88 protein-coding genes and 1 pseudogene (1 of these 89 running past the window's edge) are annotated in these 85131 nt (G+C 72.2%); 50 read left to right on the forward strand and 39 right to left on the reverse strand.

Going from position 1 to position 85131, the window contains the following annotated elements:
• The 5 genes in view from HCK04_RS02050 to HCK04_RS02070 are tightly spaced (at most 14 nt apart) and all read left to right on the forward strand, a layout consistent with a single transcriptional unit that may run on beyond the window.
• On the forward strand, nt 1–102 hold the end of the coding sequence (locus HCK04_RS02050; protein WP_260617028.1) for a biotin transporter BioY. It extends 510 nt beyond the left edge of the window; the window shows 102 of its 612 coding nt (coding positions 511–612); its start codon lies beyond the left edge, outside the window; the stop codon is at nt 100–102.
• A gap of 7 nt (nt 103–109) precedes the next feature.
• Nucleotides 110–1483, forward strand: coding sequence for an AMP-binding protein (locus tag HCK04_RS02055; protein ID WP_142645116.1), 1374 nt, complete (start codon nt 110–112; stop codon nt 1481–1483).
• Nucleotides 1484–1497: 14 nt separating this feature from the next.
• Complete coding sequence (locus HCK04_RS02060) at nt 1498–2643, forward strand: thiolase family protein (RefSeq protein ID WP_142645117.1); 1146 nt, start codon at nt 1498–1500, stop codon at nt 2641–2643.
• Nucleotides 2644–3318, forward strand: a complete 675-nt coding sequence (locus tag HCK04_RS02065) for an ABC transporter ATP-binding protein (protein ID WP_142645118.1) — start codon at nt 2644–2646, stop codon at nt 3316–3318.
• Complete coding sequence (locus tag HCK04_RS02070; RefSeq protein ID WP_142645119.1) at nt 3315–3920, forward strand: energy-coupling factor transporter transmembrane protein EcfT; 606 nt, start codon at nt 3315–3317, stop codon at nt 3918–3920. The genes HCK04_RS02065 and HCK04_RS02070 overlap by 4 nt, the downstream gene beginning before the upstream one ends.
• 174 nt (nt 3921–4094) lie before the next feature.
• Here HCK04_RS02070 and HCK04_RS02075 read toward each other — a convergent pair whose 3' ends face one another.
• From HCK04_RS02075 to HCK04_RS02085, 3 genes are read right to left on the reverse strand one after another with little or no spacing between them, the layout of a single operon-like run.
• A complete protein-coding gene (locus HCK04_RS02075; protein ID WP_142645120.1) occupies nt 4095–4937 on the reverse strand; it encodes an inositol monophosphatase in 843 nt (280 codons plus the stop codon).
• Nucleotides 4910–5563: a hypothetical protein gene (locus HCK04_RS02080; RefSeq protein ID WP_142645121.1), complete on the reverse strand. Its 654-nt coding sequence runs from the start codon at nt 5561–5563 to the stop codon at nt 4910–4912. The genes HCK04_RS02075 and HCK04_RS02080 overlap by 28 nt, the downstream gene beginning before the upstream one ends.
• Nucleotides 5560–6597, reverse strand: a complete 1038-nt coding sequence (locus tag HCK04_RS02085; RefSeq protein ID WP_142645122.1) for a hypothetical protein — start codon at nt 6595–6597, stop codon at nt 5560–5562. The genes HCK04_RS02080 and HCK04_RS02085 overlap by 4 nt, the downstream gene beginning before the upstream one ends.
• Nucleotides 6598–6838: 241 nt before the next feature.
• Here HCK04_RS02085 and uvrB point away from each other — a divergent pair, with 241 nt between their 5' ends.
• From uvrB to HCK04_RS02110, 6 genes are all read left to right on the forward strand, one after another.
• Nucleotides 6839–8950: an excinuclease ABC subunit UvrB gene (gene uvrB, locus HCK04_RS02090; protein ID WP_142645123.1), complete on the forward strand. Its 2112-nt coding sequence runs from the start codon at nt 6839–6841 to the stop codon at nt 8948–8950.
• A gap of 572 nt (nt 8951–9522) precedes the next feature.
• Nucleotides 9523–10062: a hypothetical protein gene (locus tag HCK04_RS02095; RefSeq protein WP_142645124.1), complete on the forward strand. Its 540-nt coding sequence runs from the start codon at nt 9523–9525 to the stop codon at nt 10060–10062.
• A gap of 533 nt (nt 10063–10595) precedes the next feature.
• Nucleotides 10596–11078 (forward strand): Rrf2 family transcriptional regulator, encoded by a 483-nt coding sequence (locus tag HCK04_RS02100; protein ID WP_142645125.1) that lies wholly within the window; start codon nt 10596–10598, stop codon nt 11076–11078.
• A gap of 49 nt (nt 11079–11127) precedes the next feature.
• A complete protein-coding gene (locus HCK04_RS44035; protein WP_142645126.1) occupies nt 11128–12423 on the forward strand; it encodes a HAMP domain-containing sensor histidine kinase in 1296 nt (431 codons plus the stop codon).
• The gene (locus tag HCK04_RS43325; protein ID WP_260617029.1) at nt 12420–12551 is read left to right on the forward strand and encodes a hypothetical protein; all 132 of its coding nucleotides are present in this window, start codon (nt 12420–12422) and stop codon (nt 12549–12551) included. The genes HCK04_RS44035 and HCK04_RS43325 overlap by 4 nt, the downstream gene beginning before the upstream one ends.
• Before the next feature lie 160 nt (nt 12552–12711).
• Entirely contained in the window at nt 12712–13317 is a 606-nt protein-coding gene (locus HCK04_RS02110; protein ID WP_142645127.1) for a DUF4126 domain-containing protein, read from the forward strand.
• A gap of 59 nt (nt 13318–13376) precedes the next feature.
• Here HCK04_RS02110 and HCK04_RS02115 read toward each other — a convergent pair whose 3' ends face one another.
• Both HCK04_RS02115 and HCK04_RS02120 read right to left on the reverse strand, forming a co-directional pair.
• A complete protein-coding gene (locus HCK04_RS02115) occupies nt 13377–13844 on the reverse strand; it encodes a Uma2 family endonuclease (RefSeq protein WP_260617043.1) in 468 nt (155 codons plus the stop codon).
• A gap of 82 nt (nt 13845–13926) precedes the next feature.
• Nucleotides 13927–14622, reverse strand: coding sequence for an acyltransferase (locus HCK04_RS02120; protein ID WP_142645129.1), 696 nt, complete (start codon nt 14620–14622; stop codon nt 13927–13929).
• Nucleotides 14623–14777: 155 nt separating this feature from the next.
• On the opposite strand from HCK04_RS02120, the gene HCK04_RS02125 reads away from it, so the two are divergent.
• The 9 genes from HCK04_RS02125 (at nt 14778) to HCK04_RS02165 (ending at nt 24339) form a co-directional block, all read left to right on the forward strand.
• Nucleotides 14778–16448, forward strand: a complete 1671-nt coding sequence (locus HCK04_RS02125; RefSeq protein WP_142645130.1) for a CTP synthase — start codon at nt 14778–14780, stop codon at nt 16446–16448.
• Nucleotides 16445–17074, forward strand: a complete 630-nt coding sequence (locus HCK04_RS02130; protein WP_142645131.1) for an NUDIX hydrolase — start codon at nt 16445–16447, stop codon at nt 17072–17074. The genes HCK04_RS02125 and HCK04_RS02130 overlap by 4 nt, the downstream gene beginning before the upstream one ends.
• A 35-nt stretch (nt 17075–17109) precedes the next feature.
• A complete protein-coding gene (locus tag HCK04_RS02135; RefSeq protein WP_260617030.1) occupies nt 17110–18036 on the forward strand; it encodes a site-specific tyrosine recombinase XerD in 927 nt (308 codons plus the stop codon).
• 125 nt (nt 18037–18161) lie between these two features.
• Complete coding sequence (locus HCK04_RS02140) at nt 18162–19022, forward strand: AAA family ATPase (RefSeq protein WP_260617044.1); 861 nt, start codon at nt 18162–18164, stop codon at nt 19020–19022.
• A 55-nt stretch (nt 19023–19077) separates the two neighbouring features.
• Nucleotides 19078–19944, forward strand: a complete 867-nt coding sequence (locus HCK04_RS02145; RefSeq protein ID WP_260617031.1) for a segregation/condensation protein A — start codon at nt 19078–19080, stop codon at nt 19942–19944.
• A 127-nt stretch (nt 19945–20071) separates the two neighbouring features.
• Nucleotides 20072–20782 (forward strand): SMC-Scp complex subunit ScpB, encoded by a 711-nt coding sequence (gene scpB, locus HCK04_RS02150; protein WP_142645135.1) that lies wholly within the window; start codon nt 20072–20074, stop codon nt 20780–20782.
• On the forward strand, nt 20782–22614 hold the full coding sequence (locus HCK04_RS44040; RefSeq protein WP_142645136.1) for a pseudouridine synthase: 1833 nt from the start codon (nt 20782–20784) through the stop codon (nt 22612–22614). The genes scpB and HCK04_RS44040 overlap by 1 nt, the downstream gene beginning before the upstream one ends.
• A 113-nt stretch (nt 22615–22727) precedes the next feature.
• A complete protein-coding gene (gene aroH / locus HCK04_RS02160) occupies nt 22728–23087 on the forward strand; it encodes a chorismate mutase (RefSeq protein WP_142645137.1) in 360 nt (119 codons plus the stop codon).
• Nucleotides 23088–23244: 157 nt separating this feature from the next.
• Entirely contained in the window at nt 23245–24339 is a 1095-nt protein-coding gene (locus HCK04_RS02165) for a prephenate dehydrogenase (protein WP_142645138.1), read from the forward strand.
• 11 nt (nt 24340–24350) lie between these two features.
• On the opposite strand, the gene HCK04_RS02170 is transcribed toward HCK04_RS02165, so the two are convergent.
• The 5 genes from HCK04_RS02170 to HCK04_RS02190 form a co-directional block, all read right to left on the reverse strand.
• A complete protein-coding gene (locus HCK04_RS02170; RefSeq protein ID WP_142645139.1) occupies nt 24351–24869 on the reverse strand; it encodes an ABA4-like family protein in 519 nt (172 codons plus the stop codon).
• 23 nt (nt 24870–24892) lie between these two features.
• Nucleotides 24893–25621, reverse strand: a complete 729-nt coding sequence (locus HCK04_RS02175; RefSeq protein ID WP_142645140.1) for a response regulator transcription factor — start codon at nt 25619–25621, stop codon at nt 24893–24895.
• On the reverse strand, nt 25621–26616 hold the full coding sequence (locus HCK04_RS02180; protein WP_142645141.1) for an ATP-binding protein: 996 nt from the start codon (nt 26614–26616) through the stop codon (nt 25621–25623). The genes HCK04_RS02175 and HCK04_RS02180 overlap by 1 nt, the downstream gene beginning before the upstream one ends.
• 250 nt (nt 26617–26866) lie before the next feature.
• On the reverse strand, nt 26867–27895 hold the full coding sequence (locus HCK04_RS02185) for an aldo/keto reductase (RefSeq protein WP_142645142.1): 1029 nt from the start codon (nt 27893–27895) through the stop codon (nt 26867–26869).
• A gap of 304 nt (nt 27896–28199) precedes the next feature.
• Nucleotides 28200–29282 carry a lactonase family protein gene (locus HCK04_RS02190; RefSeq protein ID WP_142645143.1) on the reverse strand — a complete coding sequence of 361 codons (1083 nt, stop codon included), beginning with the start codon at nt 29280–29282 and terminating at the stop codon, nt 28200–28202.
• A 690-nt stretch (nt 29283–29972) separates the two neighbouring features.
• On the opposite strand from HCK04_RS02190, the gene HCK04_RS02195 reads away from it, so the two are divergent.
• The 3 genes from HCK04_RS02195 to HCK04_RS02205 all read left to right on the forward strand — a co-directional run bounded on the left by HCK04_RS02195 (nt 29973) and on the right by HCK04_RS02205 (nt 33511).
• Nucleotides 29973–31487, forward strand: a complete 1515-nt coding sequence (locus HCK04_RS02195) for an acyl-CoA carboxylase subunit beta (protein ID WP_240970874.1) — start codon at nt 29973–29975, stop codon at nt 31485–31487.
• Nucleotides 31484–31666, forward strand: a complete 183-nt coding sequence (locus tag HCK04_RS02200; RefSeq protein ID WP_142645145.1) for an acyl-CoA carboxylase epsilon subunit — start codon at nt 31484–31486, stop codon at nt 31664–31666. Before HCK04_RS02195 ends, HCK04_RS02200 begins: the two co-directional genes overlap by 4 nt.
• Nucleotides 31667–31759: 93 nt before the next feature.
• Entirely contained in the window at nt 31760–33511 is a 1752-nt protein-coding gene (locus HCK04_RS02205) for a biotin carboxylase N-terminal domain-containing protein (RefSeq protein WP_142645146.1), read from the forward strand.
• Nucleotides 33512–33636: 125 nt separating this feature from the next.
• Here the strand turns inward: HCK04_RS02205 and HCK04_RS02210 are convergent, their stop codons facing one another.
• Both HCK04_RS02210 and HCK04_RS02215 read right to left on the reverse strand, forming a co-directional pair.
• Nucleotides 33637–34590 (reverse strand): hypothetical protein, encoded by a 954-nt coding sequence (locus tag HCK04_RS02210; RefSeq protein ID WP_142645147.1) that lies wholly within the window; start codon nt 34588–34590, stop codon nt 33637–33639.
• A gap of 107 nt (nt 34591–34697) precedes the next feature.
• Complete coding sequence (locus HCK04_RS02215; RefSeq protein WP_205829682.1) at nt 34698–36794, reverse strand: MMPL family transporter; 2097 nt, start codon at nt 36792–36794, stop codon at nt 34698–34700.
• A gap of 156 nt (nt 36795–36950) precedes the next feature.
• On the opposite strand from HCK04_RS02215, the gene HCK04_RS02220 reads away from it, so the two are divergent.
• Both HCK04_RS02220 and HCK04_RS02225 read left to right on the forward strand, forming a co-directional pair.
• Complete coding sequence (locus HCK04_RS02220) at nt 36951–38369, forward strand: MFS transporter (protein ID WP_142645149.1); 1419 nt, start codon at nt 36951–36953, stop codon at nt 38367–38369.
• Between the two features lie 59 nt (nt 38370–38428).
• Nucleotides 38429–39085 (forward strand): MerR family transcriptional regulator, encoded by a 657-nt coding sequence (locus HCK04_RS02225; RefSeq protein WP_142645150.1) that lies wholly within the window; start codon nt 38429–38431, stop codon nt 39083–39085.
• A gap of 37 nt (nt 39086–39122) precedes the next feature.
• Here the strand turns inward: HCK04_RS02225 and HCK04_RS02230 are convergent, their stop codons facing one another.
• Together HCK04_RS02230 and HCK04_RS02235 are read right to left on the reverse strand one after the other, a co-directional pair.
• Nucleotides 39123–39545 carry a MaoC/PaaZ C-terminal domain-containing protein gene (locus HCK04_RS02230; protein WP_142645151.1) on the reverse strand — a complete coding sequence of 141 codons (423 nt, stop codon included), beginning with the start codon at nt 39543–39545 and terminating at the stop codon, nt 39123–39125.
• Nucleotides 39538–39942, reverse strand: a complete 405-nt coding sequence (locus HCK04_RS02235; protein WP_142645152.1) for a MaoC family dehydratase N-terminal domain-containing protein — start codon at nt 39940–39942, stop codon at nt 39538–39540. The genes HCK04_RS02230 and HCK04_RS02235 overlap by 8 nt, the downstream gene beginning before the upstream one ends.
• Nucleotides 39943–40136: 194 nt before the next feature.
• Between HCK04_RS02235 and HCK04_RS02240 the strand changes: the two genes are divergently transcribed.
• The gene (locus tag HCK04_RS02240) at nt 40137–40895 is read left to right on the forward strand and encodes an AfsR/SARP family transcriptional regulator (RefSeq protein WP_168065557.1); all 759 of its coding nucleotides are present in this window, start codon (nt 40137–40139) and stop codon (nt 40893–40895) included.
• Nucleotides 40896–40905: 10 nt separating this feature from the next.
• On the opposite strand, the gene HCK04_RS02245 is transcribed toward HCK04_RS02240, so the two are convergent.
• From HCK04_RS02245 to HCK04_RS02265, 5 genes are read right to left on the reverse strand one after another with little or no spacing between them, the layout of a single operon-like run.
• On the reverse strand, nt 40906–41346 hold the full coding sequence (locus HCK04_RS02245) for a MaoC/PaaZ C-terminal domain-containing protein (RefSeq protein ID WP_260617032.1): 441 nt from the start codon (nt 41344–41346) through the stop codon (nt 40906–40908).
• Nucleotides 41343–41801 (reverse strand): MaoC family dehydratase N-terminal domain-containing protein, encoded by a 459-nt coding sequence (locus HCK04_RS02250; protein ID WP_168065559.1) that lies wholly within the window; start codon nt 41799–41801, stop codon nt 41343–41345. Before HCK04_RS02250 ends, HCK04_RS02245 begins: the two co-directional genes overlap by 4 nt.
• Nucleotides 41792–42898 carry a beta-ketoacyl synthase N-terminal-like domain-containing protein gene (locus tag HCK04_RS02255; protein WP_168065561.1) on the reverse strand — a complete coding sequence of 369 codons (1107 nt, stop codon included), beginning with the start codon at nt 42896–42898 and terminating at the stop codon, nt 41792–41794. Before HCK04_RS02255 ends, HCK04_RS02250 begins: the two co-directional genes overlap by 10 nt.
• Entirely contained in the window at nt 42895–44112 is a 1218-nt protein-coding gene (locus HCK04_RS44045) for a beta-ketoacyl-[acyl-carrier-protein] synthase family protein (protein ID WP_142645156.1), read from the reverse strand. The genes HCK04_RS02255 and HCK04_RS44045 overlap by 4 nt, the downstream gene beginning before the upstream one ends.
• A complete protein-coding gene (locus HCK04_RS02265; RefSeq protein WP_142645157.1) occupies nt 44105–44353 on the reverse strand; it encodes an acyl carrier protein in 249 nt (82 codons plus the stop codon). The genes HCK04_RS44045 and HCK04_RS02265 overlap by 8 nt, the downstream gene beginning before the upstream one ends.
• A gap of 178 nt (nt 44354–44531) precedes the next feature.
• On the opposite strand from HCK04_RS02265, the gene HCK04_RS02270 reads away from it, so the two are divergent.
• Genes HCK04_RS02270 through HCK04_RS02290 form a run of 5 tightly spaced genes read left to right on the forward strand, consistent with a single transcriptional unit; the run spans nt 44532 to nt 49038 of the window.
• Complete coding sequence (locus tag HCK04_RS02270; RefSeq protein ID WP_168065563.1) at nt 44532–45545, forward strand: AfsA-related hotdog domain-containing protein; 1014 nt, start codon at nt 44532–44534, stop codon at nt 45543–45545.
• Entirely contained in the window at nt 45538–46188 is a 651-nt protein-coding gene (locus HCK04_RS02275; protein WP_142645159.1) for an HAD family phosphatase, read from the forward strand. The genes HCK04_RS02270 and HCK04_RS02275 overlap by 8 nt, the downstream gene beginning before the upstream one ends.
• The gene (fabG, locus tag HCK04_RS02280; protein WP_142645160.1) at nt 46185–46889 is read left to right on the forward strand and encodes a 3-oxoacyl-ACP reductase FabG; all 705 of its coding nucleotides are present in this window, start codon (nt 46185–46187) and stop codon (nt 46887–46889) included. Before HCK04_RS02275 ends, fabG begins: the two co-directional genes overlap by 4 nt.
• 29 nt (nt 46890–46918) lie before the next feature.
• On the forward strand, nt 46919–47428 hold the full coding sequence (locus tag HCK04_RS02285) for an ester cyclase (protein ID WP_205829684.1): 510 nt from the start codon (nt 46919–46921) through the stop codon (nt 47426–47428).
• Complete coding sequence (locus HCK04_RS02290; RefSeq protein ID WP_142645161.1) at nt 47428–49038, forward strand: PQQ-binding-like beta-propeller repeat protein; 1611 nt, start codon at nt 47428–47430, stop codon at nt 49036–49038. The genes HCK04_RS02285 and HCK04_RS02290 overlap by 1 nt, the downstream gene beginning before the upstream one ends.
• Before the next feature lie 248 nt (nt 49039–49286).
• Here the strand turns inward: HCK04_RS02290 and HCK04_RS02295 are convergent, their stop codons facing one another.
• The 4 genes and pseudogenes from HCK04_RS02295 to HCK04_RS44050 all read right to left on the reverse strand — a co-directional run.
• Nucleotides 49287–50306: a TIGR03617 family F420-dependent LLM class oxidoreductase gene (locus HCK04_RS02295; RefSeq protein ID WP_142645162.1), complete on the reverse strand. Its 1020-nt coding sequence runs from the start codon at nt 50304–50306 to the stop codon at nt 49287–49289.
• 110 nt (nt 50307–50416) lie between these two features.
• Nucleotides 50417–52099, reverse strand: a complete 1683-nt coding sequence (locus HCK04_RS02300) for an MFS transporter (RefSeq protein ID WP_142645163.1) — start codon at nt 52097–52099, stop codon at nt 50417–50419.
• Complete coding sequence (locus HCK04_RS02305; RefSeq protein ID WP_205829685.1) at nt 52096–53037, reverse strand: protein phosphatase 2C domain-containing protein; 942 nt, start codon at nt 53035–53037, stop codon at nt 52096–52098. The genes HCK04_RS02300 and HCK04_RS02305 overlap by 4 nt, the downstream gene beginning before the upstream one ends.
• A 29-nt stretch (nt 53038–53066) precedes the next feature.
• Nucleotides 53067–53291: pseudogene (locus HCK04_RS44050) on the reverse strand (MerR family DNA-binding transcriptional regulator); the annotation flags it as partial.
• Nucleotides 53292–53500: 209 nt separating this feature from the next.
• Here HCK04_RS44050 and cmk point away from each other — a divergent pair.
• Nucleotides 53501–54148 carry a (d)CMP kinase gene (gene cmk / locus HCK04_RS02310; RefSeq protein WP_142645244.1) on the forward strand — a complete coding sequence of 216 codons (648 nt, stop codon included), beginning with the start codon at nt 53501–53503 and terminating at the stop codon, nt 54146–54148.
• Between the two features lie 151 nt (nt 54149–54299).
• Nucleotides 54300–55730: a ribosome biogenesis GTPase Der gene (der, locus tag HCK04_RS02315; protein WP_142645164.1), complete on the forward strand. Its 1431-nt coding sequence runs from the start codon at nt 54300–54302 to the stop codon at nt 55728–55730.
• Between the two features lie 140 nt (nt 55731–55870).
• Here the strand turns inward: der and HCK04_RS02320 are convergent, their stop codons facing one another.
• Nucleotides 55871–56620 (reverse strand): TetR/AcrR family transcriptional regulator, encoded by a 750-nt coding sequence (locus HCK04_RS02320; protein WP_142645165.1) that lies wholly within the window; start codon nt 56618–56620, stop codon nt 55871–55873.
• A 79-nt stretch (nt 56621–56699) separates the two neighbouring features.
• On the opposite strand from HCK04_RS02320, the gene HCK04_RS02325 reads away from it, so the two are divergent.
• The 4 genes from HCK04_RS02325 to HCK04_RS02340 all read left to right on the forward strand — a co-directional run bounded on the left by HCK04_RS02325 (nt 56700) and on the right by HCK04_RS02340 (nt 60606).
• Nucleotides 56700–57956 carry a YbfB/YjiJ family MFS transporter gene (locus tag HCK04_RS02325; RefSeq protein ID WP_240970793.1) on the forward strand — a complete coding sequence of 419 codons (1257 nt, stop codon included), beginning with the start codon at nt 56700–56702 and terminating at the stop codon, nt 57954–57956.
• A 45-nt stretch (nt 57957–58001) separates the two neighbouring features.
• Nucleotides 58002–58649 carry an alpha/beta fold hydrolase gene (locus tag HCK04_RS02330; RefSeq protein WP_221889847.1) on the forward strand — a complete coding sequence of 216 codons (648 nt, stop codon included), beginning with the start codon at nt 58002–58004 and terminating at the stop codon, nt 58647–58649.
• 71 nt (nt 58650–58720) lie between these two features.
• Entirely contained in the window at nt 58721–59968 is a 1248-nt protein-coding gene (locus HCK04_RS02335; protein WP_142645166.1) for a sensor histidine kinase, read from the forward strand.
• Nucleotides 59959–60606, forward strand: a complete 648-nt coding sequence (locus tag HCK04_RS02340) for a response regulator transcription factor (RefSeq protein ID WP_142645167.1) — start codon at nt 59959–59961, stop codon at nt 60604–60606. Before HCK04_RS02335 ends, HCK04_RS02340 begins: the two co-directional genes overlap by 10 nt.
• A gap of 182 nt (nt 60607–60788) precedes the next feature.
• On the opposite strand, the gene HCK04_RS02345 is transcribed toward HCK04_RS02340, so the two are convergent.
• The gene (locus HCK04_RS02345) at nt 60789–61205 is read right to left on the reverse strand and encodes a cupin domain-containing protein (protein WP_142645168.1); all 417 of its coding nucleotides are present in this window, start codon (nt 61203–61205) and stop codon (nt 60789–60791) included.
• Between the two features lie 155 nt (nt 61206–61360).
• The gene (locus HCK04_RS02350; protein WP_142645169.1) at nt 61361–61738 is read right to left on the reverse strand and encodes a cupin domain-containing protein; all 378 of its coding nucleotides are present in this window, start codon (nt 61736–61738) and stop codon (nt 61361–61363) included.
• Between the two features lie 61 nt (nt 61739–61799).
• Between HCK04_RS02350 and HCK04_RS02355 the strand changes: the two genes are divergently transcribed.
• Complete coding sequence (locus tag HCK04_RS02355; protein ID WP_221889848.1) at nt 61800–62267, forward strand: MarR family winged helix-turn-helix transcriptional regulator; 468 nt, start codon at nt 61800–61802, stop codon at nt 62265–62267.
• 108 nt (nt 62268–62375) lie between these two features.
• On the opposite strand, the gene HCK04_RS02360 is transcribed toward HCK04_RS02355, so the two are convergent.
• From HCK04_RS02360 to HCK04_RS02370, 3 genes are all read right to left on the reverse strand, one after another.
• Nucleotides 62376–64013, reverse strand: a complete 1638-nt coding sequence (locus HCK04_RS02360; RefSeq protein WP_142645171.1) for an MFS transporter — start codon at nt 64011–64013, stop codon at nt 62376–62378.
• Nucleotides 64010–64657 carry an LppX_LprAFG lipoprotein gene (locus HCK04_RS02365; RefSeq protein WP_142645172.1) on the reverse strand — a complete coding sequence of 216 codons (648 nt, stop codon included), beginning with the start codon at nt 64655–64657 and terminating at the stop codon, nt 64010–64012. Before HCK04_RS02365 ends, HCK04_RS02360 begins: the two co-directional genes overlap by 4 nt.
• Nucleotides 64658–64772: 115 nt before the next feature.
• A complete protein-coding gene (locus HCK04_RS02370) occupies nt 64773–65240 on the reverse strand; it encodes a MarR family transcriptional regulator (protein ID WP_142645173.1) in 468 nt (155 codons plus the stop codon).
• A 38-nt stretch (nt 65241–65278) separates the two neighbouring features.
• Here HCK04_RS02370 and HCK04_RS02375 point away from each other — a divergent pair, with 38 nt between their 5' ends.
• On the forward strand, nt 65279–66220 hold the full coding sequence (locus HCK04_RS02375; RefSeq protein WP_142645174.1) for a cation diffusion facilitator family transporter: 942 nt from the start codon (nt 65279–65281) through the stop codon (nt 66218–66220).
• Here HCK04_RS02375 and HCK04_RS02380 read toward each other — a convergent pair.
• Nucleotides 66200–66847 (reverse strand): phosphopantetheinyl transferase-like protein, encoded by a 648-nt coding sequence (locus HCK04_RS02380; protein WP_142645175.1) that lies wholly within the window; start codon nt 66845–66847, stop codon nt 66200–66202. The genes HCK04_RS02375 and HCK04_RS02380 overlap by 21 nt on opposite strands.
• Before the next feature lie 582 nt (nt 66848–67429).
• Nucleotides 67430–68824, reverse strand: a complete 1395-nt coding sequence (locus tag HCK04_RS02385) for an aminopeptidase P family protein (protein ID WP_142645176.1) — start codon at nt 68822–68824, stop codon at nt 67430–67432.
• A 166-nt stretch (nt 68825–68990) separates the two neighbouring features.
• Here HCK04_RS02385 and HCK04_RS02390 point away from each other — a divergent pair, with 166 nt between their 5' ends.
• The 5 genes from HCK04_RS02390 (at nt 68991) to HCK04_RS02410 (ending at nt 72163) form a co-directional block, all read left to right on the forward strand.
• The gene (locus HCK04_RS02390) at nt 68991–69419 is read left to right on the forward strand and encodes a CBS domain-containing protein (RefSeq protein ID WP_142645177.1); all 429 of its coding nucleotides are present in this window, start codon (nt 68991–68993) and stop codon (nt 69417–69419) included.
• A gap of 126 nt (nt 69420–69545) precedes the next feature.
• Nucleotides 69546–69800: a Smr/MutS family protein gene (locus HCK04_RS02395; RefSeq protein WP_030509549.1), complete on the forward strand. Its 255-nt coding sequence runs from the start codon at nt 69546–69548 to the stop codon at nt 69798–69800.
• Nucleotides 69801–69996: 196 nt separating this feature from the next.
• Complete coding sequence (locus HCK04_RS02400) at nt 69997–70395, forward strand: YciI family protein (protein ID WP_142645178.1); 399 nt, start codon at nt 69997–69999, stop codon at nt 70393–70395.
• The gene (locus HCK04_RS02405) at nt 70395–71618 is read left to right on the forward strand and encodes a sigma-70 family RNA polymerase sigma factor (RefSeq protein WP_142645179.1); all 1224 of its coding nucleotides are present in this window, start codon (nt 70395–70397) and stop codon (nt 71616–71618) included. The genes HCK04_RS02400 and HCK04_RS02405 overlap by 1 nt, the downstream gene beginning before the upstream one ends.
• A 152-nt stretch (nt 71619–71770) precedes the next feature.
• Nucleotides 71771–72163 carry a hypothetical protein gene (locus HCK04_RS02410; RefSeq protein WP_142645180.1) on the forward strand — a complete coding sequence of 131 codons (393 nt, stop codon included), beginning with the start codon at nt 71771–71773 and terminating at the stop codon, nt 72161–72163.
• A gap of 716 nt (nt 72164–72879) precedes the next feature.
• Here HCK04_RS02410 and HCK04_RS02415 read toward each other — a convergent pair.
• Nucleotides 72880–73359, reverse strand: coding sequence for a cupin domain-containing protein (locus HCK04_RS02415; protein ID WP_142645181.1), 480 nt, complete (start codon nt 73357–73359; stop codon nt 72880–72882).
• 384 nt (nt 73360–73743) lie between these two features.
• On the opposite strand from HCK04_RS02415, the gene HCK04_RS44055 reads away from it, so the two are divergent.
• A complete protein-coding gene (locus HCK04_RS44055) occupies nt 73744–74043 on the forward strand; it encodes a MarR family transcriptional regulator (protein WP_221889849.1) in 300 nt (99 codons plus the stop codon).
• Nucleotides 74044–74137: 94 nt separating this feature from the next.
• Here HCK04_RS44055 and HCK04_RS02425 read toward each other — a convergent pair whose 3' ends face one another.
• Entirely contained in the window at nt 74138–74428 is a 291-nt protein-coding gene (locus tag HCK04_RS02425) for a hypothetical protein (protein ID WP_142645183.1), read from the reverse strand.
• Nucleotides 74429–74458: 30 nt separating this feature from the next.
• Complete coding sequence (locus tag HCK04_RS02430; RefSeq protein ID WP_142645184.1) at nt 74459–74911, reverse strand: carboxymuconolactone decarboxylase family protein; 453 nt, start codon at nt 74909–74911, stop codon at nt 74459–74461.
• Between the two features lie 116 nt (nt 74912–75027).
• Here HCK04_RS02430 and HCK04_RS02435 point away from each other — a divergent pair, with 116 nt between their 5' ends.
• A complete protein-coding gene (locus HCK04_RS02435; RefSeq protein WP_205829687.1) occupies nt 75028–77841 on the forward strand; it encodes a BTAD domain-containing putative transcriptional regulator in 2814 nt (937 codons plus the stop codon).
• Between the two features lie 55 nt (nt 77842–77896).
• On the opposite strand, the gene HCK04_RS02440 is transcribed toward HCK04_RS02435, so the two are convergent.
• Both HCK04_RS02440 and dhaM read right to left on the reverse strand, forming a co-directional pair.
• Nucleotides 77897–78160 (reverse strand): HPr family phosphocarrier protein, encoded by a 264-nt coding sequence (locus tag HCK04_RS02440; protein ID WP_205829688.1) that lies wholly within the window; start codon nt 78158–78160, stop codon nt 77897–77899.
• A 169-nt stretch (nt 78161–78329) separates the two neighbouring features.
• Complete coding sequence (gene dhaM / locus HCK04_RS02445) at nt 78330–78704, reverse strand: dihydroxyacetone kinase phosphoryl donor subunit DhaM (protein WP_142645185.1); 375 nt, start codon at nt 78702–78704, stop codon at nt 78330–78332.
• A 36-nt stretch (nt 78705–78740) separates the two neighbouring features.
• Between dhaM and HCK04_RS02450 the strand changes: the two genes are divergently transcribed.
• Nucleotides 78741–79505, forward strand: coding sequence for an IclR family transcriptional regulator (locus tag HCK04_RS02450; protein WP_142645186.1), 765 nt, complete (start codon nt 78741–78743; stop codon nt 79503–79505).
• Nucleotides 79506–79654: 149 nt separating this feature from the next.
• Here HCK04_RS02450 and dhaL read toward each other — a convergent pair whose 3' ends face one another.
• Genes dhaL through HCK04_RS02465 form a run of 3 tightly spaced genes read right to left on the reverse strand, consistent with a single transcriptional unit; the run spans nt 79655 to nt 82069 of the window.
• Complete coding sequence (gene dhaL, locus HCK04_RS02455) at nt 79655–80281, reverse strand: dihydroxyacetone kinase subunit DhaL (protein WP_142645187.1); 627 nt, start codon at nt 80279–80281, stop codon at nt 79655–79657.
• Nucleotides 80282–80309: 28 nt separating this feature from the next.
• The gene (gene dhaK, locus HCK04_RS02460; RefSeq protein ID WP_142645188.1) at nt 80310–81302 is read right to left on the reverse strand and encodes a dihydroxyacetone kinase subunit DhaK; all 993 of its coding nucleotides are present in this window, start codon (nt 81300–81302) and stop codon (nt 80310–80312) included.
• A complete protein-coding gene (locus HCK04_RS02465) occupies nt 81299–82069 on the reverse strand; it encodes an MIP/aquaporin family protein (protein WP_142645189.1) in 771 nt (256 codons plus the stop codon). Before HCK04_RS02465 ends, dhaK begins: the two co-directional genes overlap by 4 nt.
• A 217-nt stretch (nt 82070–82286) precedes the next feature.
• On the opposite strand from HCK04_RS02465, the gene HCK04_RS02470 reads away from it, so the two are divergent.
• The 3 genes from HCK04_RS02470 (at nt 82287) to HCK04_RS02480 (ending at nt 84672) form a co-directional block, all read left to right on the forward strand.
• Nucleotides 82287–82979: an NAD-dependent epimerase/dehydratase family protein gene (locus tag HCK04_RS02470; RefSeq protein ID WP_142645190.1), complete on the forward strand. Its 693-nt coding sequence runs from the start codon at nt 82287–82289 to the stop codon at nt 82977–82979.
• Between the two features lie 6 nt (nt 82980–82985).
• Nucleotides 82986–83912 carry an RNA polymerase sigma-70 factor gene (locus HCK04_RS02475; protein WP_142645191.1) on the forward strand — a complete coding sequence of 309 codons (927 nt, stop codon included), beginning with the start codon at nt 82986–82988 and terminating at the stop codon, nt 83910–83912.
• A 376-nt stretch (nt 83913–84288) separates the two neighbouring features.
• Nucleotides 84289–84672, forward strand: a complete 384-nt coding sequence (locus tag HCK04_RS02480) for a DoxX family protein (RefSeq protein WP_142645192.1) — start codon at nt 84289–84291, stop codon at nt 84670–84672.
• Nucleotides 84673–85131: the final 459 nt, after the last annotated feature.

An 85131-nucleotide genomic window follows, 5' to 3' on the forward strand; every position in this document is an offset into this window, starting at 1 on the left:
AAGGCGGTGCTCGCGTCGATCGTGGCGCGGGGCACCCAGCGGGCCTACCCCGACGCGGTTCCCGCGGTGCACCGCGAGCGGCTGCGGGCGGGCGGGCGGTGACGCGCCCGTGCCGGTAGCCGCCCAGGTCCTGCGGCACGCCTCCACCACCCCCGGCCGGATCGCGGTGTCCGGCCCGGGCGGCGACCTCGGCTACGCCGAGCTCGCCGCCCGGGCCGGTCGTGCCGCCCGCGCCCTGGCCGGCCAGGGTGTCGGGCGCGGCGCGCTCGTCGCGGTCGCCCAGGCCGACCCGGTGGCCCTGCTCGTCGCCGTGCTCGCCGCCGACCTGGTGGGAGCCACGCCGCTGCTGTGCGACCCCGCCTGGAGCGAGGAACGGCGGGCGCAGGTCATGGCCGCGGTGCCGGTCGCCGCCCGCTTCGACGACCCCCTGCCGGAGGTGGACGGCCCGCCCGTGGAGCACCGCCCCGCGCCGGACGACCTCACCTGGGCCTGCTTCAGCTCCGGCAGCACCGGCAGGCCCCGCGCCGTGGTGCGCGGCCGGGCCTCGTGGACCGTGTCGTTCGCCCACCTGGACGCGCTGACCGGGATCGGCCCGGACGACGTCGTGCTGATCCCCGGCCCGCTGGTCTCCTCCCTGTACGGCTTCGCCGCCGTGCACACGCTGGCCGCGGGAGCGACGGCCGTGGTGCCCGGCCGATGGGCGCCCGGCGGGCTGGCTGAGCAGATGCGGAGGGCCACCGCGGTCCACGTGGTGCCCCATCGCCTGCCTGCCGTACTGGACGCCCTGGAGGCGGCCGGAGGCCCGCTGCGTACCGCCGTGGTCGGAGGGGCCGCCCTCGACGCCGCCGCCAGGACCCGGGCGGTGGAGGCCGGAGTGCGTGTGGTGTCCTATTACGGCGCGACCGAGCTGTCGTTCGTCGCCGTGGACGCCGACGGCTCCGGGCTGCGGCCGTTCCCCGGCGTGGAGATCGACGTCAGGGTGCCGCCCGGACAGGCTCTGGGCGAGGTGTGGGTGCGCTCCCCGTGGCTCTGCGAGGGTTACCTGGCCGGTGCGACCGGCCCTCTGCGGAGTGACGACGGCGGCTGGATGACCGTCGGCGACCTCGCGGAGCCGCACCGGCCCGGTGAGATCCTGCGGCTGCGCGGGCGGGGCGACGGCGCGATCCAGACCGGCGGCGCCACGGTGGTGCCGGAGGACGTCGAGGAGGTGCTGAGGAAGGTGCCGGGAGTGGACGACGTGGTCGTGGTCGGCACGCCGCACCTTTACTTGGGCGCCGTGGTCACCGCGGTCGTCGAGGGCGACGACGTGGCGAGGGACGCACTGGAGGCGGCGGCGCGGGCCGAGCTCGACCCGGCGCAGCGGCCCCGGCGCTGGTATGCCGCCGCGTCCTTGCCCCGGACCCCCGCGGGCAAGCCGGCCCGCGGCCTCCTCGCCACCCGTCTGGCGGCCGGCGGCGACCCCGGCCTGAGGCGGCTCACCTGACGTGGACGAGTGACATGGACGAGCACGCGGCCGTCGTGGCGGCCCGCCGCACCCCCATCGGCACCGCCGGGCACGCGTTCCGGGGCCTGACGGCAGAGCGGCTCGCCGCGCCCGTCATCGAGACGGTCGTCCGCGACGTGGCGCACCTCGGCGTCCCCGTGGACGACGTGGTGCTGGGCAACTGCACCGGACCCGGAGGCAACCTCGCCCGCGTCTGCGCGCTGGCCGCCGGGATGGGGCACGAGGTGCCCGGCGTCACCGTCGACCGGCAGTGCGGCAGCGGCCTCGCCGCGATCCTGCTGGCCGCCCAGGCGGTGCGCTGCGGCGACGCGGACCTGGTCGTCGCCGGGGGCGTCGAGAGCGCCTCCACCGCGCCGCTGCGGGTTCACCGGCGGGAGGGCGAGCCGGGCGTGCCGTACGAGCGGGCGCCGTTCGCCCCGGAGGGGCACCCCGACCCGGACATGGGCCCGGCCGCCGAGGCGCTCGCCGCCGCGCGCGGCGTCACCAGGGAACGCCAGGACGCGTACGCCTGCCGGAGCCACGCGCGGGCGCTGGCCGCGCGGGAGGCCGGGCGCTTCGCCCGCGAGATCGTCCCGATCGGCGGGCGCGTGGACGACCAGCGCCCGCGCGTGCTGCGGCCGGAGTCGCTGGCCCGGCTGCCCGCCGCGTTCGTGCCGGGGGGCACGGTGACGGCCGGCAACTCCTCCCCGGTGAGCGACGGCGCCGCGGCCGTCGCGGTCGTGCCCGAGCGGCTGCGCGCCGCGGCCGGACTGCCCGGCCTGCGGCTGCTGGCGGGCGCCGTCGCCGGCTGCGACCCCGAGCTGCCCGGGTGGGGACCCGTGCCCGCCGTACGGCGAGTGCTGCGGCGGACCGGAACGGACCTGGAGAGGGTGGCGGCGGTGGAGGTCGTGGAGGCGTTCGCGGCGCAGGTGCTCGCGGTCACCGACGCGCTCGGCCTCGATCCCCTGGGGTCCGACTCCGAGCGGGTGTGCGCCGACGGCGGCGCGCTCGCCCTCGGTCACCCCTGGGGCGCGAGCGGAGCGGTGGTGGTGACCCGGTTGTTCAGCAGGCTTGTGGGAGCGCCGCCGGGGACCCTGGGTCTCGCGGCGGTCGCGGTCGGCGGCGGTCTCGGCATCGCCGCCCTGTTCGAGGTGGTGTGAGTGATCCGGCTGGAGGACGTCCATGTGCGCCTGGGGCAGCGCGAGGTGCTGCGCGGTGTCACGGCCTCGCTGACCGAGCGCCGTGTGGGCGTGGTCGGGGCGAACGGCTCGGGCAAGAGCACGCTCGCCCGCCTCGTCAACGGTCTGGTCCTGCCGACCTCGGGCACGGTCACGGTGTCCGGGCTCGACACCCGCCGTCACGCGGCCCGCATCAGGCGCGGCGTGGGGTTCCTGTTCACCGACCCGGACGCCCAGATCGTGATGCCCACGGTGGCCGAGGACGTGGCCTTCTCGCTGCGCCGCAAGGGCCTGACGCGCGAGGAGGTCGAGCGCCGGGTGCGGGAGATCCTGGAGAGGTACGGCCTGGGGGAGCACGCCGACCACCCCGCGCATCACCTGTCCGGCGGCCAGAAGCAGCTGCTGGCCCTCTGCTCGGTGCTGGTGCTCGAACCGGAGATCCTGGTCATGGACGAGCCGACCACGCTGCTCGACCTGCGCCACTCCAGGCAGGTCGCCGCGCTGCTGCGGACGCTTCCGCAGCAGGTGGTCGTGGTGACCCACGATCTTCCGCTGCTGGAGGACTTCGACCGCGTGCTCGTGATCGACGAGGGGCGGATCGTCGCCGACGCCGAGCCCGCCGCCGCGATCGGTCACTACCGGAAGATGATGGCGTGAGGGGACTCACCGGCGCCTACGTCCACGGCGATTCGCTCCTGCACCGGCTGCCCGCCGGGGCCAAGCTCGCCGGGCTCGCCGTGTCCTGCACGGCGCTCCTGCTGCTGCGCGGGCCCGCGGCGCTCGCGGGGGCCGCGGCCGTCGTCGTGCTCCTGTACGTCGTCTCCGGGGTCGGGCCCGCCGCGGCCTGGGCGCAGGTGCGGCCCGTCCGCTGGTTCGCCGTGGCCCTGTTCGGCGTGCAGCTCGTGTTCGCCGACCTGCCCACCGCGGCGTCCTCGACGCTCCGCGTCGTGCTCGCCATCGCCCTGGCCGGGCTGGTCACGCTCACGACGCGCACCGGCGCAGTCATGGCCGCCCTGGAGCGCTGCCTCGCCCCCGCCAGGCTCGTCGGCCTCGATCCGTTCCGCCTGTCGCTGCTGCTGTCGCTCACGCTGCGGAGCGTGCCCGTGATCGCGGATCTGGTCACCCGGGTGCGGGAGGCCCAGCGCGCCAGAGGGGTCGAGCGCAGCCCACGCGCCTTCGCCGTACCGCTGGTGGTGGGCGCCCTGCGGCACGCCGACGCGCTGGGGGAGGCGCTCGCCGCGCGCGGTCTCGACGACTGAAGAGCCTCGACGGCTTTCCCGGGCCTGCTGCGGGTCCACGCGGGGCGATGGCGGGTCAGAGCACGGCGGTGGCAGGTCGGACCACGGCGGTCAGAGCACGGCGGTCAGAGCACGGCGGTCAGAGCACGGCGGTCAGAGCACGGCGGTCAGAGCACGGCGGTCAGAGCAGGGTGGTCAGAGCGGCGGCAGGGCGGGGGCCAGGCGGCGGGCCTCGGCGACCAGGTCGAGCAGGTCTCCGACGAGGCCGGGCGGCGCGGCCACGAAGCTGCGGTCCTCGGCCGGGCCCTCCGCGGACGCCTCGAAAGGTCCGCCGTCGAGCCCCACGATCTCCAGACCGGCCTCCCGCGCGATCAGGGCCCCGGCGGGCAGGTCGAGTCCTTCCGCGCGGTAGCCGATCATGCCGTCGATGTCGCCCCGCGCGAGCATGGCCCAGCACAGCAGCGGCGCCCAGAGCTGGAGCACCCGCCGGGCGCGGGCGTCCATCGTCATCTTCAGCGACCGCGCCGCCGGATCCAGCCGGGAGACCCCGTGGCCCTGCGTCCAGGCGAGCACCGGCCCGTGCCGGAGGTCGCGCCGCGGCGGCCCGGTCAGCGGCCCCGCCGGCCCACGGGCCCCCGCGCCGCTGACCGCCGACCAGGTGCGGCCGGAGAGCGGCTCGTGGACCACCCCGAGCACCGGGCGGCCGTCCGCGCACAACGCCAGGCCCACGACGTACGCGGGAAGGCCGATCGCCACGTTGTTCGTGCCGTCGAGCGGATCGATCAGCCAGGTCCATCCGCCCTGCGGGCGATCAGCGCCGTGGACGCCCGACTCCTCGGCCACGATCCGATGGGAGGGGAACTCCGCCCGGATGCGGTCGAGGATCAGCTTCTCGGCGGCGACGTCGAGTTCGGTCACGACGTCGCCCGACCCGCCCTTGTCGTGGACGGCGACCGCCCCCGGCGCGCTCTCGCGCAGCACGGATCCGGCGGCCAGGGCGGCCTCGACGGCTACCCGCCTGGCGTGTTCGAGGTCCACAGGCTCCTCCTGGCCAGCTCGGCGGCACGTGCGGTCTCCGCGTCGTCGAGGCGTTCCCGACTGACGTGGTGGAGCGGCGTGGCGAGCGGCCCGAGCGACAGGTCGTTCAGCCCCGGACGGCCACGGCCGAGCGCCACGGTGGCGGCCTCGCCGTCCTCGGGGATGACACTGCTGTGGAAGGCGCCCGCGACGAGCGTGTAGGTGTCCCCGGCGCCGAACAGCTCGGCGCGTCCCGGGGCGTACGCAACGGTCCTCGGGGTGGGGCGGATGACGTCGCCCGACGAGGTGCTGACGACCTCGAAGACGCGGTGGGTGGGGGAACGGGTGGTGTCGGTCACCACGGCGTGGACGTTGCGCACCTGGCCGTACAGGACATAGCTGGTCAGGTCCCAGCTGTGGCAGTGGACCTGTGAGGTGGTGCTGCGGGCGCGCCGGGCGGCCGCGGTCCACACGTGCACGCACGCCCCGAGCTCTCCCTCGCGGACCAGCGGCAGGCAGAGGAATCCCAGCGGATGCCGCACCCCCCGCACCCCCGAGCCGCCCTCCGCGATCTCGCCGAGCACGCCGAGGGCCCACTCGCGGGCGCTCCCGCCGGCGAGCACGTCGAACACGTCCCCATATCTCATGGCGCGTACGGATCCTTGGCGCGCAGGGCCTTGCGGGTGACCTCGACCACGTCGCGGTCGATGAACGACTTGGGCAGGGGGAGATCGACGCGTTCGAACAGCCTGCGGACCTCCTCGACGGTCGGCTCGTCGCTCAGCGGCACCGACCGGTAGCGGTCGATCGCCACGCGGCGGGCCTGTTCGAAGCTCGTGCGCAGCTCGGTGCCGCAGCTCTCGTAGAAGAACGAGCCGCTGAAGGCGATGATGGCCCGGTTGGGGTCCTCGGACGTCATGATCAGGGCGCGGCCCGACATGTCCCAGCGGAAGGTCGTCATGACCGGCGAGAGCCCCACCGCGATGTCGAGCAGGCCGTACCGCTGGCGATACCAGAACGCGGCCAGGACGCTCGCGTACGACTCCTTCCTGGCCCGGTCGGTCGTCCACACCTCACCGGTGCCGTCCGGACGGTCCGACAGAGACCTGCGGTAGTGCGCGTAGCTCTCGCACACCGCCTCGTCCGTCGGGTCGATGATCTCCAGACGCACCGTGAGGTGCCGCTTCTCGCGCCGCGCGGCGGCCACGCACTCGGGCAGCGTGACCGCCCGCATGTAGGTGCCGGTGCCGCCCTTGAACGTCCAGCGGTCGGTGCCCCGGCGGGCGTCCGCGTGCGCCTGCGCGATCTCGTGCTGACTGACCAGGACGCGGATGACCGACATGTCCTGCAGGGCCCTGCGGGTGCCCGCGACCAGGTCCTCCAGCTCGTCGAGGCGGTCGAGGCGCTCGGGCAGCCGCGCGAGGACGCCGGAGGTCGCGTGCATGGCCTCCTCGACGGGCTCCTGCCGGACCCGGTCGCGCAGCAGTGCGGTCGCGACGAGGGCCAGGACGACCAGGGTGGTGCCGCTGACGAGTTGAGTCCTCACGTTGAGGGGGATCATCTCGTCGGGCAGCACGCCGAGCACGCCCACCACGACGGCCAGCACGAGTGCGATGGCCCCGTCGACGTTCTTGGCCGCCCACGCGAGTGACCGGCCGACGGCACTCCGTAACCCCGCCATAGGTCAGCCCCGCCATCCCGTCAGTGTCGGCCCCCGACTCGAATCGTAACGACAGGGTCATGGTCCGGCAAAGGGTCGGCTTGCCCGGGCGCGGCGGCGCGGAGGCGAGGGGCGGAGCCGGCATCAGGACCGGAATTGTCGGTCGGCGCGCGTAGGTTATGGAGGTGAACCGGAGCGAGCGTGAATGCCCCTGTGCGGCCGCCCGCGCCGGTGGACGGGGCGAGTGAGGAGCTGAACGGCGATGACATCCATGATGGACCTGAATCGGAAGGTCGCGCCCTTCCAGGTCGTCACCGACATGACGCCGTCCGGCGACCAGCCCACGGCGATCGCGGAGCTGGAGCGCCGGGTCAGGGCTGGGGAGAAGGACACGGTCCTGCTCGGTGCGACCGGCACCGGCAAGACCGCCACGGTGGCGTGGCTGATCGAGCGGGTGCAACGCCCGACGCTGGTCATGCAGCCCAACAAGACGCTCGCCGCCCAGTTCGCCAACGAGCTGCGCGAGATGCTGCCGAACAACGCGGTCGAATACTTCGTGTCCTACTACGACTACTACCAGCCCGAGGCGTACGTCCCGCAGAGCGACACCTACATCGAGAAGGACTCCTCGATCAACGAGGAGGTCGAGCGGCTGCGCCACTCGGCGACCTGGTCGCTGGTGTCGCGCCGCGACGTGGTGGTGGTCGCCTCCGTCTCCTGCATCTACGGCCTGGGCACGCCGCAGGAGTACGTCGACCGGATGGTCGGGCTCAAGGTCGGCCAGCAGATCGAGCGCGACCAGCTGCTGCGGCGGCTGGTCGACATGCAGTACACGCGCAACGACCTGGCCTTCACCCGGGGCACCTTCCGGGTGCGCGGCGACACGGTCGAGGTCATCCCGGTCTACCAGGAGCTGGCCGTCCGCATCGAGATGTTCGGCGACGAGATCGAGAAGCTGGCGACGCTGCACCCGCTCACCGGCGAGGTCGTCGGTGAGGACGACGAGCTGCACATCTTCCCCGCCTCCCACTACGTGGCCGGTCCCGAGCGGATGGAGCGGGCCATCGCCGGCATCGAGGCGGAGCTGGCCGAGCGGCTCGCCGACCTGGAGCGGCAGGGCAAGCTGCTGGAGGCCCAGCGGCTGCGCATGCGCACCACCTACGACATCGAGATGATGCGCCAGGTCGGCACCTGCGCCGGGATCGAGAACTACTCGCGGCACATCGACGGCCGTGAGGCCGGAAGCCCGCCGCACACGCTGCTCGACTTCTTCCCCGACGACTTCCTGCTCGTCCTGGACGAGTCGCACCAGACCGTCCCCCAGATCGGCGCGATGTACGAGGGCGACGCCTCGCGCAAGCGGACGCTGGTCGACCACGGGTTCCGCCTGCCGTCCGCCATGGACAACCGCCCGCTCAAGTGGGAGGAGTTCCTGGAGCGTATCGGCCAGACCGTCTACCTGTCCGCCACGCCGGGGCCGTACGAGCTGGGCCGGAGCAAGGGCGAGGTGGTGGAGCAGGTGATCCGCCCCACCGGCCTGGTCGACCCCGAGGTGATCATCAAGCCCACCAAGGGCCAGATCGACGACCTCATGGAGGAGATCCGGGCCCGGGCGGAGCGGGACGAGCGGGTCCTGGTCACCACGCTGACCAAGAAGATGGCCGAAGACCTCACCGACTACCTGCTCGACAACGGCATCCGCGTCCGCTACCTGCACAGCGAGGTCGACACGCTGCGCCGCATCGAGCTGCTGCGCGAGCTGCGCATGGGCGAGTTCGACGTGCTGGTCGGCATCAACCTGCTGCGTGAGGGCCTCGACCTGCCCGAGGTGTCGCTGGTGTCGATCCTCGACGCCGACAAGGAGGGCTTCCTCCGCTCGGAGACCTCGCTCATCCAGACGATCGGCCGCGCGGCGCGCAACGTGTCCGGCCAGGTCCACATGTACGCCGACAAGATCACGCCCAGCATGGAGCGGGCGATCGAGGAGACCAACCGGCGCCGGGCCAAGCAGATCGCCTACAACGAGGCGCACGGCATCGACCCGCAGCCGCTGCGCAAGAAGATCGCCGACATCCTGGACAGCCTCGTCCGCGAGGACGCCGACACCGAGCAGCTTCTCGGCGGCGCGGGGCGGCAGCAGTCGCGCGGCAAGGCGCCGGTGCCGGGTCTCGCCTCCCGCGGCGCGGGCCAGCACGCGAAGGCGATCGCGGGGGAGATGCCACGCGCCCAGCTGGAGTCGCTGATCGAGTCGCTGACCGAGCAGATGCACAACGCCGCCGCCGACCTGCAGTTCGAGGTGGCGGCCCGGCTGCGCGACGAGATCAAGGAGCTCAAGCGGGAGGTCCGCGACATGCGCGAGGCCGGCGTCAAGTAACGGCCCAGCGGCCACGCGATCCCCTGCCCGGTGCCCCGCCCCGGGCCCGCCGGGCCGCGCTGGTGATTGGGCAACCGAGCGCCGGCAGGGCGGCACGACCGCGCCGTGCTCGCCTGGGCCAGGCGGGCCTGGGCGAGGCGGGGGTCCAGCTTGTGATCGCCGGCCCGGCGCTGGCGATCGGGTAACCGAGCGCCGCCGTGCCGTGACCGCCCGGGCCGGCAGGCCCGGGCGAGCCGCGAGGTTCAGCGTGTCACCGCCGAGCCCGGCGGCGAGGTGGCGTCACCCGGTGCCCGGCCATGCGGCCGAGATTCCAGGTCGGCGAATCTGGTGAATCGCGCGATGTGGCCATTGATGGGCGAAGCGTGAAAAACTGACCGCGTTTCTGGCGTTCTTATTCCGGCGAAATCATGGCCGGCAGGTGAAATCGGCGGATGCGGCGCCGGATGCGATTGACCTGGTCTGATGCAGGGAAGGCATTCGTCGGCGTGTGGATGAACGTCCATATGTCATGGGGGTGGCTCGTTCGAGCGGCCCCCGCCGGGCGAATCCGTCTGTGGCAAATCGGGGAAACAATGCGTTCGACGACTTTCGTTTTCACTTCCTACGCCGGCCTCGTGCTCACCGCCGGGTCGGTGACCGCTCTCCTCGCCGGTGGCGGCGAATCTCCGGCGCGGTCGTACGCCGCGGTGGCGATGCATCGGCCCGTCGCGTTCGCTCCGCTCTCTCCAAGCACGTCCGCTACGCCCGCGCCGTCGTCGGAGCCCAGCCCGTCGGCGACGCCGGGCGACCTCGCCGGGTGCCGGGACGGCGACTGCGAGGTGCGGGTGCATGCGGAGGACCGCATTACGATCGACCCGAGCCTGGGCGTGGACCAGATCACCGTCGTGGGCCTGCGGGGAAACGCCGTCAGGCTCTCGTTCACCGGCACCTCGACGGTCGTCGACGGTCTGGACACCACGATCAGCCGGACCTGCAACAACGACGACTGCAGGGTCAGGGGAGCGGTGACGATCACCACGAGCAGGCCGGGCCGCATCGGCGACGTCGCGCTGCGCCTCGCCCAGGTGGCCGGTGACACCGCCGCGCTGGTGCTGAAGCCCGTCACCCGGTAGGACGACAGGCACTCGCACCCCTGCTCCTAGGGGCCGGCCGGAGCCGGTGTGATGTCTCGTGGCCCGGCTACTGGTGATTTTCGTGCGGCGCCGAGGTGGGCCGGAGCCGGTGTGATGTCTCGTGGCCCGGCTACTGGTGATTTTCGTGCGGCGCCGAGGTGGGCCGGAGCCGGTGCGATGTCTCCTCGCTCGGCTACTGGTGATCTCCGTACAGCTTTGGGGCTGTCCGGAGCCGCCGGCGATCTGGCTCACCGGTGATTTTCGTGGTGGTGGGGGCGGCCCGGTCGCTCGTGACCACGCTTCCGAGCCGCTCTCATCGCCGGGTTCCTCGCGCCGCCTCCCAAGCGCTGCGCCTTCTGCGGAGCCGGGACTTCCGGCCACGCCCGGTGGCCGCGACACCCCCGCACGGGCCCGCTCGCGCGGTCTGATGGGTCCCGCGCAGCGCGCGCCCAATACCCACAGATGATGGCTGCACCACTTCTGACCAGGCAAAATGTATGCCGATCAAAAACCCGGATGTGTAGTATCCAGGTATGCGGATGAGCGAAGGCGTCGAGTGGGCGATGCACTGTTGCCTGACGCTGGCATGGCTCGGCAACGAGGTGCCGGTCTCGACGGCGAAGCTCGCCGCAGGGTTCGAGCTGCCGCCCGCGTATCTCAACAAGCAGCTTCAGGCACTGGCCCAGGCCGGGATCATGACGTCCACTCCGGGGGCGAGGGGCGGGTTCCGGCTGGCGCGGCCCCTGGAGGAGATCTCGGTCATGGACGTCGTGACGGCGATCGAAGGGCCTGCCGAGGCGTTCCAGTGCACGGAGATCCGACGGCGCGGGGCCGGCGCGGGGCGGCCGGAGGAGCAGTTCCGCGTTCCGTGCGCGGTCTCGACCGCGATGCGCAAGGCCGAGATGGCGTGGCGGCGGGTGCTGGCCGCGCAGACCCTGGCCGACGTGCAGGCCGCGGCGAACCGGCGTGCGCCCCAGGTGGGCGAGGTGATCCGGCGCTGGTACGAGCAGAACTGATCGTCCCGCGACGATGACCATCGCCGGAACCAGGGAGGGGTAACCGGATGTGAACCCGCATTCCATAAAAGCCCGCTCCACGATCGCCGCGGCAGGGCTCCTGCTGCTCGCTCTGGTCGTGGGAGGCGTCGGCCTCGACCTGGCGATCCGCTACAGAGTCCAGAGCGAAGTCTTCTTCTCGGCCGAGCAGGTCGCCGCGCGATGGAGCGCGGCGGCGCGCAACGGCGCCGTGCCGCGCCCGATCCCCACCACCACCGACATCACCCTCGTCCAGTTCGTGAACGCCCGCGGCGAAGTCGTCAACTCGAGCATGCAAGCTGCGGGCATGCGGCCGCTCAGCACGCTGCGCCCTCCGGCGGACGATCGCCTCCAGAAGCGCACGGAGTGTTCCGCGCAGGGCCGGTGCATCATGCTCATGGCCAATCGGGTCACCCCTGCCGCGGACTCGCCGGTCGTGTACGCCGGCACGGCCCAGCCGTCCCTCCTGGCCACGCACAATCTGGAGTACGCCATAGCTGTGGGCGGCATCCTGATCCTGATCTCGGTCGCCCGGATGACGTGGTGGGCGATGGGGCGGACCCTGCGCTCGGTCGAGCGGGAACGCCAGTTCGCTTCCACCACATCCCATGAGCTCAGGACGCCGATCGCCGGTCTGCGGGCGCATTTGGAGGAGGCTCTCCTCTATCCCGACGACGTCGACCCGCGCGACACCATCCAGGGAGCCTTGCGGGCCACCGGCCGGCTTGAGGCGATCGTCGACGACCTGCTGCTGATGACCCGGCTGCACGGCACCGCCGCGGCGGCGCCGGAGTTGGTAGAGCTCGGCGCGCTGGCGGCGGAGGAGGCGTCGGCGCTGGCCCCCGGGGTGCCGGTGCACGTTCTGGCGGCCGGCGACGTGCGCGTCTACGGCTCCCGGATCCGGCTGGCCCGCGTGATCGGCAACCTCCTGAGCAACGCGCAACGGCATGCGGTCAGCGTTGTCACGGTGACGGTCGACTCCGTCGGCGACCAGGCTGTCGTGGCGGTCACCGACGACGGGGCGGGCGTCCCCCCGGCGGATCGCGAGCGCGTCTTCGAACTTTTCGTTCGCCTGGACGAGGGGCATCGCCTGGATTCCGGCGGCAGCGGTCTCGGCCTCGCCATCTCCCGCGACATCGCTCACGCCCACAACGGCACGTTGCGAATCGAGGACTCTCCGGTAGGCGCCCGTTTCGTGCTGACGCTGCCGCTGGCGGGGACGGCGGGAGCCGCGGCGGAGTCGACCGCCGTGCCCGGGCAGGCCGCCGCCAAGTCTCGGAAGAACACCCGGGCCGAGCGTCGGCCGTCTGCCGGGACCGGCCCATGAGCGCAGCGGTCGCTCCGGGCCTTCCCACGACGAAGCAGGCCCAGCGCCTGGGCGCGCTGGTGAAGCGCGGCGCCGACGCGGAGGACGTCGCCACGGCGATCGACGAACTCGCCGCCACGCCAGGCTGACGACGTCTCGGGGCGGCGCCCGAGAAGGCGAGCGCGGCCACACGGCCCGCGGCCGTGCCCGCTCACCCGTGTCGATTCGCGGGGGCAACCGGGGACACGGCGCAACCGCCGTCCGTTGACGGGAAGGCGGGATCGCCCCGCCGGCCGGAGGAGGTGGCTGATGTTCGCGGCGCTCACCGGGCTCGGACTGTCGACCGCGGCCGGGCTCAACGCGTACATCCCGTTGCTGCTCGTCGGCGTGCTCGCGCGGGTCACCGACGCCGTGCGGCTGCCGGCCGAGTACGCCTGGCTGTCCGACACCTGGGTTCTCGCGATCATCGCCGTGCTGCTGGTCGCCGAGTTCGTCCTCGACAAGGTGCCCGTGGTCGACCACGTCAACGACATGATCCAGACGGCGGTACGGCCCGCGGCGGGCGGCGTGGTCTTCAGCGCCACGGCGGCCGCGGCGGAGATCGACAATTCGGCGTGGATGGCCGAGCACCCGGCGGTCGGCTGGCTGCTGGGCATCGCCGCCGCACTGGCCGTGCACCTGATCAAGGCTTCGGCGCGGCCGGTGGTGAACGCCACCACGGCGGGTGTGGGCGCGCCGGTCGTCAGCGTGGCCGAGGACGTGGGCTCGCTCGGCATGAGCCTGATCGCGATCTTCCTGCCCATCCTGGTGGTGGCGGCGCTGGCCGTGCTGGCGTTCGTGGCCTGGCGGCTCATCCGCAGAGTGCGGCGCCACCGGGCCGCCCGCCGCGCCCGCGCCACCGCGCCGCCCGGCTGACCGGCGGCTCACCACCCTCGCTCGCGGCCGGCGCTGTTCGGCTCAGCCGATGAAGGGGCTCAGCCGATGAAGGGGCTCAGGTCGAGGTCGATGTCCACGTCGAAGCCGACGTAGGTCGTGAGGCGCTTGCGATGGATCCCGGTCGGCACGTACGCCCTGACGCTCGGCTCCAGCTCGAACGTGTACGCGACCGGTTCCTGGTCTTCCAATTCGATGCGCCAGAGATATCTGATCCCGGCGTCCGAGTAATTGATCGGCTTCGTCGTGCGGTCCCGCTCCTCCGAGTCGGGTGACACGACCTCGACGACGAGCTGGACTTCCTCCGGTCGGTAAGAGGTCCGCCGCAAATCGGAGAGCGCTTCCTTCTTGACGACAAGGACATCCGGTTCCGGCCGCTGCCGTAGGCCCAGAGTTATCGACATCTCCCTGGCGACGGCGAGATGGCTCGGAGGCCGGATGCCGCGGTCACGGTCGACCAGCAGGTTGACCATCAACATGTGGAAGTTGGTCTGGGGAGACCTCATGATGAGGAACCCATGGCGATCATGTCACGTTCGGTAGTCGTGCATGGCTCGTTCGCGGAGGCGTGCGAAGCCCGGGCCGGTTCGGCTAGGCCGTACGGGACTCGTGCTCGGAAAGGGTGCGGGGATCGGCGGGGAGGGGAGAGGTGAGGCGGGCGGCCGAGGGGCTGTGCCAGCCGAGGTCGGGGGAGTGTCGTCGCACGATCTTGGCGGGGACGCCGGCGATGACCGAGTGGTCGGGGAACTCCCCGCGCACCACGGCGCCGCCCGCGACCACCGACTGACGGCCGATGCGCGTCCCCGGCAGGATGATCGCCCCGGTCCCGATCCACGATCCCGAGCCGATGGAGACGGGCTTGTTGCGCGGCCACTGCCGTCCGATGGGGATGTCGGGATCGTCGTACACGTGGTTCTGGTCGGTGATGTAGACGTAGGGGCCGGTGAAGACGTCGTCGCCGATGTCGATGGACTGGTGGCCGACGATGTGGCTGCCCCTGCCGATCGAGCAGCCCCGGCCGATCCGCACGATCGAGTCGGGCCCGAGGTCCACGCCGGGGCCCATGCCCGCCGAGATCGACACCCGCTCTCCGACGAGCGTGTGCGGGCCGATCTCGATCCACTGCTCACCGAAGATCGCGCCCTGGGGGAAGGACAGGCACACTCCCTCGCCCATGCTGCGGAACCGGTAGCCGCCCGGGGCGGCCGGGCTGATCGCCGCGGCCTCCCGCACGTAGGTCCACCCCCGATGGACCAGACGGCCTACGGCGCGCTTCACGAACGACATAACGCGACAAGTTACCGCTAGGTCGGCGTGTCCGCTATGGCGGGTTAGTGCACGTGGTAAGCCCAATGTTGCCCGACGTTTGATATTCTGAGAGCCCGTGGGCATCGCGGCGTCCAACCGGACGGCCGGATCGACATCGACCACGGGAGTTCTTCTTGCGCAGCGCCGCACAAACCAAGCATCTGTTCGTCACCGGCGGCGTCGCCTCCAGTCTCGGCAAGGGACTCACGGCCTCCAGCCTCGGTCGTCTCCTCAAGCTTCGCGGCCTCCGCGTCACCATGCAGAAGCTCGACCCCTACCTGAACGTCGACCCCGGCACGATGAACCCCTTCCAGCACGGTGAGGTGTTCGTCACCGACGACGGGGCCGAGACGGACCTCGACATCGGCCACTACGAGCGCTTCCTCGACACCGAGCTGCACGGCTCGGCCAACGTCACCACCGGCCAGGTCTACTCGAACGTGATCGCCAAGGAGCGGCGCGGCGAGTATCTGGGCGACACCGTCCAGGTCATCCCGCACATCACCAACGAGATCAAGGACCGCATCCGCGGCATGGCGGGCCCGGACGTCGACGTGGTCATCACCGAGGTCGGCGGCACGGTCGGCGACATCGAGTCGCTGCCGTTCCTGGAGGCAGTCCGGCAGGTCCGTCACGAGGTCGGCCGTGACAACGTCTTCTTCCTGCACGTCTCCCTGCTGCCGTACATCGGCCCGAGCGGGGAGCTGAAGACCAAGCCCACGCAGCACTCGGTCGCCGCGCTGCGCAGCATCGGCATCCAGCCCGACGCGATCGTCTGCCGCTCGGACCGGCCGATCACCACCTCGCTCAAGCGCAAGATCAGCCTGATGTGCGATGTGGACGAGGACGCCGTGGTCTCCGCCGTCGACGCGGCCTCGATCTACGACATCCCGAAGGTGCTGCACGCCGAGGGGCTCGACGCGTACGTGGTGCGCCGGCTCGGCCTGCCGTTCCGCGACGTGGAGTGGACCGAGTGGGACCAGCTCCTGCGGCGGGTCCACCGGCCCGCCAAGGAGGTCACGATCGCGCTGGTCGGCAAGTACATCGACCTGCCCGACGCGTATCTGTCGGTCACCGAGGCGCTGCGCGCGGGCGGCTTCGCCAACGACGCGCGCGTCAACATCCGCTGGGTCAAGAGCGACGACTGCGAGACCCCCGAGGGCGCGGCCCGCGAGCTGGACGGCGTCGACGGCGTGCTGATCCCCGGCGGCTTCGGCGTGCGCGGCATCGAGGGCAAGGTCGGCGCCGTACGGCACGCCCGCGAGCAGCGCGTCCCCCTGCTCGGCATCTGCCTCGGCATGCAGTGCATGGTCATCGACGCGGCCCGCAACCTGGCCGGGATCGAGGACGCCGACAGCACCGAGTTCGACCCCGAGACGATCAACCCGGTCATCTCGACCATGGCCGACCAGAAGGACGTCGTCGCCGGTGAGCGCGACATGGGCGGCACCATGCGGCTCGGCCTCTATCCGGCCAAGCTCGTGGACGGCTCGCTGGCCCGCCGCCTGTACGGCAAGGCCAAGGTGGAGGAGCGCCACCGGCACCGCTATGAGGTGAACAACTCCTACCGGGAGAGGCTGGAGAAGGTCGGCATGGTGTTCTCCGGCCTGTCGCCCGACGGCCGCCTCGTCGAGTACGCCGAGCTCGCCACCGACCAGCACCCGTTCTTCATCGGCACGCAGGCCCACCCGGAGTTCCGCTCCCGCCCGACCCGGTCGCACCCCCTGTTCAAGGGGCTCGTCGGGGCCGCCCTGGAGTACGCGGGCCGGCGTGAGAACGTCGCGAAGGCGGGCCGGGCCAAGTGACCGCGGACAACACGGTGAACGTCGAAGACGTCGAGGAGTCCTGGAACGTCGTCGCCTCCGTCGAGCACTTCAGCGGGCGGATCATCAGGGTGCGCACCGACACGGTGGAGATGCCGGGCGGGGTGACCGCCGACCGCGACTACGTCGTCCACCCCGGCTCGGTCGCGGTGCTCGCCCTCGACACCGAGGACCGCGTGCTGCTGATCCGCCAGTATCGGCATCCGGCGCGGCGGCTGCTGTGGGAGCTGCCGGCCGGCATCCGCGACGTGCCGGGCGAGCCGCTGGTCGAGTGCGCGGCGCGCGAGCTCGCCGAGGAGGCCGCCTACCGGGCGCGTACGTGGCACACGCTGGTCGATCTGCGCACCTCCCCGGGCATGACGGATGAGCGGATCCGCGTCTTCCTGGCCCGCGACCTGGAGCCGATCCCCGACGAGGAGAACACGTACGTACGCCACCACGAGGAGGCCGACATGCCGTCGGTCTGGATTCCGCTGGGCGTGGCGGTCGACAAGGCCCTGAGCGGAATGATCCACAATTCTCCTGCGGTCGCCGGTATCCTCGCCGCGTACGCTGCTTCCGCCGACGGATTCAAGGGCCTTCGTCCCGCCGACGCGCCGGAGGCATGATTCCGTAGGGAGACGTTCTGAGCGAGCCCGAGGCGGTGCTGTCCAGCTACCTCGCCCACCTGGCGGTGGAGCGGGGGCTGTCTGCCAACACGCTCGCCTCCTACCGGCGTGACCTGCGCCGATATGTCGAGCATCTCCGGGCGCGCGGGCTCGAGACGTTCGCGCAGGTCGCCGAGTCGGACGTGGTCGCCTTCCTCGCCGCGCTGCGGGAGGGCGACGAGGATCACCCGGCGCTGGTCGCCAGCTCGGCGGCCCGCGCCGTGTCGGCCGTACGCGGGCTGCATCGCTTCGCCCTGCGCGAGGGCGTGGCAGGCCACGATCCCGCCCACGAGGTGCGCCCGCCGCGCCAGCTCCGGCGGCTCCCGAAGGCGATCACCGTCGCGGAGGTCGAGCGGCTCATCGCCGCCTGCGGCCCGGAGGACTCGCCGCTGGCCCTGCGCAACCGCGCGCTGCTGGAGGTCCTGTACGGCACGGGCGCCCGGATCTCCGAGGCCGTGGGGCTGGCGGTGGACGACGTGCCGACGGGGCCGGTCCACGACGAGGAGTCCGACCAGGACCAGGTGCGGCTGCGCGGCAAGGGCGGGCGCACCAGGATCGTGCCGCTCGGCCGTTTCGCCCGCCAGGCGCTCGACGCGTACCTCGTGAGGGCCAGGCCCCGGCTGGCGGCGCACGGCCGGGGGACGCCCGCGCTGTTCCTCAACGCGCGGGGCGGGCGGCTCACCCGCCAGGGCGCGTGGGAGGTGCTTCAGGCGGCGGCGGAACGAGCCGGACTTTCCGGTGTATCACCGCACATGTTGCGCCATTCGTTCGCAACTCATCTCCTGGACGGCGGCGCCGACGTTAGGGTTGTCCAGGAGCTGCTCGGCCACGCCTCGGTGACCACCACGCAGGTGTACACCCTGGTGACGGTCGACAAGCTCCGGGAGGTCTACGCGGCGGCGCATCCCCGTGCGTTGCATTAGAAAACCCATCTCGGCAGCCTCTGGCGCGCCGCCTTGCCGACCACGTGCCTACCCTTTAGATTCGATCAGGTTCGAGGGCCGTCAGGGAGGACCAACAGGTGACTGCGACCACAGAGGGGACGTGGGTGGGGGCTCCCGGTGCGATCGGGCCTACCGGCCGTCCCCGTCCGGTGTTCCCCGAGCCGACCCCGCCGGAGTCGCACGGGCCCGCGCGCATCGTCGCGATGGTGAACCAGAAGGGCGGCGTCGGCAAGACGACGACCACGATCAACCTGGGCGCCGCGCTCGCCGAGGTCGGTCAGCGGGTGCTGCTCGTCGACTTCGACCCGCAGGGCGCGCTGTCGGTCGGCCTGGGAATAGACCCCCGGCCGCTTGAGGCCACGGTCTACGACCTCATCATGGAGGAGCCCGACGTCACGGTCGAGGACGTGCTGCTCGACACCACCGTCGACGGCATGCAGCTCCTGCCGAGCAACATCTTCCTGTCCGGCGCGGAGATCCGGCTGGTCAACGAGGTGGCCAGGGAGTACGCCCTCCAGCGGGCGCTCGAGCCCCTGCTGCCGCACTACGACATCTGCCTGATCGACTGCCAGCCGTCCCTCGGTCTGCTGACGGTCAACGCGCTGACCTGCGCGCACAGCGTGATCATCCCGCTGGAGTGCGAGTTCTTCGCGCTGCGCGGCGTGGCGCTGCTGATGGAGTCGATCGGCAAGGTCCAGGAGCGGCTCAACAAGAGCCTGGAGATCGACGGCCTGCTCGCCACGATGTACGACCCCCGGACGCTGCACGCCCGCGAGGTGCTGCAGACGATCATGCAGGGCTTCGGCGACAAGGTGTTCCACACGGTCATAAACCGCACGGTGCGCTTCCCCGACGCCACGCTGGCGGGGGAGCCGATCACCCAGTTCGATCCCGGCTCGATGGGTGCCACCGCCTACCGTGAGCTGGCCCGCGAACTGCTGGCCAGGTGGCCCGCCCGCGTGTGAGCCCCCCGGGCCGCGCCGGAAGGGGACAACGGGCCGGTAGGGGACAATGGCAGGTGTGACGACCGGCCCGGAGACCGACCAGGGCGGCGAGGAGAGCGCCCCGAGCGGCTTCCAGGTGCACCTGGACGTCTTCGAGGGGCCGTTCGACCTGCTGCTCGGGCTGATCTCCAAGCACAAGCTGGACATCACCGAGGTCTCCCTGCACAAGGTCACCGACGAGTTCATCGCGTACATCCGGTCGCGGGGCCCGGAGTGGGACCTCGACCAGACGAGCCACTTCCTGCTCGTCGCGGCGACCCTCCTCGACCTCAAGGCGGCCCGGCTGCTGCCCACCGGCGAGGTGGAGGACGAGGAGGACCTCGCCCTGCTGGAGGCACGCGACCTGTTGTTCGCCCGGCTGCTGCAGTATCGGGCGTACAAGGAGGTCGCGAAGATCTTCGCCGGGCGCATGGCCGAGGAGGCGCTGCGCTTCCCGCGCGCGGTGCCGATGGAGAAGCGGTTCGCCGACCTGCTGCCGGAGCTCGTGCTCGGCATCGGGCCCGATCAGCTCGCGAAGATCGCGGCGAGGGCCTTCACACCGAAGGCGCCGCCGTCGGTGTCGGTCGCGCACATCTACCAACCGCTCGCCAGCGTACGGGAACAAGCCGCTATCCTTGTCGAGCGGCTGAGGCGGCTCAACCGGGCGACCTTCCGGGCACTGACCGCCGACTGCTCGGGGACGTTCGAGGTCGTCGCCCGTTTCCTGGCCGTCCTTGAGCTGTTCAGGGAGGCCGCGGTCTCCTTCGAGCAGGTCGAACCGCTCGGCGACCTGTACGTCACCTGGACGGGAAGCGCCGAGGGCGATGTCACGGTCGGCGACGACTACGACGAGGGCAGGCGTGAGGAACGGCCCGCCGAGGCGGCGGACACGCGGGACGAGTGAGGCCGGGACCAAGGGCCGCACCGGACCGGAAACGCCGGACCGGCGGACACCGGCCGAGCATGCCCGGCCTGCGGGCGCCGGCGTACGGCACGGCGGAGATGGTGACCCGCACGACGAGCGAGGAGCGATGGAAGCGAGCGACACCCCCGGCTCCGGCGACGATCTCTCCGGCCCCGCCGGCGACGTGACCGGACGGGACGAGGACGACCTCGCGTCTTCCGGCCTCGCGTCCTCCGGCCCCGGAACGCCGGATCCGGTCTCCGGCGCCCGCGATCCCGAGGCGGAGGTGCCGGCGGACGGGCCCGCGCTCACCGCGGCGCTGGAAGCGATCCTGATGGTCGTGGACGAACCGGTCGCCGAGGTCACCCTCGCGCAGGTGCTGGAACGGCCCACCGCCGAGATCACGGCCGCCCTGCGCGCCCTGTCGGAGGAATACACGGCCGCAGGACGGGGTTTCGACCTTCGAGAGGTGGCCGGAGGCTGGCGCTTCTACACGCGGGCGGAGTGTGCCGCCCTGGTGGAGAAGTTCGTCAGGGACGGCCAGCAGGCGCGGCTGACGCAGGCCGCACTGGAGACCCTCGCCGTGGTCGCCTACCGGCAGCCCGTGAGCCGGGCCAAGGTGGCGGCGGTGCGCGGCGTGAGCAGCGACGGCGTCATGCGGACGCTGGTCGCACGAGGCCTCGTGGAAGAGGCCGGAACCGACCCGGAGAGCCAGGCAGTGCTCTACCGGACGACGAGTTACTTCCTGGAGAGACTGGGGCTGCGAAGCCTCGACGAGCTTCCCGAGCTCGCCCCGTTCCTCCCGGACGACGTGGAAATTCTTGAGGAGCAGAAGTAGTGGACAACAGGCGTGGCACCCCGTCCGGTGAGGGACGCGGTCGGAGCCGGAACACCGGTCGGCAGGGCGCGAGCCCGCGTGGATCCCGCAGCGGGTCCGGCGGCGGCTTCCGCCCCCAGGGCGACCGGCGCGGAGGCTCCCGCGTTCCTGGTTCCCGGTCCGGGTACGGGTTCGACTCCAGGCGTTCCCGCGACGACGACGTGCGCGGCGACCGGTACGGCGAGCGCCGGCCGGACGCCCGCGGCGACCGATACGACGACCGGCCCCGCGGCACGGGCCGCCGCGACGACGACCGGGCCGCGTTCCGGGCGGAGCGGGGCGGCTCGCGTGGCCGGTACGGCAAGCCCGAGGGCGGCCGTTTCGGCGACCGCGACCGTGACGGCGGGCGTGACCGCGGCTTCGCCCGCGACGACGCCTCCGGCCGCGGCCGTGGGTTCGAGCGTGAGCGTGGCTTCGACCGTGAGCGCGGTTTCGGCCGCGGTGACCGCGACGGCCGCAGCTTCGGCCGTGACGACCGTGAGCGCGGCTCCCGGGGCGGTTCGCCCGCCGAGCGGCCCGCGTTCCGCGGCGAGGGCACGGGTTCGCGTGGCCGGTACGGCAGGTCCGAGGGCGGCCGGGACCGCGAGGCCGTCAGGGGCGCAGGCCGCCCGTCCTTCGCCGAGCGCGGTGACAGGGGCGAGGCCCGTGGCGACCGCTATGAAGGCCGCGGTGACCGGTTCGAGGCCCGCGGTGATCGCGGATGGAGCCGGAACGACAGGGACGACCGCCGCGACGACCGTGATCGGCGCGACGACCGCCGTGACGATCGCGGCGGGCGCAGCGGCGGCGGGCTGCGCGCGGCGCGCGGCGGCGGCAGGGCCCGAAGCGACGAGGTACAGACGATCGGCCGCCTTGGCGGCCCGCGCGGCCGGTCCGGCTCGCGCGGCGCGGAGCGCGGGGCACCCTCCCGCACCGGCGCGCCTTCCCGTGCCGGCCGTCCCTCGGGCGCCGGCCGGCCCGGCGTGACAGGCCCGGTGGCCAACCCGTTCAAGACGTCCCGGCAGCCGCTGCGCGACCCGGACTTCTACGACGAGGACTACACCGACGAGCGCGACACCACGGAGGTGCCGGGCGGCGAGCGGCTGCAGAAGGTCCTCGCCCAGGCCGGGGTGGCCAGCAGGCGGGCCTGCGAGGAGATGATCGGCGACGGCCGGGTGACGGTGGACGGCCAGACCGTGCGCCGCTTCGGCGCCCGGGTCGATCCCGCCAAGCAGGTCATCCGGGTCGACGGCAAGCGCATCCCGACGTCCTCGGAGACCGTCTACTACGCGATCAACAAGCCGATCGGCGTGGTGAGCACGATGGACGACCCCGAGGGCCGGCCCTGCCTGAACGACTACGTGCAGGACCTCGCGCCCCGGCTGTTCCACGTGGGGCGTCTCGACACCGAGACCGAGGGACTGCTGCTGCTGACCAACGACGGCGAGCTCGCCCACCGGCTGACCCACCCGAGCTACGGCGTGCAGAAGAAATACTGGGCCAAGGTCCCCGGCCCCATCCCGCGCGACCTGCACAAGGTGCTGCGCAAGGGCGTGGACCTGGAGGACGGCCTGGCCAAGGCCGACGAGTTCCGGGTGGTGCAGGAGCACGGCCAGCAGGCGCTGGTCGAGATCGTGCTGCACGAGGGCCGCAAGCACATCGTCCGGCGCATGATGGAGGTCGTCGGTCATCGGGTGATCGACCTGGCTCGCATCGAGTTCGGCCCGGTGAAGCTCGGCAGGCTCAAGCCGGGGACCGTACGCCAGCTCACCGTGCAGGAGATCGGTGAGCTGTACGCGGCGGTCGGCCTGTAGCCTTTCCGCGCGGCGGGCGAAAGCCGCAAGCCGGGCGGAATTGGATGAAGCGCGTATATGGGTCGGGTTCGTCTCCGCGGGAGACCGGCCCGGCCCAGCGAGAGGGGAACGACATGGTGCGAGCGATTCGGGGAGCCATTCAGGTCGACGGCAACGATCGTGACGCGATCCTCGCCGGGACGACCGAGCTGGTGACCGAGGTGATGGGGCGCAACAACCTCACGACCGACGACGTCATCAGCGTGATCTTCACGTGCACCCCCGACCTCACCGCGGAGTTCCCCGCGCTGGCCGCGCGCAAGCTCGGCTTCCACGACGTGCCCCTGCTGTGCGCGACCGAGATCGACGTGCCCGGCGCGCTCCCTCGCGTCGTGCGGCTGATGGCCCACGTGCAGACCGACCGGCCCCGGCAGGAGATCCAGCACGTGTACCTGCGCGGCGCCGCGGCGCTGCGCGTGGACATCGCGCAGTGAACCTTTCCCTCGGGCGTCGTCCATCGGGCGACGCACGGTAGACGTCGTCCCGGCGGGTTCGCGCCGGGACGGCGGGGCCGGTGAATCACCACAATCCACCCACAAGAGATGCGTCGCGGGACAGCGCGCCCGGGACGGCGATGGCAGGAAGAACGCGATGACTCCCATCGAGGATGCCGAGATCGGCAGTGTGGTCGTTGTCGGGACGGGCCTCATCGGCACGTCGATCGCGCTGGCGCTGCGGCAGCGGGACGTGCGGGTCTTCCTGGCCGATCGGGACGCGGGAGCCGTACGGCTGGCGCGTGAGCTGGGGGCGGGGGAGGACTGGACCGGCGAGCAGCGGGTGGATCTGGCGGTCGTCGCCGTGCCGCCCCAGTTCGTCGCGCAGCAACTGCTGGATCTGCAAAAGCGTGACAGCGCCCGGTTCTACACCGACGTGGCGAGCGTGAAGGCGCTCCCGCTGGCTCAGGCCGCCCAGCTCGGCTGCGACCTGACGACGTACGTCGCGGGGCATCCGCTGGCGGGCCGCGAGCGGTCGGGCCCGGCGGCGGCCCGCGCCGACCTGTTCCTCGGCCGTCCGTGGGCGTACTGCCCGACGGACGAGGCGTCGCCGCGGGCGGTGGCCGCGGTGGAGCGGCTGATCTCACTGTGCGGCGGCAACGCCGTGCGGGTGGAGGCGGAGGAGCACGACCGTGCCGTCGCGGTCGTCTCGCACGCTCCGCACGTGACGGCGGCCGCGGTGGCGGCCCGGCTGGCGGAGGCGTCGGAGACGGCCCTCGGGCTGTCGGGGCAGGGTGTGCGCGACGTGACCCGCATCGCCGCCAGTGACCCCGCGCTGTGGACCGGCATCCTCGCGGGCAACGCGCTGCCCGTCGCCGAGGTGCTGGAGGCGCTCGTGGCCGATCTGAGCGCCGCCGCTCGTTCGCTTCGCGCGCTGGCGGGCGACGGCGCGGCCATGGGGCAGGTGACCGATCTCCTGTCGCGGGGTGTGCGGGGGACCGGGAGGATCCCCGGCAAGCACGGTGGTCCGGCGCGCACGTACGCGGTGGTCCAGGTGCTCATCGGCGACCGTCCCGGCGAGCTGGCCCGCCTGGTCCAGGCCGCGGGGGAGACGGGCGTCAACATCGAGGACATCCGCCTGGAGCACGCCACCGGGCTGGAGCTCGGCGCGGCCGAGCTGTACGTCCAGCCGGAGGCGGTGCAGACGCTCACCGACGGCCTGCGCGAGCGCGGCTGGCAGCTGCCGAGCTAGGCGCCCGGTCGTCAGTCGGCGGGGAGCGGCCCCGGAGACGGGTCACGCGCGGCGGGTACCGGCCCCGGCGACGGATCATGCGCGCCGGGGACCGTCCCGCGCGCCCTCGCGGCGCGGGACGGCAGGATCAGGCGGGCGGCGAGATAGAGCATCGTCCCGATGGGCGACAGCAGGACCGTCAGCAGCAGGATGGGGCTGGTCACCAGCGGGGAGATGCCCCGTTCCCGGGAGTCGAGGTAGATCCACCGCCCGACGAACAGGTCGAACCCGATGACATGGGCCCACAGGACGGCGGCGCCGTCCGGGCTGCCGAAGAAGTCGGTGAGAACGCGCAGATCCGGGCGGCTCACGGCGGCCCACAGGGCGCCGAAGCGCGGTATCACCAGCACCAGGTAGACCAGCAGCGGTGGTACGACGATCAGTGGTGAGGACACGATCCGGTGTGTCCACGACCACGCCGGAACGAGGATCATCAATATCCAGAACGGCGTGGCGAGCGGGAACGCCAGCTCGAAGAGGGTCTCGGTCATCGGCTCCTTCTGCCTGAGGAGGGCTACCGGTAGGTCAGGGACCCGTTCTGCCGGACGGGTTCGGAGGGGAAGGGCGGGACCCGCTTCAGCGGTACGGGCACGGGGGCCGGCACGGCCGGCTCGAAGGCCGGTGCGGCGACCTTGGCCCGGTTGACGGCGTCGAGCCGCGACACGGCGCCGAGCTTGCCGAAGATGTTGCGCAGGTGCCGCTTGACCGTGCCTTCGGTGATCGACAGCTGGACCGCGATCTGCCGGTTGCTGAGCGCGCGGGCGACCAGGGCGAGCACCTCCTCCTCCCGTTCGGTGAGCAGAGCGGTGCGCGGCGGCTCCCCGACGGCCCTCGGCGGGCGCGACGACACGATCACCCGGTAGGAGTTGCGGTGCACGCCGCGCAGGGCCGACGTCAGGTCCTGCCAGCTCACGCCCTTGTGCAGGTAGCCCCGGGCGCCCGCGGAGAGCATCTCGTGCACGAGATGCGGGTCGTCGTGCACCGTCAGCACCACCACGGTGCTGTGCGGCGACACGTGGGCGATCTGCTTGAGCGTGTACGTGGGCGGGTGGCCCGGCATCTCGATGTCCAGCAGGACGATGTCGGGACGGGTCGCGGCGGCCGCGGACACGACGGTCCGGGCGTCTCCGGCCTGCCCGACGACGCGGAAGTCGTGTTGCGCGCGCAGCAGTTCGCACAGCGCCTCGCGCAGGAGCGTGTGATCGTCGGCGACGACGATCCGGATGGGATGCTCGATACTCATCAGCGCCCTCCGAGCGGCACGGAGATGTGGATTCGCGTTCCCGCGGACGGATGGCTGCTCATGCGGAACTCGCCTTCGAGCAACTCGGTGCGCTCGCGCATGGAGGCGAGGCCGCCGCTCCGCCAGGACCGGCCGGGGTCCAGTCCTGTCCCGTCGTCCTGGACGACGGCCACCACCTTCTCCGGCAGGATCTCGGCGTGTGCGCTCACTCCCTCCGCCCCGGCATGGGTGAGCGCGTTACGCAGGGCTTCCCTGATGATCGCCAGCAGTTCCGCGCGCACCTCGTCGGGAAGGCGGGACTCCTCCCCGCGTACGGACACCTGGAGGTTCACCCCCGGTGGTTTGACGGCCTCCCCGAACGCCCGCAGCGAGCTTTCGAGGCCGACGTCGTGCGGGCACGACCGAAGGCCCCGCATCACGCGCCGGACCGTCTCCCAGGCGTCGTTCAGAGCCTGGCGCAACCCGCGCAGGTCGTCGCGTCCCTCCGGAGTGTCACGGCGCAGTTCGTAGAGGTCCAGGCGGCGCAGCGCGAGACTGACGCTGCTGCCCACCCAGTCGTGCACGTCCCGGGCGATGGCCTTGCGGATCCGCTCCGGGGTCTCCACCTCGTCGGCGAAGCTGCCCACCCGGGCGAGGATCGCCCGGTTGAGGGTGGGCAGGACGCGGCGGGCCAGCCGTTCCCGGTCCGGGGCCGCCCCCGCGGCCTCGGCGAGATGGTCGGCCACCGTCTGGAACAGCTCCGCCCACGCGAGGGTCGCCGCCGCGAGACCGACCTCCCGGACGGCCGGCCCCGGCGGTTCCGGCGTGGCCGGTGTCGCGTCACCGCCGACGGATGCCGCGCAGATCTTCAGGAGGGCCCGCGTCTGCCTGCGCCACTCCTGCCAGACCAGGGGATCCTGGACGACGGGACTGGCCAGCGCCCGCAGGCGGCTTTCGTACGAGTGAAGTAACGCCGGACTCCGTATGAGCAGCTCCGGCGACACGTATTCCGTCATACTCGATCCCCCGCACCTTGTTCACCCCCGCCTTGTCCACGGACCAGAAGGGGGTCCGCGTTACGACCACATGGTGCCAGCCGGCGAAAACCACCAGCCTTGATCTCCCCAATTATCCGGATATTTCGCCTTTCAAGGCAACGCCCAGGGGATTACTTTCTGCGGGTATGACAGATAGTAGAGAAAGCTGTTATGTTTTCGAACGCGATTCGAGTGGTGTTAGTGGAACGGGCTATTCTGTAATTCTCAACTATCTCCGCCGCAGCGCGGCGTCGGCCGGCTCAGGGTGCTGCCAGCCCTCGTCGTGCGGGTTGAGCGTGACGCCCGGCGGGACGATCCTGTCGATCTCGTCGAGCACCTCGTCGTCCAGGTCGATCGACACCGCGCCGAGCTGGGTGTCAAGGTGCTCCACAGTACGCGGGCCGATGATGACCGACGTGACCGCTGGATGCCGGAGCGCGAAGGCGAGGGCGAGGCCGACGAGGCTGAGCCCGGCGCGCTCGGCCAGCAGGGCCAGCTCCTCGACCGCGTCGAGCTTGCGCTGGTTGGCCGGCAGCTCCATGTCGTACCTGCCGGGCACCACGAAGCTGCGCATGCTGAACGGAAGCTCCTGGTTCTTGCGATACCGGCCGGTGAGCCAGCCGCCGGCGAGCGGGCTCCAGGTCAGCACGCCCAGCCGGTGCTGCCGGCAGACCGGCAGAACGTCACGTTCGATCCCCCGGGCGAGGATCGAGTAGGGCGCCTGCTCGGCGGAGAAGCGTTCCCGGCACCCGCGGGCGGCCACGTACTGCGCCTCGACGATCATGTACGCCGGGAACGTGGATGTGCCGAAATATCGGATCTTGCCAGCTCTGACCAAATCTGTCAGGGCGCCCAATGTGTCGTCGATATCCGTGGACGGATCGGGACGGTGTATCTGGTAGAGGTCGATCCAGTCGGTGCCGAGCCGGCGCAGGCTGTTGTCGACCTCCTGCATGATCCACCGGCGGGAGTTGCCCCGCATGTTGGGGTCGGCGCCCATCGGGAAGTGGCACTTGGTCGCGAGGACCACCCGGTCGCGCACCCCGCCCTGCGCGAGGGCCTTGCCGACGATCTCCTCCGACTCTCCGGCCGAGTAGTTGTCGGAGGTGTCGATGAAGTTGACGCCGCTCTCGATCGCGCGGTGAATGATCTTTATCGAGTCGTCGTGGTCGGGGTTGCCCCACGACCCGAACATCATCGCGCCCAGGCACAACCGGCTCACCGAGACACCGGTCCGGCCGAGCACCTCGTACTGCATGCGTTCTCCCTCGTGTCGGGGGTCGGAAGGCCGCGGGCGCCGGGGAGGCGGCCGGGGGCGCGCGTACTCCTGTCGCGGCGGACACGGCGGACGGCGGGACCCGGGCGCACGTCGCGGGCGGCCCCGAACGCCGGCCCCGAACGGCGGCCCCGAATAGCGGCCCCGAACGGCGGCTCCGCATGGCGGGTGCGGCCGGCCGGGCGAACGCGTCGCCTCCGCCGAAAGTGGCGATGTGCCGTGAATAGCCGATAGCTATGCTATCCACTATCCATTTGACAGACAAGAGTGAGCCGTGTCACATCCCCTATGAGACCGGCGGCCGGGGTCGGGTGGCCGGCGCCGGTACGGCGACCACGCAGGCCGCGTCGGGGACGGCCAGCGGTGCGCCCAGGGCGCCGAGCAGGCCGGTGCCGGCGTCGGCGGACAGGGCGGTCAGCGTCCCCGCCATCTGGCTGGCGACGTACACGACCGAGCCCGAGGGGTCGATCAGCAGGTCCCACGGCAGCGTGGTGAACGGGTCGCCGAAACGGTGCTCTCCGACCCGCTTCAGCAGGGCGCCCGCGGCGCCGGTCTCGAAGACCGCCACGCTCTCATGGCCCCGGTTGGCCACGTAGACATACCGGCCGTCGGCCGTCGTCACGACGGCGGAGGGGGCGATCCATCCGTCCGCCTCGTCGGGCACCGTACGCACCGAGCCGAGAGGGCGCAGGGTCCCCGAGGCGTCGAACTCGCACACCACGACGACCGGCCGGAGCTCGCCGACCACGTACACGTACCGGCCCGAGGGGTGGAAGACGAGGTGGCGGGGCCCGACACCCTCGCCGACGTGGGTCCGTCCCGCGGCGGTGAGATGTCCGTCCGGCGCGGAGTATCGGTAGACGTGGACGTGGTCGTCGCCCTTGTCGGGCACCAGTACGAACATTCCCGTCTGATCGGTCGCCGTCATGTGCGGGTGCGGACCCGCCTGGTTGACCGGATCCGGGCCCTTCCCGGTGTGGCGTACGACGTCGGCGGGCGGCCCGATGAGCTCGCCGGACTCGACGGGGAACACGACGACCTCGCCCGAGTCGTGGTTGGCGGCGAACAGGTGCCGTCCCGACGGGTGCAGGGACAGGTGGACGGTGCCGGCGCCCAGGGCAGGCCGCTCGGCCAGGTGCTCCAGGGAGCCGCCCCGCCCGACGCGCAGGACGTGCACGCGGCCCTCCGGCACGTTGGAGGCCACGTAGAGCGTCCGCCCGGAGGGGGACGGCAGCAGGTGGAAGGGGTTGGGGATGTCGGTGAACGTGCCGGTGAGCACCAGCTCACCTGTCGTGGGATCGGACATCACGGCGCGCACGCCCCTGGCGAGGGTCTCGGTCCAGGAGTAGCCGCCGACGAACAGTTGCATCACAGCCGCGCCTTCCTCGTCGCATCGGTCGCAGTCGCCGCTCTGGGCGGGGCCCGCCGATCCGCCGGACGGCCACCGGGCAGGATCGCGACCGCCGGCGGCGCGGCATGCGGCTCCTTTGGGGGAGGAGCCGAGCCGTTTCCCGACTTTATCGGAATTAGCCTTATCTGCGCAGATGACGAGATGTCACTTGGGGGGTAATGGATGTTTCGAAAGGAGTAGGCCCCCCGGAGCCGGCTCCGGGTCACCGCCGATCCAGGATGGGAGGAGCGAGGGACTCCGGGATCGCCGGAGCCCCTCTGTTTTCCCCTCAAGTCCCGAGGTGGACGGCCGTCCCCCCGGGAGTCCTGTCGCGGCGGGGCCGGGGAACACGCCACCCGGCGTGGCCGGCTCACCCTGCTCACCTGGCTCATCCGGCGCGCGCGGCGCCGGCGGCGCGTGGGAAAGCCGGCCCGCCGCCGATCGCGATCTCATCATTCGGAACGGCCGCGGACCATGTCACCTAAGACATACGGCCGGTGCCTCCTAGGGGTGACTCTCCTTTGCCCCGGCGGCCCTTGTTGGAATCATTCGGGCAAATGCGGAGTGACTGATGAAAGGCCTTCGCGCATGACATTGCTTGACGACAGAAACGCCGTGACCGAGGCGCCGCCGGACTCCATGGAGGGCAGGCTCGCAGAGCTCGACCGGATGCGCAGGCGGCTGGCCGAGGGGCCGGGCGCGGGCGCGACGGAGGCGCAGCACGCCCGTGGCAAGCTCACCGTACGCGAGCGCCTGGATATCCTGCTCGACCCCGGCTCGTTCACGGAGATCGAGGGCTTTCGCCGCCACCGCGCGACGGGCTTCGGCATGGAGCGGCGCCGGCCGCACGGCGACGGCGTGGTGACCGGCTGGGGCATGATCGACGGCCGCCGGGTCTTCGTCTACGCCCACGACTTCCGGGTCTTCGGCGGCTCGCTCGGCGAGGCGCACGCCCAGAAGATCCACAAGGTGATGGACCTGGCCTACGCCGCCCGGGCGCCCCTGATCAGCCTCAACGACGGCGCCGGCGCCCGCATCCAGGAGGGCGTGACCGGCCTCGCGGGCTACGGCGGCATCTTCCAGCGGACCGTCCGGGCGTCGGGCGTGATTCCGCAGATCAGCGTGATGCTCGGCCCCTGCGCGGGCGGCGCGTCGTACGCCCCCGCGCTCACCGATGTGGTGTTCATGGTGCGGGACACCTCGCAGATGTTCATCACCGGTCCCGACGTCGTGGAGGCCGTGACCGGCGAGCGGATCAGCCAGGAGGGCCTCGGGGGCGCCGACGTGCACGCCACGAGGTCGGGCGTGGCGACCTTCGTGCACGAGGACGAGGCGAGCTGTCTCGAAGACGTGCGATACCTGGTCTCGCTGCTGCCCGCCAGCAACCTGGAGACCCCGCCGGTGGAGTTCACCGCCGATTCGGCCGACCGGCGCTGTGAGGCGCTGATCGACATCGTGCCCGCCGACCCCGGACGGCCCTACGACATGCGGGAGGTCATCGCCGAGGTCGTCGACGACGGCGAGTTCCTCGAGTTCTCCGAGCGGTGGGCCGCCAACGTGATCTGCGCGCTGGCCCGGCTGGACGGCCACGTGGTGGGCGTCATCGCCAACCAGCCGCTGTCCATGGCGGGCGTGCTCGACATCCACGCCTCGGAGAAGGCGGCCCGCTTCGTGCAGATGTGCGACGCGTTCAACATCCCGTTGGTCACGTTCGTCGACGTGCCGGGCTTCCTGCCGGGCACCGACCAGGAACACGGCGGGGTGATCCGGCACGGCGCGAAGCTCCTGCACGCCTACTGCGCCGCCACGGTGCCCCGCGTCCAGGTGATCGTCAGGAAGGCGTACGGCGGCGCCTACATCGTCATGGACTCCCGTTCCATCGGCGCCGACCTGTCGTTCGCCTGGCCGACCAACGAGATCGCCGTCATGGGCGCGGACGCCGCCGCGAACGTCATCTTCCGCAAGGAGATCGCCGCCTCCGCCGATCCCGAGACCACCCGCGCGAAGCTCGTCGGGGAATACCGCGCGGAGCTCATGCACCCCTACTACGCGGTCGAGCGCGGTCTGGTCGACGACGTGATCGACCCGAGGGACACCAGGAAGGTCCTCGCGGGCGCGCTGGCCACGCTCCGCGGCAAACAGGCCGTGCTGCCGCATCGCAAGCACGCCAACCCCCCGGCATGACGGCCCGGGAACCGGCGCGGACGCCGGTGGCCGTCGTGCGTGGGGCGCCGACCGACGAGCAGCTCGCGGCCGTGCTGGCCGTGCTGTCGGCGGCGTCCGGAGCCCGGGGGACCGGGACGCCCCCGCCCCCGGTCCCCCGCCCCCGGTGGTCGGTGGAGTCCGTATGGCGGCCGGCGTGATGCGCGGGGGCCGCCCCGCGCGGGGGCCGTACGAAGTCGTGGGAGCAGGCGTGGCGGCCGCGGGAGACGCCCCGGCCGCGCGGAGGAGGAACGGTGCGTAAGGTCCTGGTCGCCAACAGGGGAGAGGTCGCGGTCCGGATCATCCGGGGCTGCCGGGACGCGGGGCTGGACAGCGTCGCGGTCTACGCGGCGCCCGACGCCGGCGCGCCGCACGTGCGGCTGGCCGGCGAGGCGTTCGCCCTGGGGGGAGACACTCCCGCCGCCAGTTACCTGGACGTGGGCAAGGTGCTCGACGCGGCGCTGAAGTCGGGCGCCGACGCCGTCCATCCGGGCTGGGGATTCCTGTCGGAGAACGCCGGCTTCGCCCAGGCCGTGATCGACGCCGGGCTGACCTGGATCGGGCCCCCGCCCGGCGTGATCAGGGAGCTCGGCGACAAGGTGTCGGCCCGGCGGATCGCGGCACGGGTGGGGGCCCCGCTCGCCCCCGGCACCCCCGGCCCGGTCTCCGGCGCGGCCGAGGTCGTGGCCTTCGCCGAGGAGCACGGCCTGCCCGTGGCGATCAAGGCGGCGTACGGCGGCGGCGGCCGGGGCCTCAAGGTCGCCTGGACCATGGAGGAGATCCCCGAGCTGTACGACAGCGCGGTGCGGGAGGCGGTGACCGCCTTCGGCCGGGGCGAGTGCTTCGCCGAGCGCTACCTCGACCGGCCCCGGCACGTCGAGACCCAGTGCCTGGCCGACGCGCACGGGAACGTGGTGGTGGTCTCGACCCGCGACTGCTCGCTGCAGCGCCGCCACCAGAAGCTGGTCGAGGAGGCCCCTGCGCCGTTCCTCACCCCCGAGCAGTCGCGGCTGCTGTACGAGAGCTCCAAGGCCATCCTGCGCGAGGCCGGCTATGTCGGGGCGGGCACCTGCGAGTTCCTCGTGGCCCGCGACGGCCTGGTGTCGTTCCTGGAGGTCAACACCCGCCTCCAGGTGGAGCACCCGGTCAGCGAGGAGGTCACGGGCCTCGACCTGGTCCGCGAGATGTTCCGCGTCGCGGCGGGGGAACCGCTCGGCTACGGCGACCCGGAGATACACGGCCACTCCATCGAGTTCCGGATCAACGGGGAGGATCCGGGCCGGAACTTCCTGCCGTCCCCCGGCACGGTGATCCGCTGGCGGCCGCCGGGCGGGCCGGGGGTCCGCCTGGACTCCGGCGTCGTGGAGGGCACGCAGGTCGGCCAGGCGTTCGACTCGTTGCTGGCCAAGCTGGTCGTCACCGGGCGGGACCGGGAGCAGGCCCTGGCCCGGGCCCGGCGGGCGCTCGCCGAGTTCGAGGTCGAGGGGCTGGCGACCACGCTGCCGTTCCATCGGGCCGTCGTCGACGACCCGGCGTTCGCCCCCGGCCTCACGGTGCACACGCAGTGGATCGAGACGGAGTTCGCCGGCGGCGTCGAGCCGTACGGCGGCCTCGTCGTGGAGCCGGAGCCCGGCGCGGGGACCGAGACGCTGGTGGTGGAGGTGGACGGCCGGCGGGTCGAGATCGTGATGCCGGCTGGCCTGACCACGCCGGCCGCGGAGCGGGTCGCCGCGGGGCCGCGGCGCAGGGGTGCGCGCCGGGCCGGGGCGGGCGGCGGTGCGCCGGCCGCCGAGGGCGCGGTGGTCAGTCCCATGCAGGGCACCATCGTGAAGATCAACAAGACGGACGGCGAGACGGTGGAGGAGGGCGAGCTGCTCTTCGTGCTGGAGGCGATGAAGATGGAGCAGCCGCTGTTCGCGCAGCGGGCCGGCCGCGTCGCCGGTCTCGCCGTCACGGTGGGCCAGGCCGTCGCCGGTGGCGAGGTCCTCTGCGTGCTCGGCACCTGACCTCGCGGGGAGCGGGCGGACGATCGCCCCGGCCCGGTGACGCCGTCGCGTCGCCCGGCCGGGGCGATCGGCGCTCCCGCACCGGCGGCAGGGAGGAGCGGGAGCGGTCCGGTGGACGAGGGGGTTCAGGCCCGGGCGGGGACGGGCGGGCGGGGGCCGGTCCGGACGCGCCGCGCGCCCGCGACGACCACCGCCGCGGCGGCCGACGTCACGGCCGCCACCAGTACGGCGAACGCGGTCACGGTGGAAGGGCCGGGGTAGATCAGCGGCTCGCCCCTGAGCGCCTGCCAGGTGAGCAGCACGAGCAGCCCGCCGAATCCGGTGGCCGCCACCCTGACCAGGCCCAGGCGCACACCGTCGTCGGCGAGGACGGGCACCCGCGTGCCCAGCGCCCGGAGGGCCGCCAGCAGCAGGGGCAGGGCCTGCAGGGCGTGCAGCCCGGCGAAGTGCGCCACCCGGAGATCGCCCCCGGTGGTGCTCCAGCCGAGGATGGGCAGCCCCGGCCCGCCGTCGGGCACGCCGACGCTGTGCGCCCCGGAGACGCCGCCGGCGTTGGACGTGGAGCCCACCATCAGGTAGGCCTCGGCCATGCCGGCGACGCACAGCGCGAGCCCGAGGCGCAGCGCCGAGGCCGTGGGCCGGTCGCCGACCCGGTGCAGCAGCACCAGCCCGGTGACGGCGATGGTCACCACCCAGAGGGCGGTCACCAGCGTCCCCATGAGGCCGAAGATCGCCGCGTCCTGCGGGGTGCTCACGTTGAAATGGCTCTGCCGTCCCCGCGCCGCCTGGAGCGTGATGAGGCCGACGCCCACCGTGCTCATGCCCGCGATCAGGTCGCCGAGCCGTCTGGCCACGACCGGGGCGCGCTTCAGCAGCGTCAGCAGCCAGGCCAGGGTCAGGCTGTAGACGCCGAACGAGACGGCGAACTTGAACGGCTTCATCCACACGGGCACGCCGAGGAGGGTGCGGTCGTCGACGACGAGCCCCACCAGGGACACCACTGCGAGCACGGCCATCGCGCCGCAGAAGACGATGAGCGTGCGGTGCAGGCCGAGCACACTGCGGAGGAGCGCTCGCATGGGACCTCCTGTCGAAGTTGTCGCCCCCGGTGCGGCCCGCCTCGGGCCGCACCGGGGGATCTGCCGGAAACGAAGCCGCCGGCGGCCGGGGGACCCGGCCCCCGGGCTCAGACCTTCGCGTCGACCTGCCCGGCTTCCACGACGGACTCGCCCTCCCGTACGCCGAACCGGTCCCACAGCCGGGCCAGGGGCCGCGGCGCCCACCAGGCGTAGCGGCCCAGCAGCCGCATGGTCGCGGGCACGAGGAGGCTGCGGACGATGGTGGCGTCCACGACGACCGCGATGACCAGGCCGATTCCGGCCATCTTCATGAACGCGATGCCGGAGACGGCGAAGCCGCCGACGACGACCACGACCAGGAGCGCGGCACTCGTGATGATCTTCGCGGTGCGCTGGAGGCCGACCGCCACCGACTCGACGGGATCGCCCGTCAGCATCCACTGCTCGCGGATGCGCGACAGCAGGAACACCTCGTAGTCCATGGCCAGGCCGAAGGCGATGGCCACGATCAGCACGGGGAAGTTCACGTCGACCGCGCCGATCGGGACGAAGCCCAGCGCTCCGGAGAGCCAGCCGTCCTGGAAGATCAGCTTGATGGCGCCGAAGGACGCCGACAGAGACAGGAGGTTGAAGAGCACGGACTTCAGCGGCAGCAGGACCGAACCGAAGGCCATGAAGAGCACCACGAAGGAGACGACCGCGACGAACAGCGCCATCCACACCATCCGCGAGGTGACCATGTCGACGATGTCGACCCGGGAGGCGGGCATTCCGGTGAGCGAGGTCTTCGCGCCCGGGGGCGGGGTGACGGCGCGCAGGTCCTCCACCATGCGGCGCGACTCACGCGACATCGGGTCGCCCGAGTAGGCGAGCGTCACCCGTCCCTCGGTCCCCTGGGTCCCGGTGACGCGGGCGTCCGCGACGCCCGGCACCGCGCCGAGCCGCGTCGCGTAGGCGTCGAGTGCCGCGCGGTCGGGAGAGGACTCGACGACCATCGTCATGAGCTTGCCGGGATCGCCGTCGAACCTGGCCGCCATCTCCCCGGTGACCACGCGGGCGTCGGCGGAGGCGGGCAGCACCCAGTCGCCGGGCCGGGCCCAGTTGACCCCGGCGAACGGCAGGCCGAGCCCAACGAGCAGGACCACGATGCCGATCGTGGTCACCAGCGGGCGCCGCATCACCGCGTGGGCGACGCGATACCAGCGCCCCTGCTCGGGCGGGGCGGACAGCGCGCGGCCCCGGCGCGGCACCAGCCGCCGGCCCCCGAGACGCAGCAGGGCGGGGAGCACGGTCAGCGACGCCAGCACGGCCAGCAGCGTCACTCCGGCGCCGGCGAAGCCCATCGACAGCAGGAACCTGGACGGGAAGAGGGTCAGCCCGGCCAGTGAGATCGCCACGACCAGGCCGGAGAACATGATCGTGCGGCCGGCCGCGGCGGTGGTCCGGCGGATCGCCTCGTCCAGGGGCCTGCCCTGGCTCATCTCCTCCCTGAACCGGGTGACCATGAGCAGCGCGTAGTCGATGGCCAGGCCCAGCCCCAGGATGGTGACCACCTGGATGGCGAAGGTCGAGATGTCGGTGAAGAAGGTCACCAGCCGCAGCACGGCGAGTGAGCCCAGCGCCGCGACGATGCCGACGAGCAGCGGAAGCGAGGCGGCCGGCAGGCTGCGGAAGATGACCACCAGCAGGATCAGCAGGATCGGGATGGACAGCGCCTCGGCGAACAGCAGGTCCCGCATGGTCTGGCGGTTGACCTGGTCGGTCATCGAGGTGATGCCGCCGAAGCGGACGGTGAGGCCGTCGGCCTTGAACTTGTCCTGGATCGCCCGGAGCATCTGCACACGCTCCTGGTCGACGCTGGAGCCGAGCTGCACGGTGACGTAGGTCGCGTGCCGGTCCTTGGAGACGAAGCTCTGCGAGTGGGTGGACCAGAAGGACTCGAGCCGCACGACGTCGTCGCGCGGCACCGACGCGATCGCCCGCTGGACGGGCTCGGCGAACCTCGGGTCGTCCACTGTCAGGGTGTCGCTCTCGTAGAGGACGACCACGTCGTTGGCGTACCTGCCGAGCGGCCCGGCCAGCACCTTGTCGGCGTGGACGGACTCGCTGCCCGGATCGTCGAAGCCGGCTCCGCCACCGAGCGCGCCCAGGACACCGGTGCCCCAGCCGCCCGCGCCGATGGCGAAGATCAGGGCGCCTATCACTATCCATAGACGCCGTCGGACCACGAAAGTGCCTAGAGCGCTGAACATGAACTGCCCTCATCTGTCAAGAGGTGGAAAGTTGGGCTATCTATAATTACCGTCAGCTTCACTATCCACTATCCATGTTCATTGCGCAACGGGCCTCAGGAGGCCTCCATGAGCTCACGCAGGGGCGGTCTGGTCACGTTCCTGATCGCCGGTCTGGCGGCCTTCATGACCGCCCTGGACAACCTCGTCGTCACCACCGCGCTGCCGACGATCCAGCGGCAGTTCCGGGCCTCTCTCGAGGGGCTGGAGTGGACGGTGAACTCCTACACGCTCACCTACGCGGTCTGCCTGCTCACCGCGGCCGTCCTCGGGGACCGCTTCGGGCGGCGGCGGGTCTTCGTGACGGGGCTGCTGGTGTTCACCGCCGCCTCGGCCACCGCGGCCTCCGCCGGATCCGTCGGCGTGCTGGTCGCGTCCCGCGCCGTCCAGGGCATCGGCGCCGCACTCGTCTTCCCGCTCGCCCTCACCCTGGTGGTGACGGCGGCGCCGCCCGCCAGGCGCGGCCTGGCCATCGCGGGCTTCGGCGGCATGAGCGGCCTCGGCATCGCGCTGGGCCCCTGGATCGGCGGGCTCATCGTCGAGTACGGCGACTGGCAGTGGGTGTTCTGGATCAACGTGCCGATCGGGCTGGTGCTCGCGCCGCTCGCCGCACGGCTGCTGGGCGCCGGCAGGGGCCCGCACGACCGTCTCGACGTCCGCGGCACCGTGCTCGTCACGGCCGGCCTGTTCGGGATCGTCTACGGCCTGATCCGCAGCGTACGGCTCGGCTGGCTGCACCCGCAGGTCGTGCTGTCCGTCCTGGCCGGGCTCGCGATCCTGGCCGTGTTCGTCCGGTGGGAGCGGCGCGCCGCGTATCCCATCATCCCGCCGCGCCTGTTCCGCAGCCGCGGCTTCACGTTGTCGAACGCGGTCGCGCTGCTCGTCCAGGGCGGCATGTTCGGCGCGGTCTTCCTGCTGACGCAGTTCCTGCAGAACGCCCTGGGGCACACCCCGCTGCGCGCCGGCGCGATGACCCTGCCGTGGACCATGATGCCGCTGCTGGTCGCGCCGGCCGCCGGCGTGTTCGGCGACCGGATCGGGCCGCGGCGGCTGCTCACCGCGGGGGCACTGCTGCAGGCCGCCGCCCTCGCCTGGTTCGCGGTGGTCTCCACCACGGACGTCGCGTACGTCGTGCTTCTCCCGGGAATGGTGGTCGCGGGCGTCGGCATGGGCCTGTTCTTCGCCCTGGCCGCCCGCGTGGCCATGGACTACGTCTCCACCGACGAGGAAGGACTGGCCTCGGGCGTCAACAACGCGATGCGTCAGATCGGGGTGGTGCTGGGCGTGGCCGTGCTGTCGGCGGTGTTCGCGACGGCGGGAGGCTACGCGGCGCCGGCGCGGTTCGTCGCCGGTCTGCATCCGGCGCTGTGGGCCGGGACCGCGATCGTGCTGCTGGGCGCCGTCGTCGCGATGCTGGTGCCGCGTCCCGTCTCCGCCACCCCGGGCGAACGTGAGGAGACCACTTTGAGCACGATCGAAAGTGGATAAGCACAACTTCCGCTATCTATTCTGGAAACGATCGGCGTAAGGATGGGGAGGGCGGCGACGTGCGCATAGGTGAGCTCAGCCGGGAGAGCGGCGTGTCCATCCCCACGATCAAGTACTACGTCCGCGAGGGGCTGCTGCCCGCGGGCGAGCGCACCAAGTTCAACCAGGCGCAGTATGACGAGACGCACCTGCGCCGGCTCAAACTGGTCAGGGCGCTGGTCGAGGTCGGCGGGCTGTCCATCGCCGCCACCCGCGACGTGCTGAGCCTGATGGACGCGCAGACGAGCGACCTCGCCCGCCTGGGCAAGGCCCAGTACGCGCTGACCCCCCGCAGGGAGCACGAGCCGGACGAGGCATGGGAGTGGGCCGGCGAGCAGGTGGACGGTCTGCTCGCCAAGCACGGCTGGAAGGTCTCGCGCAACAACCCCGCACGGCTCCAGCTCGCCGAGGCGCTGGCCACGCTGCGCCGCCTCGGCCAGGACGACTACCTCGCCATGCTCGACCGCTACGCCGAGATCGTCGGCGAGATGACGACGATGGAGGTGGACGGGGTCCTGGCGCGCAGGAACCTGGACGGGATGGCCGAGGCGATCGTCATCTGGACCGCCATCGGCGACTCGATGCTCACCGCGTTGCGCCGGCTCTCGCAGGAGGCCGAGACCGTACGCCGGTTCGGCGAGACCGTCTTCACGGCCGAGGGCGAGCAGCAGGACTGAAAAGGCAGCAGGACCCGTGGGCAAGGCCGGGGTGGGGTCAGCGCAGCCTGACCACGGCGCGCGGGCGCGCGAGGACCTTCTCCCCGCCGCACCGGACGGTGAGGTCCACCCGCACCCGGCCGTCGCCGAGCTTCTCGCTCACCACCGCGCCGGCCGTGATCTCGACGCCCTCGTCGGTGTCGGGCACCAGCACCGGCGCCGCGAACCTGGTGGCGCACTCCAGCACCGTGTCGCGGCCCGCCCACTCGGTGAGCACCCGCAGGGCCACGCCCAGGGTGAGCATGCCGTGCGCGACGACGGCCGGCAGGCCCGCCCCGGCCGCCGCGCGCTCGCTCCAGTGGATGGGGTTGAAGTCGCCCGACGCGCCCGCGTAGACGACGAGGTCGCCGCGTCGCAGGGTGTGGGTGAGCCCGGGCAGGCGGGTGCCGACGCCGACCTCCTCGTAGCGGGGCTCAGCCATCGGACCTCGCGATCAGCGTCGACGTGCCGGTGCAGACCAGCTCGTCCTCGGTCGTGCGCACGACGCTGGAGAGGGTGAGCACGTCCGTGCCGCCCACGTGGCCGGCCTCGGCGACGGTGACCGTCACGGTCAGCTCGTCGCCCGGCTCGATGGGCCGCCGGTGCTCGAAGCGCTGCTCCCGGTGGAGCAGCCTCGTCGTGTCGAACCCGACCTCGGGATCGAAGACGACGCGCAGCTCGGCAGGCATCGTGACCACGACCGCGAAGGTGGGCGGGGCGCACGCCGGATCACCGGAGTCGCCGATGGCCCGGGCGAACTCCCGGATCTTCTCCCGGCTGACGAGATAGGGATCGGTGGCGGGGTAGACCCGGCCCACCAGAGCGGCATTCAGCGGCATCGCGACCCTTCCGTACGCGGAGACGTGCCGGTCAGCGGTGAATCTATGCGCGCGGTCCGGTCGGGCGGCATTCCTCTTTGGGGGTAGAGGCGATGCCTCGGGAGCGGTACGCCCTACCCCCTATGTGCACTGGGGGCCTCACCTGGCGTACGGGCAGTCTAGGGAGTGATCGGCAACCGGACCGGGAGGCGGAGATGTTGTCTTTTTCCCTGCTGGGAGCTGTCGAGCTGAATCAGGGGGACAAGAAGTGGACTCCACGCGGGCCGAAGGTGCGGCAGCTTCTGTCGCTGCTGCTGATGCGGCCATCGCAGACGGTCACCCTCGACACGCTCGTCGAGGAGCTGTGGGACGGCAGCCCGCCGCGTACGGCGGTGCAGACCATCCGCACCCACGTCTACAACCTGCGGACGGGGCTGGAGCGGGAGGCGGGGCTGCCGGGCGCGGCCGGGCTGCTGGTGACCGAGCCGACCGGCTACCTGCTCCGGGTGCCGCCCGGGCAGGGTGACGTGGACAGGTTCCGCCGGATGGTCGGCGAGGGGCGGCTGCACCTGGAGAAGGGCGACGCGGAGACCGCCGCCGGGGTGCTGCGCCGGGCCCTGGACCTGTGGCGGGGCTCGCCCCTCACCAACGTGCCGCTCGGCCCGGTCCTCGCCCAGCACGTCGCGCACCTGGAGGAGGTGCGCATCCGGGGGCTGGAGCTGTGGATCGAGGCGGGCATGAGCCTGGGCCGGCATCGGGAGCTCATCGCCGACCTGCGCGAGCTGGTCGCGGTGCACACGCTGAACGAATGGTTCCACGCCCGGCTGATCGAGGCCCTGCACCGCTCGGGACGCCGCGGCGACGCGCTGAACGCGGTGCAGAGCCTGCGCCGGATGCTGCACGACGAGCTGGGCGTGGAACCCTCCGCCGAGGTGCGGCGGCTCCAGCTGGCCGTGCTGGCCGAGGCCGGGTAGCGGCCTCCGCTCACCGCAGCGCGACGATCACCTTGGGCATGAGCAGGACCTTCGCCCCGTCGAGCCGTACGGCGAGGTTCACCCGCACCTTCGGCGGCTCCAGCTTCTCCGCCACCGACGCCTCCACGGTCAGCTCGACGCCGGCGTCGTCGTCGGGCACCGGAACCAGCCGGGGGAAGCGCCCGCCGAAGTCGACCACGGCGCCGGGATCGCCAGCCCACTCGACGAGGTAGCCCAGCGCCAGGCCCATCGTCAGCATGCCCTGCGCGATGGGCCCGGGCAGGCCGAACCCGGTGGCCGTACGGTCGTCCCAGTGGATGGGGTTGTAGTCGCGGGCGGCCCCGCCGTACCTGACCAGATCCTTGCGCCGCACCCGGAAGGCGCGCGAGGGCAGCCGGAAGCCCGGCTCCAGCAGGTCGTAGCGTGGCCGGGTCACGCTCTGGACGGTCACCGAGGCACCTCCTCCCCGAAGACGACGAAGATCGACCGGCCCGTGCAGACGTGCCGTCCGCCCAGGTCGGTGATCCGGCTCTCGTAGCTGACCACGTCGCCCCGGGCGAGCGTCTCCACCGCGGCCAGGCGCACGGTCACGGTGATGACGTCGCCCGCGTGGATCGGGCGTTCGTAGGCGAAGCGCTGCTCCCGGTGGACGAAGCGGTCCTGGCCCTGGGCGCCGAGCTCGGGGTCGAGCACCGCCCGATACTCCGCGTCGAGCGTGACCACCATGGGAAAGCTCGGCGGCGCGATCACGTCGGGGTAGCCCAGCGCACGCGCCGCCCGCGGATCCACGTAGGCGTCGTGCCCGTCGCGCAGGGCCAGGGCGAACTCCTTGATCTTCTCCCTGCTGACCTCGTACGGCTCGCTCGGCGGGTAGACCTTGCCCACGCAGGAGAGGTTCAGCGCCACTCGCGCACCACCAGACAACCCACGTTGCCGTCCTCGCCGATGGACGTGACCAGCCCGATGCGGGGCTCCCTGGCCGGCTCACGCCACAGCGCGAGCAGCGCGGCCAGCTGCATGGCGCCGCTGGCGCTGTAGAGCTCGCCCAGGACCTCGCCCACCCTGACGTGCGGGACGGGACGGCCGAGCGCCTCTCCGAGAGCCCATCTCTCCAGGTCGTCGCGCACCCAGTGGTTGGTCGCGCCCAGACTGGCCGTGTCGACCGCTCCGGGGCTCACCCCGCTGCGCTCCAGCGCCCGCTCCACGCACTCCGTCAGCGCCTCGGCCTGCTCCTGCGCGGTGCCGTGGCCCCGGTAGGCGACCTCGCAGGCCAGCATCTCGGCCGGCGCGGTCCGGCCGGACGCCCTGACCGCCTCCGCGTCCTCGACGAGGAACAGGGCGCAGCCCTCGCCGACCGGCGCGTCGTCCACCAGCGCCCCGGACAGGTGCCAGCCCCAGGCGGCGGCGGGCGACAGCTCCTCCACGCCGCCGACCAGGACCCTGCCCGCCCGGCGCTGCTCGATGGCCGTACGGGCGAACCGGATGGCGGCCAGGCTCGCGGCCTGGCCGCTGGACACGACGGAGTTGACGGCACGCAGGGAGTTGCGGATGGCCACCTGCCCGGTGCAGGCGTTCGTCACCACGTTGGGGAAGTTGCCGGGGTTGACCAGGTAGGGCTTCTCCTGCACGAGCGTGTCGATGCCGACCTCGACCATGCTGGTCAGGCTCCCGGTGTTGGTGGCGAGCACCACACCGGTGTCGGCCCCGGCGTCCGCGTCGAGCCCGCCGATCCCGTCCAGGGCGAGCCGGCACGCCACCAGCCCCAGCTTCGTGAAGCGGTCGACGTGCCGCAGCCCCTTGCGGCCCAGTAGCTCGGCCACCTCGAGGTCGGGAATCGCCCACAACGGGCGGGGCGGATAGTCCTCGGGCGACTCCTCCGGTTCGGCCCGGCTCTCCAGGCCGTGCCGCAACGCGTGCTCCAGGGGCTCCAGCCCGAGTCCCGCGGGGGAGACGACGCCGCACGAGGTGATCGCCAGCGGTGTCTCGGTGAGGACGAGGCTCAACGCAACCTCCCGAATATCGTCACGACGTTGTTGCCGCCGAAGGCGAGCCCCTGGTTCTGCGCCACCTGGACGGAGGCCGGCCGCGCCGCGCCGGGAACCACGTCCAGCCCCTCGCCGAGCGCGGGGTCCAGCTCCTGCACGGTCGCCGTCGGGGGCAGGAAGCCCTCCTCGATGGCCTTGCTGCAGGCGATCGCGCCGAACGCGCTGGCCGCGCCCATGGTGTGGCCGATCATCGACTTGATCGAGCTGACGGGCGGCAGCCGGTCGCCGAACACCTCGCGCACCGCCTTCACCTCGGTGAGGTCGTTGGTCGGTGTGCCGGTGCCGTGCGCGCAGATGTAGTCGATCTGCTCGGCGCGCACCCCCGCGTAGCGGTGGGCGATCCTGATGCACTCGGCGATGCTGTCGGCGTCCGGCTTGACCATGTGCTTGGCGTCGCAGTTGACGCCGTAGCCCAGGACCTCGGCGTAGATCCGCGCGCCGCGGGCCAGCGCGTGGTCCAGCGGCTCCAGCAGCAGCACCGCGCCGCCCTCGCCGGTGATGATGCCCGACCTGTTCACGTCGAACGGCCGGCAGACCTGCTCCGCCAGCGCGCCGAGACGGTAGAAGCCCGCGTGGCAGGCCCGGTTCACCGCGTCGGCGCCCCCGGCGAGCATGAAGTCCGCCTGTCCGGTGCGCACCAGGTCGAAGGCGTACCCCAGGGCCATGTTGCTCGCCGAGCAGGCCGGGGGGATCGTCTGGGAGTCGCCGGACAGCCGCAGCTCGTAGCTGACCGCGTTGGCGATCTGGCTGACGGGCGTCATCCCGGGCAGGCGGGGGTCGACGTTCTTCAGCCCGTTGCCGACCCACTGCTCCACCGCGGCCTGGAGCACCTGCGACTCGCCGGCCGTGGTGCCCATGATCGAACCCGTCCGGCGCGCCGACAGCAGGTCCGGGTCGATTCCGGCGTCCCGTACGGCGAGCCGCGCGGCGGCCGCGGCGAACTGCCCGCTGCGCCCCCACTGCCCGGGGTCCAGCCGCTCGACGAGGGCGGCGGGATCGAAGTCGTGCACCTCGGCGGCGACGACCGACGGGAACTCCGAGGCGTCGAAGCTGCGGATGGGGGAAAAGCCCGTGCGGCCCGCCCGCAGCCCTTCGACGAACGCCTCGACCCCGATGCCGATGCAGCTGACCGCGCCCAGCCCGGTGATGACCACGCGGCGGGGCTCAGACACCGCTGGTCTCTCCGGCGAGCTTGTCCATGACCTGGTACACGCCCTGCAGGTTCGGCATGTTGGGCAGCTCGTCCTGCGGGACGGCGATCCCCAGCTCCTTCTCGATGCGGGCCAGGATCGTGATGAGGGAAAGGGAGTCGGCGTCGTATTCGTCGATGAAATGCCCCGTCTCGGTGAGCTCGCCGGGCTCCAGTTCGAGCTCCTGCGAAATGATGTCGCGCACCTTCTCGTGAATATCCATTGCTGATCCCTTCGGCGACTGCCTTTTCCGTGCCGGAACGTTAAACAGGCCGTCGTGCGACCGGCAAGGCGAGTGAGCCGAAAGTGGTATGCGCCCGTCTGCTTTTATCGTCCTTCTACCTCCGTTTCATCGGCCTGTGTCACAGTCGCCTCTGCTCCATTTCCATTCAGTGGAGGTGATGATGACGGTCGACCTGGAAGTCGCCGACGACCCGGTGAGCGCCGCCGAATTACGTTTCAACCGCACCATGGAGCGCACACTCGTCCACCGGACCTCGGTCGCCGAGGTGTTCGTGACCGACATGGCCCTGGCCGGGCCCCAGCGGCTGCTGGTGGCCGCCCAGTTGCCGCTCAGCCACGGGTACTACAGCGACCATCCGTGCGGGCCTGGTCTGTTCGACCCGCTGCTGATCCTCGAGGCGGGCCGTCAGGCCGGGATAGCCGGCGGGCACATGCTGGGCTTCCCGCCTGACACGATCATGATGGTCGACAGGTTCGAGCTGGATCTGCCCGACGCCGACGCCCTGCGGATCGGGCGCCTGCCCGGCGAGCTGCTCATCGACAGCCGTTTCGAGGTCACCCGGCTGCGCCGGGGGCGCGTACGCCAGGGAGTGGTCCGCCAGGACCTGCGGCTCGGCGACCGGCACGCCGGCACGCACGAGATGCAGGTCCAGGTCGTCTCGCACGACGAGCTGGCGGCGCTGCGCACCGTGGTCCGGGGCACTCCCGCTCCTTCCACCGGAGAGATGCCCGACGACGCCGGCCCGCTCGCGGCTCCGCCCGCCGTGGTCGGGCGGAACAACCCTCTCAACGTCGTCCTCGCCCAGGTCGAGCGCGGGGAGGCGGGGGCGCGGGCGCTCGTGCGGCCCCGGTTCGGCAACCGGTCCCTGTTCGACCACGACTACGACCACCTGCCCGCGATGGTGCTGACCGAGGCGGCGCGCCAGCTCGCGGTGGTGGCCTGCGGCGACGCGGTGGTCTGGCCGGTCTCGGTGACAGGCGGGTTCCGCCGTTTCGCCGAGCTCGACCTGCCCGTGCACGCCGCCGCGGTCCGCGTGCCGTACGGCGCGAGCGGTGATCGGGCGCGCGGCTCCGGCGCGGGCGGGCCGGCACGCGACCGGGTGGACGTCTCCTTCACGCAGGACGGCACGGTGATCGCCGAGGTGACGCTGGCGATGGTGCGCCATGGCTGAACCCGTCGAGGCGATCTGGACCGACTTCGGCGGCGTCCTGACTCCGCCCATCAGCCACACGCTGGCCACTTTCTGCACCAAGCAGAACATCCCCATGGAGCCGCTGATCGACGCCGTGCTCAAGGTCACCGCGACGTACGGCACCGACGACATCATGCTGCCGATCGACACGCCCCTCGTGACCGAGAGCGAGTGGCTGGCCCAGATCGGCGAGGTGCTGCGCGCCGACCACGGGATCGAGCCCCGCCTGACGAGCCTGGCCGACGCGTGGTTCGACGGCCGCGAGGCCAACCACGAGTGGGCCGGGCACCTGCGCGCGCTGCGCGGCCAGGGCTTCTTCGTCGGGCTGCTGTCCAACATGGTGCCCGCGTGGGACGACCACTGGCGCCGCATGATCGACCCCGCCGCCCACTTCGACGAGGTGGTGCTGTCCTTCGAGGTGGGCTGCCGCAAGCCCGGCAGGGAGATCTTCGAGCTCGCCGTACGGCGGTCCGGCGTGCCCGCCTCCCGCTCGATCTTCGTCGACGACCTGGCCAGGAACTGCGAGGGCGCGGAGGCCGCCGGATGGCGCGCCGTCCGGTTCACCGACACGGCCCAGGCGATCACCGCGCTGGGCGAGCACCTGAAAGTGAGGACACCGTGAGCCGTTCCGTCCTGGTCACCGGGGGCAACCGCGGCATCGGCCTGGCCATCGCCCGCGCGTTCGCCGACGCGGGTGACAAGGTCGCCGTCACCTATCGCTCGGGCGAGCCGCCCGAGGGCCTGTTCGGCGTGCGGTGCGACGTGACCGACAGCGCCTCGGTGGAGGCGGCCGTGGACGAGGTGCGGGTGCAGCACGGCCCGGTCCAGGTCCTGGTCGCCAACGCCGGCACCACCAGGGACAACCTGTTCATGGCGATGAAGGAGCAGGACTTCGCCACCGTCGTCGACACCAACCTCCTCGGCGCCATGCGGGTGGCCAAGGCGACCGTCACGGACATGGTCAAGGCCCGGTGGGGGCGGATCATCTTCATCGGCTCCACCACCGCCTTCTGGGGCTCGCCGGGCGTGACCAACTACGCCGCGTCCAAGGCCGCCCTCGTCGGCTTCGCCCGCTCCCTCGCCTGGGAGCTCGGTCCCCGCAAGGTCACCGTCAACGTGGTCATGCCGGGCCTCATCGAGACCGACATGGTGGCGGGCCTCAGCGCGGAGCACCGCGCCTATCTGCACAGCATCACCGCGTTGCGCAGGTCGGGACGCCCCGAGGAGGTGGCGCCGGCCGTGCGTTTCCTGGCCTCCGACGAGGCCTCGTTCATCACCGGCGCCGCGATCCCGATCAGCGGCGGATCCGGTCTGGGCCACTGAACCACCGAGGCACCGGCAGAAAGGAAACGATGATGATCGACGAGGTAGGGGAGATGCTCTCCTCGGTGCAGGCCCCGCCACCCGGCGCGACGCCCGAACTGGTCGAGGTGGCGATCGGCATCGCCAAGGTGTTCGGCGAGCTGGACGACGAGGCGGCCAGGAAGTACGTGGCGCCGGATTTCGTGGATCACGAGGCGTCGCCGGGCGTGGGCGGCGGCCCGGAGGGATACCTCGCGACGGCCCGCTACATGCGCCGCGCCTTCTCCGAGGCCAGGTGGCAGGTGGACGAGTTCATCGCCGAAGGCGACAAGTTCGCCTGCCGGGTGACCTTCAGCGGCAGGCACACGGGCGACTTCCTGGGCGTGGCGCCGACCGGCAGGCAGGTGCGGGTGCAGCATCTGCACTTCTACCGGATCGCGGACGGGAAGGCGGTCGAGCACTGGGGCGCCCGGGACGAGCTGACCCTGCTGCGGCAGATCGGGGTGTTCACCCCCGAGCACCGCACGCCCGCCGACGCCGCCGCGGCGGAGGGGCTGTGATGACGAGGCGAGTGCGCATGCGGCTGGTGGCCGCCGCGGTCATGGCCCTGGTGGTGGGGGCGAGCACGGCCCCGGCCCAGGCGTCGGTCCCGGTGCCGGCCCGGACATGGGGTCTGCCGTCCCCGGCGGACTGGGCCATGGGCGGCCACGACACCTTCAACAGCAAGTCCAACCCCTTCGAACGGCGCATCAGCCCGGCGAACGCCCGCCGGCTCGCCGTCAAGTGGACCTTCACCACGACCGGCGACACCTCGGCCATCCCCGCCGTGGTCGACGGCGCGGTCTACGTGCCCGACTGGGGCGGCTACTTCTACAAGCTGAACGCCGCCACGGGCAAGGTGATCTGGCAGCGCAAGGTGTCGGACTGGAACGGCATCGAGGGCAGCATCGTCCGGTCGAGCCCGGCCTACGTCAACGGCCGGCTGTACTTCGGCGACCAGAACGGCCCGAACGGCGGCCAGGGCGCGCACCTCATGGCCGTGGACGCCCGGACCGGCGACCTGATCTGGAAGACCACCCTGGACGACCAGTTCGCGGCCGTGCTCACCGGCTCGCCCGTCGTCTACAACGGGGTCGTCTACCAGGGCGTCTCCTCGAAGGAGGCCGCGCTGGCGGGCCTGCCCGGCTACCCCTGCTGCAGCTTCCGCGGCAGCATGAACGCGGTGGACGCCGCGACGGGCAGGATCCTCTGGAAGACGTACACCGTGCCCGACAACGGCGGCAGGCCGGGCGGGTTCGCCGGCGGCGGGGTGTGGCCCACCAACCCGGTGATCGACCCCGTGCACCACCAGGTGATCATCGGGACGGGTCAGAACGTGAGCCTGCCCGACGACGTCCTGCAGTGCCAGGAGAACGGCGGCACGCCCGAGGAGTGCCTGCCCGACGACAACCACATCGACCAGTTGCTCGCGCTGGACCTGACCACCGGCGCGATCAAGTGGGCGGCCGGGGACAAGGTGTTCGACGCCTGGACCGTGGCCTGCCAGATCGGCCCTCCGGAGCACTGCCCGCCGCACAACGGCGGCGACTACGACTTCGCCGAGGGCGGCCATCTCTACACCGTTCCCGGCCCCGGCGGGCTGCCGCGCCTGGTGGTCGGCGCGGGCCAGAAGAGCGGTGTGTACTGGCTGTTCGACGCCCGGACCGGCAAGACCATCTGGAAGAGGCAGGTGGGCCCCGGCGGCACGCACGGCGGCATCGAGTGGGGCAGCGCCACCGACGGGCGCCAGATCTATCTGAGCAACGCCAACACCAGCCACGTGGCGTACACGCTTCCCGACGGGACGGTGACCACGAACGGCATCTTCTTCGCGCTCGACGCGGTCACCGGCAGGATCCTGTGGCAGCGCGCCGATCCGTCCAACGAGGAGACGATGGCCGCGGTGACCACGGCCAACGGGGTCATGTTCGCCGGTTCCATGAGCGGTCACATGTACGCCCTGGACGGCGCCACCGGCAAGATCCTCTGGGACTACCTGGGTGAGGGATCCTCGAACGCCGGGCCGGCCATTGTCGACGGCACCGTGTTCTGGGGCAACGGATACGACAACCGCTTCATCCACGGCAAGGGCAGCAAGACGTTCTACGCGTTCTCCGTCAACGGGCGATGATGCTCGCACCCGTCGTCGCGGCGGCCCTCCCGGCCACGGCACTTCTGCCCCTCCGGGAGGGCGCTCGCGGTGATCGTGGTCGTGGGCGGCTTCGCCGGCTCGGCGAGGCCGTCGTCCTGCCGGAGTTCCTCCCACCGGCGGCGGTCGGGTCGGAGAACTGAGCGGCACGCGGGGCGAGACCGAAACGAGCGGTGGCCGGCTCCCGGCCACCGCTCGTCTCGCGTCTTCTGTCAGGACGACCGGTCCTGTCAGGACAACTGGCCGCGCAGGGCCTCGTGCAACGGCTGGATCTCGTCGGGCGAGCGCTCGATCGACTGGAAGAAGGCGAGGCTGGTGGCCAGGTCGCCGAACCGCTCGTGGATCTTGACCGCGGCCTCCTTGAACCCGCCGACGATCGCGAACGTCTCCAGCACCGAGTCGTCGACGGCGTCCGGCATCTCGGCGGCCCGGCCGGCCCCGGCCAGCCGGTAGAGCTCGTCCTTCAGTGCGCCCATGCCGTGCAGTTCCAGCACCGGCGCGTAGCTCGGGATGGAGGCGTAGTAGGCGATCGACTCCTTGGCCCGGCGGATCGCCGCCTGGAGCTCCCGCTCGTCGTCGCTGACCGCGACGATCGGCGTCACATGGACCTGGAAGCCGTCCATCGACTTGCCCGCCGCCTCACGCGCCTGGCGCAGCGTGGGCAGGGTGACCTCCTCCAGGGCCTTGCGGGTGGTCATGATGTGCGCGAGGAACCCGTCCGCCAGCTCGCCGGCCAGGCGCGTCATCATCGGCCCCACCCCGGCCAGCAGGATCGGCGGCGGGCCGTACGGATTGGGCCCGGGATTGAAGAACGGGCTCATGACCGTGTGGCGGTAGAACTCGCCGCGGAAGCGCAGCCGCCCGTCCGTCGCGAAGCACTCCCAGATGGCACGCAGCGCCAGGATGTACTCGCGCATCCGCGGCGCCGGGCTGGACCAGGGCATGCTGAAACGCTTGGTGATGTGCGTCTGCAGCTGTGATCCGATGCCGAGCGCGAAACGCCCCCGGGAGACCAGCTGGAGGTCGTTGGCCAGCATCGCGGTCGTCATCGGGTTCCTGGCGAAAACCACGGCCAGGCCCGTCCGGATGGAGGGCCGGGTGGTGCGCAGGGCCGCGGCGGTCAGGCCGACGAACGGATCGTGCTGGGTCTCCGACAGCCAGATCGAGTCGTAACCCAGCTCCTCCGCCCGCGCCGCCCAGTCCCCGAATATCTCGGGCCCGGCAGTTATGCCGTGAAAATCGATTCGCACGAACGATCTCCTCCTCGCACGTCAACTCACGGCAGCGATGAAAACATCGCAGCGATATAGGGGGCCAGAAGGCGCCGGGGAACATGTTTCTTTAGGTGGAGAAGGGCCTGTCACTTAGGTCGTGTGGATATTCCTGGCCCAGCGCCGGCGGCGGGCGAGGCGTCCGTGCGCCTTTCCGGGTTTCCCACGCCTCTCTCCGGCGACTTTTCGGGCGTCGCCCGGCGAGCCGGCCCGCCTGGTTCCGGCTCTGGGGCGGGAGCGGGGGCCGTGGCGGGAGCGGAAGCGCTGTAGCGGCGCAGCTCGGGGACCGCCCAGGCGATCGCCGCCGCGGTGATCACGGTGAGCAGCCCGCCCGCGCAGATCACGAGGCGTGGGCCGTCCAGCACACCGGCGGTGGCGTCGTGCAGGTGCACGCTGGTGAGGTCGTGCAGGTGCGCGCTGGTGGGATCGTGCAAGTGCCCGCCGGCAAGGTCGTGCACGCGTGCGCTGGCGAAACCGTGCAGCAGGTTCGCGATCTGCGGCCCTCCGTTCAGCACGATGGTGAGCGCGCCCTGCACGCGCCCGCGTACGGCGTCGTCGGTGCGCGCCTGCGTGATCGTGGTGCGGAAGGCGCTCAGCACGCAGTTGACCGCGCCGCCGAGCGCGAGTGCCGACACCGCGATCCACAGCTCGGCGGCCAGGCCGACGAGCACGACGGCGAGCCCCCACACGACGGCGGCACCCGCCACGAGCGCGCCGTGGCGTCGAGCACGGGTGAACGTGCCCGACAGCAGCCCGGCCACGACGACCCCGGCGGGATAGGCGGCGTAGAGCAGTCCCGTCTCCGGGCCGCCCCCGGCCGCGCCGCCGAAGACGTCACGGGCCAGTTCGGGGAACAGCGCAGACGGCATGCCGAAGACCATGGCCGCGAGGTCCACGGCCAGCACCGCCACGAGCAGCCGGTCGGCCGCCAGGTAGCGGAACCCGGCAAGCATCCGCCCCGCCGCGTGCTCCGCGCCCGCCGCGGCCCCCTTGCCCGCCACGCTCCCCTCGCTCGGCCTGCCCCCGTTGCCCCCGTTGCCCCCGTTGCCCCCATTGCCCCCGGTGCCCGCCGCGTTCGCTGTGTCCTGCGTGCCCGTCGCGGGAGGCGGCGGCAGTGGCGGCAGCATGGCGACGGCCCACACCACGGCGAGCAGCGCGACGGCGTCGAACAGGTACAGCGTGCCGAGCCCCACGACCGGGACCAGCACACCGGCGAGCATCGGCCCCAGGACCGACCCGCCGTAGCGGACCAGCGAGCTGAGGCTGTTGGCCGCGGGCAGCAGCTCGGCCGGGACGAGACGGGGCACGGTGGCCCCCGTCGTCGTCAGCACCGTCCCGTACGTCAGCCCCTGGAAGGCCACCGCCACCAGCAGGACGGGGACGGAGCGGCCGCCCAGGACCGCCTGGAGCCACAGCGCCGTGTACGTCAGCGCCAGGCCGAGGTGGGCGGCCAGCAGTATCGTCCGGCGGTCCTTCACGTCGGCGCGGGCGCCGCTCCACACCGCTGCCACGACCAGCGTGGCGAACGACAACCCCGCGGCGGTTCCCACGGCCGACGACGATCCGGTGACCGTGAACAGCTGCGTCGGCACCGCGACCACGCTGAAGGATCCGCCCACGGCACAGATCACCGAGGCGGCCCACATCCGGCGGAACGCCGGGACGGCCAGCGGCCGCCAGTCGACGCCGAAGGCCCGAACGGAGGCCCGAACGGAGGCCCGCCTGGAGGATCGGGTGGCAGAGCGGGGCTGCCGCGCCGTCGTGGGGCTCATCGCGCGGCCCCGGCTTCGCCGGCGGCCGTGGAATCCTCCTCCGCCGCCGGGCGGGCTGTCACGTCCGCCACCACGCAGGCCACGTTGTCGGGGGCTCCGGCGGCGTACGCGCGGTCGATCAGCTCGTCGACGACCTGCTGCGGACCTCCGGGGCCGCCGAGCGTCTCGCGCAGCACGCGGGCGGGCACGACACCCGGCAGCCCGTCCGTACAGAGCAGATAACGGTCGCCGGGTGCGGCCTCGCGCATCGACAGGTCGGGCAGGGAGGACCCGGCGCCGGTCAGCGCGCGGACGAGGAGCGAGCGCCTCGGGTGGGAGGCGGCCTCCTCCGGGGTGAGGCGGCCCTCGTCGATCAACGACTGCACGTACGAGTGGTCGTGGGTGATCTGGAACAGCCCTCCGCCGCGGAACAGGTAGGCCCGGCTGTCGCCGATGTGCACCAGCGCGGGTCGCGACCCGGACCACACGAGCGCGGTCAGCGTGGTGACCGCCTCTCCCGAGGGCACGGAGGCGGCGATCTCCCGGATCGCGCGCTCGGCGTCGCCGACGGCGTCGGCGATCGCGCCGAGCAGGTCCTCGGCGGGCACCGGCAGGGTCAGCAGGCGATTGAGCGCGTCGACGGCCGCCGCGCTCGCGCGGTCGCCGCCCTGGCCGCGCATGCCGTCGGCCACCGCCAGCAGTCGCTCGTCGGCGTACGCGATGTCCTCGTTGCTCGTCCGCACCGGGCCCGGCTCCGACCGGGCGGCATAACGGATCTCCAGCGTGGTCGTGGCGTCCTGCACGGCACTGCCCCTTCCCGACAGGTGGTCGACGAGGAAGGCGGCGAGCCGGTCCCGGGACCGGGTCTCGGCCGTGACCTGCCGCCAATAGGCGGCCACCTCCTCGGCCGCGTCCTGCGCGGGCAGGTCGCACACCCGCCGGATGCGCGCCAGCGGCATGCCGAGCCGCCGCAACCGGCGATCAGGCGGGCCCGCTCCAGCTGCACCGGGTCGTAGTAGCGGTAACCCGACTCGCCGTCCACCGCGGCGGGCCGCAGCAGCCCGGCCTCGTCGTAGAGCCGCAACGCCTTGGGCGACAGCCGGGCGGCCCGCGCGAACGTCCCGATGGTCAGCAGCTCCCGCACCACTCCTCCTCGTCCCGGTCCTCCTCGTCCCGGCCGCCGTGGCCGGTGCCGACGATGCTGCGGCTTCACCCAGGGGCAAGGTCAATCCGCGCAGGAAGCTACACAGGGACATCTGGAACGGGCGCGGGAGGGCCCGGTCTCGGCGTGGCCGTCCGGCGCCGTCCGGTCCAGGGCGGCAGGTCCGCCGCCGATGCACGCTTTCCGGCGGTATCCCGGTAGCCTCGTGGGCGACAACTCGATGGGGAGAAGGAGAACCGGTGTCCGGTCTGGTCGTCGCCATGGACGGTCCCTCGGGATCGGGCAAGTCGAGCGCCTCGCGGGGCGTCGCGCGGGCGCTGGGCCTGCGATACCTCGACACGGGCGCCATGTATCGCGCGGTCACCTGGTGGATGCTCCAGCGGGGCGTGAACCTGGAGGACGCCGCCGAGATCGCCGCGAGGGCCGGCGAGCCCACACTGGTGATGAGCACCGACCCCGACGCGCCGGGTGTCACCGTGGACGGCGTCGACGTCAACGGGCCGATCCGCGGCCCCGAGGTGACCGGCGCGGTGTCGGCCGTCAGCGCGGTCCCGGAGGTGCGCCGCCGGCTGGTGGCCCTGCAGCGGCAGATCATCGCCGATTCCCTGCCCGGTGGCGGGATCGTGGTCGAGGGCCGCGACATCGGCACCGTGGTAGCGCCGGACGCGCCCGTCAAGATCTACCTCACCGCGGACCCCGAGGCCCGCGCCCTGCGCCGTACGGCGGAGCTGGACGGCACGACGGTGGAGGCGCAGAAGGCCGCGATGGCCCGGCGCGACGCGCTCGACTCGACGCGCAAGGCCGATCCGCTGGCGAAGGCCGCGGACGCGGTGGAACTGGACACGACGCCGCTGGACCTGGACGAGGTGATCGCCGAGGTGCTCCGGCTCGTCAAGGAGCGGGTCTGACGCCCGCCCGCCCCGCCTGACCCCCCTCCCGCGCCGCGTCCGCCGCGCCGGGGATGGGCCACGCGGTGCGGCGTACGAACGGAGCCCGGCCCCGGAAGCGGTCCGCCGGGAGGCCTCACGGGAGGCCGGGGAGAAACGGGAAGAGCAGCCGATGAGGCAGGGTATGGACGTGACGGGGGAGTACGACGAGGACGAGGGCGGCTGGATCGAGGCCGAGCTCGCCGAGCTTTCCGGTGAGGAGACCGAGCGGGAGCCCGACGCGGGCCCGCTGCCGGTCGTCGCCGTGGTGGGGCGCCCCAACGTCGGCAAGTCGACGCTGGTCAACCGCATCATCGGCCGCCGTGAGGCGGTCGTGGAGGACGTGCCGGGCGTGACCCGCGACCGGGTCACCTACGAGGCGACCTGGCGGGGCCGCCGGTTCACGCTGGTCGACACCGGTGGCTGGGACCCCGACGCGACCGGTATGGCGCTGCGCATCGCCGAGCAGGCGCAGATCGCGGCCGAGCTGGCCGACGTGATCCTGTTCGTGGTGGACGCGAGCGTCGGCGTCACCGACTCCGACGAGGCCGTCGGCGCGGTCCTGCGCCGTTCCGGCAAGCCGGTGGTGCTGGCCGCCAACAAGGTCGACAACCAGCAGATGGAGCTGGAGGCGAGCGGGCTGTGGTCGCTCGGCCTGGGCGAGCCGCACCCCGTCTCGGCCCTGCACGGCCGCGCCAGCGGCGACCTGCTCGACGTGGTGCTCGACGCGCTGCCCGAGACGCCGCCGCAGACGTTCGGCGAACGGCGCGGCCCGCGCCGGATCGCGCTGCTGGGCAAGCCCAATGTGGGCAAGTCGTCGCTGCTCAACAAGCTCGCCGGTGAGGAGCGGGTGCTCGTCGACCCGATGGCCGGCACCACCCGCGACCCCGTCGACGAGCTGGTCGAGCTGGGCGGCACGACGTACCGGTTCATCGACACGGCCGGCATCCGGCGGCGCGACCGCGAGCTGAAGGGCGCCGACTTCTACGCGGCGATGCGCACGCGGGCCGCGCTGGAGCGGGCGGAGGTCGCGGTCGTGCTGATCGACGCCTCCGAGGTGCTGACCGAGCAGGACCTGCGGATCATCGGCCTGGTCATCGAGTCGGGCCGGGCGATGGTGGTCGCGTTCAACAAGTGGGACCTGGTCGACGAGGACCGGCGCTACTACCTGGAGAAGGAGATCGACCGGCAGCTCGTCCGCACGCCCTGGGCGCTGCGGGTGAACATCTCGGCGAAGACGGGCCGCCATGTCGAGAAGCTGGCCCCGGCCATCGAGCGGGCCCTGGAGTCGTGGGGCACGCGGGTGCCGACGGCCCGGCTCAACCAGTTCCTCACCGAGCTGCTGCAGGCCACCCCGCCGCCGGTGCGCGGCGGCCGGCAGCCGAAGATCCTGTTCGCCACCCAGGCGTCCACGGAACCGCCGAAGTTCGTGCTGTTCACCTCGGCGTTCCTGGAGGAGACCTACCGCCGGTTCCTGGAGCGGCGCATCCGCGAGGAGTTCGGCTTCGCGGGCTCTCCGATCGAGGTGACGATGAAGATCCGCGAGAAGCGCAAGAAGAAGTAACCTTCGGGCCGGCCGGGGGCCTAGGCAACCCCCGGCCGGTGCGGGGCCTCGGCCGCCGCCGCTTGAGCCCACCGCCTGAGCCGGCCGCCTCGGGCGCCGCCGGGGGCGCCTCCCGGGTGGACGCTTCAGTCGCCGCCGCCTCAGCTGTGGCCGCTGCCGCCCGGGTTGTCCCTGCCGGCTCCTGAGCCGTGGCCGCTGTCGCCTGGGGTTTTTCCGCCGGCGCCTGAGCTGTCGCCGTTGCCGCCTGGGTTGCCCGCTCTGGCACCCGAGTTGCCGCCGTTGCCGCCTGGGGCGTCTCCGTCGGCGCTCTGTGTGGCGGCCGACAGCAGGGTGAGCGCCGCCTCGCGGGCCTGCCCGCTCGTGCCGGCCGCGCCGTGGTGCGCGGCGACGACGGTGGCGCCCTCGACCAGCATGAGCAACTGACGCCCCAGGAGGGGCGGGTCGGCGGCCCCGGCGCGCTCGGCGATGCCGGTCAGCAGGTCGATGTAGCGGCCGAGGTGGCGCGTGGTGACGGCGCGCACGGTCTCGTCGTGATGCTGGGCCGCCGCGTTCACCATCGCGCAGCCGCGGAAGACCGGGTCCTCGAACCACTCGCCCAGCGTGTCGAACACCGCGGCGAGCTGGTCGCGAGGGTCGTCCCCGGCCGCGGCGACGGCCTCGGCCAGCCATCGGCCCACCCGTTCGCTGCGGGCCCGGAGCATGGCCTCTACGAGCCCGTCCTTCGTGCCGAAGTGCCGATAGAGCGTCTCCTTCGACACCCCGATGAGGGCGCACAGCTCGGCGACGCCGATGCCGTCGAGCCCGCGTTCGTACAGCACGGGGGTGGCCGCCTTCAGGATGGCGGCGCGGGTGCGCTCCGGGTCGATCGTCGAGCCCTTGGGAACCGGCATACCCCAGATGGTACCGACCGGTTCGATCCACTGCTACGCTCCGAGATCGTACCGATCGGTTCGATCTATGGGAGCCATCATGTCCGACGCCCTCGTCATGGGCCCGCCGGCGCGCCGTCAGACGCGGCAGGCGGTGCTGCTGGCTCTCGGCACGGCGTCGGCCCTCGGGCTGGCGCGCTTCGCGTACGGGCTGTTCCTTCCGGCGATGCGGGACGAGCTGCACTGGTCCCTGGCCGAAGCCGGGGCGATGAGCACCGCCAACGGGCTCGGCTATCTGCTCGGCGCGCTGGTGACCGCGGTCGTCGTACGCCGCCTGGGCACGGCGGCCACCTTCCGGTGGGGCATGGTCCTCACCGCGCTGTCGCTGGCGGTCACCGCGACGAGCGACGCCTATCCGGTGCTGGTGGCGGCGCGAGCCGGGGCCGGGGCGGCGGGCGCGGCGGTGTTCATCACCGGTGGCGTCATCGCGTCGCGCCTCGCCGCCCGTGCGGCCTCCGGCACGCCCATCACCGTGTATTTCGCCGGCACCGGGCTGGGCATCGTGCTCGGCGGTGTCGGCATCCCGCCGCTGGGCGACCGTCTTCATCTGGCCTGGGCCGGTCTGGGCGTGGCCGCCGGACTGGCGGCGCTGCTGAGCTGGGGCCCCGCCCGTGCGGGGGAGGACCCGGAGACGGACCGGAAGGCGCAGGCAGGCAGGGAGACGCGGGCCGCCGGGCGGGTCCACGTGCGGGTCCACGTGCGGCCGTTGTGGGGGATCGCACTTGCCTACCTGCTGTTCGCCGCCGGTTACATCACCTACATCACCTTCCTGTCCGCCTACCTGGCCGACCGGCACGCGCCGCTCGGCCAGGTGGTGCTCACCTGGACGGCGCTCGGCCTGGCCGTGATGGCGTCGCCCGCGCTGTGGAGCCGTCCGACCGCCGCGTGGCCCGGCACCCGGGCCCTGGCCGTGCTCCTCGGCCTTCTGAGCAGCGGCGCGGCACTGGCGATGGCGGCGCCCGCGCCGCCGGTCGTCCTCGCCTCCGCGATCGTCTACGGGGCGACGTTCATGGGCGTGCCCGCCGCCGTCACCGCGCTCATCAAGGCGAACACCCCGCCCGCCGACTGGACGGCCATCCTGGCGGCGTTCACCACGATCTTCGCGGCCGGGCAGACCGCGGGGCCGTGGCTCGCCGGGCTGGTCGCCGACCACACCTCGACCACCGCCACCCTGGCGTGGACCGCGATCCTGTGCGCCGCCGCGGCCGTGGTCGCGGCGTTGGCGGCTCCCACCCGCCGCGCCGGAGCGGCTCCCGCCGAGAAGACCCGCGACGTCGAATCGTCCACGAGGCAGTGAGGCAGTGAGGCCCACCATGACCACGTTCGTCCTGATCCCCGGCATGTGCCACGCGGCTGGTGCTTCCACGAGCTGTCCGAGGGGCTGCGCCGCCTCGGGCACCGGGCCGTGCCGTTGACGTTGACCGGGCTCGCCGAACGCGCCCACCTACTGGACGGCGAGGTCAACCTCGACACGCACATCCGGGACGTCACCGGGGTGCTCGAGGCCGAGGACGTCCGCGACGCCGTGCTGGTCGGTCACAGCTACGGAGGCATGGTGATCACCGGGGTCGCCGACCGCCTGCCCGGCCGCGTCACCGGTCTGGTCTATCTGGACGCGGTCGTGCCGGCGGACGGCGACTCCTGCTGGAGCCTGGTCTCGGACCGGGAGCGGCGGTGGTACGCGGACGTGGTGGACACCGGCTTCGCGACGCGGCCGCTGCCGTTCTTCGACCCCCGGGCCACCCCTCACCCGATCGCCTCGCTGCTCCAGCCGCTCCGGCTGACCGGCGATCCGGCGCGCGCCGGCCGCCGGGTGTACGTGTACGCGGCGGGCTGGGAGGGCCCGTCCCCCTTCACGCCGACGTACGAGCGGTTGCGCGCGGACCCCGCGTGGGCGACGTACGCGCTGGACGGCGGGCACAACCTCATGCGCGACGCCCCGGAGGACCTGCTGGAGATTCTTGCCGAGGCGGCCGGGGCCCGAGGGTAGGGAAAGCCCTACCCCCGAGACTGCCGTCCGCCGGATCGATCAGCGGCGGGCGAGTCAATAGCGTGGAGGACATGCGCCGACTTCTTTCCCGCCTCGGCGGGGACACGGTCTATATCCTCGTCGGGTTCCCCCTCGCGACCATCACGTTCTGCCTCACGGTCACCGGCCTGTCGGCGGGCGCCGGCCTGCTGGTGGTCTGGCTGGGCGTGCCCGTCCTCGCCCTGACCCTCCTCATCGCCCGGGGAATGGGCGACGTCGAACGGCTCCGCATCCGCGCGGTGCTGGGCAGGGATCTGCCCCGGCCGCGTTATCCGAGATCACCGCCCGGGGCGGGCGTGCTCCGGAAGACCGTCACCCCGCTCGCCGGAGGCCAGCCCTGGCTCGACGTGCTGCACGCGCTGCTGAACTTCCCGGTCGCGCTTGTGGCGTTCTGCGTGACCGTCGTCTGGTGGTGCGTGACGATCAGCGGGCTGACCTACCCGCTGTACGGATGGATCCTGTCGAACATCCCGGACAACCATCAGCTGCCGGAGCTGCTCGGGTTCGGCCGGGGCTACCTGGTGGACAGCGTCTTCTATCTGGTCGTGGGCGGGGTCTTCGCCCTCACGCTCTATCCGGTCGTCCGCTCCTGCGCGTTGATCAAGGCGTCGCTGGCGCGGGCGCTGCTGACCGGCGTCGCCGAGCTGCAGGAGCGCATCGACGACCTCACCGAGGGCCGTCACGCCGCCGCCCACGCGGAGGCGGATGCGCTGCGCCGCCTGGAGCGCGACATCCACGACGGCCCCCAGCAGCGCCTGGTCCACCTGGCCATGGAGCTGTCGCGGGCCCAGCGGGAGCTGAAAAGGGACGCGACGGCCGCGCACGAGACGATCGGCAAGGCCATCAGCGCGACCAGGGAGACCCTGGACGAGCTGCGGGCGCTGTCGCGCGGCATCGCCCCGCCGATCCTGGCCGACCGCGGCCTCGCCCCGGCGCTCGCCGCCCTCGCCGGCCGTTGCACGGTGCCCGTGGAGCTGGACGTACAGACGGCCGAGCGCTATCCGGCGCTCATCGAGAACACCGTCTATTTCGTGACCGCCGAGGCGCTCACCAACGTGGCCAAGCACAGCAGGGCGACGTCCTGCACGGTCGGGCTGACGAGGATCGGCGACGCGCTCATCCTCACGATCGGGGATGATGGGGTCGGCGGCGCACACGTCGCAAAGGGACACGGCCTGTCCGGCCTGTCCGACCGCCTGCGGGCCGTCGACGGCGAGCTGTCGGTGCGGTCGCCCGTGGGCGGACCGACACTGATCACGGCGGAGGTTCCGTGCGCGTAGTGGTGGCCGACGACGCCGTCCTCATCCGGGAGGGGCTCGTCCGCCTGCTGGAGGAGTTCGGCTGCGAGGTCGTCGCGACCGCGGGCACGGGAGAGGCCCTGATCGAGGCCGTCGCGGCCCATCGGCCCGACGTGTCGGTGGTCGACGTGCGGATGCCGCCGACGTTCACCGACGAGGGCCTGCGCGCCGCCGTCGAGGTGCGGGAGAAGGTGCCCGGCGCGCCCGTGCTGATCCTTTCGCAGTACGTCGAGGTGTCGTACGCCGACGACCTGCTGGCCGACGCCCGGGGCGCGGTCGGCTACCTGCTGAAGGACCGCGTGGTCGACGTCGAGGAGTTCATGGACGGCCTGCGCCGGGTCGCCGCCGGGGGGACGGTCTTCGATCCCCAGGTCGTCGCCCAGCTGATGGTGCGGCGGCGCCGCGACGACCCGCTGGCCTCGCTGACGCCGCGCGAGCGCGAGGTCCTGTCGCTGATGGCCGAAGGCAGGTCGAACCCCGCGATCGCCCGCCGCCTCGTCGTCACCGAAGGCGCGGTGGAAAAGCACATCCGCGGCATCTTCACCAAGCTCGGCCTGCACGCCGAGGACGGCGACCAGCACCGCCGCGTCCTCGCGGTGCTGGCCTACCTCCGCTCCTGACCACGCGCGCCGGGCCGGGTGGCCGCAGCCGATCTCGTCCTGAGTCGTTCGGGTTGCCGCCGGGGCGGTCCGGAGGCGCGCCGGACGACCCCGCGCGGCGTACGGCCGGTCAGAGGATCCAGGGCGCCCGCGGCGTACGGGCCGGTCAGAGGAGCAAGAGCACACCTGCGGCGTACGGGCGGTCAGAGGATCCAGGGCGGCACGATCCGGTCGGTCCCCTTCGGAGCGAGGTCGCATGCGTCCACGGCGGTCGTCCCGCCGGGGTTGTAGACCTCGAAGCCGGCCGGTGCGGCCACGATCGCGCTGAAGCCGGACTCCGCGTCCGCGTGCACCCGGCGGCTCACGTCGGCGGGCATGACGACGGTGTCTCCCGCCTCGACGGCGATGGTCGCGCCGTCGAGTGCGATGGTCGCGCCGCCGGTGAGGAAGGTCCACACCTGCTCGCCGTCGCTGGCGTGGTGCGGACCGGAGTTTCCGGCCGGCATGTCCACCCTCCAGACGGCCTGGGTGGCGCCTCCCTGTGTGGGCGAGGCGAGGGTGGTCATGACGCCGTTGGGAGTGGTGCTCCTGCGGCTGTCGGCGGAACGGATGAGGGGCATGCGTGACTCCTTGGTGAGAGCGGGCCGGGTGCCGGACGTTGCCGGGGCGAGCATCGGATGGGTCGCCGGGCCGGGTGCCGTCCGGGCAGGGGTGCCGGACGGGTTGCCGCACGGTCCGCGGGGGAGAAGGGCGAGACAGGAGGGAAGACCGGAGGTCAGGCGATCCAGGGCGGCACGCCGTGCACGGTGCCGTCGGGCAGGATGGCCCTGGCTCCGGCGGGGGCGGTGACGACGGCGGTGAACCCCTTGTCGGCGCCCGCCGTGACGCGCCGCGGGGTCGAGGGCGGCATGACCACGGTGTCGCCGGGCGCGACCGTGAACGTCTCGTCGCCGAGTTCGATGGTGGCGGTGCCGCCGAGGAAGGTCCACACCTGCTCGGCGTCGAAGTCGTGCAGCGGCCCACTGGTCGCGGGGGTCGCCTCGACACGCCACAGGGCCCGGGTGGCGCCGCCCAGGGTGGGCGAGGCGAAGGTGGTCATGACCCCGGCCGGGGTCTCGGATCTGCGGCTTTGGGCATGGCGGATGACAGACATCCGGGCGTCTCCTAGGATAGACAACGTCGTTGTCGGTAATAGTGAACCAGGTTGTCTATCTGTGTCAATCGACCCGCCCGGCTTCGAGCTGCCCCTGCGGCTCTTCCTGGGGTTTCGCGTACTCATCGACGAGCTGCACGCCGAGCTGGCCCGGCAGGGGCACCCGCACGCCCGGCCCATGCACGGCTTCGCCATGCAGGCGATCGGCCCGGAGGGCACGACCGCGGTGGAGCTGGGCCGCACGCTGGGCGTCAGCAAACAGGCGGCGGGCAAGACGATCGAGACGCTGGAGCGCATCGGTTACGTGGAGCGCGCCCGCGACCCCCGCGACACGCGCCGCAAGATCGTACGGCTGACGGAGTCCGGGGTGGACATGCTGGTGCGCTCGGCCCGCGTCTTCGACGAGCTGCGAGCACGCTGGGCCGCCGTCATCGGCGAGGAACGGCTCAGGGAACTGGAGGCCGACCTGCGCAAGGTGACGCCGCATGACATCTTCCGCCTCGACCTCCCCGGCTGGTTCGGCACCTGACCCGGTCCCCGCGCCGGAAAAGGGCCCGGGAACAGACGCGGGATGGGTCGTGGAACGAGGAATCCCGCGAGCAGGTGCGAGACGAGGCGGGGGAGATGAGGCTCGGGGTCAGGCGCGGCGGCGCGGCAGGGCCAGGGCGGCGGCCGCGCCGAGCACGCACAGCCCGCACGTGATCAGGAAGATCTCGGTGTACTCCGCGTGCAGCGCCGCCTGCACCTTCGCCGTGTAGTCCGCGAGCCTGCGGGCGTACTCGGCCGCCTCCACCCCGAACGGCAGCGGCGTGTCCAGGTGCGCGGTGAGCGACTGGAACCGGTGGAAGCCCCAGGCCGACAGCGCGGCCACGCCCAGCAGCATGCCCATCATCCTGGCCACCACGACCGCCGCCGACGCCACCCCGTGCTGAGCCGCGGGCACCAGGCGCAGCACCGCCGACGAGACCGGGGCGATCACCACGCCGAGGCCGAGGCCGGCCACCACGAGGTCGACGTCCATCCGCACGCCGGTGGAGGCCAGGTCGAGCGGCCACCGGGAGATCATCCAGTAGCCCACGGCGGCCACCGCCAGCCCCGCCACGGCCACCGGGCGCTCGCCGAAGCGCCGCACCAGGAGCCCGCCGAGGAACGCCGCGACCGCCAGCGCGGCGAGGAACCGGGTGAGCACCAGGGCTCCGCCCACCGCGTCCTTCCCGAGCAGCGTCTGTGCGGCGAGTTGCACGTCGACCAGCGTGACCAGCAGCGCCGCCCCGGCCAGCAGGCTCACCGCCAGCGTGGCGAGCAGCGGCGTCCTGGGGACGCCCGTCAGGTCGAGCAGGCGGACCGGCGAGCGGATCTCCCACAGCACGAACAGCACGGCCGCGACCACTCCGGCGGCCACACACGGCAGCCCCCACGGCGGCAGCACGGCCGTGTCGGGGGAGGGGTTGTAGAGCCCGGCGACCAGCAGGCCTAGTGCCAGCGCGAGCAGGACACCGCCGCCCGCATCCACCTTCCCCACGCCCGCCTTGCCCGTGCTCGCGCCTGCCTCGTCTGTGCTCGCCGTCCCCGCGCCCACCGTCCCCGTGCCTGCGTTGCCCGTGCCCGCCTCGCGGGAGGGCCGGCCGTACGGCCCGCGCCCGCCGGGGACGGCCACCTGAACGGCCACGGCGGCCAGCAGCGCGAGCGGGAGGTTGACCCAGAAGATGCCGCGCCATCCGGCGAGGGCGGCCAGGCCCGCGCCGTACAGCGGGCCGAGCACGCTGCCGAGCTCCTGCGCCGCACCGACCGCGCCGAGCGCCACCGCACGGGTGCGTTCGTCCCACAGGTCGCCGATGAGGGCCATCGTGATCGGCAGCAGCGCGCCGCCCGCGACGCCCTGGAGCGTACGGCCCGCGACCAGTGCGGGGACGCCCGCCGCCAGAGCGGTGACGAGGGAACCGGCGGCGAACCCGGCCAGGCAGGCGTGGATCAGCGCGCGCCTGCCGTACCGGTCGGACAGGCGGCCGAGCAGCGGCATCGCCGCGACATACCCGAGCAGGAACCCGGTCACGACCGGAGTCGCCCGCTCCAGGTGGTTCAGCGGCACGCCCACATCGGCGGCGACGTCCACGAGCACGGTGACGACGACGTACGCGTCGAGCGCGGCGAGCAGCACGGCGGCCCCGCCGACGCCGAGCGCGAGCCGGCGCCGCCGCGCGACGGACCCGGCCGGCCCGGCCGCCCCGGTCGCGTTCGCGCTGCCGGTGCCGGTGGCGTCGGTGGCGCCGGTCACGACGCGGGCGGGGCGATGGTCACGGGGGCGTCGTAGTCCCCCATGGTCACGGCCACGGAGCCGCCGGTGAGCGGCAGGTCGAGCTTGAGCAGGCGGCTGGTGGCCTTGTCGAGCCAGAGCGTGCCGTTGACCCCCTGCTGCACGCCGGGGACCAGCTTGGCCAGCACCTGCTGCGACAGCGCGGCCGTCACCCGGTAGGCGGCGGCGTCGCCGATCTTCTCCTCCGCCTGCGTCCGGACATCCTGCGCGGTGGACAGCAGGTCGGGTACGCCGGTCAGCACGGCGGAGGGGTCGTACAGGGCGATGAGCTGCTGCCGGGTCATCGTCTGGAAGCCGCCGGTCGGTCCCTTGAAGTAGACCTTGTCACCGACGAGCACGAACTCGATCTCCTGCAGTCCCGCGATCTCGATCTGCAGGGTGCCCTTGGCGTCGCCCTCCCGGGTGAGGCTGCCCTCGGCATGCCGGACCGGGATGGCGGGCTTGTCCTTGGTCTCGATCGTGAAGGCGACCGTCTTGACCGTGCGCATGGAATCGGCCGAGCGCTTCAGCAGCGCGGGACCGTCCGGCAGGGCAGTCTCGCTCTTCGCGCTGCAGGCGGTCACGAGCAGCAGGCCGGCCACGACGAGCCCGAGGATTGTTCGCACAGCCGGATCGTAGCGATCGAGCGCGGCCGGCACGCGCTCCCGCGGGAAACGGTTTGGCCCCGCCTGTCGCGGGAAGCCGGAGCCGGTGCTCACCCCGCGCCGCCCCACGGCCTCCTCACCGGGTGCCGCGTACCGCCTGCAGATGATCGACGATCGGCGTGTAGATCTCGTCGAGGGCGGACACCTGCTCGGGCGTCATGAGATCGATGAAGTGCCGGCGGACGCTCGCCACGTGGTCCGGCGCGACCCGCTGGATCGTCTCCCAGCCGTGGTCGGTCAGCACGGCGAACGTGCCGCGCCGGTCGTCCTCGCAGTCCTGGCGGGTCACCAGGCCGGCGGCCTCCATCCGGGAGATCTGGTGGGACAGCCTGCTGCGGGACTGGATCGTCGCGTCGGCCAGTTCGCTCATGCGCATGCGGCGGCCGGGACTCTCGGAGAGGTTCACGAGGATCTCGTAGTCGTTCAGCGACAGCCCGGTGCCCTGCAGCTCCCGGTCGAGCTGGTGGAAGAGCAGGCGGTGGGCGGCCAGATGGGCCCGCCAGGCGCGCTGCTCGTGCGGGGTGAGCCAATGAGGGGCTTCCATGACGACCAGCATAAGATCACTTGAGCGAATGGAGCGGAATGGCCGACAGCGAGAACGGTGAGAGCCTCGGCACAGTCGTGGTCGCGGGCGCGGCCAACCTCGCCATCGCGCTGGCCAAGCTGGTCGCGGGCTTGATGAGCTCCTCCTCGGCGATGCTGTCCGAGGCGGCGCACTCCGCGGCCGACACGGCCACCGAGGTCGTGCTGTTCGCCGCGATCCGGCACGGCGAGCGCCCCGCCGACTCCCGCCATCCGCTCGGCCACGGCAGGGCCGCCTACCTGTGGGCGATCGTGGCGGCCTGCTTCACACTGGTCGTGGGGGCAGGGTTCTCGCTGACGCACGGCTGGCACACGATCACCGAAGGAGAGAGCCTGGGCGACGTCGGCGTGTCGTACGTCGTGCTCGGGGTGTCCTTCGCGATCGAGTCGGTCTCCCTCGGGAAGGCGCTGCGGCAGCTCCGCGGCGAGGCCCGCCGCTGGCGGGTGAGCCCCGGGCGGCTGCTGCGGCGCACCTCCGACACCGTGCTCAAGGCCGTCGTGCTGGAGGACTCCGCCGCGCTGCTCGGCATCGCCACGGCCGGCGTCGGCCTGCTGCTGTCGCGGCTCACCGGCTCGGCAGTGTGGGACGGCGCCGCCTCGATCGTCATCGGTCTGCTGCTGCTCGGCGTGGCGCTGACCCTGATCAGGACCAACGCTTCGCTGCTCATCGGCCAGGCGGCGCCGTACGGGCTGCAGGAGGAGATCCGCGGCGAGCTGGCCGCCCAGCCGGAGGTCGAGGCCGTCGTCGAGCTCGTCACCGTCATGATGGGGCCCGGCCAGGTCATGGTCGCGGCGAAGGTCGACTTCCGCGACGAGACGTCCGGGCAGCGGCTGGAGCTCGCCTCCGACCAGGTGGAGCGGCGGCTCACCGAGCGGTTCCCGGAGATCCGGCAGGTCTTCCTCGACCCCACCCCGGGACGGTCAGCCGCCAAGGAGGCGTAGCTTGGCGGGCTCGTCGGTGACCGCGGACGCGATCACCGTGCCGGCCGTCCACTCGACGAAGTGACGGCCCTGCCATTCCAGCGGGCCCGACAGCCCCTCCTCAAGCGGCAGGGCCGACAGGTCCGCCTCGCGCAGCCGGTCGAGCGTCAGCTCTCCCCGCTTGACCAGCGCCTCCTTGCGCACCCACTGGCGGATCAGCCCGCGGTTGTCGTCGCCGACCAGCTTCGCCTCGGCGGGGGTCAGCGCGAGCTCCACCAGCCTCTCGTCGGCCGGGCCGTACGTGGCGTGCTCGGCGTCCACGCCCACCCGCCCGAGCCCGGCGACCGCGCAGACGTAGCCCGAGGTGTGCGCCAGGCTGATCGACACCTCGGGGGCCTCGGCAAGCCAGGGCCGTCCGTGGGCCTGCCCGCAGGTCTCACAGCGCTGCACCACGGTCAGCATGCAGGCGCGGGTGCCGAGCAGCTCGGCGGCGCAGTGCCGTACGAGCAGGTGGGCGGCGACGAAGTCGAGGCGGTCCCGCTTGCGGGTGAAGCGCTCGGCGCGTTCGCGCTCTGCCTCGGTGAGCGTGCCGGCGACCATGTCCAGCACGTCGGCGGTGTGGCCGGCCACGGCCAGTGGGGGGCGCACGAGGCCACTGTAGGGGAGCGATGTGACGATCACGTGAACTGGGCCTCTCCATCGCGGGTGCGCTGACCTGGCCGAGACGGGTAGCGGCACGGACGGCTCCGCGGACGGCTCCGTACGGCTCTTACGGCTCGCGCGGGGTGCGACCCGCCCGTCCGCGGGGCCGGCGCAGCGCGGACACGGGGCGGGCGCCGTCCGGCCCGGACAACGGCATCCGGATGACGGCATGCGTGACGATCAGCGCGCTACGCCACAGCGCTGCCGACGGCCGGTGTGCCGTGTGCCGCTCTCGCTACCGCAGCCGTTCTGATGGCGGGCGACGCCGAGGCCTGATGGGGGGCGACGCCGAGGCGCAGGTCTCCACGCAGGCGCAGTTCACGACGGTCGGTGCGCAGGCCGCCTTCAACGGACGGCCGGTCTGCCGGTCGTGCCGGCACCCCGTCTGTGAGGTGCTGCACGGCATCCTGTCTGTGAGGTGCTGCACGGCATCCTGTCTGTGAGGTGCGCGCGGGTCCGCGACGGACGTGCTCGTATGGCTTCCGGCCCGGCGGCGGGCCCGGACCGGAAGCCCGGATCGGGGGTCGCTCACCCGGCCAGAGCGGCCATCCACGCCTCGATCTCGTCGGAGCGGCGGGGCAGCGCGGCCGACATCAGGCGGGCGCCGTCGGCCGTGATCACGAGGTCGTCCTCGATGCGGACGCCGATCCCGCGCAGCTCCGGCGGCAGCGTCAGGTCGTCGGGCTGGAGGTAGAGCCCCGGCTCCACGGTCAGCACCTGCCCCTCCTCCAGCACGCCGTCCAGGTAGGTCTCCGCCCGCGCCCGGGCGCAGTCGTGCACGTCGAGGCCCAGCATGTGGCCGCTGCTGCACAGGGTGTAGCGCCGGTGCAGGCCCGCGTCGGCCTGCGATTTCGTCAGCAGGCCCCACTCGCGCAGCCCGTCGGAGATCACCCGCATCGCGGTCTCGTGGAACTCGCGGAAGCGCACACCAGGGCGCAGCACCGCGATGGCGGCCGTCTGCGCCTCATAGACCAGGTCGTACACCTGCCGCTGCACCGGGCTGAACCGGCCCGACAGCGGCAGCGTGCGGGTGACGTCGGCCGTGTAGAGGTTGTCGCCCTCGACCCCGGCGTCCAGCAGCAGCAGCTCGGCGGGGTCGAGCCGTCCGTCGTTGCGGATCCAGTGCAGCACGCACGCGTGCGCGCCGGACGCCACGATCGACTGGTAGCCCACCGCGTTGCCCTCCAGCCGCGAGCGCAGGCCGAAGACGCCCTCGACGTACCGCTCGCCGCGCGGGTGCGCGAGGGCCGCGGGCAGCGCGCGCACCACGTCCTCGAACCCGCGCGCCGTCGCGTCCACCGCCTGCTGGAGCTCCGCGATCTCCCACTCGTCCTTGACCAGCCGCAGCTCCGACAGGACCGCGGCCAGCTCGGCGTCCCGGTCGTCGCCGGAGGGGGAGACGAGCGCGTCCACCGAGGCGTCCACCCCGCGCAGCACGCGCGCGGGCCCGCTCAGCGCGGCCGGCAGCGTGCCGATGTGCGCGCACTCGATCTGGTACGCCGCCTCGGCCTCCGCGAGGTCGAAACGGCGGCCCACCCAGAACTCGCCGTACCGCCGGTCGCGGTAGAACTCCTGCGACTCGGCACGGGACGGGCGGGGATGCAGGAACAGCCGCGCCTCACCCGACGGCTCGATCACCAGGACGTCGTCCGGCTGCTGGTCGCCGGTCAGGTAGGCGAACGCGCTGTGCGTGCGGAACCGGTGGTCGTCGTCGTTGCTGCGGGCCTGCAGCGTGCCCGAGGGGATGACGAGGCGCTCGCCGGGCAGCCGTTCGATGAGCCGGGCCCGCCGCTTGGCCGCGTACGCGGCGACCGGCAGCGGCGCCACGTCCTCGTGCACGTCGGCCCAGCCTCCGCGCATGAACTCCGCGAGCGCTTCCGTGACCGGGAGATCGTGACTCCCGGTGTTGAGTTTCTCGGCCATCCTCTGCCCCCAGGGTGCGGTGATATTTCGCCATCGTAGGGGTGGGGGCCCTTGACGATGTACGACGACCGCTGTTGCCTGGGGAAACAGGATTTCGCCGCTCCGGCCGGCCGGCGGGAGCGGAAGCGGGGACAGATCCCCCGGGTGCCCCTGAGAGGTGGTGTCGATGCTCATCGGGACGATCTTGCAGAGCAAGGGAACAGGTGTGGCGACCGTTCCGCCGCACGCCACGGTGTCCGAGCTTCTCGCCCGGCTCGCCGAGCTCAACATCGGCGCGGTCGTGGTCTCCGAGGACGGTCTGACCATCGCGGGCATCGTGTCGGAACGCGACGTCGTACGGCGGCTCAACGAGCACGGCGCCGCGCTGCTCACCATGCCCGTTTCATCGATCATGACGGCCGAGGTGCGCACCTGCGGCCCGGACACCAACGTCGACGAGCTGCGCCGCACCATGACCAACCACCGGATCAGGCACGTGCCCGTCGTCCGCGAGGGCCGGCTGGCCGGCATCGTCAGCATCGGCGACGTCGTCAAGACCTCGATCCAGGAGCTGGAGAGCGAGAAGGAGGCCCTCGTCGGCTACATCAACGGCTGACTCCGGGCCCTGTCTGCGTGGGGTGCGGTCCCCGCCTCGCCCCGCGTCCCTGTCGCGCGTTCCGCATCCCTGTTCCGCGTCACGTATCTCGTATTGCGCGGCGAGCGGCGACTTAGACTCGCTTGCGTGAAGCTGAAGCTCGACCTCCACGACATCTACAACAAGGGCAGCGAGATCGACAAGGCGCTGCACGGCATCATCCAGGAGGCCGTACGCAAGAAGGCGACCCAGGTGGAGATCATCCCGGGCAAGGGGTCCGGCCAGCTCAAGAAGAAGGTGTTGCGCTTCCTGGAGCAGAAGGAGATCAAGGCGCTCTACCACCGGATCGACAAGGATTCCAAGAACCACGGCCGCCTGTTCGTCTATTTCCAGTGGAAGTAGCGGCGTCTCACGTCCTGTCAAGAACCTGCTGATCCGGCCCGAGGCCACACCCGCGGCGTCCGTACGGAACGCGGGCAGGAGGGATCGGCCGGTGACTCGGCGGAAGATTTTTCCGGGCCGTGTCGATCCCTGAGCCGCTCGTTCGACGTAGGGGTGCGAGGGACGAGACGCGGCCCCGCCGGAGAAGGAGAACAGGATGCCGAGCTACATGCTGATCATGCGGGGCACCGACGAGTCGAACGCTGCCATGATGGCCGACATCGAGGAGATGATGGCCAGGACCCGTCAGTTCATCGATGAGATGGTCAAGGCCGGCGTTCTCCTCGCGGCGGAAGGGCTGGACGATCCGCGCCAGGGTGCCGTGGTCGACTTCAATGGCGAGGTCCCGGTGGTCACGGACGGGCCGTACGGAGAGACGAAGGAACTGTTCGGGGGCTACTTCCTGCTCGACGTCGCCTCGAAGCAGGAGGCGGTCGAGTGGGCCAAGCGGGTCCCGGCCGTCACGGGTTCCAAGATCGAGGTCCGGCGGGTGGCCGGCGAAGACGAGATGCCGCAGGACACCGTGCGATCCGTCGAGGGACGGGCCCGGGTCTGATGGGTGCGGCCGACGTCGAGGCCGTCTGGCGGATCGAGTCGGCGCGGATCGTCGCCGCTCTGACCCGGTTCACCGGCGATTTCGGGTTGGCCGAGGACGCGGCCCAGGAGGCGGTGGCCGAGGCGCTGGTGTCGTGGCCGCTCGAACCTCCGGCCAATCCGGCCGGCTGGCTCATGGCCACGGCGCGGCGGCGGGCCATCGACGCGATCCGCCGCAGGACCGCGCTCCAGGACCGGTACGCCCTGCTGGCGGCCGACCCGGACGATCCGCCGGTCGATGAGGAGGCCGACCCCGACAGGATCGACGACGACATCCTGGCGCTGATGTTCGTCAGCTGTCATCCGATGCTCTCGCCCGAGGCCCGCGTGGCGCTGACGCTGCGCGTGGTCGCCGGCCTGTCCAGCGAGGAGATCGCCCGTGCGTTCCTCGTCCCCGTCCCCACCGTGCAGGCCCGCATCACCCGGGGCAAGAAGACGATCACGGCGGCCGGAGTGCCGTTCGAGCTGCCGCCGGCCGACGAGCGCCGGGAGCGGCTGGGCGGCGTGCTCAGCGTCCTCTACGTGATCTTCACCGAGGGTTCGACCGCCACATCGGGCGACCGGCTGATGCGCCCCGACCTCGCGTACGAGGCGATCCGGCTGGCCCGCACCCTGGCCGCGCTACAGCCGTACGAGCCGGAGGTGCACGGCCTGCTGGCGCTGTGCGAGCTGACGGCCGCGCGCTTCCCGGCCCGCACCGGCCCGGACGGCTCGCCGATCCTGCTGGAGGACCAGGACCGGCGGCGGTGGGACTGTTCGGCGATCCGCCGCGGGCTTGCCGCGCTGGCCAAGGCGTCCGCCCGCGGCCTCGGCCCCTACGGCCTGCAAGCCGCGATCGCCGCCACCCACGCGTCGGCGCCCTCGGTCGAGGAGACCGACTGGGAGCGGATCGTGGTGCTCTACGAGGCGCTCGGCCGGGTCGCGCCCTCGCCGGTGGTCGAGCTCAACCGGGCCGTCGCCGTCGCCATGGCCTCGGGTCCGGCCCAGGCCCTGGCCATCGTGGACGAGCTGATCGCCTCGGGCCGGCTCTCCGGGTCGCATCTGGTTCCGACCGTACGCGGGGAGCTGCTGGCCCGCCTCGGCCGGAAACCGGAGGCGCGCGCCGAGCTGGAGCTGGCGGCCCGGCTGTGCGCCAACCAGCGCGAACGCTCGGTGCTGCTGCGCAAGGCGGCCGCGCTGGGCTGAATTCTGGACTGGGCTGACTTCTGCGCTGGGCTGACTTCAGCGTGGGCTGACTTCTCCGGCCCGACCGGCCGGGATCCGAACGCGGCCCGGATGCCCGTTCCGCCGGCTGGGCGCGCTACCGGCAGGCTGTGGCGATCGCTACGGTCGGCGGCATGGGACTGCTGTTGGCATTGCGTCCTCCGCAGCCGCGTCCGAAGAGCCTGCGTCGCGCCACCCGGGCACAGCGGCGTGAGCGTCGCCGTGCGGAGGCCGAAGAGTGGATGACGGCAGAACGGCGGGGCTGGGTGCTGGACGTGGAGGTAGACGAGCTCCTGTCGCTGGTGGACAGCGCCGGAAGCAGCGGCCTGCTCGTTCTGGGAGGGCTCGACCCGTGGTCGGACACGGTTCTCGATCGGCGCGACCTTCCGCAGCTTGAGGCCGACGTCGACCGACTGGAGGCCGCCGTCGGCACCGCCGCGCAACGCGAGCTGGTGGCGGCCATGCGGAAGCTGCTGACGTGCTGGCGGGCAGAGCCCGATCTGCTGTTGCACTGCTACGGCGACTGACCGGCGCGCGCCGTGGACACACGTCCCGATCACCCCCGCGTGACCCGGCCTCCGGCGAGCCGTGCGACTTGCTGACAGCCGTTTTGCCGTCAGCGGGTGTGGCCGGTGCGAGCATCGCGAGAGGCAGAAGCGATCACCACGGCTTGGGGGAAGCATGCTTCGAACACTGATCGTGCTGGTGGGCATGGCCGTAGCGGCGTCGCCGGCCGCCAACGCCTGGGCAGGCGACGTGCCTGCGGTTCCACAGGCACGGACGGTCGCAGCAACCTCGCCGGCCGGGCAGACGGCGGGTGCGTGCAGCCCCGGATCGCCGTGTGCGGCGGTCGACTGTGGTCCCGGCCGCGTCTGCGTGCCCTCTCCCAAGCAGTGCTTCACCACGCCGTGCCCGCAGTACGACTGCGTGCCCGCGTCCTCGGTGCCACGATCGGATCACCGGCCTCCGTACGCCGGCTCACACTCTGGCTCACATCCTGGCCGGTGGCGGCCCCGCGACCCGGAGCAGCGACCGGCCTACCCGGACCATCGGCGAAGGGCGGACCGTTCAGAGAACCCGCCTGCCGGCGCTCCGGCGCGGACCATCGGACTGGCGATCGACCTCCAGCCCTGAACCCGGCTCGATAGGCCCTGGCGGCCCTGCCGCGCCTGTGCCTCCCGCGCTATTGAGTGTCATAAGCCCCGGTGGTGCCTCTGCTCCGTACGCCCGTGTCCGCTCCGTTTCAGAGCCAGAAGGTGTCGTGGCGGAGGTAGAACTCCGCCTTCTCCTCTTCGCTCATGTCCGCGAGTGTGAGCAGCCCCTCGAAGTAGCCCTCCCGGGGTGCGCCGGGCGCGAAGTGCAGCAGCATCGACGCCGGCTCTCCCGACTCGTTCCGGAACGCGTGGGTGCCGCCCTCCGGAACGTGTACGAAGTCGCCAGGGCCGGTGTCGATCCAACGCCGGCCGTCGTAGATCCGCACCGTGCCGGTGAGGATGTAGAACGACTCGGAGATCGACCGGTGGAAGTGCGCCGCCGGGCCGCTGGGCTCCGGTCCCATGTCCCAGCGGTAGAGCCCGAACTGCCCGTTGGCGGTCGCACCGGTCGCCAGATAGTGCACCGTGGTTCCGCTCGGGTAGACCAGCTCGGGCGTGGCGTCCGGGCGCCGGTACGACGCCGTCGGCTCGCCCGTCTCACCGTGGTAGGCCGGTGGGGGATAGGTCACTGCTCGTCCTCTCCTCGGGTTCGAGCCGTTCGGCCTCCGGATCGCGGCACGCGCCGCTGAAGGCCGATCGTCGTCACTCGCGAGTTCCTACCCGGTGTCGCCGGGTGCGCACAGCGGCACTCGCCGACCGAAGTCGACCGTACGCCCACCGCCCGCCGAGGTATAGGTGATGCGCACACCGCCGGCTCCTGCTGAGGCGTGCTGAACCGCCAAGGCACGGCGGAGGTCGTCGCACCGCGTTGGTCGAGCAACAGGCCGAACCGCCGCACATCGCCACGCCGATCGTCGCGCAGCCGCACACGACAACGACGCAGCCGGTCCAGCCCGCGATCGTGTGCCCGAGGTCCACATCGTCGTGTATGCCGCTCATGGTTCTCCTCGGCGGTGACCGGCGTGCTGAACCGGCTGGAGAAGGCCGGGTACGCGCACCGGCAGCCGGATCCCGAGGACCGCCGCCGGGTGCGCGTCGTCGCCGACCCGGCCGTGGCCGCCACCGCCGCGGCCGTCTACGAACCCTTCTATCGGCGGTTGAACGAGCTGTTCGCCGACTACACGCCCGCGGAGATCGCCGTGCTGTCCGACTGGTTCACTCGCGCGGGCGACCTGACGCGGACGTATCTGGAGGAGATCCGGAGCGACCAGCTCGCCGGTGTGCCCCGCTCTCGGCGCACGCGGAGCCGTTGAGGCCGCGCGCCCCTTCCGCGCGCCGGGCCCGCCGCTCTCTCCACCGGCCGCACCGGGCGGTTCCGCCCGGTGCGGCCACCGTGCGTGGGCCGGGTCAGCGTTCGTCGATGACCCGGCCGTTCAGGGCGGTGGCGTCCTTGGTCAGGGCCATGGTCAGCGGCGCCTCCGGGAAGGTGGGCAGGGCGGCGAGCGCGGCGCCCATCTGCTCCCCGCTCTCCCAGTGCCAGGTGTCGGTGTAGGTGCCGTCCTCGAGCTGGACCAGCACGGTGCGGATGAGGCCGGGGTGCCCCTCCCTGATGGTCGCGATCAGCGAGGTCCTGCGGGCCAGGAACTCCTCCAGGTCGGCCTCGGGGACGGAGTAGCGGTGCGAGCGGACGGCGGACATACCGGTGTCTCCTGTGTGAGGGGTGGGGGCTTACCAGCTGCCGGCGATCTGCCGGACCGGGGCGTTCAGGCGGTTGAAGAGGTTGGTGACGGCGATCATCAACAGGATCGAGGCCAGCTGCTTCTCGTCGAAGTGGCCGGCGGCGTTGTCCCAGACCACGTCGGAGACGGCGTCGGCGCGGTCGGCCAGCCGGGTCGAGGCCTCCGCCAGCTCCAGCGCGGCCCGTTCGGCGTCGGTGTAGTACGGGGCCTCGCGCCAGGCGCTGACCAGGCCGATGCGCTCGTCGCTCTCGCCGAGCTTGCGCAGGCTCTTCAGGCCGCTGTCGACGCAGGGGCTGCAGCCGTTGATCTGGCTGACCCGCAGGTGCACCAGCTCCAGGAGCTCCTGGGGGACACCTTGCGACTGAGCGGCCTTCATCAGCTCCATGATCGGCTTCATCGCGGCGGGGATGATCGCGGCGGGGTTCTTCATCCGGGCTTCCATCGGTGGTTCCTCCGTATCGGTTCTGCGAGATTCGTCTCGGTTCGTGTGAGATCAGAGTGGCCGTCCGGATTGATACATTCGCTATGCGCGCACGATGCGATCGTGATGGGGGGACGATGCTGCGCTTCACCCTGCTCGGCCCCGTCGAGATGGTCGTCGACGGCGCGCCGCTGACGGGCATCGCCCCACGTCACCGGGCTGTCCTGGCCTACCTCCTGCTCAACGCCGGCCGCGTGATCGGCATCGAGCGGCTGATCGACGCGATGTGGGGTTACGACCGGCCCGACACCGCCCGGTCGCAGATCCACGCCTCGATCACCGCGATCCGCAAGGTGCTGCGCGGCGCGGGAGCCGTACGGCTCCTGGAGACGCGCGCCGGCGGCTACATCGCGCAGCCGGCGCCCGGACAGGTCGACGCGCAGGAGTTCACCGAGCTGGTGGCCGCAGGTGAGCTGCGCAGGGCCCTGGACCTGTGGAGCGGCGAGGCGCTGGAGGACGTGCACGCGCATTACGTCACCGGCGTCCGGGAGCTCTGGAACGACCGGCGGCTGTCGGCGTACGAGCGCCTGGTGGAGGGTGAGCTCGCCGCCGGGCGGCACGGAGATCTGCTCGACGAGCTCGCCGCCCAGGTGGCCGCCAACCCGCTGCGCGAGAAGCTCAACGGCCATCTCGTCCTGGCCCTGCACCGGGCGGGGCGGCAGCCCGACGCCCTGGCCGCCGCGCGCGCCTACCGTACGGCTCTCGCGGACGAACAGGGGCTCGACCCCGGACACGCCTTCACCGAAATGGAGCGGGCGGTCCTGGCGGACGACCCGGCCCTGCGCCTGGCCGGCGCGGCGACGGCGGCTTCCCAACCGGCGTCCCGCTCCACCTTCCTGCCGTACGACATTCCCGATTTCTCCGGACGGACCGCCGAACTGCAGCGGCTCGCGGACGAGCACCACACCGACAACGGGCCGGCGGTCGTCACGATCGACGGCATGGCGGGGATCGGCAAGACCACTCTCGTCGTCCACGTGGCCCACCGGCTGGCCGCCCGCTATCCGGACGGCCGGCTCTTCATCGACCTGCAGGCCCACACGGCGGGCCGGGAGCCGATCGACGCCGCCGCGGCGCTGGAGACACTCCTCCGCCAGCTCGGGGTGCCCGCCGACCGCATCCCGGTCGCCCCGGCCGAGCGGAGCGCCCTCTGGCGCGCCGAGCTGGCCGATCGCCGGGTGCTCGCCGTACTGGACAACGCTCTCGACTCCGAGCACGTGCGCCCCCTGCTGCCGGGACGCTCCGGCACCCTCGTCCTGATCACCAGCAGGCGGCGGCTCGTCGACCTGGACGGCGCCCAGGCGTTGTCGGTGGACGTGCTGGGCGAGGCGGACGCCGCCGAGCTGTTCGAGCGGATCGTGGGCGAACGCGCTCACCAGGAGCCGGAGGCCGTACGCGAGGTGCTGCGGCTGTGCGGGCACCTCCCGCTCGCCATCCGGATCTCCGCCGCCTGCCTCCAGCATCGCCCGCGCTGGACCGTGTCCTATCTGGCCGGGCGGCTGCGGGACCATCGCCGGCTCCTGGACGGGGTGTCGGCGGCCTTCGCGCTCTCCTACGAGCAGCTCCACGAGGACAAGCAGCGCATGTTCCGCCTGCTCGGACTGGTTCCGGGGCGCGACATCGACGTCTGCGGCGCGGCCGCGCTGGCCGGGATCCGCGAAGACGAGGCCGAGGAACTGCTCGAGGGCCTCCTCGACGCCCACATGCTCCTGCAGCTCGAACCGGGCCGCTACACCTTCCACGATCTGCTCCGCGAGCACGCCCGCTCGCTCGCCGAGGACGACGGCGCCGTCATGCGGCTGCTCACCTACTACCTGCACCGCTCCCGCGCGGCGATGGACCGGCTCTTCCCGTACACCGTCGGCCAGCGGGAGGGGATCCCCCAGCCGGCCGCCCCGATCGCGCCCATCCGCGACGCCGCGGAGGCGATCGCCTGGCTCGACGCCGAACGCTCCAACATCATCGCGACCGCCGTCCACGGCCCCGAGATCTGCCTGGGCATGCTGGCCCTGGCGATGCGCCCCTACCTCGACCGGCACGCGCATCACGACGACGCGCTGACGCTGCACACCCTGGCGCTGCGGCGCAGCCGCACGCTCGGCGATCCCGACGTTCAGGCGCGAGCGCTCACCGACCTGGCGCGGACCTACTGGCGGCTCGGCGAGTACGAGCGGGCGGAGGAGCATGCTCACCAGGCCCTCGACGCGTGCGAGGAGGCCGGCGAACGGGCCCGGGCACTGCTCACCCTGGGAAACGTGGCCCTGCGCCGTGGCCGGGACACCCAGGCGGAGCAGCACCTCAAGCAGGCGCTCGACCTCACCCGCATCGGCGCCGACACCTGGGGCGAGGCCAACGTGCTCGGCGTCCTCGCCCTCCTCCTCGACCGGGCCGGCCGTCCCGAGGAGGCCCGGCGCCATCTCGACCTGGCGCTGGCACTCCACCGCAAGGTGGGCGACCCGGCGGGAGAGGCGGCGATCCTCGACCATCTCGGCGTCGTCCTGCGGCGCCAGGGCGAGCTCGCCCAGGCGCGCATCCGCCACGAGCAGGCCGCGGCGGTCTACCGCGCCCTCGGCGACACCGCCGACGAGGCGGCCGCGCTCAACGGGCTGGCCGAGGCGGCGGGCGACCCGGCTCGGGCCGTCGAGGAGCACACGGCCGCGCTCGCGCTCGCCGACCTGACGCGCAACCGGCCGGAGCGGGCGCGTGCGCACGACGGGCTGGCGCGCGCCCACCTCGCGCTCGGGCACGCGGAGCAGGCGTGTGAGCATGGGCGGCTGGCTCTCGGCCTCTACGGCGAGCTCGGTGTTCCGGAGGCCGAGAAGGTCCGCGACTTCCTGGAGAGCGCCGGAGAGTCCGCGAGGCAGAGCCACGCGCAGTCCGTGGGGTCATAACCGCTCCGCCGCAGCACGGCTTCGGCCGCCTCGGACCGGACTCCCGGCGCGTCCGTCAGCCGCCGAGCACCGCGCTGAGAGCGGTCAGAGCCTCGGCGGCGTCGTCGCCGGTGGCGCGCAGGGTCACGGTCTGCCCACTGGTGGCGCCCAGGCCCATCAGCGACAGCACGCTGCGCACGTCGACCGTGCGAGAGCCGTACGAGAGGGTGACGGCCGAGGTGAAGGCGGCGGCGGTCTGCGCGAGCGCGCTCGCGGGGCGGGCGTGCAGGTCCTCGCTCAGGACGATCGTGCGCTCGTCCGCGCCGGCCTTGGAAGGCACAGCCGCAGGGCTCGCCCCAGCAGGGGGCATCATGGCAGCGGTCGCTGCGGCGGGTTCAGCCACAGCGGGGCTCGTCGCGGCCGCAGCAGGGGCCGCCACCGCAGGGGGCGTCGCAGGCGGAGGGCTCGCGCCGGCAGGGCTTGCCGTCGGCGCTGGGGTTGCCGTGGGGTCAGAGCTTACGGACATGCCACGCCTCCTCGGCCGCCGCCAGCACACCGTCCAGCGAGGCGCCGCCGCCCGCCGCCACGACCGCGGAGATGGCGCCCTCCACGAACGGCACGTCGGCGATCACGACGTCATCCGGGGTCTGCAGCAACTTGGCGGTGAGCACCGAGCTGCCGAGGTCGGGGATGAGCACGACCCCGTCCCCCCGGTCCACCTCCTTGATGGCGGCGGTCACCAGGTCGGGGCTGGTGCCGAGACCGCCGTCCTCGGTGCCTCCCGCCGCCGCCAGCGGCACATGTGCGCCGCCGATCTGCCTTGCCAGTGCGGCCACTTCCGCGGCCAGGCTGCTGCTGTGTGAAATGAGTACGATGCCAACCATTCGTTATTCCTGAAGATCGTTCGGCATAATCGAAAAGTGATCCAGTCGGTGGAGCGCGCGGCGCTCATCCTGAAGGTCCTCGGGTCAGGCACCCCCCGGCTCGGGGTCACCGAGATCGCCGAGCGGGTGGGCCTGGCCAAGCCGACCGTGCACGGGCTGCTGCGCACGCTCGCCGCCTGCGAGCTGGTCGTGCAGGACCCCGACACCGGCAAGTACGCGCTCGGGCCCGCCGTGCTGCAACTCGGCAACGCCTATCTGGAGGGGTCCGAACTGCGGGCCAGGAGCCTGTTGTGGGCCGACTCTCTGGCCCAGCGGGTCAACGAGGCCGTCTGGGTCGGCACGCTGTCGGGGAGCCGGGTGATCGTGCTGCACCACGTGTTCCGGCCCGACGACGTCGTGCAGATCCTGGAGGTCGGCGCGGCGATCCCGTGGCACGCCTGCGCCCTCGGCCACGCCATCGCCGCCCACGACCCGCGCCGGGACGAGCTGCTGTCGGGCGACCTCGCCCCGCTGACCGGGCTCACCAGGACCGTCCGCGACGACCTTGAGCGGGTGCTCGCGGAGGTGCGCCGCCGGGGGTACGCGGTCGAGGACCAGGAGGCGGCGCTGGGAGACGCGGGCGTCGCCGCGCCCGTCTTCTCCCGGGACGGCTCGGTGGCCGGCGCCGTCGCCGTGGTCGGGCCGGTCGAGCGGGTGCTGGACCCGGCGCGGCGGGAGGAGATCGCGCTGGCCGTGCGCGAGACCGCACGGGCGGTCTCGCGCGATCTCGGCGCGCCCCGCTACGGCGGCCCGGCCGTCTGACCGGCCCACGTCCACCCGGCCCGAGCCCGCCCGGCCCCGGCGGCTCACGACCCGGCCGTCCAACCGGTTCGCGTGCCCCTGCTCCCGGGCGCTGGACGGGTGGGCCGGCGCCGGGACCCGGCTCGTCGCGGCCCGGCCGCGGCTCGCGGTCATCGGGAGGCGGCCGCCTTCAGCGCGCCGAACAGCAGAGCCGTGGAGGCGGCGCCGGGATCCTCGTGCCCGACGCTGCGCGGTCCCAGGTAGCTGGCCCGCCCCTTGCGCGCCTGCAACGGGACCGTCGCCCTGGCGCCCTGCTCGGCCGCGGCGGCCGCCGCCTCCAGCGCCTCCTCCGGCTTCAGCCCGTCCTGTACGGCCTGGCCCAGCGCCTTGGCGGCCGGGGCGAGGGCGTCGACCATGGTCTTGTCGCCCTCGGCCGCCGCGCCGAGGCGCTGTACGCCGGACAGGGCCGCGTTCAGGCCCGTGCTCAGCTCGGCCGGCGTGATCTCCGCGGCCTCGCCGAACGCCTTGCCCATCTCCCGGAAGGCGGTGCCGTACAGGGGACCCGAGGCCCCGCCGACCTTGCGGATCAGCGTGGATCCGACGAGCACGAGGAGCGCGCCCGGGGTCTGCGGGGAGGCGCCGGCCAGCGCCTCCTGCGCGGCGGTGAACCCGCGGTCGAGGTTGGCGCCGTGGTCGGCGTCGCCGATCGCGGCGTCCAGTTGGGTGAGGTGGTCGCGCTGTGCCCGTACGGCGGCGGCGATCTCCTCGATCCAGGCGGCGAAGAACTGGGTGTTCACGAGCGGACTCCAGAGGTTCGGATGGCGGTCAGCGGCCCCAGCGCAGCGCGGGTGTCTCCACCGGCGCGTCCCAGAGCCGGGTGAGCTCGCCGGTCAGCGAGCACGTCGTCACCGAGAAGCCTTGCATGTCGAGGCTGGTCACGTAGTTGCCGACCAGGCTGCGTACGGCCGTCGCGCCCTTCTCCCGAAGGTAGGCCTCCACCTCGGCGAAGACGATGTACAGCTCGATGAGCGGCGTGCCGCCCATGCCGTTGACCATGACGAGCGTCTCGCCGGACAGCGGCAGGTCGGCGTCGATCGCGTCCATGGCCGTACGGACGATCTCCCGGGCCTCGCGCATCGGGGCCCGGGTGCGGCCGGGCTCGCCGTGGATGCCGATGCCGAGCTCGATCTCCGTGTCGCCCAGCTCGAACGTGGGCTTGCCCGCGGCCGGGACCGTGCAGGGCGTCAGCGCCACCCCGAACGAGCGGCTGCGCTCGTTGACCTCCCGGGCGACCCGTGCCACCTCGGCCAGCGGCGCCCCGGTCTCGGCCAGCGCCCCGGCGATCTTCTCCACGAACAGCGTGGCCCCGGTGCCCCTGCGGCCCGCCGTGTAGAGGGAGTCCTGCACCGCCACGTCGTCGTTGACGAGCACGGTCGCGACCTCGACGCCTTCGTCGCCGCTCAGCTCGGCGGCCATCTCGAAGTTCAGCACGTCGCCCGTGTAGTTCTTCACGATGTGCAGCACGCCCGCGCCGCCGTCCACGCCCTTGGTCGCCTCGATGAGCTGGTCGGGGACGGGGGAGGTGAAGATCTCGCCGGGACAGGCCGCGTCGAGCATGCCGTAGCCGACGAACCCGCCGTGCAGCGGCTCGTGACCGGAACCGCCGCCGGAGACCAGGCCGACCTTGCCCTGCCGTGGGGCGTCGGCGCGGAAGACCACCTTGTTCTCGATGTCGACGCGGAGCGAGGGGTGCGCCGCGGCGATGCCGCGAAGCGCGTCGGTGACGACGGAGTCGACGCTGTTGATGAGCTTCTTCATGATGCGGTCCCTACTGCCGTGGTCGTGCTCTCCAGCTTCGTCCTTCCTCGCGAGGCCGCAAGCGCCGTGTAGGCGAGTGCCCCGATCAGGCCGCCCGCGAACTCCCCGATGAAGTACGCCGGCACCTGGGCCCAGCTCGCCGAGCCGCCCCAGGCGGCGTCCACGAGGAACGGGCCGAGGTAGCGGGCCGGGTTGATCGCGGCTCCGGTCACCGGGCCCACGATGACGATGATCGCGAAGACGATCGAGCCGATCGCCATCGGCGCCCATCCGGGTATGGCCCGCCGGTCGAGCACCCCGAAGATGACGAAGACCAGGATGAACGTGCCGATCGCCTCGACCAGCGTGCCGCGGGCGAAGCCGACCTCGGCGGCGTACGCGGTGACGCCGCCTCCGGCGGCCTTGGCGGCGTCCGCGCCGAGCGTCGCGAAGATCCCGAGCGCGCCGGCGACCGCCCCGGCGGCCTGCGCCGCTACGTAGCCGGGCACCTCACGCCAGGGGAAGCGGCCGGTCGCGGCGAGGGCGACCGTGACCGCCGGATTGATGTGGGCGCCGGAGATGTGCCCGATGGCATAGACCGTGCCCACGATGACCAGCATGAACGCGAAGCTGATCATGCCGAGCTGGGCCATGGAGAAGGGTGCCTGGGATCCGGCGGCGATGACCCCGGTGGCGGCGGCCGAGCCGGCGCCGACGTACACGAGGAAGGCGGTGCCGAGCAGTTCTGACAGGAGCTTCTGGAACGTGGAGGGGGGTGAGTCGTTCATGAGACCGTCCAGACCGTGAACATCGTTCGATAATGTCGAACGCGATTTCATAGAAGTTAAATCTGGAGGCCATCCACGTCAAGGGGTCGTCGGCGCTTCCCGCGCGGGAGCCGTCCACGGCATCCGTGTGAGGTGCGTCACTGCCGTTCATGGGCAGGCGGGCTGTCTCGTCTCTAGTGCCGAGCGCGACTTCATCAGCGCGACGAACAGAGACGACATGAAGATCTTCATCGCCGGGGCGTCCGGGGCGATCGGCACCCACCTCGTCACCCGGTTGGTGGCACGCGGCCATCAGGTGGTCGGCACGACCCGCTCGCAGGCCAAGACCGGGCCGCTGCGTGCACTGGGCGCCGAACCGGTCGCCGACGAGAACGGCCGGATCGAGCCGGACCCGCCCGGCGACGCCGCGGAGGCCGTGGCCGCGCTGCGCCACGTGGAGGATGCTGTGACCGGCATCACCTGGGCCGACGGCATCGTGCTCCGTTACGGTTCCTTCTACGGCCCCGGGACGGGCCTCAGCGCCGCGCCGGACGCGGTCATGACCGGGCAGATCCGCAAGCGGAGGTTCCCCATCATCGGCAGCGGCGACGGCGTGTGGTCGCTGGTGCACATCGCCGATGCCGCGGCGGCCACCGTCGCGGCCGTCGAGAAAGGCGAGACCGGGATCTACCACGTCGCCGACGACGACCCGGCTCCGGTGCGCGTCTGGCTGCCCTACCTGGCCCGCACGCTCGGCGCCGGACCGCCGCGCCGGGTGCCGGCCTGGCTCGCCCGCCCGCTGGCCGGTGAGGGCGCGGTCGACATGATGACGCGGGCCCGCGGGATCTCGAGCGAGAAGATCAAGCGCGAACTGGGGTGGACGCCGCAGCACCCGAGCTGGCGCACCGGATTCGTCGACGGATTGAGCTGACCCGGCATGACCACCTCGGATCTGTACGGCGAGTTGCGGCCGCGCGCCTTCGCCATCGCCTACCAGATGCTCGGCAGCGTCGGCGAAGCCGAAGACGTGGTGCAGGAAGCGTTCCTGCGGCTGCACCAGACCCAGAGCGGAGGCGAGACGATCGCCTCACCACGGGCCTACATCGCCACCCTGGTCACCCGGCTGGCCATCGACCAGTTGCGCTCGGCACGCGTACGGCGGGAGCGATACATCGGCGAATGGCTGCCGGAACCGCTCGCCACCGATCCCACGCCGGGCGAGCACGCCGAGACCGCCGACTCGCTGTCGCTGGCCGTCCTGGTGCTGCTGGAAAGCCTGACGCCGCAGCAGCGGGCCGCGTTCCTGCTCCGCGATGTGTTCGACTATCCGTACGCGGAGGTCGCCGAGATCGTCGGCACCGACGTGGACACCACAAGGCACCTGGTCGCCCGTGCCCGCGGCCATCTTCGGCAGCGCCGCTCGCGCTACCACGCCTCCCGGCAGCAGCGGCAGCAGCTCGCCGGGCGCTTCTTCGCCGCCGTCGAGCACGGCGACCTGCGCGCGCTGGAAGAGCTGCTGGCGCAGGACGTGGCGATGCACGGCGACGGTGGCGGCAAGGTGCCGGCGCTGGGACGGCCGCTCAACGGACGCCTGCGCGTGGCGCGCGTCCTGGCGGCGATGGCGCCCCTGCTGGCCCGTGCCGGCGGTGTGCGCTTCCATCTCACGCAGGTCAACGGCCAGCCGGGCGCCCTGGTCTTCGACGCCCGCGACCTGCTGGTCGGGGTGATGGGACTGGAGATCGGCGACGGCCGGATCCAGACCATCCACTCCATCGTCAACCCCGACAAGCTCCAGCATTTCGACCGGGTCGGCGACCTCGGCGCCCTGGTCCGCGCAAGCCACGGGGGCACCTGGAAGGGCTGATCTCGCCGGGCACACGGGGCTGACGCCCCCCGGCGGTCCCCAGCGCCGGCCCCCGGCGACGAGCGGCCCGCCGTCGGAACCGGCCGAGCATGGCGCTCGCATCGCGCGATGCGAGCGAGCGGCGCTGTCCCCGAACCGGCTGAGCCAGGTGCCCTGCATCGCTGATGCGATCGAGCGGCGCCGTCCCCGAACCGGCCGAGCCAGGCGCCTGCATCGCTGATGCGGCCGAGCGGTGCCGTCGCCGGACCCGGCACCGTCCGGCAGCCGCCGGAAACCACCGGTTCAACCGCCGCCGGACGCCCGGCGGCCTCTGTTCCATCCGCGCCCCTGGGCCCTTCCACGACGTTCTTACCCTTGATCACGACTGGACGACTCGATGAACCTCGCACTGTGGATCGTTGCCGGACTGCTGGCCGTGGTGGCCCTGGCCGGTGGTGCCATCAAGGCATTCACGCCGAAGGAGAAGCTCGCCGCGACCCCAGGTGGAGCATGGACGCGAAGCGTCAGCGCCGGGGGAGTCAAGACCCTCGGCGTCCTGGAGATCCTCGCCGCGGCCGGCTTCACACTGCCCCCCGCGACCGGCATCGCACCGGTGCTGGTGCCGGTGACCGCGCTCTGCTGGATCGCGCTGATGGTCGGCGCGATGATCACGCACGGCCGTCGCGGCGAGCTCCGGTTCGCGGCGCTGAACCTGGCCTACCTCGCGCTCGCCGTTTTCGTCGCCTGGGGCCGCTTCGGCCCCGGCGCCTTCACCGGCTGACCGCCGGCTTCCAGGGCGATGCCGGGGGGCCGGACCGGCGGGCTCGGTCCTGCCCCCGGCGCGGCCCCCGGCGCGACGCTTGCCGGACCACGGTCGGACCACAGTCGGACCACGGTCGGCCCGCCGCCGGACCACATGTCCCTGCTGACCGCACGCCTCTGCCAACCGCACGCCCCTGTCAACCGCACGCCTCTGCCGACCGCACGCCCCTGCCGTTCGTGGGCGTGTGCTCCCCGCGCGCCGGCGTCTACTCCCGCTGCCGGTGCCGAGGCCGCGGCCAACGCCGGAGGAAAACGTTCGAGCGCCGCGCTGTCGCCGGCGGGAAAACCGTTTGAGCCTGCCGTACGCGCTCTCGTAGGGTGCCTGCGGCCCATCGCAGTGAGGACAGAGGACATAACCGCGTGACCCCGCCCGCTCTGTAGACCTGACACCTTCTTCCGCTCACCTTCACGCCGACCG

The sequence above is a fragment of the Microbispora sp. CL1-1 genome, from assembly GCF_012034195.1.
Classification (GTDB): domain Bacteria; phylum Actinomycetota; class Actinomycetes; order Streptosporangiales; family Streptosporangiaceae; genus Microbispora.

Bases quoted from the DNA above. Each gene is read 5' to 3' on its own strand.
- scpB (WP_142645135.1), top strand. From the start codon at position 20,072: ATGGAAGCGAGCGACACCCCCGGCTCCGGCGACGATCTCTCCGGCCCC.
- HCK04_RS02195 (WP_240970874.1), top strand. From the start codon at position 29,973: ATGCGCAGGCGGCTGGCCGAGGGGCCGGGCGCGGGCGCGACGGAGGCG.
- HCK04_RS02400 (WP_142645178.1), top strand. From the start codon at position 69,997: ATGCCGAGCTACATGCTGATCATGCGGGGCACCGACGAGTCGAACGCT.
- HCK04_RS02180 (WP_142645141.1), bottom strand. From the start codon at position 26,616: ATGACGGAATACGTGTCGCCGGAGCTGCTCATACGGAGTCCGGCGTTA.
- HCK04_RS02200 (WP_142645145.1), top strand. From the start codon at position 31,484: ATGACGGCCCGGGAACCGGCGCGGACGCCGGTGGCCGTCGTGCGTGGG.
- aroH (WP_142645137.1), top strand. From the start codon at position 22,728: ATGGTGCGAGCGATTCGGGGAGCCATTCAGGTCGACGGCAACGATCGT.
- HCK04_RS02335 (WP_142645166.1), top strand. From the start codon at position 58,721: ATGCGCCGACTTCTTTCCCGCCTCGGCGGGGACACGGTCTATATCCTC.
- HCK04_RS02275 (WP_142645159.1), top strand. From the start codon at position 45,538: ATGGCTGAACCCGTCGAGGCGATCTGGACCGACTTCGGCGGCGTCCTG.
- HCK04_RS02240 (WP_168065557.1), top strand. From the start codon at position 40,137: ATGTTGTCTTTTTCCCTGCTGGGAGCTGTCGAGCTGAATCAGGGGGAC.
- HCK04_RS02230 (WP_142645151.1), bottom strand. From the start codon at position 39,545: ATGGCTGAGCCCCGCTACGAGGAGGTCGGCGTCGGCACCCGCCTGCCC.
- HCK04_RS02435 (WP_205829687.1), top strand. From the start codon at position 75,028: ATGCTGCGCTTCACCCTGCTCGGCCCCGTCGAGATGGTCGTCGACGGC.
- HCK04_RS02345 (WP_142645168.1), bottom strand. From the start codon at position 61,205: ATGCCCCTCATCCGTTCCGCCGACAGCCGCAGGAGCACCACTCCCAAC.
- HCK04_RS02060 (WP_142645117.1), top strand. From the start codon at position 1,498: ATGGACGAGCACGCGGCCGTCGTGGCGGCCCGCCGCACCCCCATCGGC.
- HCK04_RS02190 (WP_142645143.1), bottom strand. From the start codon at position 29,282: ATGCAACTGTTCGTCGGCGGCTACTCCTGGACCGAGACCCTCGCCAGG.
- dhaK (WP_142645188.1), bottom strand. From the start codon at position 81,302: ATGAAGAAGCTCATCAACAGCGTCGACTCCGTCGTCACCGACGCGCTT.
- HCK04_RS02320 (WP_142645165.1), bottom strand. From the start codon at position 56,620: ATGCCGGTTCCCAAGGGCTCGACGATCGACCCGGAGCGCACCCGCGCC.
- dhaM (WP_142645185.1), bottom strand. From the start codon at position 78,704: ATGGTTGGCATCGTACTCATTTCACACAGCAGCAGCCTGGCCGCGGAA.
- HCK04_RS02080 (WP_142645121.1), bottom strand. From the start codon at position 5,563: ATGAGATATGGGGACGTGTTCGACGTGCTCGCCGGCGGGAGCGCCCGC.
- HCK04_RS02210 (WP_142645147.1), bottom strand. From the start codon at position 34,590: ATGCGAGCGCTCCTCCGCAGTGTGCTCGGCCTGCACCGCACGCTCATC.
- HCK04_RS02305 (WP_205829685.1), bottom strand. From the start codon at position 53,037: ATGCCGCTGGCGCGCATCCGGCGGGTGTGCGACCTGCCCGCGCAGGAC.
- HCK04_RS02220 (WP_142645149.1), top strand. From the start codon at position 36,951: ATGAGCTCACGCAGGGGCGGTCTGGTCACGTTCCTGATCGCCGGTCTG.
- HCK04_RS02120 (WP_142645129.1), bottom strand. From the start codon at position 14,622: ATGTCGTTCGTGAAGCGCGCCGTAGGCCGTCTGGTCCATCGGGGGTGG.
- cmk (WP_142645244.1), top strand. From the start codon at position 53,501: ATGGACGGTCCCTCGGGATCGGGCAAGTCGAGCGCCTCGCGGGGCGTC.
- HCK04_RS02465 (WP_142645189.1), bottom strand. From the start codon at position 82,069: ATGAACGACTCACCCCCCTCCACGTTCCAGAAGCTCCTGTCAGAACTG.
- HCK04_RS02350 (WP_142645169.1), bottom strand. From the start codon at position 61,738: ATGTCTGTCATCCGCCATGCCCAAAGCCGCAGATCCGAGACCCCGGCC.
- der (WP_142645164.1), top strand. From the start codon at position 54,300: ATGAGGCAGGGTATGGACGTGACGGGGGAGTACGACGAGGACGAGGGC.
- HCK04_RS02095 (WP_142645124.1), top strand. From the start codon at position 9,523: ATGCGTTCGACGACTTTCGTTTTCACTTCCTACGCCGGCCTCGTGCTC.
- HCK04_RS02370 (WP_142645173.1), bottom strand. From the start codon at position 65,240: ATGGAAGCCCCTCATTGGCTCACCCCGCACGAGCAGCGCGCCTGGCGG.
- uvrB (WP_142645123.1), top strand. From the start codon at position 6,839: ATGACATCCATGATGGACCTGAATCGGAAGGTCGCGCCCTTCCAGGTC.
- HCK04_RS02390 (WP_142645177.1), top strand. From the start codon at position 68,991: ATGCTCATCGGGACGATCTTGCAGAGCAAGGGAACAGGTGTGGCGACC.
- HCK04_RS02405 (WP_142645179.1), top strand. From the start codon at position 70,395: ATGGGTGCGGCCGACGTCGAGGCCGTCTGGCGGATCGAGTCGGCGCGG.
- HCK04_RS02475 (WP_142645191.1), top strand. From the start codon at position 82,986: ATGACCACCTCGGATCTGTACGGCGAGTTGCGGCCGCGCGCCTTCGCC.
- HCK04_RS02290 (WP_142645161.1), top strand. From the start codon at position 47,428: ATGACGAGGCGAGTGCGCATGCGGCTGGTGGCCGCCGCGGTCATGGCC.
- HCK04_RS02235 (WP_142645152.1), bottom strand. From the start codon at position 39,942: ATGCCGCTGAATGCCGCTCTGGTGGGCCGGGTCTACCCCGCCACCGAT.
- HCK04_RS02085 (WP_142645122.1), bottom strand. From the start codon at position 6,597: ATGGCGGGGTTACGGAGTGCCGTCGGCCGGTCACTCGCGTGGGCGGCC.
- HCK04_RS02175 (WP_142645140.1), bottom strand. From the start codon at position 25,621: ATGAGTATCGAGCATCCCATCCGGATCGTCGTCGCCGACGATCACACG.
- HCK04_RS02325 (WP_240970793.1), top strand. From the start codon at position 56,700: ATGTCCGACGCCCTCGTCATGGGCCCGCCGGCGCGCCGTCAGACGCGG.
- HCK04_RS02110 (WP_142645127.1), top strand. From the start codon at position 12,712: ATGTTCGCGGCGCTCACCGGGCTCGGACTGTCGACCGCGGCCGGGCTC.
- HCK04_RS43325 (WP_260617029.1), top strand. From the start codon at position 12,420: ATGAGCGCAGCGGTCGCTCCGGGCCTTCCCACGACGAAGCAGGCCCAG.
- HCK04_RS02425 (WP_142645183.1), bottom strand. From the start codon at position 74,428: ATGTCCGCCGTCCGCTCGCACCGCTACTCCGTCCCCGAGGCCGACCTG.
- HCK04_RS02480 (WP_142645192.1), top strand. From the start codon at position 84,289: ATGAACCTCGCACTGTGGATCGTTGCCGGACTGCTGGCCGTGGTGGCC.
- HCK04_RS02170 (WP_142645139.1), bottom strand. From the start codon at position 24,869: ATGACCGAGACCCTCTTCGAGCTGGCGTTCCCGCTCGCCACGCCGTTC.
- HCK04_RS02375 (WP_142645174.1), top strand. From the start codon at position 65,279: ATGGCCGACAGCGAGAACGGTGAGAGCCTCGGCACAGTCGTGGTCGCG.
- HCK04_RS02100 (WP_142645125.1), top strand. From the start codon at position 10,596: ATGCGGATGAGCGAAGGCGTCGAGTGGGCGATGCACTGTTGCCTGACG.
- HCK04_RS02185 (WP_142645142.1), bottom strand. From the start codon at position 27,895: ATGCAGTACGAGGTGCTCGGCCGGACCGGTGTCTCGGTGAGCCGGTTG.
- HCK04_RS02410 (WP_142645180.1), top strand. From the start codon at position 71,771: ATGGGACTGCTGTTGGCATTGCGTCCTCCGCAGCCGCGTCCGAAGAGC.
- HCK04_RS02265 (WP_142645157.1), bottom strand. From the start codon at position 44,353: ATGGATATTCACGAGAAGGTGCGCGACATCATTTCGCAGGAGCTCGAA.
- HCK04_RS02165 (WP_142645138.1), top strand. From the start codon at position 23,245: ATGACTCCCATCGAGGATGCCGAGATCGGCAGTGTGGTCGTTGTCGGG.
- HCK04_RS02470 (WP_142645190.1), top strand. From the start codon at position 82,287: ATGAAGATCTTCATCGCCGGGGCGTCCGGGGCGATCGGCACCCACCTC.
- HCK04_RS02430 (WP_142645184.1), bottom strand. From the start codon at position 74,911: ATGGAAGCCCGGATGAAGAACCCCGCCGCGATCATCCCCGCCGCGATG.
- HCK04_RS02285 (WP_205829684.1), top strand. From the start codon at position 46,919: ATGATGATCGACGAGGTAGGGGAGATGCTCTCCTCGGTGCAGGCCCCG.
- HCK04_RS02385 (WP_142645176.1), bottom strand. From the start codon at position 68,824: ATGGCCGAGAAACTCAACACCGGGAGTCACGATCTCCCGGTCACGGAA.
- HCK04_RS02270 (WP_168065563.1), top strand. From the start codon at position 44,532: ATGATGACGGTCGACCTGGAAGTCGCCGACGACCCGGTGAGCGCCGCC.
- HCK04_RS02300 (WP_142645163.1), bottom strand. From the start codon at position 52,099: ATGAGCCCCACGACGGCGCGGCAGCCCCGCTCTGCCACCCGATCCTCC.